Origin of the sequence: Paenibacillus taichungensis (assembly GCF_003287275.1) — a bacterium.
GTDB lineage: Bacteria > Bacillota > Bacilli > Paenibacillales > Paenibacillaceae > Paenibacillus > Paenibacillus taichungensis_A.
This window is the reverse complement of sequence record NZ_QEVW01000003.1, coordinates 56,816-172,158: the sequence shown is the minus strand read 5'-3', so window position 1 is coordinate 172,158 and position 115,343 is coordinate 56,816. Positions and strand designations below refer to the sequence as shown.

Here is a 115,343-nt window from a genome sequence, read left to right as displayed (position 1 = left end):
ATCCCATCTTGTTCAAGCGAAGCTGTGCCAATTCTTTCTCCGATAGATCCGAAATTTTCTTTCCACCAAAATAAACACTTCCGCTACTTACTTGATCCATGCCGCTGACATTGTATAGCAAGGTTGATTTTCCTGATCCCGACGGGCCCATAATGCAGACAAATTCGCCCTTCTTCAATTGAAAATTAATATCCTTCAAAATAGGATGTTTCTCACGCTCACCAGTACTGTACGATTTGTTCACGTTTTTGGCTTCCAGGATCGTAGTCATGGTCATCCCCCTATTCGACAATCATTTTGGAAATGCTGGATTCTTTGATAGATTGAATACTGATAAGAGCGGTACAGACAATACTTGCTGCCAGCAGCAGCGGACAAAGTACGTACGCTTGTAACGGGTCAATGACAAAGACCATATGGGACGCTCCGAAAGAAGCCATTATTGTACTGATCAGCCACTCGCCTGCCGTATTGGATAATATGGTTCCTACAAGGACCCCTACACCCAAAACAATAAGGGACATCGATACATATTTGAATTTAATAGTGGAGATGGCAAATCCCAAACTTCTGAAAACCGCGATATCACCGCTATCCTTTGTGACGAGCATTTTCAAGAATAATGAAGTGATCAGGATAGTAACCAATACTGCCACAATAAACGCCAACACCGTAACCAACTTAAGCTGATGAATTGTTCCTCCAAGCGTTTGATATAAGTAACCTTTTAAATCAGTCACCTTTGCAGGTGAGAACGCCTGCTCATATTCCGCAATTTTATCTGAGATTTTACTACCGTCATCTTTTAAATCAAGACTTACGACATACCAGAGCACACGATCTTTGTTATAAGGCAGCCGTGCTTTTGCAGTCTTTCCACCATTGGTCACATCCTGATATACACCACTGACGGTCATTGTTTTTTCCTGTCCATTTACGATTAGTACCAAGGTATCTCCCTTCTTCTTCTCCATGTCACTACTGTTCGCATCAGACAAAGCAATTTCATTTTCATTTTTCGGTGCCGCGCCGTTTACGTAAGACAAAGGAAAAACATCAAAGTCACCTGTCTCTACGCTTAAATGATCGTAGCTACCTTCACTGTTCAACACTTTGAATTGGCTTGTGACAAGAGGTGAGTATCGAAGTACGTTCTTATCCTTTTGAACATAATCAATTAATTCAGCGTAACGCTGTTCGATATCTTCAGAGTGCCTTAGATCAATACGCATATCACTTTGACCTACACCCATGTAAGAAATGAAGCTAGGAGCTTGTAACGTATGGAGGAAATTTATAGGTACGATCATAATAAATGAACTTATAATAAATACAAACAACAGCAAACGGAACATTTTCATTCGTTGGATGACTTCTCTTAAACCCAGAAAAACTGGAACCGATAACCACCGATTTTGGGACAAGTTTAGTGTGTTTTGACTTATTTTTGTCTCACCCATACTGCCCGAACGTAATGCTTTAACGACTGAAATGTGATTAAAACGTCGAAGTACACGGTTGCAGAAAAATACAACGATGGCAAAAATGAAGACAGCAGCAAACAAGGTTATGCCGTAGTGCAACCATGTTTTGGGAGCTTCCCCCATATAGAGCATCATATTGGACATGAACAAACGGTTAACCCATAGTGATGCAAGAAAGCCAGCGATGGAGCCCAATCCTGCCATAACAACATATTTGCTCAAGTAGAGTTTCTTAATATCATTCTCGGATATGCCAATAGCTTTCATGACGCTAATCTCTCGATAATCTTCTTCAATGGTGGCGAGCATGGTGAAACGAATGCAGAGTACAGCGATCACAATCAAGATCAAACTGACCAGAATGACTACAGCTGCGACTACCCCATCAGTCAATGCATTCAACAACTGAAACAGATTGTAGTTCACCACAGGACCAGCGTTTGGCAAACTCGTATTTTGATAGGCTTGGGTAAAGTCGCTGATCATCTTGGAATCTCTAAGACGAAATTCAATCAGATACTCCGACTCTCCCGTATTTTGCTTCAAGGTTTGGAATTCAGCCTGACTGATGACAAAACGTTTGGAGTGAATGATCGATGGATTCATTTGAGCATCACGTACAAATTCCACGATCTTGTATGTTCTGCTGAAAGAACCATCTTTAATATGAATACGGTCACCAATGCTCAATTTCTTCTGCTGCAAGTAATAAACGGGAACCGCAATTTCTCCATCATTCACCCGCACAATCTCACTATCCAGATTCAGCAGAAAATCAAAATCCTGATTTTGTACAACAAAATCAAGATCCATAATGCTGTTTTTCTCCGCCTCCGCTCCAAAAAACAAATGAGCACCGTCTATATTAATCATTTCTACGATCTGGTGTTTATCTACCATCTCATTGGCCTGTGCCCATTCATTCACCTTCATTTTATCCAATTTACCTGCATGCATTTGCACAACATGAGGTGTCTTGGATTCTGTAAATAAATAGTGAATTGAACTTGTTAACTCCATAATCATTCGTGTACCTGAAGAAACAAGTAAAGCCGCCAGTAAAATAAAAACAAATAGAGCGATGTTGATTCCTTTTTTCCTCATAAGATCATTTTTCAACATACGTAATAGCATGAATAACCACTAGCTCCTTTGTATGGAACACTACTTTGGAATAATCAGGTACACTTTATGTAATTACGTTTACCGATATGTCAAACCCTATGGACCAAAGCTCATGTTCCTCATTTCCTGTAAAATAACCCCATTTATTTTGTATCCCGATTGTATCAATAAATATGAACTACAGAATCAGTCTGCGGTCCAGTTCTTACTAATCCCGAAGTCTGATGAGAATGAATTGAGAACTTATTTATTCATATGCTAAGATAATGATCCAAACCTTTTCTAATGAACACTCAATTTATGGGATAATTCCCCAATAAGAAAGGAAACTATGAATCCTTCATCCATACCATCCATGTTGCATCAAATCATCCCGCCACTGGATCTGCGCAGTTGTTTAGTTAGCATGCGTGGTGAGATCATATACGAGCACTACCGCAATCAAGAAGCAGGCACCCATATTGCCAAAATCAATTCATGTACCAAAAGTGTGCTGTCCGCACTCATCTGTATTGCGATGGATCACGGATGGCTGCCCGAAGCGTCTACTCCAATCTCCACCTTTTTCCCGCAACTGGTGTCAGATCCTGACCCACGTAAATCGGAGATTACGTTAGAGCAGTTATTAACCATGACGGCCGGATTTAACTGGGACGAATTCGGAGGACAGAATTCTTTTCCGCGTATGACTCGTACAGATCACTGGGTGAATTTTGCGTTGGAGCAGCGCTTAAGTCATGTACCAGGTACATATATGGAATACAATTCAGGGGTATCACAGATACTGTCTGCCATCCTCATGCAAAGTACAGGTATATCCGTAGCCGAGTTTGCGGAACGTTATCTGTTTGGCCCCTTGGGAATCCAACAGTACGAATGGGAAAGCGACCCACAGGGTGTACATACCGGGGGTTTTGGCTTAAAGCTGTTGCCGGAGGATTTGCTGAAATTCGGACAACTGTTTTTGCAGCAGGGCATGTGGAACGGGCAGTCGATGATTTCGAGTGATCATGTTAGCCGCTCTACAAAACCTGCCATTACGGTTACTCCACCCAATCATGGTAGTTACGCTTGGCATTGGTGGGTGGATGCTTATACTAACGAAACTGCAGAAGCTAAGTTTACAGAACAGCCCACTTCCATACTTCACTATTATTACGCCCGTGGATTTGGCGGACAATTTGTATATATCGTCCCGGCTTTGGAACTCGTTGTCGTGCTCACCAATGACAAACGAAAGAAGGAAAAACCTCCGCTGGATGTATTCCCCAAACAGATTGCACCTCAATTGGCGAAACTCTTATAAAACTTCTCTTTGAGTTGTGAAACATACAAAATAACCCCATAGCTTACCCGGCATTCACCGGTAACTATAGGGTTATTCAATTACTTTTTAACATCAATCCTCAGCTAAGGTCTCACCAAAGCCTCTTCCACAGCCTTTGTTATGTGATAAGGACCAGAATCTTTGTTGGAGAGAACAACAACCTGCACGTTGTGATCTGGATATACAGAAGACATGAACGACACACCAGGATCGAAACCCATCACATGATATTTAAATAACTCTCCCCCTCTCCGATCAATCCAGATCCCCTGCCCATAATAGGTTTCATCATCCTCATGGACATATGGCGTGATTAACTTTGCTGTTGTTTCTTTACCCAACAGTTCATTTCTGAATAACGCATTCCAAAAACGAATCATATCCGGCGCTGTTGTATAAGCTCCACCATCAGCCCCACCCTTAACAGGAATGGAAAAAATGTTACTTGTCCACGAGTCGTCCTCCTGATCCATATATCCGATCGCAGTATTACGGGGAAGACGATCTGTCTCAAAATAACCCGAATCCGACATGCCGCACTTTTTGAAAATATATTGTTCTACATAATCCGTAAACGACTGCCCCGTGTGCTCTTCAACAATGAGGCCCAATACGATAAATGCAGCATTATTATAATGGAACCGTTCACCCGGAGCAGATTTCATGGGCTGATGCTGAAACATCGACAGAAAATCATTCAATTTGCGCATTGAATAGACGGGCCGTTCCTTCCACAACTCAGCGAAATCCTCCATCACTTCTTCATCAAAATAGTCCGGGATACCTGAGGTGTGTGTTAACAGCTGCTGAATTGTGACTCCTTGATCCCATAAAGGAAACTTAATGCTCAAGACATCTGCCAATCTGGAATCATACGATATTTTTCCTTGTTCAATCAATTGGCATATACTCACTGCCGTAAAAATTTTGCATCCAGATGCAATGCCAAACCGTGTATCTGGCTGATTCAAACGTTCATCACTTCGATTGGCATATGCACGAGTTGTACTTAATAGGGTATGCTCGTTTTGTTTTATCAAAACTACGCCCGAAAAATCAACATTCTCCATCACTTCTGTTATTCTGCGTGTCAGATCCGTTATACGCTTCATTTATCGTTCACCTAACTTCTTCTAATAATTTCCATGCTCAGATGCTATTCAATCACGTTATTATCCAATTTAAACGTCCATTACCGCAAGCCTTGCAGATCCGCCTCGGAACTTCCCAGCTCCGCCTTCCTACGATGTGTATTTATTAAATAATAAAGCGTTGCGTAGATCGTAAGTATAAACGTGCCAAAGAACATACAGAAAGCCAGCGATGGACGACTTACACTCTCATGCATAAGTTCAACCAGCGTCTCGCGATTGGTTAAGGCATCCCAGCTGTTCAAACGATATACACGTCCTAGCAGAACACCGTAACTCCCCAGTGCACAACCCCCTAGCACAAAGATCCATGAAAACCATCGTCCCAGTTTGTGATGGATCACTTCCTGAAGCTGATACATCGAAAGGAAACCTAGCAATAATCCCGTCCAAACGAACATCAAGACCACAATTAAGTCATACCAGTACTTGTAATCCAATCCATTGGCTCCGCCATAATAGCGGGAACTGCGTGCAGTCAGATGAACAAGATCCGTTACAATGTAGGAAGAGTTTGGGAAGAACAATAACCAGAGCAGTCCGCTTGCAACGGCAAACCATGATGCCCCTTTCCATTTAACATGGCTAAAACCATAGGCCACATATGAGAATACAAAAGGAATCCAGCCCAAAAACAAATTCCAGATAAGGAAGCGAAAATAGCGCTGATCCAGCCAATCCGCAGCCGCGTAATACAAACCTAGGGTCACCACTGTGACCACACTAAGGAAAATAAATATTTTGATATAATTCAGTTTTCTCAATGATATTTACCTCACTTGATCCAATGAAATACATTCAGTTCCGAAAATAACGGATAATCTCTTCCTTGTTCTTTTCCACACGCAGATTCAGTCCACGTTTATCCTTCAACCCATATTGCTGTAGTTCATGTCCTGAATCAAGCACCAACGGATTCGTTACTACATCTTCCAACAAGTTCATTGTCAGTTGATAGGTTTCACGCAACTTATCCACCCGAATAATCGATTCATATCGCTTGATCAACTCAATCAGATGTTCCGCATACACTAGACGCACCACACTGTCCGCACTCGTCAGTTGTCTTGATGCGAATGCTGTGACTGCAGCAATAATAAGAGGATTTGCATGATATCTGGCAATCGACGTAAGCTCATCAACCGCGTCCCAGTTCATGATGGATAATTCAGAGGTTAACTGACCTATTCTTTCTTCCATCCATGTCTGCTCCAGCTCTTGCGGCACATCCCATTGCTTATATTCTGTATAAACACCACCACGATGCATCTGAACAGCGCTCCCATAATGTTTAACGAATAACGCTTTGGGAACACTCCAGTCGGTTTCCATCCAACCACCACCATACCTGTCTCTATTTTTCGCTTATAACCATCACACATTACATAAATTTACTGTTGAAGATCATAATAGGATCATACCATTTCCCAAAGGAGAATCAAATTCACAATGAATCCAAATTCAATGCAGCCTCCTAACCGAATGCAACCTGCTAACAAACCAAATTCAGACTTCACACTCCACTTGAACCATGGGGGGCATGAAATGTTTGATATGCATGAAATTTTGTCAGGAGCCATCAATGTATTGGATCAATACATGATCTTCAGAACGTTTGTACAAGATACCGAACTTCTTAATATTCTTGATCGTCAGTACAACTTCATGTTATCTCAATACAATCTGACTGCAGAATGTTTTTCAACTGGACATAAGCCTCATCAGGAGACAGCAACTTACATGATCCCAAATATCGTTCCGCCTGTATATGGCCTCAAACCGTCCGCACCAAAAAAGCCAAATCAATCCCTCACCGATGTCAAAGATGCTGGAATCAGCGGTCATATGCTGGGGTTAATTAAGTCTCACGCCTCTTTGCTGGCTATGTCTGCACCTGAAATTACGAATGGAGCCGTACGCCGGGTCATCGCGTCGCAGGTTCAACAGTTTATCGAGATGGCTTACGAAATTTTTATGTATCAAAATCAACACGCCTATTATCAAGTGCCTCAGCTAAATGCAAATGATACTACACAGATGCTTCAGGCATACGTTCCAGCAAATGGAGCCCCTCAGATGCCACAGAACAATAAACCACCTCTGCATTAATCTAATATAAGCCTGATCAACAAAGAACAGTATCTTCAACCCACTCAAGGTTGAAAGATGCTGTTCTTTGTTATTTCCAGAATCATCTCATGTGTGCAACATATCTTGAATAACACATTCTATTTTTAAGTAATTCAATCTTGATTCGATTACCAGAAACTGGTTTAATCAGAATGTGGTCACAACTACTCATTATGTAACATGGGAGGTTTTTGAATGCGGTTGAATCCATCGATTAAACTTGGTTTTCTAGCCATTACATTAAGCTTTACCGCCATCTGTGCAACTCTGATAACATCCCAAACTACACTGGCTGCACCTGTCCCAGCTTCCAAAGCCGTATATCATCAATTTCAAATGTATTCAAAAAATGCAGTGAAATCCACGCCCAGCCTGGTTCAGGCACGTAAATATCTATTGAATCATATCGATGAAGTCGGGCCTTGGCAGGCCACCTTGATGACCCTTCAACTGGAGAATTTGCAAAAGATCAGACTGGCTGACTTGGATCAAAAAATGTATACGGAACTGTTTCAAAACGTTATCTATGAAGCCCATACCAACATAGGTTATGAACAAAAGCTTACATATAGCAGTCTGCTCAAAGTGATTAAAGATCCGACGGTTCGCAAGCTCTTGCAGGAAGCTTCCGATCTGGGATTCAAACTGGAAACCAGTGAAGGTCTATACTATCCCATCATCAATTATGAGGTGTACAAAAAGTTTCAGCCCTACGTGAAACCTGACATTATTGCTTATATTGATATTATGGCAGCGGAATCCAACCAGGCCACGACTTCCGATGCGGCCTTTATCATAACCTGGGATGAACTCATCCGGCGTACTCTAGAGAAGGAAGCTTTCCTGAATAACTTTCCAAGCTCAAATCGTGCGTCAGCAGTCAAGAATTCACTGTACGTTGGATACCTGTTTTATGGAAGCGATAACTCTCCCGCCTATGACTGGTACACGGAAGAAGAAATTCGTACTCTCGATCCAGAAGTGAAAAAAGCATATGAAAAGGCTGTGGCAAATAGGAAGCCTAACACGAAGAGTGTACTTCTGGATACAGTGGATAAGATTTTGCATCTTCTCGATAAGAGTAACGACGAACTTACCCCAGAAATCAAAGAAATCACTGACCACGTTGAGAGCCTGTTTGCCAATGATTAATAAATAATAACCGGTCCAAAATGGATGTTGTTAGTTCACAATAAAATTAACTACAGTTTCGAACCTAAAAAAGAAGCGGTACTCCTCTTTACAGGATGTGCCGCTTTAGCATGCCTTGAGCGCTTCTTATTCCATTCAGAAAAGTATTATCTCGATACCGATGTAAGTTTGTCTGGATTCACAACGAGATAGACCCCCTCAATTCGCTCTCCAAGAGTGTCCAGTTCCAAACACAGAACTTCAGACAACTGTCCGTTTTCCAGTAACGCAAAGTGCTGCTCTCCGTTGATCAATGTGGGCACCCACTCTCGTTCTCGCAATCGGGTAAGCACTCGGCGAGAGGTCAACAAAGCGAGCACACCTTTACGAACTCTCATCGTTCTCATGACCGTATGCACACGTCCACCACCATCTGCCGTAAAAACGGGTTGTTCGGCAAGCAGCTCAAGCATCTCGGAGACATCATAATTTAGAAAAGCGGTTGTAAAACGAGCCAGCAATTGCTCTTTTGCAGCAAAATCCGCAGAACTCTGTTCCACCAGCGGAAGTCTATCGGGAAGCTTGCGTCTGGCCCGACTAAAGATCTGACGACAGTTGCTCTCCGATTTGCCCAGCCAATCCGCTATTTCCGTATATTCATACCGGAAAGCCTCACGAAGTACAAAAACGGCACGCTCTATCGGGGAAAGCTGTTCCAGCATAACCAGATAAGCATAGGAGATCATCTCCTTCTGCTGCACGGTTTCTTCCGGAATGTTTCCCATTTCGCCATAACTCATCGGCTCCGGAAGCCATTCTCCAACATAACTTTCCCTTTGATTGCGGGCAGAGTTTAGCAGATTCAGACTCCGGTTTACGATTAGTTTAGCAATATAGGACTTGGCATTACGGATATCATCAAGAGACTTGCTCTGAAGCTCTGCAAAACAATCCTGCACAATATCTTCAGCTTCCACAACACTGCCAAGCATGCGGTAAGCAATGGAAAAGGCATAGGCTTTGTAACGAATATACAATTCACCAACTTCCAGAGAAGACACTTCCGGCTCATTGGTGAGGGGATTGAATTTCATGAGAATGGCCTCCTCTGGCAGATGGTCGAATGTTTACTTATTAAAGCAGCCTGGATACATCCCTGTTGTAATGGCAATCCGGTTCCAGCTATTAATCGTGTTGATCGCCATAATCAGATCCACCACTTCGGCCTCACTGAAATATTCTCTAACTTTTTCATACAATTCAAGTGGTACCCCTTGTTTCGAGATAAGTGTTACGGCCTCAGCCAGCTCCAGCATAACACGTTCCTTTTCCGTAAACAAAGGCACCTCGCGCCACACGCTCAGCAGCAAAATGTGATCGGCATAATCTCCAAGCTTCAAGAGATCCTTGGCATGCATATCAAGACAGAACGCACAACCATTGATTTGGGATACTCGGATTTTCAGCAGCTCATATAACGGTTTGTCTTCAAACTGACCTGAAATGTGCTGCTCCAATGCCATCATTGCTTTGAAAGCACCCTGGTTAGCCACTCTATAATTCACTCTTAAACTCATTGCATTCGCCTCCGTATTTTGGTCTACAACCTTAAGACAAACCAAGGCTCACATTTGTGACATTTATCTATAAAAAAATTTCTAACGCATATTCAGACACAGATTTAGCTTGAAAACGTTATAAGTTTATTAATCTGCGTGGAGCTTGCCCGACATGAATATAGTTCACCTAAGGCGTTATGTATAAACAGGGTTTTCAGTATTTATGTTAGCTGTTTGATGTGTTGTTTGTAATTTTGAACAAATAATTCTTATACATATTGATACGCAAAATAAAAAAGTAGTAACATACGGCTACTAAGTAAACTTTCCTGACACGAAAAAAAATGAACGAATCATTATCCTAGCAAGGAGTGACTTCCATGATAACTTCTAATTCTAATTCTCAACTTACTTCCGAACTGCCTCGCGGCTGCACGTTCTCCGCTGAAGACTGGCATGTATTATCTCAATATTGGTATCCGATTGCCCAGGTAAGTGAAGTGACAGATAAACCACTGGCCGCCCAATTGCTTGATGTCCGCTTGGTCCTGTATCGCAGCAATGACAAAGTAGTAGTTGCCAAGGATCTTTGTTTTCACCGTGGCGCTCCGCTCAGTAAAGGTTGGGTAGAAGATGGGGAAATTGTGTGCCCGTATCATGGTTTCCGTTACAACTGTGAGGGTAAATGTACCGCCGTACCTGCACACCCCGCCTCCAAAATCTCTCCCAAACTGAAACTTATCGTATATCCTGCGGTTGAACGATATGGCCTGATCTGGACTTCACTTGCGGGTACCGACGAGCAGATTCCTGCATTCCCGGGATGGGATGATCCAGATTATATTAATATCCTCCCCCCAAACTTTGATATCGCAGGTTCTGCTGGACGTCAAATGGAAGGATTTCTCGATGTTTCCCATTTTGCCTACGTACACACCGAGACGTTCGGGGACCGAAACAACACGGAAGTTCCACAGTACAAAGTAAAACGCGAAGGCAATGAACTGCTCGCTGAATACTGGAGTTCTGTTAGCAACTATGGTAAAGGACAGGATAATGTAGCACCCGAGGGTTTTCAGTGGCTGCGTGAATTCCGCGTATTTCCTCCCTTCGCCGCATCACTTACGGTTCACTTCCCAGAGAACGACAAGCTGAATATTCTGAACTGCGCCTCTCCCATCTCAGCACGTTTTACAAGGTTATTCTGTCCGATTACCCGTAACTTTGACAAGGATGCTCCGATTGAAGATACAATTAAGTTTAATTTGCAAGTATTTGAAGAAGATCGGGAAATGGTGGAATCACAAAAGCCAGAGGATTTGCCACTGGATCTACATGCAGAAGCGCACATTCCCGCAGACCGTACCTCTATCGCTTATCGTCAGTTATTGACAGAACTCGGTTTGGGACGAAATTACACATCATAAATTGAAAACAAATGAACAAAAAAGAAGCGTTCCTATGAACGCTTCTTTTTCTATAATTGCTACATGTATTGGGATTACCCCCGCTTATAATAAGCCTTACATCTATGACTTACCCTTGATTATTCGTGTTCACAGGAGGTTCTGTATAATACGGACAGCCAGGTTCATGAATAATACGGGGATCAACCCATGTTCCCCAATATGGAAGGCGATTTACATACGGTTGCGCGTTAGGCTGGCTATTTGGGTGCGGCATATTAGAAGCCGGGGAAACTTGAGTAACACAGTCCACAGGCGGACCAACGATTACCGTTTTTTGAATTGGAGCAAGCGTTTCCTTCACCTTGTTCTCATCTAAACAATACGTATGGGCCAGAACACTCGCAGGTGTCAGTCGTAAAATATCCGAACCAAATATAGCTTCAGGAACAGGCGCATCGAAAATAGCCAGCAGATGGGTCTGATCTACTGTTGCAATTTCATAGTGCCACCAGCCTTGCGGAACATTCGCTACTTGCCCCGGGGTAATCGTAAAGTTTAACAACTCATTAGTAAACGGATTGATGAGGGAAACGACGGCGGAACCACTGATGCAATACACCAGCTCGGATGCATTCTGATGAATATGAGGTTCAACCACATTACCTGTGCTAAGAAAAATGTCCAACAAGGATACGTTTCCCAATGTGTTTAATTGATGAATGGAGAGAAAGTTAATATAGTTGTTTCCGTCTTTTTTGAAGAAAGGATTCTGGTTCACATCAAATGTAAATTGAGTGGTTGGTAAGGTATAGTCCATATAGGAAGTTGCCAAAATAAAACGCCTGCCCTTCGCTCTCGGTTTAGGTGATAACCTATACGCCAGCATATGCTCTGGGCTTCTACGCGTGAGCCCATTTCTGAGGAAGATACATTTACAGAACAAACCAATCCTGACACAGGAAGCCTGGTCAGGATTGGTTTGTTGTTATTCATCATCTTTTTTTGGCAAAATCTCTTCCGAACTGATGCCTATTCATGTACTGGACAAGTCCACATGCTGCAACCAAGTCATCCGTGACACAAATTCAGGAGTCTCTTCAATTAAGCTATTCGTCACACCCAGATAACGCAGCTTTTCCAGCCTCTCCAGCTCAGGAGGAAGCTCGCGTATGCCAGAATAACTAATGTTTAAACTCACTAATTCAGTCAGTTCTCCGATTTCCTCAGGAAGGGAATCAAAACAGAGCTCTGACTTGGGCTTCGGTCTCCACCCCGGCACCACATGATGCGAACTTCCACAACAAACTGTGAGCCTTTGTAACTGCTTTAGTTGGCTGATCCCCTTCTGAATGCCTTCCAGATCCGCCGTCATAATCTCCAGTTCTTTCAGCGTTTTCAGTTCAAACAAAGCCGGAGGAAGCCTAAATATATCCTGCTCAAAAATCTCAAGTTTCTTCACATGTGTCAATTCACGAATTCGTTCAGGAATCTCGGTCAGATGATAGGAGCTGATCTGGAGAACATCCGTCTGATGTCTGATTGCATCGTCCAGATAACGTTCAAATTCACGATGCCTGTCCAGCCTAAAAAACAAGCCAGGTATCCGCTCCATCAGCTCAATTGCTTCTGCTTGCGTAATCTTCATTCCGTAAATCTCCTCATGTACCACGGAGAAGAAATAATCACTTCCATCCTCTTTCAAAAAACAAAGATCATCCGGCAATAATGGATAAACCAGTCTTGAAAACGATTTGCTACTTCCTTAAGGATCTGCCCTGATTCCGGTGTGCAGCGATATATGTAATAAACTCCCTTTGAATACATGGCACCACTTTGCATCATCATTTCTTCCATCGTGCAGCTTTCAATAAGGTAAGGCTTCAGTTTCCGCAATACTTTTGAAACCCCTGGTACTTCGTCGTCATTGTACCTTCGTCTGTCCACCAGCAAAAAACGATTTGTTTTCTCAATCAACTCATCAATTAACTGTTCATAGGCAGAGCCTCTTGGATCAGTATGAAACGATACAGCTACCAAATCATATCCCCTTTCACCCTTACCACGTTCTAATCCCATCCTGTATCACTCCATTGCATCGCAGCATAGGCTAATATCATCAATTAAACACTGGAGGCATGCATCATGGCATACGGACCTGGTCCAGTTTCTATCCCCCCAACAGCGGGTTATCCTTACCCTTATTATCCACCCCCACCCTATCCATACCCCTACCCTTATCCATATCCCTATCCACCCATCGTACCGTTTCCGCTGCCCTTCCCCATCGGACATATCGGAGGCCCAGGATGGCATGGCGGTTACCCGGGAGGTCCACACGGTCCATTCCCTGGAGGCGGTTATCCGGGCGGACCGCATGGAGGACCCGGGGGTCCTGGTGGACCGCATGGAGGAGGTTTCCACGGCCATCGTTTCTTCGAATGGTAAAATAGCAATGCAGGAGCTGCACGGGCAGCTCCTGTCTTTGTTTAACTTTCTTTTAATACATCCAATAATGTGCTTCTGTTGAACAGATTCAACCTGCTCAATACTCAATCTCATCCATAATCTTCAGATTACGGTTGGACACTTCCAGCAAATCAGTGAACGTCTCAGACACATAATAGACAAAGTCCGGATCATGCACATACATAATCACTTGCCCGTAGGTTCCTTTCTCTGTCGGATCAAAATCAAGCATTAAATACAGGGAGCCTCCTGCCAACGTTGCAAAAGGAATCCACGCTTTATGGAATAAATAGGGTTTAATCTCCGGGTCCAGTTTGCTAATCTCTTCCGCAGAATAATACTCGTCCAACTTCTCATCCACTTCACAGAAGTATTGTTTGGTTTCCTGAATTTCCTTCAATGACATTAGATAAAAGGGATTACATTCCTCTGCTTCCGCATCACCCGGATACAAGATATGAAATGCATAACCACTGCCATCCTTAAGCTTATAGAAGGTACGAAAATCCTCCGGCAACCGGACGCCATACTCCGTTTCTAATGCGGTTAGGCTGTGCTCGGAGACACCCTCCCGATGCAGATATCCCTCGTATAACTGCCGAATTTCATCATCTTGAATTTTTTCGTTCAGGAGCTCATTCAACGCATTAAACAAATCATTCCATTTCGCGTTCATCTCAGATGTCATACACATGCCTCCCTTTTCAACTCGGTTCTACCCGTTCCCGCACATACTCCTGATATCCCCAGAACGCCTCTTCTTCCCCTACGCCTTCGATCAGGACCATAGTACCTTACCCAATCTTCGATCATTGGTGTTCACCAACGTAAAGGTTCATCTCCACGCCATAACACGAAGCGCTCAATTTCACGGAGGGTGCCTGTGCCTATGGCATACTCATCCATCTGATCAGAGTGCAGATCGAGAATATGCAGCATGCCACCGAACGTACCCACCGCAAGTTTGGACTGGTCAGGAGAGCTCGCCAAGGAATAGATGGTGCTGCCTACAAAATGTCTCCACACTTCCTGCCCATCACCATTCACACAATATAAATAGCCGTACGCGTCACCAAGCACTATACCTGCATCCAATTCTACTGCAGCGTAAACACGGGCATTCTCATCCATTACTGGCCAATCTTCCTTACTCTCATTACCATCGATCATTTCCAGCTGAACTTGTATTGTAGCGCCATTATAAAAATGACAGGCATTAAACCATACCTTCAAGCTGTCTGCGGTGAATACCGCATAATGAGGATAGCTGGATTCAGGATAAAGCGAATACGTCTTATTCTGTTCTCGATCCAGAACCATATGGTTGCTCACCTGGCTGCCGTAGGCAATCCAGCGGCCGTCACGTGAGACTGCTGCATGACCCATATCAATCTGTGTATCTTCCAACTCGTATTCTTCGATCTCTGCAAGATCCGGGTGCAGCAGGGATACCTGATCTTGCTCCACCAGGTAGATTCCATAATTGGAGAAGATAAGAACGGATCTCCCATCATTGAATGGAATAAGTCCTTCAAGTGTACGTTCCGGATGCTCACAGTCAGCAAGGGATTCAATGCGTGGCAAAGCCTTCTGAATACTGGATTGAATATCTTCCCAGCGATACACCGCAAGCTCTTTTCCTTCCAGTTGACGATCTGGTTGTCTGATGATGCGAATACCATCCGATCCGGCCAGCGCATAATCTACACCGTCTGACGAACAACCTGCGAAGGAATAATGAGAGAATGGCAAACATCCGTTTGGATCAGCCGTATATACACAGCCATTCTCCGTGAAGGTGCCAGTTGTGAATACTATTGTTTCTGTGTTCAGATAACCTACTACCCGAACGGCCTGCATGGCAGATTGAAAATGTTCGTTCATTGGCCATGTTGCAGCAGGCAGTTCAAGCCGGAGCCGTTCCAAATCCCCTTGAAGATTGGCTTGCTTCACCATCTCCCACACTTCAGTGCTGATCTGCGTTCTGGCATCCTCCGCAAGCTCCGATTCATCCTGTTGCTCTCCTGCCATGCCTCTGCGTACAAATGCATTGACATCTTTTGCGTATCGTTTGCCTTCACTTCGCCACGTTTCTGCAATATTTTCTTTCAACCAATTCAATTGTTATTCCTCCACTCCGCCTCTATTGATGACTGTACAGTGATGTTCCCGCAAAAATTGATCCAGTTCGTGATCCCTCGCACCTTCTGTCCCATGCATCTCTTCGTAGAAAAGGGCAATTTCTCTGCCATTCGCATAATTAAAACGTAAATATCCGCCCATGGAGAGCATAAAAAGCTTACATGTGTACTCATTTTCCATCACTGCATCCCACTTGAATTTACTCTTACACAAATCGGCCAGTTCTTTCATGGAGCCTTCCCGCTCAACGTTAACCAAGTGGTAGAACGTGTGGTTTCGCACTTCGTTCCAGGGTTCAAAATACGCCGGAGTCAGCGATTTATCCTGATGGTAATATCCGCAATAGATCCGGTCCAAAGTCTCTCCAAAGTCTGCTTCAGAGCACGTCCACAGGACAATATGCTCATCATGACGAGGGAGCCATAACAACCCCTTCACATCTGGATGAATGGCCAGGAAATCACCATCCACCGAACTGCCGATACTGATACACTCCTGTAGCTGAACCTGAGTAACCGGTGTATCCTCCGTGTGCATCCAAAAATCATATTCAGCAAAAGGTTTCAATACCTCATAATCCGGCCGCTGTACATTCATCCAGCCCGTGTATGTTCCTTCCCCGTATTGCTCCAGCCATAGGCGATATGACGCAGGTAACGAGATGGAATGCTGTTGTTCAAAATGATCCAGTTCCTTCGCCGGTACGGGCTTCAACGCACGAGTTACTATATACATTCACGACATCTCCCTACGATCGTCTCGTTCAATCACGACATTTCATTTCATTCAGTCAGTCCGTAATTCAAACAGGTTAAAGCTAAGCCAGTTCTTCCTGCACAATCTCGGTTAGTACACCCTTGCGGTTTACAATGCTAATGGCAAATGCATCATAGCCATCACGTTTCACCAGCTCAAAATCCATGCGCTCTCCCGTAATTAATTCGTAGGTTCCGTCTTCATCCACATCTTCTCCGAACTCTTCATCCCACGGCACGTTGTAAAAGGCAGATAACTGTACTTCAAATATGTCTTCTCCTTCGACGTCCAGGTATGGGCGTAGCGACCTGTTATTCAATTCTTCCTCCGGATATGTCTCACACAACATGGCATCATAACCGTGCTTGGCTGAATCTATGAGTAAGTAACGCTCTCCTGTTAAGGTATGCTCCGCATATACGATGAGTGGTGTCGAATCATGCCAGGTTATCAGATCATCTTCGGTTAAGTCACCATAATAAAAGATATGGAACTTGTCATGACCATCGCTCGTTTGCAACTTGCATTTCCATTCAATTTCATGAGTCTGAGCATCTGAAATCTCCCGAACCAAACCTTCCAAATATGTAGGTCCTTTATGTACACCAAATAAATTCATGATCTCGCCTCCGCTTTATTCATTCGAATGGTTACAACTTTATGTTCTTCATCCACTTCCAACTTCACATCGATGTCTAACTTATCATGGAACAAAGCCGTAATGTTGATATAAGGATCACGAGCAGCTTCGCTGCCTCCATTGCTAGAACGACTCATCCCCTGATGAATGATGGATTGGACCAGCTGTCCATCGCCTTTTCCAGTATTTTGATAAGTATAAATCACCTCTTTGTCCTTATTATAAAAATTCAACACCGTTGTAAAATCTTTGGCATTGGTATATTGCTTTTCGGATTTTACATATTCATTTTGTGTGGAATGATAGCTTACTGTACCCGCCAGATAGGGATTATCTTCATTCGGTCGAACATCAAACTCCTGATAAGCGATGTGAAAAAGATATTGAATATGATTCATATCTACCCGATAATATAACTGCCTGTTGTCCTCCTCTTTATCCATGGCAGCGAAACTGTTGATGAGTGGCCAGGCTTCATAGGATTTGCCATTCACGTCGACAGCAAGAGCATAATCAGAGAGTACCTTCTCTTTTTGAAACACACCATACGTCTGTAAAATGAAATAGGTTGGAATGAGTAATACGCCTATTATCACAGCAAATATCGTAATCTTTAAACGGAATTTCATGATCATCCTCCTTTACGACTCGCGTTCTGCTGGTTTATCCAGTTTTATGCTGAAGTTTGGTCAATGTGCGGACAACCAGCTCCCTGTTCTTGGCGTTCTTAATATAAGCGGGGATGGAATGTGAAGCCGTCTTTAAAGGTGCATTTCCAGGTTTCACGCGCAAATCAGCCGAAATATATGAAATCAGATAGTTTAAATGCTCCCGATTAACAGCCCATACCACCTTACCTCTGACATCGTCCAGAAAATACAATTCCATATCAAAAACAGGGTCGCGCCCATCCCGTATATCGGGATAATACCCTCGGTATGCTGGCTTTTTATGTAATTCGACCTCATTAATTGTCCCGCAGTGCGGGCATTCGATATGTGACGATTTGTGATTTATCTTTTTCTCATCCGTCACTTCAACATTGAACCAGCGCTCACACCGGATGCAATTGCTCTTGGCATTGTACTGATACTCTGTCTCTTGAATTCCATGAGCGTAACATTGCGAACATTTCCATGCTAGATGATCTTCTTCAGTGACAATAAAGGCGTGCCCGCCGCATGGTTTACATTTCACATCGATCTGCTCTCCCCGGTGAAGAACAGCGTAGAAGCTGTATTTATAAGCCCCTTCATCCTCGAAACGTTTCATTTTCAATCCCTGCCTTTTCCCTGCATGATGACAATCGCTAAAAGCAATCACTCAACATTTCCCAGTTGTTCTACCTAAAATTATATGTAACTCCAGGGATTAGCACAAGAAAACATAACGTAAAAAAGAGCACCTTACTCCAGATCATCATCTGAAAGGTACTCTTTCCCCTATTAAACTGAATGAATCAAAGGTCAAGCAAAAGGGATACAAGCAATCCCATGGAAGCGATAAAACCCACTACCGGCCCACCTTCTTCGAACGCTTCCGGCATCATGGTGGAGCAGATCATCGCAATAATGCCTCCTCCGGCAAATGCCCCAATAGCCGCGGCCATCTCATCGGGGAGCTGCTCCAGGAACATATATCCTCCCAATGCAGCAAGTGCAGAGATGATCAGTACACCCAGCCACATGAGGATAATCCTGGAGCGGGAGTATTTATTGTGTTGTAATCCAACCGTACTGGACAGGCCTTCAGGAATATTGCTGACAAAGATAGAAACAACCAACACCACACTGACACCGTTCCCGGCGAGCAGACTGGCCCCCAACATGATTGATTCGGGAATGGCATCCATGACCGTCCCTGCAAATATGCCAAGTCCGCTCTGGCTGGAATCTCCGTTCCCGGCCTTTTCCGAACGCTTGCGCCCCGCTCCCCCTTTACTGGAAATGAGCAAATCGAACAGCGTGTACACTACGGCCCCTGAGGTAAATCCAATCGCCGTCGGCACAATCCCCCCATCATTGAGCGCATCCCCAATTAATTCAAATGCGGCTGCACCAATCAGGGTCCCTGTACCAAAAGCCATGATCCAGCCAATAACTCGTTTCGGAATTTTTAGAAACAGCGCAGCAAGTGCTCCTATGACAACAGCCGAGGCGGAGATGCCGCCCCACATGAATGCAGTCCACATCCGGGATGACCCCTCTCATGTTCATATATGATCTATCACTCCATTAACCGGAGCATAGACAACAAAAACAGGGGACATGACCAGGTTAATAAAAAACCGCTAACTCTAAACCATCATTTTGCGTAGTGAAGATATATATCTTGAACGAATGACGAAGAAATAGAAGGTCTGTGCCAGCAGAAATGCACCAAATACGGTTAATACCGGAACAGTATAATTCGTAATACCGAATTCAGTCAGAAACGGCTTAACAACAACGAGCGTTTCAACAATTGAGATCAGAATCGGGAAGAAAAAAAGAATGGCAATCTGGATCGTCGATGATCGTTTCATCTCTTGAAAGCTAAGCCCCATTTTCGAGAGAGAGTGCACCATTTTCCCATCTGCCTCCAGATCCGTATGCAGTCTGAAATACAGAAAACTGGCTGAAGAGATGGAGAAAATCAGTCCAATGAATATCCCCAAAAAGGTAAAAAGTGCCGTTGTCTGTCTGAATGCTTCGAAATCGGCATATCGCGTCGTGAAAAAGCCGGAAAAGTCTTTATCATTAGAGTTATTTCTAATGATCTCATCCATGCCCTCCAAACGATCGCTCACCATCACTTCCGATGATTGCCGACCAGGCACTGATCCCCCCCATGAAGGGATATGATAAAGATATTTACCGGAAACAGCATCTTTGTCCAATTGTCCGGCAAGAGCCTTAAACTCTTTATCACTTACAATAACTAGGGCTGAGGTATACAGAAGCCCGTAGAATTCCGGTTCAATTTCAGTGTATTTAATATCGAGTGTAACAGGCCCTGAATTCATAGCCAACGTTAACTGATCACCCTTGGCATAAGCACGAAATCTTTCTTCGTGTCGTGGCTTCTCCGCATTGCGTGAATCAATGAATATACTGTCATGATCTGCGAGAGTATATATCGGTTTGTTCTGGATTGTGTTGAACTGGTTGAAATCACTTATAGACATCACACTGATGCCATTGTCATCCGTACTTGTCCAAAAATATTCCAGATAAGCTTCCTGATATTGAAGACCCGCAGCATCAAGAACCTCATTGACGGGTGCCATGTTAGGCTCTTCCGATGCACTGTACACGTTATAACGAATCGGAAACTGGTTATCTCTAAATACTTGTCGATTCTGTTGATCCAGCGACAAAATGACTACTGCACTCATGGAAGCAATCGCAATAACTACCGTCACCATAAACAGCATGCGTGCGTTATCTTTTATTTTATAACTCATCTCGGAAATCCACAGCAAGCGTGTACCATGCCACACCCGTTTGCGATTACGCTTCAACAGACGAATGGCCAGCACGGAAAGCTGCGAATAGAAAAAATACGTACCGGCAATGCCTGTCACAGCAGCGATCAGAATGCTCTCACCCGACAAACTGCCGTATAGCACAATGAATCCCGTAGCCAGAAGCGCAAGCCCAAGAATAGAGAATACCCAAGATGCTTTAGGTTCCTTTTTGGGTTTGTTCGTACCCGTTAGTAGCTCCAATGTCCGCTTATTTCCGATAAAGACCAGTGTGAATAGAGAAATGCAAAAGAACAGTACTAAAAAAGCAATCACCGTAATCAACATGGCCTTCACAGGGAAATAAAAAGGCAGATCTTCCATACCGATAAATCGGGTGGTTAACATGAGGAACAGCTTGGATAATAACATACCTCCACCTATTCCAGCCACAATGGACAGACATCCGATAAACATATTTTCCAGAATGACCAGTCTTCGAATCTGTCCCGGTTCCGCGCCCAAGATGGTTAGAATACCGAATTCCTTGTTCCGTGATTTCAGAAAAGCACTAATGGAATACATAACAAAGAAGATTGCAAAAACGTATACGATGACGGAGGCAACCTGCATTCCCGCTGCGGTGGTCTTGCCAATTGGCAATTTCTCAACAAACGGATGGTAGATAAACATCGCATACGCGAAGAATATCATGACCATAAATGCACTGCTTAGGAAAAAGGCAATGTACGCTCGCCCGTTCCGGCGAATGTTGTTAAAGGCGAACTGAGGAAAGCTCATGCGAATTCCCTCCCCAGAAGGATAATGTATCAATAATCCGTTGAAAAAACGTCTGGCGGTTATCACCACGATGCACCTCGGCTGCGAGCTTGCCATCCTTGATAAACACAATTCGATGGCAATAACTTGCGGCAAGTGGATCATGTGTGACCAACATAATCGTTGTTTTCTCTTGCTGGTTGATCTGTTCAAGTGATTCCATTACCGCTTGAGATGACGTGGAGTCCAGTGCACCTGTCGGTTCATCGGCAAGTACAATGGATGGCATATTAATCATGGCCCTGGCAATGGCTGTACGCTGCCGCTGTCCGCCCGAGATTTCATAAACGCGTTTATCCAGAATGTGATCAATTCCAAGGTGAGTGGTAATCCGATCGAGTCTGCTCTCCATCTCCTTCAGCTTGACCTTGTCCAGCGTCAACGGGAGTACTATATTTTCAGCAACGGTCAAGGTATCGAGCAGATTAAAATCCTGAAATACAAACCCGAGTTCCCGGCGTCGGAACATGGCGAGTTCTTTCTTTTTCATATCAAACGGATTCATGCCATTAATCATCACCTTGCCTGAACTTGGCTCATCAATGGTCGAGACCATATTGAGCAACGTCGTTTTCCCACTGCCCGATGGTCCCATAATCCCTACAAATTCACCCTGCTTGATGGTCAGATGAATATCACTAAGGGCTTGAGTCTGCACTTTGCCCTGATACACTTTGTTTAGTGCCGAAACTTGCAACATTTCCATAGGTGTTTCCCCTCCAACTAAACTATGCTTTGTTTTCATATCCTTATCCTAAACGACCTCCTACAGCCCTGCTATCGATTAACCTTAAACTTTCCTTACAAAGCGTTTAAGGTTATGTTCCCCCTTCTTCCTATTCCATAAAAAAAAGCACCTCACCCATAGGCAAAGCACCTCTATTTTCGATTGATCCAGCTGAATCGGACCAATGTTCCTTCATCCGGCTTTGAGAACAATTCAATCTGGTTATCCAAACGGGTACTGATCTCACGGACCAGATACAGTCCCATACCCGTAGATTCATGATACTGTCTTCCCCGTTCTCCGGTGAAGTAAGGATTAAACACACGTTGAATATCTTCAGCCGATATGCCGATACCCTGATCCTGAATATCTAATACGATTCGTTCTTCCTCAATATAGCCAGTAATCATGACTTTTTTACCTGCTTTGCTATCTGAGTAATTGACGGCATTGGTCAAAATCTGGGTAAACATGAACCGCAGCCATTTGGAGTCACTATAGACTTGAAGCTCGTTGTCCATTCGGATATCCGGCGTAATTCCTCTGCGAATAAACAAACGTCGATTCTCGGCTACGCTGCTTCGAACCACCTCGGGTAGAGACAGAAGCTCTACGCGAAAATCCCCTTCGAACTGTTCCAGGCGTGAAGAATGAAGTACCATTTCCAACCCTTTGCGCATTTTATCCAGCTCATCCTGTATGCTGCCTGCCGTTTTATCATCATCCACATCTTCCAGGGTCAACTGAATAATGGACAAGGGGGTCTTCATCTGATGGACCCAACGGTTCATAAATACAACCTGCTGCTCACTATGAATACGCAATTGACCCATCTCATTCTGACGGTTACGCTCCAGTTCATGCATCAATTCCTGTAAAGAATTAGCCACAGGGGCATTACCGAGTGATTGGAAAGGCTCCTGTACCAGCCTTTGTGGCTGCTGGAGCACGCGGTAATATGGATGGAGTTGGAAATAACGCACGGTCAGATAAACGAGCAATACCACTGTACTCAAAAACATGCCATAAAAAACAATTCTCATGGGGCGATCCTCACCTGAAAGCCAATATACACATGGGACAAGCAGCATTTGCAGCAAATAAAATCCGATGAGGGGTAGCTGATCTCTTAAGAACAGTTTCATTGACGGTCCTCTTGGACAGGTGACTCCAAATCAAGCAATCGGTAGCCCGCTCCGCGAACGGTTTCCAAAACTTCTTCAGCCCCCAGATCCTTCAGCTTGCGGCGAACACGTGTAATGTACACATTCAACGTATTATCATCAATAAAATGCTGATCTTCCCACATCAGTTCAAGTAAACGTTCCCGGCCTACTACCCGACCTGCCTTGGCCATCAGCGCTTCAACCAATATGGATTCCTTCTGTGTCAGCTCCACGGAACGACCATCGAACTCCAGCACATATCTTTCGGGGTACAGTAGCATAGAGCCATTTTTCACTTTCATTTCTGGTTGAACAGCTGCATACATCCCATATGCCCTACGCAGATGGCTACGAACTTTAGCAAGTACGACCTCATATTGGAAAGGCTTCGTAATATAATCATCCGCACCATGTTCCAGCGCCATAACCTGATCCATGCCACTGTCACGAGCCGAAATAAATAGAATGGGACATATGGAATGCGAACGGATCTGTCTGCACCAGTAGTAGCCATCAAACTGAGGCAGATTCACATCCATTAATACCAAATCCGGGCCGATCTGCACGAATTCATCCAAAACATGACGGAAATCTGTCACAATCTGCACTTGAAAACCGTTTCGGATCAGATATGCCGCCAGCAATCCGGCGAGCTTCGCATCATCTTCAACCAATAATATGGATTGCATCGTCAACCTTCTTTCCGTTCCCTGACATATTCTCTACATCTAGTTTACCATTCTAGTCAAAAACGGATTGGAAATAAAGGATTAGACCACCAAACGTCCACGTTTCTCTGCCAAGCCAATAGTTGCTTCCACTCCGGAATTAAATTCGAGAAAGTCCTGTTCTACCCCGTCACTGAAAATAACACCGTCCTCCGGCATCTGGGAGACAACCTGCAAAGGCTGGTTCGGATGAATCTGTCCGAACACCAGATTGGCTGCAGTCGTCCGGCTGGGGAAAGGTTCACGTACTGTAAAATATAGATAAGGTGCATCCCAGCCGAAGTGATTCATGCTACTCATGCTTCCCTGTGCAGACGCTGTAACCGCGGTATGTGCTTCTGAATAACCTTTACCTTTAGAGTTTGAGTTTGAATGAGAGCTTATGCTATCTCTATTGGGGATGAACGCTTCACCCGATTGGATGTGCTGCCACGCTTCCGAGCCCACGACTCCGGCAGCACCTGCTAGCACACTTTTGAACCAGCCAGTCGATCCCATTCCCGTGGATACAATCACTCCGCTGGAGGATTGTTGTTCTACCGATGAACCCATACGAACTTCGTAACGAGCAGATACATGCGTCTTTCGGCCAATGAAAAGATCGTTGACGCCATAGAGATACTGCCCATCATTCAGCTCCACTTTGGCCAGAGTCACTTCTTTCAGCGAGCGACGTTTACGAATCACATCAGGTATAATGAAGCTCAGATCCTCCACGGTAAATGGCAGCAGTACCCCATCCCAACGCATCGGATCAGGATTTACACCAATGAGCGGCTGCTCGGTTACGTACTTAAGCGTATTGGCAACAAGTCCGTCCTGCCCAATCACTACCACAATATCTTGCGCTCCAAAAATAAAGTTGGGCACATGTTCCCGATCAATCGTCTGAACCCGGCCCAGTTGGCTAAGCTGCAGCTGGGCCTGCTGCACGGAATGATAATAACGTCTGTCTTCCTCCAGGTAATCACTGAAGTCAGCTCCCAGACGTTCAATATAGAACTGGGCCTGTTGGACTGTGTTATAGCGGACCACCAATTCTTCCAGCCTCGTTCTGCGTTTGACTAGAATCAACTTGTATTCGGTCATTGGTTCTCTTCCCGCAGTGTGTGTGGTTACAGTCTGGCTTGCCTTCCCAAGTCTCATCGTGCCCGACCTCCCTGTTCTCTTGTCGGTGGATTCATCAGTCCTTGCAGCAGATCCGGCGAAATGTTAAGCTGTCCAATTTTCCCGGCATTCTCAGCCAACTCCTGGAATGCAAGGGCAATCAGTTTATCCGAGTTCATACCCATGTTAGCCATCGCCTGTAGCACACTAGGCTCCACCTGTTGTAACGAGTTCATCACAGCAGCAATTTCATAGGCTTTGGCATCAGCTTCGGCGTTCTGATTGGCAATCGTTAATTCAATGAGCTGTTGTTTCCGTTCCTCCATCGCCGTATTGAATTGAAGCTGTTCCTGTTCCATCTCATTTTGTTTCTGTTTCACCGAACGCTCGGCATGTAGTTGCGTTTCTCGAATCTGCTGTTTCTTCGTCTCTACGGCAATTTCCGTATTCAGTTCATTCTCCTTCACTTTCCGCTCCTGTTCAATGGATGCATTGCGACGTACATAAAGTGCTTCGTCGGCCTGGCGTAAAATCTCTTCCCGCGCTTGTGCTTCCAGTGCGCGCATCGTCTCTTTATTGGGCAAAATGGCCAGAATGGACAGACTCATCAGCTCTACACCCAATTTCTCCAGTTCCTCACTCTGCACCACTTCCCGTTTCATGCTGCTGGCCAGCCGTTCACTCGATTGGATTGCTTCCTTCAGGGGCATTTGCTCCAGATGTTTTTTGGTTAACACCTTGGCGGTCGTAATTACACGTTGATCCAATTTGCCAGGATCGTCGGAGATATATCTGTTTTTGCGCAAATTGTACGTGTAGTTCAAGCTTTGGGTGATTTTCATATAATCAACGATACGATAGCTCAGTTGACCCTGAACCGTAACGGTTTGATAATCGGCTGTTATTTCTTCGAACATAAAGGGCACATCCACCGAAGATACAGGCAGAACCACCACCGATGTCGTCGGCTCATAATAGTAGAAGGACAAACCCACACCTTGACGTTGCACCTGCCCATTCTTCACTTTCATTACGTACTCACTGGGTTGAAACTTCACGAATCGGAATCCAAACATTGCTCATTCCCCATTTCTTAATATTGTCGTTTTGATATTATCGAAATGATAACAAATGAATTTGATATTGTCAATATGACATTAACAACTTTTTTTGCTTTTGACATCAAAAAAAGACCTACCTTAGGCAAAAGCCTTGAGATAGGTCGATTTTCTATAATTATAGTCAGTAATGACAACTCATAATGGGTTAGATTTGAGAGGCGCTAGCCTAACATTAGGAGTCACCACGTTGTTAATCAACGTTCATCATTTATTTATTTTGTTCAGCGCTCTTCAAGATCAGATCAACAAACAAATCAATCTGCGCTGTAATGGCGATCGGATCATATCGATAGAATGTGTCAAAATCATTCTCGAAGAATCGGTGATTCTTCACCGCATCCAGACCATTCCATACTTTGGACTGTTTGAATTCCTTCAGCGCTTCGCCTTTTTTCTCAGGATCGTACACCGTCATGAACATGTAATCGGTAGCGTATTCCGGCAGTACTTCAAGCGATAGCTGCACGGTCTGATTGTCTTTGCTCACCTTGCTCGGCATTTTCAGCTTCAAAGCATTGTATACCACTTGTCCGCCCCGGCCTGCGTTGTCGCCAAAGATCCACAGATCTCCTTTGTCCGTCAATTCGTATAATCCTACGGTCGTATTTTCGTCCACGATGCCTTTCAGCTTCTCGCGTCCTGCTGCCGCCTTTTCCTCATAATCGGCAATGAACGCCTTCGCCTGTTCCGGTTGACCAATCAAATCACCAAACAGCTCAACTGTCTTGTAGATATCTGTCGCTGTACCATATGGGATATGCACGGTTGGTGCAATTTTGGACAGTTCCTCGTAGTTATCATCATACATGACAACGATCAAGTCAGGCTGTAATTCCAGCGTCTTCTCCACGTTAACCGGATAACCCACGTCTGTGGTGTCTTTCAGCTTGTCCTTAATAAACGGATTATCGAAGGCACTCGGCTCCACACCAATCAGATTACCACCTACAGACAGAATTTCGCCCCCGTAGTAATCGGTCACGATGCGTTTCGGATGTGCAGGAATGGTAACCATCCCTTTATCCGTCTGATACTCGCGTGTTTCACTTTCCGTTGATTCATTCTGAGCCGTATCGGTTCCAGTGGATTCCTGATTCTCAGTCGTCTGCCCTGATCCGCTCCCCGTTTCATCCGTTGTCTTTCCTGCATTTCCGCAGCCCGCAAGAACTAGCGCAAACACAATAAATAACGTGCAAATGGAAAGAATCGATTTGGATTTAAACATAAACATGATGCCCCCTATAATTCAGTGCTTTTGTGATAATGGTAATCATTATCATTGGAATCATAGCAGAATTGATTACTTACTGTCTACCATTTTGTTGAATGCATAAACATAGGGATCGAGCAGAAAGACCCGATCCCTATATCATATATACACTTAGAATTTATAAATCTGCTCCATCATTCTGGCTACAGCGACTGCACCCTGTGCACGATTAGCATGCAGTTTAGGCGCAAACGATCCATCTGCCATTCCTTGAAGCAGACCTTGCTCCTGCATCGCTGCAACAGCTTGTTTTGCATATTCAGCGATATCTGCGTTGTCATTGAATTCGATACCATCTGATGAAGAATCAACGGCTGCACTGGTGTTCTGCTTCATGACCTGTATCGCACGGTTTAACATCACGGCCATGTCCTCACGGGTAATACGTTCATTTGCTGCAAACGATCCATCTGCTCGGCCTTGCACGATTCCCATCTCCAGACCAAGGCGTACGGAATCTGAATACCACTGACCATTCTTAACATCCATTGGAGTCAAAGTGGACGGTTCCGGCAAGCGTGATTCGCCAATCCCCTTCATGATCATTTGCAGAAATTGTGCACGTGTCAGTTCTCCTTGCGGGCTGAATTGGGTATTTGTCATGCCTGAAATGATTCCTTTGCCATACAGATTCTGAACCTCTTTAATGGCCCAGGAGTGGGATTGTAAGTCATTCAACGGCACCTGTACTTCAGTAACCACGAAACGACCTGCTTGAAGCGGCTTGAAAGCAAGATTTTGGGTCATTTCATCATATTGAGTAAAGGTTACTGGTTTCATTTCACCGTTTGGCAAAAGGGATTGGATAACCAGCACAACGTCCTCTGCATTGGGATTTTGAACATTCGACATCGCGATTTCAATGGATCTATCAGTCCACTGTAACGGCTCTCCGTTTAACAGCAGATCCACACTGACCACATTGCGGTTACCGATGGCTTTCTTTTGCACTTCTGACAGATTGGCTGTAGAGTCTTCGGCCAGAATGACATCCAGCGTAGCCCTATCTTCACTACCAGTATCCTTCAATAAACCTAGTGGGATACGGACAGATGTCTGCTTCATGGTCAGTTCAAGCGACTGTAATGCCTGAGTACGTGCCCATTCCTGAAGTTGGTTTGCGTTGAGTTGAAAGGACACAGCCTTAGTATCCTTAGGAACATCTGCAATCAAGGTGAGCTTTTTGCTCCCTGCTCCCATTCCGTTAATCGTTTGAGATAACTGCTTCATATCAGGTTGAATCACATAGGTGCCCGCACCCGTACTTGTACCTTTGAGTGTAATGGAACCACTCTCTCCTGGACTGCCCGATTCAACAGGCGGCTTTACAGAAGGATTCTGCGAAGACCCAGGCGTGGAAGGCTGCGCAGGTTGACCAGGCTGTGACGGCTGACCCGGGGTCGACTCTTGCCGTACAAGCTGACTAACCGCCTCTTTCAAGGCATTATCCGCAGCACTGATTTCCTGTGCACTGGCTTCTGCATCATCCATGAGTAAGCGGGCAAACGACAGTGCCTGTGCAAACCCATTCCAGCTTGCGGCCGTGTAATCACTTTGATGCAGCTGCCCAGCGGAATTCACTGTAGTCTCCAGGGCAGATTTGTCTGCCGGGAACACCCCGTACGCTTCAAAATCCATAAAGCCTACCCACTCAGAACCTGCGGTAATGGTCAGTCGAATATAACGCGCCTCCGTGCCTGCGGGCAGGATATGTCTTGGACTGGTGGATACAACCACATCACTCGTTGTATCTACAATTTTGACAAAATTCTCGTTATCTTTGGACACTTCGATCTTGTATTTAATGCCTCCACTCCACATGGACATTTCCAGCTTACGGATCACAGCGGTTGCCCCCAGATCCACTTGCCACCAGCTACCTACGCTCTGATCTGTCCCCCATGAAGTATTAGGATTACTGTCAATCGCTCCCCCAGGCGAGTTAGCTTCTCCACCACCTGTACCTGCACTGCTTGATGCAGTAGCTGTCTTGCCTGTTGTTAATGCCTCCAGCAAAACAAGGTTGTTATTCGCTTTTTGCAGTATAGTCAGAGCTTCCTGCACTTCCGATTGTATGGCATTCTGCTTGTCTCTGACCGTGATTGCTGATAACAATGCCGCTTTCAGGTTTGCCCAGCTTCGCTGAGTATACGAAGATTCGGTCAGCTGCTGGGTTTCACCGATAAACTGTGTCAGCTCAGTTTTGTCTACATTGGACAAACGATGGATGGCTGCTTCCACTTGTTTTGTTGCAGTGTTCACCTCGGTCTGGGTAGCTCTTGGGTCTGTCATAACCTGTTCTGCACGAGTAAGAGCCTTGGTCAGAACAGCCCATGTTGCAGCAGACCAATCTGCTTGTTTATATGTTTTGGCTTCGGCAATGATTGCCTCAAGAGCGTTTCGATTCGCCGCTATAACATCAAGCTGCTCCATAACCTCATTAAGAGCGGCAGTCGCAGCGTCTGTATCCTGTTGTGTCACACCACTAGATGTATAAGCCAATTTGTACGTATTCTTGGCTGCTGCAATGGCTGGAGCAAGTGTGGTCCAACTTTCAGAAGTGAAATCACTGGATTTCAGCGCCTTTGCATGTGTAATGGCTGCTGACAACTCTTTCCGATCTGCAGGCAGAATCTCCAGGCCACGTTTGTACACGTCCAGCGAAGGCAGAGTACGCCCTTCATACGAGTAACCGCCATTCGCCGGATATTCGTCATAATCGAACATGGCGTGATTCTCCCATGCGTCTCCCTCGGAAGCAATCCAGCCTACATTGGCTGCAATCCATGCAGGCTCCCAATAGAAGAATCCCGCTCCCTTCTGATCCGGAACTTGTGAGATCATGTCCATAATGCCCGCAATGGCATCATATTGTCCCTGTACGGTTGCCGGGAAGGTAGCACCTCCCACATTCAGCGTTTCCGGGTTGCCAATAATATTGCCGTGAGCATCCCCGTTTTTATACGAGAATGGATATGACGTCTCAGCAATAATGACTTCTTTTCCATATTTCGCGGATACCTCATTCATCGTTTTGCGCACATCTGCGAATGTTCCGTGCCAGAATGGATAATAGGACAGGCCGATAATATCATACTCCAAATGACGTTTCTGCAATTCGCCGAAATACCAGTCAAATGTATCGGCTTTGCCCCCCTCAGCCAGATGGATCATGATTTGAACCTGATCTCCACCTTGAATCGCGCGAACGCCATCCACTCCTCGCTGAAGTAAGGCAACGTTTTCATCAAAGTTGACATTACTCTTCAATCCGTTTAACACGCCACTGTTGATTTCGTTACCGATCTGTACCATGTCTGGCATCGCGCCCGCTTCCTTCATCTCGCCTACCACTTCACGCGTGTAATCATACACCGCCGTCTTCAAGTCCTCGAACGAGAGATTTTCCCAAGCCTTCGGACGAAGCTGCTGACCGGGATGCGCCCATTCATCGGAATAATGGAAGTCGAGCAGGATTTTCATGCCTTTCTCTTTTACCCGCTGGGCAAGACGAATCACATCTTTCTTGTCGTTGTACCCATTGGATTTCTGTGGATCATTCCACAGACGAAGCCGCACATAGTTCACGCCACGGTCTTTTAGAATATCGAGCAGATCGCGCTCAGCTCCATTGCTGTCCAGATAATAACCTCCATTATCCTCAATGGCCGTTAACGTGGAAATATCCACCCCTCTGACAAAATCACTGCGGTATCCTTCTATTGTAACGGTAGCTTCAGGTTGAATGGGAGCCCCATATACATCACCTGTAACGGTAAAGCTGCCGGCTGATGCATATTGTGAAGGATTAATTTCCTCCCATGCAACCGGGACAAGGCCCGATTTCCCATTCTGATAATGTGCAGTGACTTTTGCTGGCAGAATAGGAGCAGTACGACTTACGGTAGACACGTTGACCGGATCGTAATTCACGATGTCTGCCGGATTCCGTACCTCTTCCTCTCCCCAGATTTGAAGCTCAGAAATGCCTGGCCACCAGTCGGTACCCGCATAATAAGGAATTGTGACTTTTACGTACTGGACCGCTTCAGCCTGGAAATCCAGAATGACCTGTGATTCCGCTTTATCGTTGGCAGAATGATCTGCCACAGATGTCCAAGTATTTCCGTCCTCAGAAACCTCCACCAAAAACTTCACAACCTCGTTTGCATCCTTCCACGTTAGTTCCGCACCGGAAAGGTTGTATGAAGCTCCCAAGTTTACCGTCAGCCAATGCGGTTGATCTACTGAAGTAGGACTATTCGCACTCCATTTTGTATCTCCATTACCATCCACCGCTTTTTCTTTATAGCCCTCCCATTGTAGATCCTCTGAGCTGACCGTAACCGCCTTATTCAGCGCAACATTTACTTTCGCCGCTGCCGCTGCGGGCCGAACTGCCAGACCCAAATCACAGAACAACATCAGTAATACGAGACAGCCGCTTATGTATCTTTTGTGCACGCTTGATCTCCCCCTTATCGTTTGTTTGGTTCAAGTTGAACAATGAATGTTGTAAATCATTATCATTGTAAGCGCTTTACATCAAACGAGGACACGGTATTATGCCAAGGAAACAGCAGTTATTTTAACTGAATGCTTGGTAATTCCTTGCTCGCCGTGGATCGATTTCCATTCTTCACAGAAAAAATCTGCCCCCTCCGCCACACGGGCGGATTGGAACAGATTCTGTCTGTTACTAAAAGTATGAATAAGTAGAATTTCAGTCTACACTTTATGGAATTTTAGCATCACTTATATTCAATCATGCCGAGAAACTTACTTGCTGAGCTTCAGCTCCAGTTGAACCTGAATGTCATTTTCTGTAGAAAGGACCACCGAATGTGGATTCTCCATACCAAAATCTTCAAAGGTCACCATCGTTGTGGCGGACAACAGTACCTGGTCATTTTCATAAGCGGCTTTTACGTCAAACGCAACCTCTTTCTCAATGCCTTTTACCGTTAGGGTGCCGTTCATTTTAAAGTCTACGGTCTGTCCTGTCGCCCATTCCGTTGGTACACCTTCAAATGAGTTAGCCGTAAATGTAGCTTGTGGATGGGTGGAAACATCGAAGAAATCAGCTTCTTTCACATGTCCATCCCGCTGGCTATTGCCTGAATCAATGTCACTCATCTCGATCTGTCCATCCGCTTTCATCTGGGATGCATCGTCTACATTAAGGGTCAAGTTTCCACTAACCTGCTCGTCCGCAAAATTGACCGTTTCCCGGGATGTCGTTACCGAAAAATATACTTTCGAACCTTCGCTAATGCTCCAGTCTCCATTTAATTGCTCTGCTCCTGCTGCAACGTTGGATACACTTGTACCACTGTCCGATCCGGCTTCCGTTGTGGACGCTGCAGTGCTGGCAGGAAGTACCTGTTCAATCTCAACGTTGTTGCCCAGGTAACTGTTCGCGAAATAGTACCCTCCGCCTCCAAGAATGACGATTGCTGCCGCACCTGAGATCATCCATGTTTTTGTCTTTTTATTCATCTCTATTTCCTCCAATGGGTAACTGTATAAGTTGGTTATTTATCAGCATCTTACCAGCCCAATGTGTCAGGATGACGTCAAGAGATGACGTGTAACGCATTTTTTTCTGAAAATAATTGCATGATTGGCTTTGTGCTTCCGCTCATGTAAAATCAGTACACAAGCTTCTGAAGTGAAAGGAGACACTTTCTTGAAATCCATACTCATCGTCGAAGATGAACAAGCCATTGCCCGTGTGCTGGCTGCCTATCTTCGAAAAGCGGGATTCGACGTTCGTCATGCAGCGGATGGACCCACTGCCCTAACTTTATTTGATTCGGATGTGCCTTCCTTGGTCTTGCTGGATGTGATGCTGCCCGGAATGGACGGTTGGGATCTGCTACGAATCATCCGCGAAAAAAGTGCTTGTCCCGTCATCATGTTAACCGCACTGGATGATATTCAGGACCGTCTTAACGGGCTGAATGCCGGTGCTGACGATTATATGAGCAAACCCTTTGTGCCCGAGGAAGTAGTCGCCAGAGTCAATGCTGTGCTTCGCCGCAATCCACACTGGACAGCTGAAGGTGAAGGCAAACGATATTTTGGCAATCTGGTCATTGATCTGGCTGCCAAACAGGTACTTTTGAACGGTGCCGAGGTTGCACTCACACCACGTGATTTGTCACTGCTCCTGTTTCTATCGGAATACCCCAACCGCACATTCACCCGGGACCATCTGATTGAACAGGTATGGGGCATGGACTATGACGGAAGTGACCGGGCTGTGGACCTGTCGATCAAACGGCTGCGTCAGGCGTTATCCCACTGGTTGCCTGAAACGGGAGAAATCCGGACTTTACGGGGAATGGGGTATCAATTTTGGATCGCCAACTAAAACGAAATACAACCAAACGTAAAACATCCATTCTGTCCTACTGGACACTTCGATATTTTCTAATCCTCTGCATTGGTTTCACCATTATTGTTGCAGGGGCACTTTACTGGATCAGAACTACTTCCATTGAAAAAGGTCTCAAAACGGCCCAGCTGCTAGGGCTGGAAATTGCCGAAAAGGTAACAGGAGCGGATAACAAACTGCATATTCCCCCGGATCTCGACAGACTCGTGGACAAGCGAACCAAGCTTTTCAATACAGATAATTACTTTTGTATTATGGTGCTCGACAACAATAATCAATTGATCTATTCCAAACCAAAAATGACGCAGCAAGATGTATATAATCGGCTGTCTGATGACCTACGTGAACCAAGAAACAAAAAATTCGCCGGGGTGACGGTCAATGTCACAGATGACGATCAGACGCTCGGTAAAGTGTGGGTCATGCAGTCCAAAAAATCCATTGCATACAATCCGGAAACGATGCTTGTGGTATGCATCCTGTTCGTTGCTTTAATTCTGTGTGGTTGGTTTACAATCTACCTCCTGTCCCGCAAGCTCTCCAGGCCTATTCGTCAGGTCGCCCATGCCGCAGAGCAGATTCGAAACGGAAATTATGAAGTCAATTTGGATCTGAACACACGGGAACGGGAGATGAATGAACTCGTTGAATCTTTTCGCGAGATGTCCATCCGTTTGCAGCAATTGGAGGAATGGCGTGCCCTGTCACTTGCTGGGGTAACCCATGAATTGAAAACACCGGTAACGTCCATTAAAGGACTCGTGATGGCTGTCCGGGACGATATCGTCAGTCCGGAGGAAGCAAAGGAATTCCTGGACATCGCACTCAAAGAATCCCAACGAATGGAACGTATGGTCGCTGATCTGCTGGATTACAATGCGATGAGCGCTGGAAGTGTTGCTGTTCGTCGGGAACGCATAGATTTGAATTTGCTGGTGGATGAGATTATCTATCAGTGGAAAATTGCTTATGAGGACAAATCTCCCGAGATTGAATTGCATACACCTTCGGGTACCCTCTATACCATCGGTGATACACTTCGGATTCAGCAGATTATTGTCAACCTGCTTAATAACGGACTACAAGCAGCCGCTTCCGACCAAGCTGCCGTCTTTAATATCCGTCTGCGCACTGAGGCGGAAAACTTGTTTGTTGATGTGCAGGATAACGGTACGGGTATCACAAAAGAAGATCAACCCAAGATCTTCGAACGTTTTTACCGTGGCGAGATCAAAAAACGCCGTACCCGCGGGCTAGGTCTGGGACTGACCTATAGCCGTTTGCTTGCTCGAGCTCAGGGAGGGGATTTATCCCTGACCTCCAGCAGTCCTGAAGGCAGCCTTTTCACCTTAACTTTGCCACGATGGTCTAGTCTTGAAAAAACAGAGATTGAACCACCTTACCGCGCAACGGCTAACGCCTAATTCAATGCATGCATTTTCATCAATGGGCTTACTTCATCTGCCAAAGAATCAAAAACAAACGGTCCATGTAGTTTGCTGAAATATCGAATAGCCCGACATTCCTTCATAGGAACCGGGCTATTCATTATGTGTCAGTGGTCGCTGATATTCATATACATGCTATGTGGTCAGTACCCGCGGCATATATTCTGCATAAGCGTCATTAATGAATTGCTCATGTAATGGGCTGCTGGCAATAATGGCTTTTCGCTTAGCCTTCAAGACAATCTGCTCTACATCCGCATAACTGCATCCTGTGAGGCGTTCACACGTGAATTCTTCCAGTCGGCTCTCCTGCGCAAACTGCCCCATCAGCTTGCTAATATACAATCTACGGCTCGAGTCATCCGGCATCCCATAAGTCATTTTGGTATCAAATCGCCGCCATATCGCATGATCCAGCTGTGTCTCCAGATTCGTAGCGGCAACAAGAATGCTGTCACCATCAAATTCATCAAGACACTGCAACAATGTATTGACGACACGAGCCATTTCTTTAACCTCATCATTACTTTCACGTGTACGACCTACGGCATCAAATTCATCTAGAAATAGCACACAGGGATTAGCCCGTGCATATTCAAATAATTTACGGACATTGCTTCCCGTCTCCCCTAGGTGGCTATGAATAATAGCATCGAGTCTTACAAGGACAAGCGGAAGCTGAAGTCGGTGTGCAAGATGGAAAGCAGTTAAGGTTTTGCCTGTACCCGGGGGACCAAACATTACCATTTTGTTCGGCATTGGCACATCATGTTCTGCAAACTGATCTTTCATACCGAGAATGGTAATAAACTCCTCCACAACCCGTTCATTGTCTGCGGAGAATACAATATGCTTTGCCTTGCGTCCACACTCTTTCGGTGAATAAAAAGCGGCCATATCGATGCCTTTCGCTCGGGGTATCCGATTTATATGGTTGGTTTTGCTCATCGTTGATCGTTCTCCTTCTTCTATGTCTCAAGGGATCATCCAAGTTAAATCCTATTGATTCAATCTCATACATAAAGTTAACGATTATTTAATCGTAATTATTACTATTAAATCATATCATAATACGACCTCTTTGCAAAGTTTCAGTGACTTGTCCATCATTTTGCTCAAGGTCTCGTCCAATTTGTTGCAAGAGGCAGTAAAATTTGCTATTCTAAATATGCATCGTTGTGTATAACGCAAAAAAGCCCTCTTTTTACTCGAGAGAGCACAAAATTTTCCAGATTTGCAAGCGGCAACTTGCCATTTCCGGATGTTCTTTTATACCAACGAATGTAATCCAATCAAAGCGAGGTTATCAATCATGGCAAAAGACGTATTATGTGAGGTTAATTCATGTCGTCACTGGGCTCAAGAGAACAAATGCAACGCATCTTCAATCTACATCGTGAGTCACAGTTCCAAAAAAGCAAGTGAATCCGCTGAAACGGATTGCAAAACATTTGAAGTAAAATAAAAATTCAAATTGTACAAGTTAAAGGAGCCCTCGTGGTTCCTTTTTCTTTTTCTATTGTAACAAGAATGATAATTATTATCAAGCTCTTTTCAACAAAATCTGAGCTCCCTTCTCTTCATGCACATTGGACTGCCTATTGACGTACACTACGAGAGCAGTCAAACTGCCCATGAACGAATAGACCATAGAGGTGAGTAACGATGCCCGTAAAAAGTGGCAAACAGTATATTGAACGGATCGATGCACAGACGGTCCCCTGCTGGTACAAAGGAGAGCTTGTTACTGGAAAACGTTCTGAACATTTTGCGTTTGCAGGTTTGATGGAAACTCAAGCGAAGTTGTACGATCTTCAGTCTGATCCACATTTAATCAATACGATGACTTATGCATCTCCTGCTGACGGAAAACCAGTAGGTATGTCCTTTCTGCCTCCAACCAGTGTGGATGACTTGCGTAGACGCCGAGAAGCAATGAATATTTGGTCAGGGACTCACCATGGTTTTTTGGGACGATCACCCGATTATATGAACACAGCAATTATGGCCTTTTATACTGGGGCAGATATCCTTGAAGAAGTATCGCCACAATACGCCGAAAATCTGAGAAACTACTATGCCTACTGCCGGGATAATGATATTACCCTCTCCCATGCCTTTATCCAGCCTCATGCCAGTAAAATTTCGGGACTATTGGACGCGACCGAAGACGCCATTGCCGCCAAAGTGGTTGATCGCACTGAAGAAGGTCTAATCATCAATGGTGCATTCATGATGGCCACTCAGGCCGCCACATCAGACGAAATCCTGGTGTATCCTTCCCCTTCACCAGCACCGTTCGACGATGAAAATCCGTTCGCTTTTGCTTTTGCTGTACCGAATGACCTGCCTGGAATTAGTCTGATCTGCCGGGATACGTACGCATCCGAGTCCAATTTCAACTATCCACTCAGTTCCAGATATGAAGAGATGGATAACATTGTAATTTTTGATCATGTGCTTGTTCCTCATGAGCGGATATTCTTCGCCGGTAATGAGGAGATGTCTGGCCGCCTCTTTAGCGGAAGCCATTTTCATATTCACGCAGGACATCAGGTCGTATGCCGGTATATTGCCAAAACAGAATTTGTTCTGGGCACCATTCAGTTACTCGCTGACACGCTCGACCAAGCTGCTGAAACGCATGTGATAGAGAAAACAGCCAGGGTGCTTGCCGGTCTTGAAACGTTAAAAGCACTGGCTCTGGCAGCAGAAGCCGGTGCTATGGAAGATGGACGGGGATTTATAGTACCTGCCCCCAAACCTTTAATGGCAGCAAACCTTTTATTCCCCAAACTGTATCCAGAGATGATTGAAATCTTACAGCTCTTGGGCTCCAGCGGTGTAATTATGGTGCCTCAGGAAGAGGAGTTCCACTCGAATATCGCGCCTCACTTGGATACGTACCTTAGAGGAACCGATATGGTATCTCAGGAACGCACGGCATTGTTCCGTCTGATCTGGGAGCTTGGAGCAGGATCATTCGGAGGCAGACAGACCCAGTTCGAACGGTTCTTTTTTGGTAACACGGTCACCGTCTCGAACCGGATGTATTCAGCAGGCTCCGCAGATCAATCATATCGTCAGCTCGTTCGTAATTTTATTGCCAAAACCGACAAATAAGAATGTGGAATGACTGATACCCTCGTTTAAACCAGATGGTCGTAGACCGTCATCAGTTCAGAGGCTGGTCTGCCTGCGTCGGTGTCCCGAAGTGCAGACTGGTCTCCGTAACCGATGTGGAATACACCCAGTACTTTTTCCTCACGCGTTAGACCCATCAAATTCATAAATACGGGATGCTGCTGATAATCATTGATCTTCCAGACAGCATTCAAGCCTTGTTCCGCTGCCAGGATGCAAAAACGTTTGCTCCAGGCTTTTGCAGGCAATAAATGGTCCTCCCTGGCACTTGAAGGGGCTACAACAACCAGATGTGCCGGAATAGCTTCTGTATACTGATATGTAGCCCAGTCCCCGTAACGATCTGCCAAATGTGGTGGGTAACTCTGTCTGACCGCCTCCAGATACAGTTGACGTCCTTCATTCGCGAACAACATAAACCGCCAAGGCTCTGAACTTATCACATATAAAGATGGATCTGCTTCATCCAGCAACCGTCTTATAACCGACTGTGGTACAGGCAACGGGCTGAATTCACAAGTTCCTGTACGTTTCTTGCCGCTTGCTGCATCTTGTCTCAAACCGGTAGACATGGCTCATCCCTCCTTAATCTGCACGATATATCACAACATCCCTTGTCTTGCTTTACATCAACCAGTTTTTTTTCGGTTCAGTCTCACTTCTCCACCGATCGACCTCTTCATGCACTCTGGCTTTGTCCCGAACCGTAAATTGGTCAGACTCCACCTTCTCTGTGCTCGGAATGCTGTCACGAATCAGTCGAATATAATCCATCGAACGGACAAGCGATTGACGTCCCGGGATATATCGAATCTTGCGACCTTCAAGCAAACAATAGATTTCGATCATGCCTGGCAGCTTGCCAAATGCTTCCCAGCAGAACACACTCACCATATGCTGGAACGCCTCAACCACATTTGGATCATGGACAACCATATATTTTTGGATGAGCAGTGAATCCCAGCCCTCTGGCTGCCAGGCAGCCTGGAAGATCATGGACAGATGCATGGACAAGCTAGGAAGCTCCGTTCGCCATTGTTCAAACAGAATGGTCGGATGCTTCAAATCATCGTTCATGGCAATTGCAAGGGATAATTCATCCGTAATTTTGTTTTTTACATCCCAGTAATGAAGTACCGATTCGAATCCGGTTGCCTTTCTAGGCCACCACTTTTCGAGTAAATATTGTACAGGCACCTCTTTGCGCACTTCCGGGTCCATACTGTAAAAGGCATTAACTGCATGGCTGACTGCATATTGTACACGGTGTCTCCATTGCAGCGGTGAGCGCTGTTCAGCCTCCGGTTCCGGGCGGATGAACCGATGCGGGCTGCGCAGCATCTCTTCCAATCTGTAATCTTCAAGCAGCCGTACCGGTGTGTCTGACATTCCCGGCTGCAGAGCTGCCTGAACATTATGTCTTAACATGAGTCCTTAGGACACCTGTAATCCGGCAGCAGCAAAACGTTTGCCAAAGTCACGGCACGTATCCTTCTCCTGCTCCAACGGACTGTATTCAATCTTCAGCATCTCTGGAGATACCTCCGCCCCACGTTCCACCAGCTTCGCTGCCGCGAGATCAACGGCTCCGCAGTACTGCTCGTAAGAAGTATCCCCGCTTCCGAACACCGCTGCCCGTTTGCCACTCAGATCTAGCTCATCCAGCTCTTCGTAAAAATCGAGGAATTCATCCGGCAGTTCACCGTCTCCCCACGTGTATACCCCAATGAGAAACCCGTCATAATCAAGTACATCAGCTGCATTGCAATCCGTTACGGACTTGAGATCCACTTCATGCCCACCTTTTTTAATTCCTTCGACGATCAGTTCCGCAATCTCTTCCGTATTTCCTGTCATACTTGCATAAGCCACTAACAATTTAGCCATCTATTTTTCCCTCACTTTTTATTGATCATGTCATACTATTCCTGAAGAAGTAACATTTGAATTTATCAAAATCATATGTGATAATGATTATCATTGTCAAATTAAATTTTCAATCGGTTTCCATTTCAGTATATGGTGATGGACCAAATTCAACACCATATTAGGCGCTGCACCCTTTCAGGCGCCTACCACAACTGGCGTACAGGCCCTTTTTTGTTGTACAATAGTATCCAAATGACTTTTGAAGGATGGATAAATCATTATGTACGTAGCAAAGAACTGGAAGGACTATGAAGTAATCGATACAGGAGGCGGCGAAAAGCTGGAGCGTTGGGGCGATGTGATTTTGCGTAGACCCGATCCACAGATCATTTGGCCCCTTGAAAAAGAAACCAATGAATGGCGCCAGGTTCACGGCCATTATCACCGCAGTTCTTCGGGTGGCGGCAGCTGGGATATGAAAAAACCGATCCCAGAACGCTGGACCATCGGATATGAGAACCTGAAATTTCACATCAAACCAACCAGCTTCAAACATACCGGTCTGTTCCCTGAACAAGCGGCTAACTGGAGCTGGATGATGGATAAAATCGCAGGAGCAGGACGTCCCATCTCTGTACTGAACCTGTTTGCATATACAGGCGGCGCAACAGTTGCTGCAGCTTATGCCGGAGCTTCAGTTGTGCACGTGGATGCGGCTAAAGGCATGGTACAGTGGGCCAAAGAAAATGTTCAATTATCCGGCCTCGCGGATCGTCCTGTTCGTTTCATTACAGATGATGTATTCAAATTCGTACAGCGCGAACAACGTCGTGGCAATCGGTATGACGCGATTATTATGGACCCGCCTTCTTATGGCCGCGGCCCTAACGGAGAGACATGGAAGCTGGAAGAGAACCTCTATCCTTTCCTTAAATCCTGTATGGAAATTTTGTCCGATAACCCATTATTCATGCTGGTCAATTCCTACACAACCGGGATTTCGTCTACAGTTCTGCGCAACATGCTGACAATGACGATGTCTGCCCAATACGGCGGTCAAATTACAGCTGGTGAAATTGGGCTTCCAATTACCCGTAGTGGTCTGGATCTGCCATGCGGCATCTTGGGCCGCTGGGAGTCCTGATTATGTCCGAACATTCGCAAACAACGGGAAATATTCCGATTCTGTTTGAGGACAATCATCTGTTAGGCATCACGAAACCGGTCAATGTACCTACCCAGGAAGATGCATCAGGTGATCCGGATTTGCTCACACTGCTGAAACAGGATTTGAAAGAACGCTATAACAAACCTGGCAACGTCTATCTCGGATTAGTACATCGTCTTGACCGCCCGGTTGGTGGTGCCATGATTTTTGCCAAAACATCGAAGGCGGCTTCAAGATTATCCGAGACGGTTCGGGGACGTCATTTCCGCAAAATATATGCGGCTGTTGTACATGGCAAGCTGCCTGCAAAACAAGGAACGTTAAAACACACGCTGCTGAAAGATGCACGTACCAATACCGTCACCGTTGTTCCTAAAGGTACAGTTGGCGGTAAAGATGCTGTGTTGGATTACCGGGTCATCGGCGAAACCGACCGTTACAGTCTGGTTCACATCGAACTGCACACAGGCAGATCTCATCAGATTCGTGTCCAAATGAAAGAGATTGGCTGCCCCCTGTTTGGAGATCAAAAGTACGGTGCAGGTGTGAATAAGCCTGGTCAACAAATTGCTCTCTGGTCTGCCATCGCTGCTTTTCCCCACCCGGTAACAAAGGAAGAAATTGTCCTGCAGTCCCTGCCTCCCCATGAATTCCCATGGGCAGAGTGGCCGGCTGCTGTGTATGATAAAGCATTTAAATCAGAACATTAATTGATATATTTAAAATAATCATTCACAGGATCAGGTCAAATCTGACCGTAAACCGTGTCATCCAGATTCCTTATCTGAATGGCGCGGTTTTTTTACTCCAATGGAAAGGAAGACCTACTATAACACCTTTTACGAAACAGGTCGTCGCCATCATTGCAGCAATCCCCGAAGGAAAAGTCATGACGTATGGACAGATTGCCGCTCATGCAGGCAGCCCGAGAGCTGCTAGACAGGTTGTACGCATTCTGCACTCCATGAGCCGGAAGGAGCGTCTTCCCTGGCACCGCGTCGTCAACGCCAAAGGTCTGATTGCCATTCCCGACGAGCATTCACGCCTCATGCAGGAAACGGAGCTCATTAGCGAGGGTGTTGAATTCCAGATGGATGGAAGCATCAACCTCAGACTGTTCGGTCATGATCCTGGTCCTACCTTCCTCCTTGATCTATCGACAGATGAAGAATAATGTCAACACAAGGCATAACAAAAAGAGAGTTCAGGCAGTGTGATCTGCCTGAACTCTCTTTTGTATTTATAGTACCTTTATAGAATGAATAATAACAGTAATCAAGGATGATTTATGCTGTTGCATTCACTTTTTGTTGCTCAGTTGGTACAGGTTCAATAGCCGGTTTTGTTTTACGGATAAAGAACGCCAGCAGCAGAGCAACTACAGTCATCGCTGTCGCTACAACAAATGCATAGTTTACGCCGTAGATTGTTGCATCTGCAGTAGCACGAAGCATTGCAGCCTTATCATCTGTAGCGATTTGGCCTGTAGCCAGGGTATCTGCCAGATGGGATTTCAGCTTACTACTCATAATCGTAACGAGAATCGCTGTACCAATCGCACCCGCAACTGTACGCAATGTGTTGGACATCGCTGTACCATGTGCATTCAGGCGCTGTGGAAGCTGATTCAGACCCGCTGTTTGAATTGGCATCATCAACATCGACATACCAAACATACGAGCTGTGTAGATAAACATCATGTAACCATAAGTAGTGTCAATCGACAGGCGGCTGAGCCCCCAAGTTGTGATAGCGGTAATTGCAAGGCCGGCAACGGATAACCAGCGTGCTCCGACTTTATCGAAGATGCGACCTGTGATTGGAGACATAATCCCCATCAGGATGGCGCCTGGCATCATCAGCAAACCAGATTCAATTGGTGAGAATCCACGAATATTTTGCAAGAAAATCGGAAGCAAAATCATACCGGCGAACATCGCCATCGTAACGAGCATGTTAATGATCGTTGTTAATGTATACATGTTGTATTTGAAAATACGGAACTCCAACAGCGGATGATCGGTTGTCATCTGTCTAATAACGAACAGGATCAGGGAAATGGCCCCTACAACCAGACAAGCAATTACAATTGCACTGCCCCATCCGTCTGTACCCGCATCACTGAAGCCGTACAACAAGCTACCAAAACCGAGTGTAGATAAAATAACACCTGGATAGTCCAATTTAGGTTTGGATTGACGTGTTACATTTTTGACAAACGCAATACCGATTGCAGTTGCAATAACGGAGAATGGCAAAATGATATAGAACAATAGTCTCCAGGAATAATGCTCAACCACATAACCTGAAAGTGTTGGTCCAATGGCCGGAGCGAGAATCATTGCGATCCCCATCGTACCCATGGCCTGACCACGTTTCTCAATCGGGAAGATTGTCAAGAATACAACTGTCATCAGTGGCATCAGGATACCTGCACCTGCCGCTTGAATAACACGACCTACCATCAGAATACCAAAGTTCGGACTTAAACCACAGACCAAGGTTCCTAAAGTAAAGAGCGTCATAGCCGTAATGAAAATTTGACGTGTCGAAAATTTGGCGATCAGATACGCCGTAACCGGAATCAATACACCATTGACGAGCATATAACCTGTAGTCAGCCATTGGGCTTTATTCGCGCCGATGCCGAGGTCCTCCATGATTTTAGGAAGAGCTACGTTCATCAACGTTTGGTTCAGGAAGGCGACGAATGCACCGATTAACAATGCGGCCACAATCGGGCCTTTCTTAATATTGTCCATCGCTGAGGATGGCGCTGCTGCTGCAGTAGTACTCATTGGTTGTTCATCTCTCTTCCTTCTAACTTTTCAATCATTTGATTATGAATTCTTAGCAGGTGCTCAAGGTCTTCCTTCGGGATATCCAGAATAGGTGACACTCGCTCCATCCACAATTGGTGTGTTTCCTGCTGAGCCCGTTCTCCTTTGCCCGTAATCTGAAGCTTTACGGATCGACGGTCCGAGTCGGAACGCGTTCGAACAATGTACTCGCCCTTGACCAGGCGCTCCACCACAGCGCTCATGGAACTGCTGCCCATATGACAGAGCTCAGCCACTTCATTGATACCGATCGAAGGGCGCTCTCTCAAAATGGATAACACCATAAATTGGATCGAAGTGAGCTCAATTTCCTTGTTTTCATTCCAGAATGCCCGGAAGAGCATTTGATTGACCTGCCGAAACGAATTAATAATGTAGAATACTTCATATGTGTCAGACATTAATTCACCCTTTTACTTATGGAATATAATATTTCGTACACGAAATATCAGGGGAACAATTACTTATTATAACAAAAATATTTACATAGTCAACTCTTTACATATAAATTTTCAGAGATTATTCTTAGATGTTCAAAGCCGGCAAAACTCTTTAAAGTACACATCAATAAAAAATAACCATAGCCCTCCTGCATGTTCTGCAAGAGTTCCATGGTTACTATTATTCGTCCGTCCATCGGCATTAAGATGTGGACAACGCATGCTCTTTTGTTTTTGGTGTCGTCATTTTGCCTAGTAGATATACCAGCAATTGCTGGTTATGCATTGAAATATTGCTGAGAACGGAATTCATAAATTCATTACGAATCGTGATTCCACGTTCGGTCTCCATGCGTCCCTTATCAGATAGGGAAACCCATACAATTCGTCGATCCTGATCATCCCGATCCCGGCGAATCAGTCCGTTTTTCTCCATACGATCCAACAACATCGTCACTGCTGCGGGTGTTGTGGCCAGAAAAGGAATCAGATCGGATGGTTTCATCTTCTCGTGATCCTCAAGAACCTCCAGTACTGCCAGCTGCGCCTCTGTTAACGACGGTGCCAGCTCATGATCCATATGCAGTTTGTAGTCCTTGGTCAGCCTTGACCAACACTTGGCAAAATCGGAATTATACATCTTGAATCGCTCCTCTCTGCAACCGGTTATCACTTCACCTGCTTAAGTTTTCGCCCTTCAAAGCCGCATTCCTGCTGCCTTTTTTCAATTTCCCAGCGATCGACCGTAATCGACGAAGGTTGTTAAACTTCGCATGGAGGTCCTCTTTTAATCCGCGTCTGAACAACAAAATAAGACTCTTCACATGACAGGCTTCCCTGTTCTGCAAAGAGTCTTTATTGAATCCTGATTAGGAGGAAGAAGCTGCCTGATTCTCTGCGAGATCCATGATAAGCTCCACAATTTCATCCTGTTTATCCACATGCACAAGCAATTTACCAATATGTTTCCGTTCAGTAATAGGTACAGCTTCGGAAGAAATGTGATGTGATTGACCTTCTTTGGTCATCACCGTTACATTTCGTTGTTCCCGACAATAGAATGCTCCGACAATTCGGCTACCGTTCGGTTTCACCCGTTTGCCTTCCTTGAATTCAAATGTTGCCAGTCCCTTGCCACCACGGCTCTGCAGAGCATAATCCAGCAGTAAAGAGCGTTTGCCATAACCCAAGTCAGATAATATAGCAACCTCGCCTTCATCGCCTTCCACCCACAGAACAGATACAACTTCATCCGTTTCTTTTAACTGAATACCACGTACGCCTCCAGACACACGCCCCATCGGATTTACTTCATCCTCACGGAAACGGATAGCCATGGCTTCTTTGGTAATCAGCATGATATCTTTGCCACCTGTACTTAGATGAACGGATAATACCTCATCATCCTTGCCGACTTTGCATGCGGCTACTGCACCGGAACGCTTGGTGACGTATTCCTTCAACTCGGTACGTTTAACCTGTCCTTTGCGAGTGACAAAGACCAGACTGTGATCCGGTTCTTCGAAAGATTTAACAGCAAGCACGCTTGAGATCCGATCGTCTTTTGCCAGTGGAATAACGTTGACGATCGCCGTTCCTGGATCTTTCCACTTGAATTCCGGTACCTGATGCACAGGTAACAGGAAATACTGGCCTTTCTTCGTAAATACAAGCAGATTCTCCAGCGTGTTAACTTCAAGGACCTGAGCGATATAATCGCCTTCCTTCACACCACTTGCGTTACGTTCCCCGCCGGATCGTGTAAATGACTGCATGCCTGTACGCTTGATGTATCCCTCTTTGGACAAAGTGACAAATACATCTTCCGCGTTCACCAGCACTTCCAGATTAACCTTAAGTTCTTCCACTTCGCCCTGAATGGCTGAGCGACGGTCAATTCCGTATTTCTCACGAATCTCCATCAGCTCTTTGCGGATGACTCCGATCAGCTTGCGGTCACTATCCAGAATGGAGCGTAATTGCGCGATCTTCTTCATCAGTTCACCGAGTTCCTTTTCCAGAGAAGTAATCTCCAGATTGGTCAATCGGTATAATTGCAAAGTCAGAATGGAATCCGCTTGACGCTCGGAGAAACCAAACATCCACATCAGGTTATTTTGAGCATCCTGACGGTTCTTCGAAGCTTTAATAGCCGCAATGACCTCATCAAGGATGTTAAGAGCTTTTACCAGACCTTCCAGGACATGTGCACGGTCTTCCGCCTTCTCCAGCTCAAAGCGGGTACGGAACGTCACAACTTCACGCTGATGGGCAATATAAGCCTCGAGGATTGATTTCAATCCCAATTGCTGAGGGGCCTTGTTTACAATCGCAACCATGTTAAAGTTGTAAGTGACCTGCAAGTCGGTTTTCTTCAGCAAATAAGCCAAAATACCTTGTGCATCTGCTTCTTTTTTCAGCTCAACCACGATTCGCAGGCCTTCACGCCCACTCTCATCCCGTACTTCGGCAATTCCTTCAACCTTTTTCTCAAGTCGAATGTTCTCCATCGCAGTAACCAGACGGGATTTTACGACCTGATAAGGGATCTCGGTAATCACGATTTGCTGTTTGCCACCGCGCATATTTTCGATATCGGTTTTGGAGCGGAGATAGATCCGCCCTTTGCCTGTGCGGTAAGCATCCAGAATGCCGTCGCCGCCCATGATTAATCCGCCTGTCGGAAAATCCGGCCCTTTCATGAACATCATGATCTCGTCCAGCTCAATCGACGGCTTCTCCATCACAGCAATACAAGCATCAATGGTTTCACGCAAATTATGTGGAGGGATCTCCGTTGCAAAACCAGACGATATCCCACTTACACCATTGACCAGCAGGTTCGGATAACGTGATGGTAATACAACCGGTTCTTTGGCCGTATTATCAAAATTATCCTTAAACAGAACAGTCCGTTTCTCGATATCGCGCAGCATCTCCATTGCGATGGGCGACAAACGGGCCTCCGTATACCGCATGGCCGCTGCTGGGTCATCATCCTGTGACCCCCAGTTTCCATGACCGTCCACGAGCATATGCCCCATTTTCCATGGCTGTGCCATCCGTACCATCCCCTCATAGATGGAGGAATCCCCGTGAGGATGGTAATTACCCATAACATCTCCAACTGTTTTTGCGGACTTCCGATATGGTTTCTCCGGTGTATTACCTGAATCGTACATTGCGTAAAGAATACGCCGCTGCACCGGCTTCAAACCATCCCGTACATCGGGAATGGCCCGGTCCTGAATAATGTATTTGGAGTAGCGACCGAAACGATCACCTACGACCTCTTCGAGAAAGGCCGGCATAAATTGTTCTGATAGACTCATTCCAAGCACCTTCTATTCTTCGTACTCTGTAAAGTCGACGTTCTCTACAATCCAGCGTTTGCGCGGATCAACCTTATCACCCATGAGTGTAGATACACGACGTTCCGCTTTTGCTGCATCGACAATTTCTACTTTGAGCAAAGCGCGTGTTTCAGGGTTCATCGTTGTCTCCCACAGTTGATCCGGGTTCATCTCGCCAAGTCCTTTATAACGTTGAAGCTCCACATTGTTTCCAAATTCTTTCATGTAATTCGCCAGCTCTTCATCAGTCCAGGCATAACGTACACTGGCCATTTTTCCTGATTTTCGAGTGAGTTTATATAATGGCGGCTGAGCGATATATATTTTGCCTGCATCAATGAGCGGTTTCATATAGCGGTAGAAGAAAGTCAGCAACAATACCTGTATATGTGCGCCATCCGTGTCGGCATCCGTCATAATTATGATTTTGGAATAATTGCTGTCTTCAACTGCAAATTCGGTTCCGATACCTGCTCCGATGGCCGATGTAATGGCACGATATTCTTCATTTTTGAGGATATCGGCCAACTTCGCTTTTTCCGGATTGAGCGGTTTACCCTTAAGCGGGAGTATCGCCTGGATCTTGGAATCACGTCCCTGTTTGGCTGAACCCCCTGCGGAATCCCCTTCGACGATAAACAGTTCATTTCGGGTAAAATCCTTGGATTGTGCTGGAGTCAGTTTGCCGTTCAGGTTGGAACTTTCACTGCGTTTTTTGCCGGTCCGCATCTCATCCCGAGCTTTTCGTGCAGCTTCTCTCGCTCTGGAGGCCTGAACCGCTTTGCGAATCAACGTTTGCGCAACCTGCGGGTTTTCTTCCAAAAACCGCTGGATATTCTCGGACACGACAGAATCTACTGCGCTACGCGCGGAAGCGCTACCGAGTTGATCCTTCGTTTGTCCTACGAATTCAACTTCCGACATTTTGACACTGATGACCGCCATCATGCCTTCACGAAGATCATTACCTTCGAGGTTTTTATCTTTTTCCTTAATCATGCTGGTACGCCGTGCGTAGTCATTCATCACACGTGTATAAGCTGCCCTGAATCCGGTCTCATGTGTACCGCCGCCCCTGGTGGGAATCGAGTTCACGAACGACGCCAGCGTTTCGGTATAACCCGCGTTATACTGAATCGCTACTTCGACTTCGATGTCATCCTTCTCCGCATAGAAGTGAATGACATCATGCAGCACATCTTTATTTTCGTTAAGAAAAGCAACAAACTGGCTTGCTCCGCCTTCGTACATGTACTCATCCTGATTCCCTGAACGTTCGTCCTTGAGCACAATTCTCAGACCCGAATTCAGAAAAGCAATCTCCTGGAGACGTTCTGCCAGTGTATCATAATTAAATTGAATGCCGTTCTGAAACACCCGAATATCCGGTTTAAACGTAACTTTGGTTCCCGTTCGATTGGTATTGCCCAATACTTCGAGACCAGACACCGGTTCTCCGACATGCTCAACGCCTTTTTTGTCTTGCCAATACTCGAATCGTTGACGATGAATCTTGCCATCACGGAAAATCTCGACTTCAAGCCATTCGGACAATGCGTTTGTAACTGACGCACCTACACCGTGCAAACCGCCGGATTTTTTATATCCTGATCCACCGAACTTTCCGCCTGCGTGCAAAATCGTAAACACGACCTGGGGAGTAGGAATCCCTGTTTTATGTATACCTGTCGGAATTCCCCTTCCGTTATCCTGAACCGTAACAGAACCGTCCTTATGCAGCGTGATATCGATTTTGGAGCAGAATTTGGCGAGATGTTCGTCGACAGCGTTATCCACGATTTCCCATACCAAATGATGTAGACCCGAAGTACTGGTGCTGCCGATGTACATCCCCGGCCGTTTCCGTACCGCTACCAGTCCTTCAAGTACTTGAATGTCGTCCGCGTCGTAGCCTGAAGACCCTTGTCCTCCGCCTGTCGAACCTGCCGACATATCGATTTGCTCGACCATTCATGCTCCCCCTTCTTAACTTGCAACTAAAAAAAATGCCTGAAATGCAAACAGATGTTTTCTTATCCTTGTCCATTTTAATTCAAGATATCCCGTTTCGTAAAGACAATGAATGACACAAAGAGTGAAGCAATGCCCCAAACACTAAGCACAATAAGGGAAAAACCCAAATTCATCCCTTCGATTGGTGGCAATCCGCCAGACAAATAATTCGGAAGTTCGAGGTTAACCATAAACAAATATTTGGCTGACTGCCATGATGCAGCCATACTGGTAAGAATAGTTCCTGCTATGAGTGCTGCCATCATGATGACAATACTTGCTGCTGTACTTCGCACTAATACAGAGACCATGAAGGCAAGCATCGCCACAATGATACTGACGAACCAGATCAGCCCTGCCTGCATTAGCATATACAGCCACTGGTCAACAGCATGGACTGCTGACATATCGACATCTGTACCCACAACTTTGAAACCGGTAAAGATCGGCATGCCGAAACCTTTATATCCGAATACCGCTCCCGAGATGACATAACAGATAACGTACGCCGATACCACAATAATCGACACGAACATAATCAACGTGATGAGCTTGCTCAGTAACACTTTCCAACGTTTGACTGGACGGGTCAGAAGCATTTTAATCGTACCTGTGGTGCGCTCACCCGATACCAGATCCGAAGCAATCGCCATAATGAGCAGCGGGATAAACAAGCCAACGGCGTTATTCATGAATTCCCGCGTAAAAGTTACACCGCCAGGCTCCTTCGGATTGATGTCATTCTCCAGATAGTATTGCATTTGCTGGATGTACACAGTCCTGTACTTTTTGTATTCTTCAGGTACCCGGTCACTGCCAAGCGAGTTCTGATTATCCGTAATGGCTTGTTGCAGTTCAAGACGCCAGTCGCCCCCAAACTTGTCACGGTTATTTTCCGCAGATTTCATCTGGGCATACGTAAACATCGGAACCAGGACCGCGAGTACGATAAAAATAATATAAAGACGTTTTTTCTTTACCATCTTGATCGTTTCGTTTCGGATCAGCGGCATGATGTTACTCAATGGATTCACCTTCTGTCATTTTTAAGAATAGCTGTTCCAGCGTTGGCTGAATCCGCTGCACTCCTTCAACCTGAATTCCGGCTTGCACCATTTGCTGCACCAGGGCCGGAATCCGATCTTCATGCATTTCAGCAACGACCGCATTCGGACCAAGCCCTGCAACAATGGTATCGTCCATCACGTCAGCAGGCCGATCCACCAGGGAAACACCTGCATCCAGCAGCATCTTTTTGCCTTCCTCCAGCGGAGTAACATGCCATATCGCCAATTTGGAATGGTCTTCAATCAGTTCATCGACGCCGCCAACTGCCAGCACGCGCCCGGCACTGATAATTGCTACCCTGTCACAAAGAAGCTGGATCTCGCTGAGCAAATGACTGCTGACGAACACTGCCATGCCCTCGCTAGCAAGCTGTTTGATAAAGACACGAAGTTCCTTAATCCCTTTAGGATCAAGTCCGTTCGTTGGTTCATCCAGAATCAGCAGCCGTGGGCGACCAAGCAATGCCTGTGCAATGCCAAGTCGTTGACGCATCCCCAGAGAGTAGGTTCTTACTTTATCATGAATCCGCTGATCGAGGCGTACAATATCTACGACTTCCTGAATACGGTCATTATCCACCCCTGGCTGCATCCGTGCAAAATGCTCAAGATTCTCCCATCCGGTCAAATACGTGTACACTTCCGGGTTTTCAACAATGGAACCCACATATTTCAGGGCCCGTTCAGGATCACAGTTGACATCATATCCACAGACTTGAATTTTACCTTCCGTGGGTTTAATCAGATCGACTAACATCCGGATGGTTGTTGTCTTCCCGGCACCATTGGGTCCCAGAAAACCGAAAATTTCGCCTGGTTTAACGTCAAAAGTAACATCCTTAATGATCCACTTGCGTCCAATTTTTTTCTTCAGATGCTGCACGGACAATACGGAATCAGTCTGTTCTTGTGCCATTTATTTACCGCTCCCTTCTGCTGGAGTCTCTGCTTGATATTCTTGTGCAATTCGAACCGCAATTTGCTCGTAGCCTTCTCCATTGGGATGAAAATGATCTGACGACAGATATTGTCCCAGATGATTTTCAAACAAATCAAATGTAGGTACGAGTGTCATCTTGTCCTCGTTGTTCAGAACCTTCATCGCAGCATCGTTCCATGCAGCTACAACCGCATTTCCTGGCTCTTTGAGTTCTTTTACATCCCCAAACGGATTGTATAGCCCTATGTATGCAATCTGTGCATCAGGGTTAATTTCTTTGACTTTCTTCAAGATCTCCTGCAAACGCTTCGACGTCTCCGGTAATGCCGCAGTAAGTGTCTCTGCCGTTGGAGCGTCTTCTCCCTGTAGAACTTGTCCACCCTGGAACAGATCATTGGCTCCAATCGACAACAGAATAAAGTTGGACTGTTGTAAGACATAACGTACGCCTTGTTCATCTAGCTTGCTCAATAACGCGTCTGTTCTCAAACCATTCACACCCATATTGTTAAGCACTTGCACATCATATCCTTGATCTTTGAGCAAATTACCTGCCCGCCTTACAAAACCAAGCCCCTCATCATCCCCCGTACCTCTTGCCAGGGAATCACCGATTACAGCCATTCGAATTTTGCCATCTTTCACCACAGGTGTTGATTGCCCGCTATCCTTGGCAGGTGTCGTTGTCTGCTGTCCTGTACCTAATCGGGCATCTCCCTCAGGAAAAATGACGTCTTTAATCGCGTATCCAAACCCAAATAACAGCAGCAATGTTGTCAATATGGATACTGTGCTAATGGTTCTCCAGATCCATGGCGCTGAATCAAGATTCCTTTTTTTCATTCTTCACATCTCCGCTCATGTACACCTGGCTGGGTGCTTAAAATTTAAAATGATTTTACATTAAGATGACGCTTTTTCTAAATAACATAAATGTTCTGTCGTTAATTTGCAAATTTTGCCGCTGTATTAAGCAGAATTCAGTTTCAAACATGCTTTTACAAAAAAAAGCTATGTCACGCACAGCTTCGAGCTGTGATGACATAACCTTTTTTTGAACTAAAATTAAAATATTCTTCAATAAAATGAATTAGTTACCGATAAATTCTTGAGCCCAATATCCGTTGTAGAATCCAACACCAATTTTCGTGAAGTTTTTGCTTAGGATATTCGCACGGTGGCCTTCGCTATTCATCCAGGCTGTAACAACCTCTTGAGGTGTTTTTTGCCCTTTCGCGATATTCTCGCCAGCATAGCTGTAAGTGACTCCGAATTGTTTCATCATGTCAAACGGAGAACCATAGGTCGGTGATTGGTGATCAAAGTAATTGTTGTTGCTCATGTCTTTAACTTTGGCTACAGCCACTTTGTCCAAAAGAGCATCGGAAGCCAATGCGCCCAGGCCTGCTTTGGCACGTTCAGCGTTCACAAGTTTTACAACTTGAGCTGCAAAATCCGATTGTGTGCTCTCGCTACCACTGTTGCCTGTATTGCCTGTAGTCGTTCCAGTTCCAGTTCCACTATTTGAAGGATCTTTGGCTGGTGTAGTTGCCGGTTTATCTTCTTGAGTTGGTTTGGCAGGTGTTACCGGTTTGGCAGGAGTTGTCGGTTGAGCAGGTTTAGTTGTTTGATCAGGCTGTGTTGCAGGCTTCTCTACTGTTGTTTGCCCTTCGCCAGTGGATACAGTGTAACCATTATCTTTCAGCCATTGCTCAATGTACGCTTTTAAGCTTTCCGCACTCGTAATTTTATACGTAGTAGTTTTAGTCGTTGTTTTATATGATGCATCTGCAGCAGAAGCGGAAGCAGGGAGCATAACCCCTACGGCGAGTACGGCTGTCAGACTGCTGGTTACCACGGTTTTCATCCATTTCTTCTTCAAATTCATTCATCTCCTTAGGAATATTAGTTATGACAACTTTGTAATTAATACTCTAGGAGTATATCAAGAGGATAGTAGATTGTGAACCCATAAATTATGGAAAAGTAACTTTTTTGTCATTTTTACTAGCTGTTTCAAGTGGGTGTAGACGGTTAATAGTACATTGCACCTTATCCTACAAACTGCTCTTAAATCGCTGGTATATCAACCAAATATACAACCATCATCCTTAAAATGCGGCATAAAAAAATGGCATCCGGACTTAAAAATGCTCGCCGAATGCCACTTATCTTCTTTTATCATTCACCGCACCAAAAACGTGAAGATCGCGATATAATAAAACACTTTTTCTATAGAAGGACTTTACTGAAACGATAGCCTCTCTTCTGGAAACCAATATGCTCGTAGAAAGAATAAGTTGTTGAAGTCACTTCACGGTTCGCTCCGGTGACAAACAATTGTTTCCCACCTTGCTGTCTGCCCCAATCCTCGGCACGAGCCATCAGACGACGGCCAATTCCGCCCCCACGATGCTCTTGCCCTACTATCAAGGACGTAATTTGTGCGGCAGGTTCCGGATAGGCATGACTTTGCACACATTGCAAGCCAATCACACCAATAATTTGTTCATCCACTTCGGCAACAAGCATGCATGCGTTTGGATTACTTTCCAAACATTCAATGCGCTCTTTCATGACATTGGCTGTTGTGGGATAGCTGACCTCTCGCATCAGTCCCGTTACCGCTTCAGCATCTCGCAGTTCACACTCTCGGATCATCAGTACAGGGGCCTCAACATTATTGGACATGATTTACCTCCACTTTCAGCATATTAGCGGCTTGTACCGCTGTTTTACGAGCTTCTTCCACATCTTGGCCGGCACTTAATGCTACGGCCATTCGGCGTCCCACTTTGGCCTCAGGTTTACCAAATACACGAACCTGAGTACGAGGAAGCGCCAGTGCTTCTTCAATCCCGCCTACAGTAAAGTCAGATGTTTCATCATTAGCCTTCAGCGTTGCTGAAGCTCCCGGTGTCAGTAAATGTACATCTGTGACCGGAAAACCAAGAATTGCACGCACATGCAGCGCAAACTCGGAACTATCTTGCGTTACCATAGTAACCATACCTGTATCATGCGGACGAGGCGACACCTCGCTGAACACGACTCCATCTGATGTCAGGAATAATTCAACCCCGAACAGTCCATAACCACCGAGTTCATCCGTAACAGACTTGGCAATATGACAAGCTTGTTCCCATTGCTCCGGTGTCATCGCGTGAGGTTGCCACGATTCGACATAATCCCCATCTTTTTGAATGTGACCGATCGGAGGACAAAATACAGTCCCTGAGACAGATCTAACTGTGAGCAGCGTAATTTCGCTGTCAAACTTCACGAAGCTTTCCACAATGACTCGTACGGATTTGCCACGTGCTCCCGAAAGAGCAATGTTCCAGCAATCCTCTACGTCATCCGCTGTACGGCATACACTCTGCCCTTTACCGGAAGAACTCATTAGTGGTTTGATGACGCATGGTGTGCCCAATTCACGAACAGCTTCCTGAAGTTGCTCCAGGTTGTCCGCAAAAAGATAGGCCGCTGTTGGAAGGTTCAATTGTTCGGCTGCCAGACGGCGGATGCCTTCGCGATCCATCGTTAAACGGGCAGCACGTGCCGTAGGAACGACACAAAATCCTTCTTCCTCAAGCTCGAGTAATGCTTCAGTTGCGATTGCTTCAATCTCAGGTACGATGTAATGAGGTTGTTCCTTTCGGATCAATTGTTTCAGAGCTTCGGCATTTAACATGTCGATGCAGTAAGACCGATGTGCAACCTGCATGGCAGGTGCGTTTTCGTAACGATCAACAGCGATCGTTTCTACTCCCAGTCGCTGGGCCTCAATAACGACCTCTTTTCCCAATTCTCCGCTGCCCAATAGCAGCATTTTTTTGGCTTGAGCCGAAAATGGAGCACCCCACATGTTCTTTCCAATCCTCCCAAAGAGAAATCTTCTATATCTATCTCTCTATTTTCGGGGTTTTGGTTAAAGAATGCAAGAGTGCTCCCTATTTTTCTTGTGAATTTTACAAGATTTTTTGTGTTTTTTCGATCAATTTTTACAAAAATCTGTATTGAGCTTCTATTAATCCATTATAAACTCCTTGTTTCTGGATAAGTTGCTCATGGTTTCCTTCTTCCTTGATTTCACCATGATCCAGCACGATAATGTTATCCGCATTTCGGATTGTGGAGAGACGGTGGGCCACCATAAAGGAAGTTCTTCCTTGCAGCAACACTTTCAAAGCCTCCTGAATTTTGAGCTCTGTTTCGGTGTCGATGCTGGCAGTCGCTTCATCCAAAATCAAGATTCGAGGGTCAGCCAGCAAGGCACGGGCAAAGGATAACAATTGCCGTTGTCCCATGGATAATACATTCCCGCGTTCTTCGACTTCCGTATCATATCCACCCGGCAGCTTCATAATAAATTCATGGGCATTAACAGCCTTCGCAGCTTCTTCCACTTCTTCATCGGTTGCATCCAGCCGTCCAAAACGAATATTATCACGAATGGTACCTGAGAAAATGAACGTATCCTGCAATACAATACTGATCTGGCTGCGCAGACTTTCAACCGTTACATCCCTTACATCCTGACCATCTATGGTGAGACGTCCGCCAGATATGTCATAGAACCGGCTGATGAGATTGATAATGGTACTTTTACCTGAACCCGTATGACCTACAAGGGCAATCGATTGTCCGGCACCTGCAGCGAAACTGATCCCCTTCAGCGCCTGTCTGCCCTTCTCATATTCAAACACGACATTGTCGAATACAATATCTCCTTTAATAGATGCAAGCGGCTTGGCTCCAGGTTTATCTGCAATACTCGGCTCCTCATCCATAAACTCGAAGATCCGTTCGGAGGAAGCCATGGCAACGAGCAATTGATTGTACATCTGTCCCAGACGGTTGATCGGGTCCCAGAAGTTGCCGACATAGTTGGCAAAGGCAACAAGCAATCCAATTGTCAGCTGCCCCTCTTGAATCAGATAAGCACCAAACCAGAACAGGATTAACGTTCCGAAGCCGCCTGTAATTTCAATCAGAGGACCAAAGCCCTGGTTCATGGCTGATGCTCTATCCCATGATTTTTTGCTCGACAGATTCATGTTGTCAAAATACTTCATGTTTTCTTTTTCCTGCGTATACGCCTGAGTCACCCGGATTCCCTGAATGGATTCATTCAAATGGGAGTTGATGCGGGAGTTTTTCATCCGTACATCCTGCCACGCACGGCGGATCAGCACACGCAGTTTGGTTGAAATAATAAACATGAGCGGAACCGTAATAATGACCGCGAGGCCCAGTTTCCAGTTGATTAGCAGCAAAATGACGATAATACCGAGCAGCTGCACACAGTCGATCATGACATTGACCGCACCGTTGGTGAACAGATCCTGCAGGGAGTTGATATCATTGGTGACACGCACCAATACGGATCCCGCAGGTCTTTTGTCAAAGAAGTTAAAGGACAGCTTCTGGATATGTTTGAACAGATCCGAGCGAAGATCGTAAATGACCCTTTGCCCGATAATGTTCGTCAATTTGATTCTGTACGTATTAGCCGCCCATTGAATCAGATACAACACAAGTACAGAACCGGCAATAATATAAAGCATCGTCAAGCTTGGCAAACCCGTTGCAGGTGCAATCGCTTTATCAATCGCCAAACTGATCAAAAATGGAACGGACAATTTTGTAATGGTACCCAAAATCATCATTAGAATAATAAGTGGCAAGAGTTGTCTTGCATAAGGTTTCATGTATGAGAACAAACGTCCGAACTCACGCCAATTAAACGGTTTTTCAATTATTTCATCGTCCTGATATACAAAACGTTCATTCATTTTCTTGTCAGAGGTCTCTTTGACCTCGCGCCTATCGGCTACCGTTTCGGCACTCATGAATTCACCTGCTCCCCAGCCTCCCGCTTACCGCGGGCAATATAATCTGCGTATTGAATCTCATATACGTCCCGGTAAGGCCCAGGCTCTTCGATGAGACGTTTGTGTGTGCCACGTTGAACGACACGTCCTTCATCCAGTACCAGAATCTCATCTGCGTGACGCAAGGAAGAGATCCGATGCGCAATGATAAACGTCGTTCTTCCACGCATGACTTCCTGGAATCCGGATTGAATTTCATGTTCGGTCTCCATGTCGACTGCACTGGTTGCATCATCCAGAACGAGAATTTTCGGATTCTTGAGCAAAGCTCTTGCAATCGCAATCCGCTGTTTCTGTCCTCCAGACAAGCCCATTCCCCGCTCCCCTACGACCGTATCGTATCCTTCTGGGAATTCCATGATGAACTCATGTGCTTTGGCCAGTTTGGCTGCACGGATAATTTCATCCATGGTTACATTTTTGAGTCCATATGAAATGTTGTTGCGAATGCTGGAAGAGAACAGGAACGTTTCCTGGAACACAGAAGCAATCTGACTCCGCAGGCTTCGGATTCCAATATCCTTGATATTTTTGCCGTCCAGCTTGATGGTGCCCGAGTTCACGTTGTATGCACGCATCAGGAGCTGAATAATGGTTGATTTACCCGAGCCTGTTCCTCCCAGGAAGCCAATGACGGAGCCTGGTGGTGCATCAAAGTTGATATCGGTCACGGCCGGCATTTTATTGCCGTAGGCAAAGGTAACGGATTCAAAGGTCACATGCCCTTTGACTTGATCAGCCTCTACAATGACCGGATCTTCTGTCTCTTGTACATCTACCGGCGTATTCAAAAGTTCCAACACCCGTTCACCCGATGCTTTGGATTGCGTATAGTTATTGATATGGAAACCAAGGTTCCACATTGGACCGATTATGTACCAGATCAAACTGAAAAAGGCAACGAGTTGACCGAGTGTTAACGTTTTCTGAATAACCATGTTCCCACCAATGAGGAGCAGAAGAACTACGCTGACCGAAGCGAGAATCTCCATGATCGGAAAATATTGACTCCATAATGTTGCTGCATGAATCTGGTTCGTTTTATAACGCTCGTTACGAACGGAAAACTTCTCCACTTCGTGAGGTTCACGTGCAAATGACTTTACAGTACGCACACCTGTAATATTCTCCTGTACTGCTGTCGTCAAAGAGCTGAGTGCCAGCCGCATTTCTTGGAATGCAGGGTGAATTCGGGATTCGAATCTCAGCGCAACGAAGGCAAGCAGAGGAATACATATGAGCGTTAGCAAGGTAAGCTTCCAACTCATCGTCATCATCATGATTGCGCCGAATACGACCATCAGAACCATGTTGAGAATTTGAGCGAAGCCAAATCCGATAAAGTTACGGATCGCTTCGAGATCTCCCGTGAGGCGGGACATCAAATCTCCCGTTTTGGCCGTGTCGTAATACCGGAAGGATAAAAATTGAAGCTTTTCGTAACAAGCGTTACGAAGTCGGTACGCCAGGAAGTTCCCCAGACGCCCTCCAAAAAGACCGTGTAAAAATTGCATTCCCGCTTTCAGAATAACGACACCTAATACCGTTAAAGCAAGTTTGGGAACGTCTTCAAAATTGCGCGGAGTGATGACGTCATCAATCAGTATCCTTAGCAGGTTCGGATACACCAGTCCAAGCGCGGTCGCTATGGCGAGGCATAAGATCGATAAAAATAAATACGTGCGCTTCTCCCAGAAAAAGATCTGCAATTGCCTGAGAACATCCATGTCTCTCCTCCTCTTATATCGTTCAAAAACAGTATGAACATTTATGAAGTTTATCACCGTCCCCCATTCGCGGCAAAGCGAATAAGCGACCATATTCAGGCTACTTTCACCTTAATGCGTCATTAAGGAAGGTAGATACCCTCCTATCAATCAAATGTTTGAATATTCTCTTCCTTTCAGGTTGTTCGTACCAAAAAAGGCTCCCTGTATGCCTTTAGAGGCAGGGGCCTTTTTTGGTACAACGACAACATTTCAAAATATCGCTGTATATCTCATTTCGCTTTTCAACCGTTTACATACAGACATGGATTCGAATCCCTTTTATTCACGTTCAATCTGCCCCAGTTGTACAGACAGACTCTCCCATTCTTCGGCAGGAATTCCACTGGTCAGTGTCTCATGAAGGGCACTCACGGCCTCCTCAAGTCTCTCTTCCAATTGACGGGATTGATGCTGCAAAGACTGCACAAGCTGGTTGTCATAGAATTGAACCAGCTTATTCTCTGCAGCAGGCAGAACATCAATCACCATTTGTTTAATAACAGGATCAAGTGCCTCCTGCAGCCTTTGTCGTCCATCTCCTTCGAAGAACTGTTTCGGATTACGGAAATAACTCAGATACGCTTTCCAACCCGAAGGTTCTTCCAAACGAACCTCTTCCAAAGCAGGTGTACTCCAGCGTTCGTTCAGCGGTAACGTCAGATCCATGCCTCCGGATAATCGTTTCAATTCATCTACACATTCGGTCACTTGCTTGTGCAGCCAAGTCTGACCTGCCTGTTCGAGTCTGAGTGTAGTCGCAAGCAGTTCCTGCTCCAGTTCGATGGCAATCATGCGCAGCAGTTCGCGACCACAGGCAGCGAAGGCTGCTTTCAGATTCCCGCGATCCTCACGAAGAACGGATGGATGGAACGCTTCTGCCATGAACAGACCAAAACGATAACCCAGGCGCTGCCGCACATGGAACAGCAGTTCAGCCGTTTCCTGGGCCAGTTCTGCCTTCATGGACCGTTCCGCGAGCAAATGTACCCTCTGAAGGGACTGTTCCTGGATCGAGCCCAGCTCATTCCGTCGTCGCTGTAGAACTTCTTCCCCCTGGGTTGCATCCTCGGCACGTGTCTTCAATCGTTTTATTACCCGTGCGATCTCTTCAGAAGCTCCACCAACCGCAAGGTCCGCAAGCTCACTTCCTGCAAACCGGTTAAATTCTTCCTCGAACTGAATGAAGCCGGATTGCTCCAGCAAATTCGCATCGTTGCCCGTCTTGCCTTCCATTGCCAGCATGCTGGATACAGGAAATAGGCGTGGTGCCCGTATGCCATTACTGCGCAGCTGAGTACTCACATGGTCAAGAACTTGCTCCAACTCCTCTTCAGAGGAAGACAAATCACTGGCATTAACCACAAAGAACATCTGATCCATCGCCGAGCTGTCTTTCACACGTCCCAATTGATTCAGGAATTGTCGGTCTCCCTGAGAGAAGGCATGATTGTAGTACGTTACGAAAATGAGTGCATCCGCATTTTTCATATAATTGAAAGTGACGCCCGTATGACGGGCATTCACGGAGTCAGCCCCTGGTGTATCTACAAGAACAATGCCTTGTTCTGTGACATCACAACTGTAGTACAGATCAATACTGTCGACAAAGCAAGACTTCTTCTCATTAGCAACAAAGTTACGATATCCGTTCAGATCCACCAGCACATCCTGGCCGAGTTGAGCTGCGGTATCCTCCCATCCTGCTGCGGCTGCCTGCAAAAAGCTGTAATGCGGACGTCCCGCCGGATGCACATCCTGTGGCGAGAGGGCTTTGACCCGTTTTTGCCAGTCTGCCCCAGGCTCACCCAGTCCAAGCAAACGGAAGGAATATGCGAGATCTTCCTGGAAGGCGTCCGGAGTCTTCATCCGGACCCGGGCAGTTCCATGCTCCGCGCCATCGGACGGAGCCATGATCCGGTTAATTGCCGCTGTCGTTGGATGCGGCGAGACCGGTAACACGGCTTCGCCCAGCAACGCGTTGGCGAAGGAGGACTTGCCGGCGCTGAACGCTCCGAACAGCGCCAGCGTAAACGTGCCGCCCGCAAGCGAAGCCGCGCGTGCACGCAGATCCCGTACCGCCGACCCCATGGCGGGGTACGGCTCTACCAGCGCAGCGGCGGCTTCCAGCCGTGCCGCCGCTGCGTCCAGGCGCCGGCGGCGCTGTGCGCCAGCCGCCGGCTGCCCAGGCACCGCCGCTTTTCGCGGCGGCGGTGCCCCTGGAGTCTGTGGCTGCGCAGCCACAGACTCTGCCGTGCCCGTGTGCGGGCCGGGTGCTTCACCCGGCTCGTGCGCGGGCACGGGCGGGCCCTGCACCTCCGGCAACAGCCCGGAGGTGAGGGGGCCCGCCGGAGGCAGCAGGCTGCGCAGCCCTGCTGCCTCGGCGTCGGCGGCGCGCTGTAGCGCCGTGTAGCGCGCCGCCGACGCCGATTGCGCCAGCAGCGCGGCGCGGCTGGCGTCCAGCGCCTGGAGCGCGGCTTCGCCCTGCGCGCCCAGCGCTTCAAGCAAGCGGTCGGCCAGCATCATGGCCGCCCTGTGGTAACGGGCCTCCATCTCGCTCCGTATATCTTTGCTGAATTGAAGCACATACTCGGGAGATACCTCTGCACTGACGCTCCGTTTCATCTCCAGAAGTGCTTCATCTACCGCAGGCAGCTCCGAGTTCAACGCCTGCTCCCACTCCGCACCCCACAGCTGATGGGCTTCACCCAACTGTCTGAGCATTGTACGGATATGCACCTCAACTTGCCCTGAAGCTTGATCCTGCAAAAGTCTCACAAGCTCAGCAGCCCGACGCTGTTTCTCCTGCTCTGTCTTACCCCCAGAGAATAATAAGCCTACCCGGAAACCGGGTTTACGGCTCTCCAAATAGGCCGCCGCAGAGGTACGAATATCGGCAGGTGTCAGGTTCGCATTTGCCAGAAGGGGCTCCAACTCCGCCCGAAACTTCTCCCGTTCACGTGATGGTTTGGAACGAAGTTCTGCTTCCTTTTGATCCAGGAGACCCAGTTCCCGTTCCAAGCGTTCAATACCTTCCTTGCCCCCAACTTCCTCCAGAAGTGCTGACTCTTCCTCTTCGCGTTCCTCTGCCTGTCTTGTCAGATGCTGCTCGGTCACATGGCTCGCAGAGCTTGCAAGGCTATGCTTGATTAAACCTTCCTTCTCTTTCATCATATGTTCAATCAGTTGAGGAAGCTGCTTCCACTGGCTGTAACGATGCTCCTTGTCCCGAAGCGAAGTAAACAGCAGTCCATCATACCGGACTTCCCAGGCTGCAAAAATAGCTTCTACACCTTCAACATATTGGTCAAACGAAAGCTCGCGTTCCCGGTGTTTATCAATCTGGTTTACGATAAGAAACAACGGTTTGCCCCAATCGGATAGACTTTTGGCAAAAGAAAGGTTGCTTTCCGATTGCACATGGTTATAATCCATCACATAGAACACCACATCGGCAAGATGAAGTGCTGAATGTGTTGCTAGGCTGTGCCCCTGATCGGTCGAATCCACGCCTGGCGTATCAAGTAATACGGCATCATCTTTCAGTAGGGGAATGTCATCCCATACTTCAATGGAGGTGTAAGCCCCACCATTCTTGCAATACTCTTCCAATTGTTCCGGAGAAACCTCAAGTACTCCCGCTGAATTGTCAGCGCTTACGTTCGATGACGTATAAATAAGTGCTCTCGGCTCACCGTTACGGATGGATACAACATTCGCACTTGTAGGTACAGGACTCGAAGGCAAAACCCGCTTGCCACATAAACTATTAATTAGACTCGATTTGCCTGCCGAAAAGTGTCCACAAAACGCAATCGTTAACTGTTTCATTTCCGCCTTACTGATCAAATCCGTTAAAGCCTGTACAGCTGTATGGTCCCCTGTCTGCTCCATCGCTTCTCGCAGTGGAAGCAGAGGTTTGGCCATCTCTACTGGGTAATCTGTTCTGGACATGACTGGCCTTCCCCCTGGCTCCTCTAATTTGACATCTGGTCCGATGTCTTTATCTTATAATTCATTTATTTTACCATTATCAAGTTTGAAATTGAACGGTCTGAATGCAAGATGACTGACAAAGATAATTTCACATCGTAATTCTCCACATAAAAAAATAAAACCGATCCTGTCGGTTTTATCTGTGAAACAATTGTATTCCATAAGAAGCATGCTGCGTCCATGCCCAATTGGATCACCTTTAAAAGGATAACCTTGTACATAGAAGCAGCATAGCTTATTAAATCAAATCTCTTAAGAAACAGCGTTCTCCATCGAAGGCAGCAAAATTTCAAATACTTGTCCGTGCTGCAAAATCGTAATGTCACGACCTTTGTCTCTCATAACAACCACTTCTGGTTTCGTGGACATACGCTCGAGATAATGTTCAGGCACATCGCCAGAATGGCTTACAGTGATACCTTCTACTTCTTTTTCTTCGTTTTCAGCCATTTCCTGTTCAACGATTTGTTCAAAAATATCGGAGAAGGCCTCAAAATTGTCAGTGTACACGGAAATGCATTTCATAATAACTCATCCTCTTCTGCTCATTAATTTATTTTTCGTTTTGGGGTTGTAGCACGTTCCTTATCTTTCCTGATTTGGGACGTTTTCATACGCTTTTTACCTTCTCTGCATATGTCCAGCAATGGACAGATATGGCATTGAGGGTTTTGTGCCTTGCAATGGTAGCGTCCAAAAAATATGAACCGATGATGAGTTAAAGTCCACTCATCCCGGGGTACGCGCTTCATCAATTTTTTCTCGACTTCAAGTACGGAGTCATCCCAACCTGCCAGTGCCAGCCTTTTGGATACACGTTCAACATGCGTATCCACCGCAATTGCCGGGACTCCAAATGCATTGGATACAACAACATTTGCAGTTTTCCGCCCGACACCGGGGAGCGTCACAAGCTGATCATGTTCCTGCGGTACATCACCGCCATACTGCTCTATTAAAATTCGGCACATGTTCTGAATATGCTTGGCCTTGTTTCGGTACAGACCGATACGCCGGATATCCTGTTCCAACTCTTCGAGAGGAACGGACAGATAATCAGCAGGACTGGTGTACTTTTTGAACAAGTCTACGGTTACTTTGTTTACCGTTTCGTCGGTGCACTGGGCAGACAACAGAACGGCTACAGTCAATTCAAACGCATTGCTGTGATTTAATTCGCAATGTGCATCAGGAAACATCGCTTCCATTGTATCGAGTATATGTCTAACAGTGGCTGCATTCATGAAGAGCTACCTCCCACAAAATGACTCCACACAGTGGAGCCTTACTTCGAAGCTTCTTTCGAGTACTTTGCGGGGACCCCAAAAATCTTGCAAAAAAAACGTCTTGATACGGGAAAGATCCCGCATCAAGACGGTCATTCTTTTGATCCTCGAAAAGAAACGATTACTGTTTTTGGATCTCCAGTACAACGTTGTTCAGGAGATACAATACAATATTATCATTATCTTTGAGAGATTGCACGCTTAAAGTGTTGTCACCCTGGTGAACAAATGCGCCTGTACCCAGTGCAAAACGATAATTTGTGTCAGATGTGGACTCACGTTTAACCAAAATTTGGTTACCGACTCCATCATAAGACCAGAACTGTTTGCTCATGACCGTCAGCACTCTGAAACGGGTGGAATTATCCGTGTCCTTCGTCATCTCAACACGGTCACCTACAGTAAGACTGCCAAGAGTAGTTAACGTAGATCCCGATTTAACCACTTTTACAGAACCACTAACAGGAACCGTCTCACTTTGACCATTGAACAGTTTCAGTGTAACTGACGAAGCATCAACAGATGTAACCTCCGCAAGCGTACGTTTAACAACTTGAACCGCTTTAGGCGTTGTTCCCTCAAATGTAACGTTGATCAGGTTACCCGCTGTCAATTGTGATGCCGTAATGGTCTGACCGCTTTCTCCTGTCAGTACCGCTTGATCAACGTAGAACTGACTTGTCAGCGAATCCGATTTCACACGGACACGTCCATTGGTTTCTACAGAAACTACTTCAAATTGAGCCACGGTGTTCAAAGCCACTTTCTGCACATAGTCCTGATTCGAACCCAGCGTAACTGTGACACTATCACCGATCTTCAGATCACTCAGACCTGCTCCAGATTTGTTGTAAATCTCGATTGTTGGAACCGTAGAGTACGGCACCGTGATCGTCTGGTTTCCAGACAACAAACTAATTTTTCTTCCAGAAGTATCAATACTGCTGATTGTGCCTTCGTATTTGTAGATCACTTTAACGGATAACGCACGAGTTCCCACATACGTCAGATCCAATTTGCGACCATCATTTAACAAAGACTCCAATCCAGCAAGTGTAGGTTTCGATGTGTTGTAGTCCAGCTTCGTTTTGTCATCAAGCGTGAACACAAACGGTTTTTTATTGCTGTCCAGAACCGTCAATACTTTTGTTTTACTGTTGTAGGATACAACGGAAACTCCGTTCATTGGCTCCATCTGACGTCCGATCACTTGAATGCGCGTCACACGGTCTTCAGAGTTTAGCGTAAGTTCAACCTGATCTCCATTAGTTGCGTCAGTAATCAGATCATTCAGCGTAGCATCCTGGATTCCGTTAATAACTACTTCCGGCTTTTCTGCAAGCAGCTTCGCTTCCAGCGATCCACCTTCACGTTTAAACGTCAGTGTGGATTGGTTACCACCGATCTCCACCAGTGTACCACGTAAAGACTGCTCTACACCTTGCGACAATTCGATCGTTTGCAGGATGCTGTCTTTCACCGTGTACTTCACTGCACTTCCCGCTTTGAGCTCAGCCAAGGAAAGGATTCGATCTTGATATCGAATGATCAGATTATCGTTATACGTGTATTGCTCTGTAGTTCCGGCTGCATTGGTAAGCTTAATCGTTTTGGCAGAAGTCGTTACTTCAGCAACGACACCACTATCACTTTTGTTTACAATACCGGACTTCACACGAATAACAACTGTCTTTTTATCAGCCGAGAACGTCTCACGTTGTACTTCAATGGTGCTATCTGCTGTAATATCAGACAGTTTGATTGCATTTCCATTTTGATCGATAAATGCTGTTGCCTCATCATAGCCATATGTTTCATAATTCTCGCCTACAAACAAGCCAATTTTATTACCTGATAATGAACGAGCAAATGTACCTTCAACGCTTTCTACCTGCGGCGTAGCATCAACCACTTCTACATAGGAAGCTGTACCCGTAGTACCTACAATCTGAACTTTTGTATACAGCTTCACATCCGCAGACGATGCACGAGATTCACTGTCTTTTGTAAAGTAAGGAGTACTGCTGTTCACTGCGAAGTTAACAGCTTTTCCGTCCACAACCAGTGTGATCTGCCCATCTTTTAATCCAGTTACATAACCCGTGAATGTGTTCGCATACTTCGTATCCGTTAAGGTTTCGCCGCGGCTAAAGAATGTAGCGAGTTGGGCACGAGTCACAGAACCGGTTGGATTAAATTTGTTGCCTTCTACACCTTTGGCCAGATCCAAACTTACAGCCAGATTGATGTACCCTTTGCCACTTTCGGAAATGCTATCATTATCAGCAAATCCGGTAGATTGGTTGTTTTGGGCCTTCGCTTCAGCATCCTTGTTCAACGAACGGATCAACAATTTTGTAATCCATTCACGTGATGCCTGTTTCTGCCCCCAGGATGTTTTGGACACATCCACTGTAGATTCTTCGGTTTTATCAATCAGTCCCAGTTGAAGCGCCAAAGCGACATAAGGCTTGAAATAGTTTCCCACTTCCATATTTGTCGGTAATGCCGTAGCCGTGCTGTCGTTCAACTGGTCCTCCTTGTTCATAAAACGGATCGCCATTGTCACAGCTTCCTGCTGCGTTACCGCGTCTCCCGGACGGAACAAGCCGTTGTTACCGAGAAGAATGCCTTGATAGGCCAGTTTGTACACATGTTTCTCAGCCCAATATCCGACCTTGATATCACTGAACAAACCGGTTGGTGCAGCTGTATTGTTTACAGTTGCAGTCTGGCCTTGCCCCGTATCTGTTGATTCTGCTGCCATGGCAGCTCCGCCGGCGCTAAGGGCCATCATGCCTGCAAGCACGGCTGAAACTACTTTTTTAGAGTGTGATGGATTGTTATATTTAAAAGTCACCTGTGATTCCCCTCTCTCATGTAAAACGGCCGATATTCCGCAGATTCACGGTAAAACAACATGCTGTACAACCTATTCGGATCGTGTCATTGGATGCTCAAGATCCACATGGCCCATCAAACTCTCGGATTGCTGGCCATCTACCAGCAAATCAAGTGATTTGATTTCATCAAACTGGAAGAACGTTTGCTTCAAAGCATCAATGGCAAACACTTCGCCACCTGCACCAAGACGTGCTGTATCCGGCATGTGAATATCCAGGGTAAGCGCACCGTCTTTGAACTGAACAGATTTCAATTCAATTTCTTTAGCCCAAAGCGGAACAAGATTGTCGTCTTTGCTTTGTTGCAGCGCTGCAAATGCAGCCTTGTACTTGGCTTCATCAGAAGAATAAGAAATAACTGCCGATGCTTTGTGCAATTCCAACTCTTCCAGATCTGTGTAGTACACATCAATGGTCTTCTTCTCATTAGTTTCGGAAGTTCCAGGCTTCTCTGTAGTAGTTCCACCCGATGGAGTCGTTGTACCCTCCGTACTGCCTTCTGTGTTACCCGGTGTCGTTGTCGTTGTATCCTCCGGATCCACAGTTACAGGTTCAGTAATATCCGTCTCATTCTGATCCTCAGGCGCATTATTCTCTGTTCCCGCACCTTGAGTCTGATTTGGAGCTGGAGCAGCTGTTGGCTTGCTTCCACATCCAGCAGCAACTGTCATAACCGTTACCAGCAGCGCTGCAATCCATAATTTTTTGTTCATTCTAACTCCGCCTCCTGATCATAAGGGTTGAACCCTTATTTAATTCCCAGATACTCCTTGATCCCTGCAACAATCCCTTTGGCTACACTGTTCTGGAAACTTTCAGTGAACAATGCGGCTTCATCGCTCTTATTGCTCAGGAAACCGGCTTCCAGCAAAACAGCCGGCATCGTTGTTTCACGGGTTACGTGGAGACTTGCCGTTTTTACTCCGCGGTCCTTCAGGCCAGATGATTGCAAGAGATACTTGTGCATCACCGTAGCCAATGCCTTGCTATTCGAACGGGTGTAATATGTCTCCACACCGTTTGCCGCTGCAGACCCGCTGTTCGCATGAATAGAAATAAAGATATCCGCCTTTAATTTTTCTGCGATTTTCACTCGTTCACTTAAAGCCAAAAATGTATCATCGCTGCGCGTAAGCACAACGTCAATGTTAGATTCTTTTTTCAGCAATGCTTCCACTTTCAGAGCCATTGCCAGATTGAAGTCTTTTTCCTTCTTGCCGGTTACACCAATGGCTCCCGGGTCCTGATTACCATGTCCAGCGTCTACAACAACAACTTTTTTGCCGTTGTTGCCAACAGGAGGCTGCGGTGTTGTAGTGCCTTCTTTGTTCAGATCAATCATAACCAGACCAGAGTCACTTTGCACGTCATAACCTTTCGCATTGGTCAGATCAATGACAAAACGAAGAGTAGAAGGACTATTGCTGTACAAGGAATAACGAATCTTCGACACATCCGGATATCCACTCACGACAAGCTGTCCATTCTGGTTGCTGTCCAAAGCTTGTCCTTCACTAAAAGAGTCAGCGAATGCGGTATTTGGCAAGTCTATAACGATTCGATCCGGTCCTGTCATCGTGAAGACGTTCGGCTTCGTATTTCCGCTAGTTGCAATCAAAAAGCGGTTGTCACTGAAGCTGATGCCGTTCACCAGTACAAGACCCTCCTGATCAGATCCTCCACCGTCATTACCAGAGTTCGGAGGAGTGGTTGTCCCGTTTCCGGAACCTGAATTCTGGGTAACTAATGTTACCGTCTTCGTTGTATTGTTCCAACCCACCTTAAGACCCATTTGCTCACCAATGAACCTTAAAGGCACAAGTGTGGTTCCATTTTTCACGAGTGGCGGGGCATCCAGGTTCACGTTACTGCCGTTCACCGTTGCCGTCTTCTGTCCAACAATCATCTGCATGGCAGTGTTGTCTTTGCTAATAGTCACGGTGCTTGTTGCCTGTTTCCAGTCCACACCATATCCCAGGCTCTCCGAAATAACCCGAATCGGAACCATCACACTGCTATTGATGATTTCCGCTTTGGCATCCGAAGGTTGCACAATTTCTTTCCCATCTAGGATAATGTGCGTATCTGCTGCTGCATGACTATAGCCCGGGAAAACGAGCCCAAAGACAAATAACAGTACCAAAAAACCGAACTTCTTCATCCTTCACCCCTACCATTCTCATATTTTTTTGCCGCATGTTGTGAACCTTCAGCTCCGACTGACCACTGAGGCATTACCAGACACCTATTAGACGCCTCGGACTCTCAAAAGTTGCGAATATATTCCAACATAACAGAAAAAAAACGTTGTCAAATCAAGCTTTTTCTACATTTTATTGTCTGATTTTTTCCTTAATTATCAATTATGCATCTCGAAACAACGCACTACCCTGACCTTCATATTTGCGCACAGCCCAAATTAAAGACCCAAATATTCTACAATTCCGTCTACGATGGCCTGTGCACATTTGTTCTGATAATCTTCAGTCAGCATCATTGCTTCATCAGCTGGATTACTTAGAAATCCGAGTTCAAGCAGAACTGCGGGCATCGTTGATTCACGGGTTACATGCAGACTTGCCGTTTTGACTCCTCTATCCTTAAATCCCGTAATCTGCAACACATGCTTGTGCAAAATGTCGGCCAAATCCTTGCTATCTTTACGACTGTACAACGTTTCAATTCCATTAGGAACAGGAGTTGTAAACTTGTTTCCATGGATCGACACAAAAATATCCGCCTGATTCAGTTGGGCAATATCTACACGCTGCTGCAGGGATAATTCCGTATCATCCTGCCTTGTAATCACCGTCTGAATCTCCGTATGTTGTTGCAGAAGTGCCTGAACTTTGAGTCCCACAGCCAAATTAAAGTCCTTCTCATAGGCGCCTGTCACACTGACGGCCCCCGACTGTCGTCCACCATGTCCTGGATCGATAATAACAATCTTTTTACCATCATTGGTTGGTACAGCAGGCTGACTTGTTGGCTCTCCATTACTCGCCGCAAGGTCAACAAGCAACACGTTGTTCTCACCCAGTGACCATTTGGCAGTCGCTGCCTGACTCAGATCAAGGACCACACGCACCGTTGAAGGCGTTTGGCTGAATATTGCATATCGCACCTTGGAAACCAGCGATGAATCCGTAACCAGAAGAGTTCCGCTGCCATCCAGATTGGAAGCCTGTCCCTGGATGAACTCCTTAGCAAATGTGGTGCCGGGCAGGTCTACGATGATACGATCAGGTCCGCTGAGACTGGAAACCTTCGGTGTGATTTTCCCGTTCGTCGCCAAGATTAGACGATCCCCGCCGAAGCTGATACTTTGAAGTTCAGACAGACCTTCCGGTTCAGGAGCTTCCACTGGGTCATTTTCACCCTCGTTACCTGCCACAGGAGGAATGCTTAATAGGCTTACTGTCTTGGTTCCATTGTCCCATCCTACCTGAAGACCCATGCCTTCACCGACAAAACGTAACGGAACCAGTGTAGTCCCTTGTTTAATTAGAGGTGGAGAATCGAGACTCACCCGATTTCCATTTACGGTGGCCGCATCTTCGCCTGCCGTCATCTGGATACTTCTGTTACCTTTGAGAATACGAACAGTCTGTGTGGCTTTCTCCCATTTCACCTGATAACCGAGGTTTTCAGAAACGATCCGAATGGGCACCATCACGGTCTTGCCAGTATTCTCGGCCGGAGCTCCCGACTGCTGATTAATGGTCACACCGTCCAGCACAATCGAGGGAGACGAATCGGCATTTGCCATGACAGGAAATAAACACAGGAACAGAAAAACAAAGACTGCTGCCGACCATTTCTTCATACATTAACCACCATTCTGTTTGTCTTTTGAACCTTCGACCTGATTCGCTGTGATGCAACACTCGACTCTATCTACCCTTCCATAATCTACTAATCAGTTTATCAGATATTGTCACTTCATCCGGTTACAACGTTGTCATATTTAGTCGGAAATAAGACGACAACAGAAGATCATCTTCAAGTGCATGATCTCCTTTTTATATGAAGATATATCGTTTCAAAGATGTCATGTATCTCGTCCTCTTCTATTCTATAATGTACCTTATGGGATACATATTCCGAACAAAATAGGTTGCTATATAAGCGGAAAATCTGACAAACAAGGAGGAAGAAGCATGCTCACACTATATAAGAAAGAACCAGACGGCAAGCTGCTATATGCGGAATACTGGATTGAAGAAGGTCAGGTGGTGGAGCATATCGGTACAATCGGTAATTCCGGCACAACGAGCAAATCAGATTTCACAGGTGTGTATAGGGATGAGGACGAATTCAAAATTGATTTTTTAGAGCGTTTCACAAATCAAGGCTACGAACAGGTTTCAGAACAGGAGGGATATATGCTGCTCGTCCAATACCCCATGAAGAGCATGGCAGGAAACAAACGTGATCTGTGGCTTAAGGATAAGGCGAGTGAAACATTGACAAGTGAACTGGGATGGAAAGGGCTAGGGTTTGTAGACGGGCATGATATGGGCAAAACGGCAAACCCAGTCGCTCAGTACGCCTTGAATATATACTGCTTTGTTGTGGATGAGAAACTTGGTATTCAAACGATTAAGCGAGTACTCAGAGAGACGCGGCTTGACCACACTAGGATCAAAATTGCATCAAGAAAACTGAACAGTGATGGGGAATACGTGTTGAGGCATTCAGCCAAGAAAGATCTTGAATTCTATGTATAAAGATGATTAATATCTTTACTATTTCGGTTTTGTTCATTTGAGAGTACAAGAAAAAGCTTCTGTTCTCTTGGATCGGAACACAGTTCCTTTCTGGAGACAGAAGCTTTCTACAATAGCAACATTTTTTATTGATTAACCAAACAATTTAGCCGCGTGGCGCTGTTCATAAGCTGTAATTTCATCATCATGCTGGAGTGTCAGGCCAATATCATCCAGTCCTTGCAACAGGAACTGACGACGGTGTTCATCCAGGTCAAAGTCAATATGCAATCCATGTGCATCTGTAATCGTTTTGTTTTCCAGATTGACATTCAGTTCATAACCTGCATGAGTCGCTGTACGCTGGAACAGATCTTCTACTTGCTCTTCCGACAGTTTGATTGGCAAAATGCCGTTTTTGAAGCAGTTATTATAGAAAATATCCGCATACGATGGTGCAATTACACAACGGAATCCGTAGTCCATAATCGCCCATGGTGCATGCTCACGAGAAGATCCACAACCAAAGTTGGCGCGTGAGATCAGAATGGATGCTCCTTCGTAGCGAGGTTTATTCATTTCGAAAGAAGGATTATTGTTGCCCTCTTCGTCAAAACGCCATTCGTAGAACAAAAATTGTCCAAATCCGGTCCGTTCGATCCGTTTCAAAAATTGTTTCGGAATGATTGCATCTGTATCTACATTGACCCGATCTACCGGTGCAACGATGCCTTGCAGTGTTTTGAATTCATCCATTTCATTCGTTCTCCCTTCAATCCGTTCCTGTGTTAGATAGCTGCTTCCGTTTTGAAATTCCAGTCACGTACGTCAACAAAGTGTCCCTTAACCGCTGCTGCAGCCGCCATTGCAGGAGATACGAGGTGAGTACGTCCTCCGCGTCCCTGACGTCCTTCAAAGTTACGGTTGGATGTCGAAGCACAACGTTGTCCTGGTTTCAATACATCCGGATTCATTGCCAGGCACATACTGCATCCTGCATCACGCCATTCAAATCCAGCCTCCGTGAAGACTTTATCCAGACCTTCTTTTTCCGCCTGAATTTTAACACGTCCCGAGCCTGGTACAACGATCGCTGTAACATTGCTGGATACGGTGTGACCTTTCGCTACCTGTGCAGCAGCACGCAAATCTTCAATCCGTCCATTGGTGCATGAACCGATAAATACATAATCAACCGGGATTTCGGAAATTGGTGTTCCAGGCGTAAGACCCATATATTCAAGCGCTTTTTCAGCAGCTTTACGTTCATTTTCAGTTGGCAGTTCAGCCGGGACAGGAACTTTCGAAGAAATGTCGGTTCCCATACCTGGGCTAGTACCCCAAGTTACTTGCGGAATTAATGATTCCACATCGATTTCAACTATACGGTCAAATTCAGCACCTTCGTCAGTTACAAGCTCTTTCCAAGCAGCAACCGCTTCATCGAATTTGCCATCAGCAGGTACGTATTCACGTCCACGCAGATATTCAAATGTTGTTTCATCCGGAGCAATCATGCCCGCTCTTGCTCCACCTTCAATGGACATGTTGCAGACGGTCATACGCTCTTCCATGCTCAGTTCACGAATCGACTCACCTGTATATTCTATAACATATCCAGTAGCAAAGTCTGTACCGTATTTGGCGATGACTGCGAGGATCATATCCTTCGCCGTTACACCCGGGTTACGTTTACCTACAAACCGAACTTCCATCGTTTTGGCTTTGGCTTGCTGCAAACATTGGGTTGCCATAACATGCTCTACTTCACTTGTTCCGATCCCGAATGCGAGTGCGCCAAATGCACCGTGTGTGGACGTGTGACTGTCGCCACATACAATCGTTTTACCTGGATGAGTCAAGCCGAGCTCAGGACCCATAACGTGAACAACACCTTGATCGATGGTATCCAGATCATACAGTTTTACGCCGAAGTCACGGCAGTTTTGTGAAAGTGTGTCGATTTGTTGTTTGGAGATTGGATCCGTAATGTTAAAACGATCCTTCGTTGGAACGTTGTGATCCATTGTTGCGAACGTCAGCTCAGGGCGACGGACTTTACGTCCGCTCAGACGCAGACCTTCAAATGCCTGCGGAGATGTTACTTCATGCACCAGATGCAGATCGATATACAAAATGCTTGGTTTGCCTTCTTCCTGATGAATCACGTGATTTTCCCAGATTTTCTCAAACATCGTTTTTTTACTCATCATTTTCACCTCATCATAAGTTCGGTCCTTGGAAGAGCCTCATATATTCCTCTAAAAGTGAAGCTCTTGAATGACATAAATATATCACCCTGTCCTTCATTGTTCCAAGATATAATATCTATAGATGTAATAGGTTTAACCTATAATGAGTGAAATGCAAATAAACCACTGCGCTATGCAGAGGTTACAATTGATAACAATTATCATTATCATATAAGTCTTATACTACGTTCCAGCTTCTTCCCTGTCAATGCTTTTTATGTTAAATAGAAAAACAGCCCTATTATCAGGGCTGCGATGACAAGTCTAACCTGCTCCAGATGATTCCGTCCAAAATCAGTACAACCACAAATAAATAAACGAATGAAATAGCCCACTAGACTTATCTAATGGGCTTTCGCTGTGGAATCGGAAATCATAGTGATTTATAGAATTTGACCGCCCACCATCGTCCAGAGAACCTGAAATTCATCATCCAATAGGACCAGGTCGGCATCGAAACCAGCGGAAATTCCCCCCTTTTGTTGAAATCCAAGAATATTGGCCGGCGTAGTTGAAGCCATCTGTACGGCATCTATCAAGGGAATTCCGGTTTCGACAGTATAACGTAAGGCTTCATTCATGGTAACTGTACTGGAGGCCAGTGTATCATCCTCCAGTCTTGCAATGCCACCCGATACCGTGACATGATGGCCTCCAAATAGATAATTCCCATCGCCCATACCCATTGCTTGTAAAGCATCTGTGATCAAGACCATTCCTTCCGGTCCTTTCAGGTTATGCATCAGTCGAATAATAGCAGGATGTAGATGGACATTATCCACAATAGCTTGAAGACTTACATGTTTCTCTTCAAAAGCAGCCACAATCAGACCCGGATCTCGATGATGGATCGGCCGCATGCCATTAAAACAATGCGTAACATGACTCGCACCTGATGCAAAGGCTTGTTTGGCTTCCTCATATGTGGCATCCGAATGAGCGATCGCTATAACTACTCCCTGTTCTTTCAAAAAGGAAATCAAGTCCATTCCTCCCGGCAGCTCGGGAGCAATAGTAACCATCTTAATGAGTGACCCTGCTTCCTGGAAAATGATCTTCATTTCTTCTATGTTGGGATGCCGCAAATACTTTTCATTCTGCATTCCTTTTCGCTTCGGGTTCAGATACGGTCCCTCTAAGTGAATCCCTGCGATCTTTGCTCCCACTTCTTGTCCTATTACACGCTTGACACTACGAATCATTTTCAGAAGATCCTCCATCGTAGAACTAACAGATGTAGCCAGAAATGAGGTACACCCCGTTAAAGCACATTGGCGTGAAACTTCTTGAATACTCTCTTCAGTACCGTCCATCATATCAAAGCCATTGGCACCGTGAATATGGACATCTATCATTCCTGGGACTAGCAAATGTCCACTCCCATCAATCCGTTCATACTCTCCTTCTAGCGTAGGAAGATCACCTGTGTCTACCCTCATGATTTTCCCTTCAGAAATCCACACATTGGCTGATGGAACGATACGATTGCGAAGTGCCATTTGTACATTATGCAAAATATAATCCATAAAAATCCTCCTCTTCCCGATGGTTATCAGTCTTGCATTCGAACCTCTTCATTTTCTTCCTGACACTCAATAACAGTGATGTTCTTCTGATCCAGAACTTCTCTGATCTCACTCGGGAGTTCCAGATTTGTGACTAAAATGTCAACGAAATCAAAGTCCAGCCGATGAATAGATTTGCCAATAAATTTTGTGTGATCGGCTACTACGATAACCTGATCAGATCTTCTGGCCATTTCTTTCTTTACCCGGGCATCTTCTTCATATGGATAATAAAGTCCATCAGACCGGATCGCCGATGCTCCAATGAAGGCTTTATCAGCACGAATTTCACTTAGTTTGTCGATAATGGAAGAACCATATAAAAAGCGGTGCTTTACATTCAAGTAACCACCGAGAATATAGATTTGAAGATCCTCTCGATTGGACAAGATCCCTACGTTATCAATCGAGTGCGTGACCACCGTACAATTTTTTGCGCTAATTTGTTCTGCTACAAATTGCACCGTGGTTGATACGTCTAAAATCACAGTCTCATGGTCTTGGATAAGTTTTGCCCCAAACTTCCCTATTTTTTTCTTACTCTCGGATTCATCAATCAAACGATCCTGATAAGACAGCATTTCTTTCTGTAACTCAGGTAACGATAGCCCCCCATGAGTTCGAATCACAACGCCTTCTTGTACTAATCTAACAATATCCCTTCGTGCAGTATCCCTTGATACTTCAAACAGCGTACATATATCTGTAACACTCATCGATTGGTGTTGTTTCAAGTATTCGAGTATTTTTAACAATCTTTCCTCTTGATACACAATACATGCACCTCCTTTTAAGTAATTATAAGCATTATTTTAATTTTAGCAAGTTATTATAAGTAAATATTAAGTAAGTGCAAGTATTTATTCCTGGCTGTTCAATAAAAAGACGTTAACCAGATGAATTTACATCCGTTAACGTCTTCATAAGTTAAGATTTACTGCTAAGAAAAAATTAATGAACGGATTTCGGAGCCATTTGCTAAACAAATTGACTTACACCACTCAGATAAATACGATCTTGAGTCGAATGGATTCCCAATAGTTTTTTTTAATGCTCGTTACAGAATTGGACTTCACGCTTTTCACTCCCTTGGGACAGTTCTTTTTGTTATAGTTTTGCCTGTGTTGTATTAACTCTTTTTAAGCAGTGCGAGCGTTTCAGCAAAAATAATGATTTCTTCATTTGTAGTGATATAATGATGGCATAACGAAAGGAATGACGTGTGGATATGGAATTCAGACAACTTCAATATACGCTGCAAATCGCGGCAGAGCGGAACTTCTCGCGGGCAGCAGAGAAGCTGCACATTGCCCAGCCTTCTTTAAGTCAGCAGCTATCCAAACTTGAAAAGGAATTGGGCGTACTGCTATTTCAGCGTAATACCAGCACCGTAGAGTTGACCCATGCAGGGGTCACTTTTGTAGAGCAGGCTCAGAAAATTATTGATGCAGTCGAGCTGCTCAGACAGGAAATGTCGGACATTTCCCAGCTGCGGAAAGGTAAAGTCGTTGTAGGCAGCATGCCGATCACGGGCTCTCACCTGCTTCCGCATGTGCTTCCCGCATTTCAGCAGGCCTATCCCGAGATTGAAGTAACCTTGCTGGAAGACTCCGGGCTGACGCTTGAAAAGTTGACGGCTAGTGGCAAGGCTGACTTAAGTCTGCTATCCCTCCCATTGCAGGAGCCAAGTCTATCTTATGTAACGATTGGTGAAGAGCGAATTGATCTGGCTGTCCCCCCAAATCACCCGCTGGCACGCAGAGGAGATCCGGAGCATCCAGTTCCAGTACGGATGGAAGAGCTTCGCGATGAACCCTTTGTTGTGCTGAAGAAAGGACAGGGATTCCGCAAGCTTACATTTGATCTGTGTGAGGAGGCGGGGTTTGACCCCAATGTGGTGTTTGAGAGTACAAATATTGAGACGGTGCAGTCATTGGTAGCTACAGGTATGGGGATTACACTCGTTCCGCGCTTTATTGCCCGCGCGCCCCGCAGTGAATTTGTTCCTGTTTATGTACCGCTAGCTGAGCCAACTCCCAGTCGTACCCTTGTAGTTGCATACCGCCAAGGACGGGTTCTCTCCAAAGCCGCGGAGGCATTCATTCATACGTTTCAACAAACCGTTGCCGAGCTCTCTCAAGGAGAATAATTGGACGGTCAGCGTATTAACCCTGCTCTATACATGGCAATAAAATAAACCAAGGCTTGACCCATAAGGGCCAAGCCTTGGTTCTATACTCGTCTCCCGCATCCGCAGGATAAAGTTCTTACATGGTATTAGCAGTACATCATCGTTACAGCACAATGTTGCTAAATCATCATTGAATTGTTAACGTAAAAACGTACATATGAGAATTTAAAGTTTGGCGGTTTATTTTCGCAAATTACGTTCACTTGTCAGCCTGTTCTGTTGATTCACAAGGCGGCCTTCGTCCTGAACAGAATGTTCAGGGGGTGATAGCCCTCCTGCCCCATTCTCTAAGAATGGCCTCAAGTGATCTACCCTAGTGTGTTCCTGTTCCAGTCTCCTGAGCGTATCTTTCACATGGTTGTCCATTGATTGATCATCCTCCTTGGTGACGGGATAGTTATCATTACCCGCCTCCCGGATGAATAAACACTTTATTGGAAAAATACATACTTTTATTTGCTACCAAAATAAATGCCAGGTCTACGGTCTTCGAATACCGGAATACGGCCACGAACCTCATCCACAAGCGATGGACGGATAACTCCGGTCACGATCTCTTCTCCTTCTCCGCCTTCAGCCACAATTTCACCCCAAGGATCAATAATGAGGGAATGTCCGAAAAATTCGGTATCTCCGCTTTTCCCTACGCGGTTGCAGGCAATTACGTACATCTGATTCTCGATGGCCCGTGCCGTTAATAATGTACGCCAATGGTGCAAGCGCGGGTTCGGCCATTCAGCGGGGACAATTAATGCTTTGGCTCCGTTCAAGGCAAGCGTTCGAGCAAGCTCAGGGAAACGGATATCGTAACAGATCGAAGCTCCAGCGGTGAGGCCGTTCTCCAATTCAAATATTTCCGGTTCTGCGCCAGGCTGCAAATACTTCTCTTCATCCATCAGTCGGAACAAATGCAATTTATCGTAACGTGTCACCTGAGTTCCTTCACTATTATAGGCGTACATTGTATTGTAGATTTGGCCGTCACGTTTCTCCGCAATGGAACCACCAACGATGGAGATTCGATGCTTTTGGGCAAAAGCCGCGAGCCACTCTCTTGATTTCTGGCCCTCCGGGTCAGCAAGCTCATGAATTTGTTCCAAAGCATAGCCCGTATTCCACATCTCGGGCAGCACAGCCAATCCCAGGTCGGGAACCTGTTCTACCGCTCGTTCGAGCAAAGACTGCATATGTTTATGGTTGGCCTCAGGGTCTCCGATCTGAATATCGCCCTGAATCAGGGCCACACGCATTTCCCTTTGTTGCTGTTCTGTCATGACAAGCACTCCTCTGAACCGTAATACCTGTAATCATAGCTTGATCATTCAAACATCTGCAACCTGTTTTCGTTCTGAACTCCTGCATAATAACTCGGGCAGCAATGTTAACAATCGGTTGCTCGTCATTGCATCGCCTACATTCCATGTTGTTTCCTCCACTACGTACACCTGCTCCTTCTGCACGGCTGGAAGTGCTCGCCAGCTAGGACCCTGCATCAACTTCTCTGTCGCCTGTCGTGCAATCACCTCTTCAGGAAGCAAGATAAATATATGGTCACCGGCATACTGACGAATCGCTTCTGACGAAATTTCCTTATACGCTCTGCCCGCGACAAGCGCCTCCTTCACTTTCGCAACGGGCCTGAACCCCATCGGATGATACAAGAGCGAGGTCAGACCAATATTGCCCATAACAAATAATCGTGCTCCCCGATGATACGTGAATACAGAAGCCGTTTCCCCCGGTTCAATTGAGGCATGAATCTTCATCCACATCTCTTCCATACGTTCCTGATAGGAGGAGAGCCATTGTTCAGCCTCTGATTGCTTGCCAAACCAGTTTCCCACCCTGCAAATCCGATCTTCCAGCGTTGCGTGAGAGTTGTATGCCAGTGTGGGTGCAATTCTGGAAAATTGCTCATATTGCTGTTTGTTAGTACTGTCGAAAATGATCAGGTCTGGTCTCATCCGGACTGCCTCTTCCACATTAACCGGGGCAACTGCATCATATGACTGATCTCCTAATAAACCAATGCCCAGCACTTGCAAATCTCCGCCGAAATCACCATAAAACATAATTCGCTCGGGCTGTGCCGGAATATTCACATCATGACCCAACCAATCCTGAACCAGTGTTTGTTGCTGAATAGATCGGTCATATTGACGAGGCGATAATCCGGTCATTTGACGAAAACGCCTGCTAAAATAATACTCATCCTTAAAGCCGACCCGGGTTGCTATATCCCGAAGCGGTTCATCGGATTTACGCAGCCAATCCTTAGCATGTTTAATTCGTACATGGTTCACATAATCAAGCGGCCTGTGGCCTGTTAATTGTCTAAACAAGTTTGTATATTGCACTGGTCGGATATCTGCAAGACGGGCCAGTTTCGTTACTGTGATTTCCTCAGCGTAATGGTCTTCTACATATTGAATTGTACTGTGTAGTCTGGATTCCATACTCTGCTCCGTTTTTGGTGAAGTGTACCGGGTGATGACCATCTCCATCCATCTCTGAAACTGTGCATTCAAATGGCTGTATTCGGCATCTGTTTGATAATCCCGAATGGCATACAATTGCTCCAACAGCCCACTCAACTGGGCATAAGGATAACCGTTCAATTGATTTCTGTGTTCGAATACAGGACGTGTATACTGCTCGGGATCTCCCGTCAACACATGAATAACATCAAATGATATCACCATATATTTCAATTCCAATCGATTTCCATGTTCAATCTGATATCCCTCGCCTGGAGAAAGCGGGTAAACACATCCGGTGGTAAAGGGAAACTGTTCATGCCCTATATATATTCGACCTTCCCCTTCTTCACAGATCAAAAATGTATGTTTATCGCATGCCACTTCCAGCATCACCTGTTCTGGTTGTTCAATTCGTTGTTCCAGATGATCCAGTCGAAACATGAATGCTGAAAAATATAACCCCCCCGCATCGCCATTCAAAGCCTGCATGATGGTTCACCTCGTTTTTAAAATGAGAATGATTATCATTCTATCTGTATGAACTGATTATAAGCGAGCTTTTGTCATTAATCCAGATCTCGCTGTAATCAGCACAAAAAAGAACTTTCAACGAAATGTTGAAGGCTCTTTTTTAGTCGGCATTTTCGTTCTTAATCCAATACAATATTATGATGTATCAATCGATAAACAATTATTGAATCATTTGTTTCGGCAACTCTTTCAAAAGCCATTCTCTTGAAGTTGCATCACTTGAAGCCTTGATCAGGTCAAAGCGATACACTTTTCCTTCTTTTACAGCGGGCAGGTTCTTCCAAATCGGGCTATCCAACAATTCTTTGGTAGACTGCTTCGCATCATCCGTTACTGGGTCCAGTATAAATACGCGATCACCCGCTATTTCAGGCAGCTTTTCAGTAGAAATCTCTGCAAAGCCCATTCCTTCATCTAATATTTTCTGAATTTCCGCGGTTGGCTTCATCCCATCGGCACCATATAACAACTGTGGCAGTCCTGCTCCGGCCATTACAAACAAGCGATTACCGGGATACATGGTGAATACCGAAGTCGTTTCCCCTTCTTTCAGTCCATTCTCATGAAGCTGCTTCCACATCTCTTCCGTTGCTTTATGATGGGCCGTGATCCAAGCTTCCGCTTCTGGCTTTTTGTTCAATAGATCACCAAGAGTTCGCATGCGATCGTCCAATGAGGCAAATGAATCAAAGGTAACCGTGGGTGTGACCTTCGAGATTTGAGCATATTGTGCCTCATCGCTATTCGAGAAAATGATCAGATCAGGATTCAGGGTAAGCGCCTTTTCAACGCTCAATGGGAAACCTACATCTTCCGCTTGGGCTACCTGATCATCATATACAGTTCCATCTTGACGAAGAATACCTACTGGTACAACGCCCAGCGCTAGCAGATCACCTGTAACTTCACCATGATAAATTACACGCTTCGGCGTAACCGGAACCTCTACATCATGGCCTGTCCAGTCCTTGAACATCCGGGTTTCACCCTCATTGTTATCCGCGGATGCCGTCTGTTCCTGATTGGACTCATCTCCGTTTGTCTGTGTTTCATTAACCGTTTTGGAATCATCTGTTCCGGCAGATGGAGTTGAAGTCTGATTTCCACAAGCCAGCAAAAGAATGGACAACCATGTAACTGTCAATAATACTGCCGTATTTCGTAAACCCTTTTTCATTTCTATTTCTCCCCCTAATAAGTGCTTCGTTCCTGTTTATGAATGATATTGATTATCATTATCGAGTATTATCATAAAACAGGATTTCCCCTAATCTCAATGGACAAAACAAAATATCTCATTTCAGTTTTGTACAAAAACTCAATATTGGCTCCACCCAAGTGTTCATGAAGTGTTCTCCCCCTATACAGCTCGGGATTGACGTGATAAATTAATGAGTACTATATTGCCATCTTTAATAACCGGAGTGATGTATAGCATGACTAATCAGCCTAAAACATCGGGTGGTTCAGCCTTTACCATACCTACATCCGATGTAATGACACAACTTCCAACACAATTTTTTGCTACCCTAGTTCAAAATGTAAACCGCGAAATCGCAAATGGTCACGATGTGATTAACCTAGGTCAGGGTAACCCGGATAAACCTACACCAGCCCACATTGTCAAAACATTGCAGGAGTCGGCGGAGAACCCGCTCTATCACAAATATTCGCCTTTTAGGGGACATGCTTTCCTGAAGGAGGCCGTTGCTCAGCGTTACAAGGAAGATTACAACGTGGACCTAGACCCCGAAACGGAAGTTGCGATTTTATTTGGCGGCAAAACGGGCTTGGTCCAGTTGCCCCAGGTATTGCTCAATCCTGGCGACGTATGTCTCGTACCTGATCCAGGTTATCCGGATTATTGGTCCGGTGTGGCACTGGCGAAAGCGCACATGTCTTTCATGCCACTACTGGAGTCCAATGCATTTCTGCCTGATTATGAAGCAATCTCTACCGAAGATCGGGAAAAGGCCAAGCTGATGTTCCTGAACTACCCTAACAATCCAACATCGGCAACTGCCCCTTTTTCCTTCTATGAAGATACGGTAGAGTTCGCCATTCAAAATAAAATCGTCGTAGCCAGTGACTTCGCGTATGGTGCAATTGGATTTGATGGACATCGTCCAGTGAGCTTTTTGCAGGCACCAGGTGCTAAAGAAGTCGGCATTGAGTTCTACACATTATCCAAAACCTACAATATGGCAGGTTGGCGTGTCGGATTTGCTCTGGGCAATGCGGAGATCATTTCCAAAATCAATCTGCTACAAGATCATATCTACGTGAGCCTCTTCGGGGGCATCCAGGCCGCTGCTGCGGCAGCTCTGACATCTTCCCAGGAATGTGTCACTTCACTGGTTGCACGTTATGAATCACGTCGCAACGCTTTCTATGACGCACTCTCATCCATCGGCTGGCAGGCCCCTAAACCAGGAGGTTCCTTCTTTAGCTGGCTGCCTGTACCTGCAGGCTTTACTTCTGCTTCATTTGCTGACGTGTTACTACGTGAAGCAAAAGTCGCGGTAGCACCTGGTATTGGCTTCGGTTCACATGGTGAGGGCTATGTCCGCGCAGGACTGCTAAGTGATGAAGATCGATTAAGGGAAGCTGCGGAGCGGATTGGCAAGTTGAATTTATTCAAGTAATTTACAGGTGCATAACCCCTTTGCATCTGCCAAGTTTCCATGGTATGTTATAAGGAAATATTGAACGAAACGTGATGACGGGACCAGTACGAGAGGATCAGCCGCGCCCAGAGAGTAAATTCCATCGGGCTGCAAGAATTTACCGCGGCTTCTCTCCGAAACCTACCCCTGAGCGGCCTGTGATGCACAGGACAGTGCCTTCTGTTACAGGGCATGAAGCCGGATGATTCAATCATCAATAAAGGTGGTACCGCGGAAGTAACGAACTTTCGTCCTTTTTAATTAAAAGGGCGGGAGTTTTTTTTGTACCCAACGGTCTGCTCCAGGGTTAATCATTAATATTGTTTAAGGAAGTGAAATCATGACCTCACGTATTGTAGTTAAGATCGGAAGCAGTTCGCTTACTACGGAAGAAGGCGGGCTTGATCGGAGTGCCATTACTTTTTTTGCTGGAGAAATTGCTGCCTTGGCCGAACAGGGCCACGAGGTTCTTCTGGTCACTTCGGGAGCGGTAGCTGCCGGATTCCGGGAGATCGGTTACCCTCAGCGTCCCAAGCAGTTGCATGAAAAACAAGCCGCCGCGGCTGTTGGGCAAGCTTTGCTGATGCAGGCATATCAACAGGCTTTCGCAGCGCACCGCGTTACTACAGCACAAATTCTGCTCACTCGTACCGACTTTCACAGCCGGAAACGTATGGGCAACGCGGGTATGACCGTGGAAGAACTGCTCAAACAGCGCGTCATTCCGATCTTTAACGAGAATGATACCGTATCTGTCGATGAATTGAAGTTCGGAGATAACGATCTCCTGTCCGCTCTGGTAGCGAATCTGGTCAAGGCACAGCATCTGGTCATTCTTACAGATACCAACGGTCTGTACACGGCCGATCCACGAAAGGATCCGTCTGCGTTTCGTTATGACCGCATCCCTGAAATTACGGCAGAAATTTACGCCTATGCTGGCGGTTCAGGATCATCCGTAGGTACAGGCGGCATGCGATCCAAGGTAGATGCAGCCAAAGTGGCAACGCGTGGAGGCGTACCTGTCTTTGTGGGAAGTGTGAAGGAACCTGGAGATATGCAAAAAGCGGTTGATGGCACCGGAAAAGGAACGTATTTCGAGACTCGCCTTGCCGCTCTCTCTCGCAAAAAACAATGGCTTGGTTTCATGTCTACTCCGCTCGGTACCGTCGTTGTGGATAATGGTGCCGAAGAAGCACTGGTCCATGGTGGTCATAGTCTCCTGCCTGTAGGAGTCAAACGCGTGCTGGGTACTTTCCATGCCGGAGATGTTGTAGAGGTGCTGGGAATGGATGACACCTTGCTCGGTCGTGGTATCGTCAATTATGATGATGACCAGCTACGGCTCATCGCAGGACTGCCAAGTGGCGAAGTGATGAAGCAGTTGAACAGCATTCATCGACTTGAGGTTATTCATCGGGACGAGTGGATTACGTTAAAATAGAACACCTATAATCCTACCGAGTGTACTGCTCAGGTTTATATGAGATAGCCATTAAATAATCTTTTGTTTCCACTTATATATATGGGAGGAATTTATGATGAGTGAAGTCAGGGAAAAAGCGAGCAAGGCCCAAGCCGTGGTTACGCAGCTGAATCGACTGAGCACAGAACAAAAAAATAACGCCCTGCTGGTCATGGCGGACGCATTGATTGCCCAGTCGGATTCCATTATTGCAGCAAACGCTGACGATCTGGAACGTGGCAGACAGCAAGGCACGCCAGAATCGATGCTGGATCGCCTCGCTTTAAATAAGGAACGTATCGCTGGTATCGCTGAAGGACTGCGTCAGATCGTGGAGTTGCAAGACCCTGTAGGCGAAGTGCTGGAAACTTTCACTCGTCCGAACGGATTGCATGTTGAAAAATTGAGAGTGCCCATCGGTCTAATCGGCATCATCTACGAGGCACGTCCAAATGTTACAGTAGATGCAGCCGGACTATGCCTCAAAACAGGTAACGCTGTACTACTGCGAGGCGGCTCCTCTGCCCTCTCCTCCAATCGTAAAATTGTGGAGGTACTTCATCAGGCATTGGCAACAACAGATATGCCAGCTGATGCATTGCAGCTTGTTGAGGATGCAGACCGTTCCTCCGTGGACGAAATGCTTAAGTTAAATGGACTCCTCGATGTCATCATCCCACGTGGCGGAGCTTCACTGATCCGCAATGTAGTAGCCAATGCAACAGTGCCTGTGATCGAAACCGGCGCAGGAATCTGTCATACTTATGTGGATGAATCTGCCGATCCGGTCATGGCAGCGGAGATTGCTATTAATGCCAAGGCACAGCGTCCATCCGTGTGCAACTCCATGGAAACCCTGTTGCTGCACGCCGTTTACGCCGAGGAACATCTCCCGACACTGGCTGAACAACTCCGTGAGGCGAACGTCCAGTTGAAGGGGTGTGACACGGTCCGCCGTCTCGTTCCCTCTGCCCTTCCTGTGACGGAAGAAGATTATGCAACAGAGTACAATGATTATATTTTAAATATTCGTGTAGTTCAGAACCTGGATGAAGCGATGGAGCATATCGCACGTTATGGTACAAAGCATTCAGAGTGTATCGTCACCAAGGATACGAGTAATGCAGAACGTTTTTTACATGATGTAGATGCAGCCGCTGTATACCATAATGCTTCCACACGTTTCACAGACGGATTTGAATTCGGTTATGGAGCCGAAATAGGGATCAGTACTCAGAAGCTGCATGCTCGTGGACCTATGGGGCTGCCTGCATTAACGTCAACCAAATACCGTATCACTGGAAATGGACAAATCCGGCAATAATATCGAGCTACAGTTATATAGGAGGAACGATAAATATGAGTCAAGAACAACAGACGTTATTACAACAGAAGATTACTTTTCACGGAGCAGGTGCGATGGCTGAAGCCATCGTGCGCGGATTAATTTCCCGCCTTGTCGTACGTCCGCAGGACATTACGATGCTGAACCGCAGCAACCAGAAACGTCAGGAGGAGCTCAGCACCCGTTATGCCGTACATACCGGAACTGCTGCACAATCGCTGGATCATCTCGCTGCTTCTCCAGTTATTGTACTCTGCATGAAACCGAAGGATGCTGCCGCAGCGCTGCGTGAACTTGGGCCTCTCCTGTCGTCGGATCAATTAATCGTTTCAGTTATTGCCGGATTATCGATCCGTACGATGCAATCCCTACTGGGACGCAAGCAACCGATCGCCCGCACCATGCCGAATACATCCAGTACAATCGGACTTGGCGCAACCGGACTTGCCTTTTCTGAAGAGATTACGGATGAACAACGCAGTACAGTCATGACGATGTTCGAAGCTGTTGGAATCGTGACCATCGTGCCTGAAGATAAACTCGAAGTGCTCACAGGTATTTCCGGAAGTGGTCCGGCTTATGTATACTATTTGATGGAGGCCATGATTGCCGCAGGTATTCGTGGCGGCTTGTCCAGCCAACAATCCCGCGATCTGACTGTTCAGACTGTCCTTGGTGCTTCACGCATGGTGCAGCAAACTGGCTTAGAGCCAATGAAACTCCGTAGTGATGTGACCTCCCCGGGAGGCGCAACTCAGGCGGCTCTAAAGACGCTGGACGAAGGAGATTTCTTTGAAAATGTAATCGCAGCCGTCAACCGCTGTGCAGAGCGCTCACGGGAGATGGGGGCTGCTTTGGAAGGAGATTTAAAATGAATAATATGTGCACAGCCACATATCGTCTGCATGATGATCGTGCAGACTTCCGCAAGAAGGCTGAGTCCATTGCTATCGGCATGACTGTTGGCAGTTGGACTGAATTGCCTCAGGCCAAGCGTGAGGCGATGCAGAAACATTTGGGCGAAGTCATCAGAGTTGAGGTGCATGAAGCTGAGGGCATGGCCCCAGGTGAGCGTTACGCCGATATTACCATCGGTTATCCGGATGTGAATTTCAGCCGTGACATTCCTGCCCTACTCGTGACGGTCTTTGGTAAAATCTCAATGGATGGACGTATCAAACTGACACGGCTTGGATTCTCGGATGGCTTTCTTAGCGCATTCCCTGGTCCCAAGTTTGGACTGAATGGTGTTCGTGATCTGCTAGGTGTACATGATCGTCCATTGTTAATGAGTATCTTTAAATCAGTTATTGGACTGGATGCTGACGAACTGAAGGAACAGTTTATTCGCCAAGCTCTTGGTGGAGTAGACTTGATTAAAGATGATGAAATTCTGTTTGAGAACAAACTGACTCCGATTGAGAAAAGAGTCGAGGTCTGCATGAAAGCCGCGGAACAGGCACGCAAGGAGACGGGTAAGAAACTTCTTTATGCCGCAAATTTAACTGGACCTACCTCACGCCTGAAGCAACAGGCTGAACGTGCCATAGGCGCAGGAGCAAATGCACTGTTGTTTAATGTCTTGTCTTATGGATATGACGTTCTGCACGAACTTAGCAGTGATCCGGACATCAATGTGCCAATCATGGCTCACCCTGCGCTTGCAGGTGCACTATATCCTTCACCACACTATGGTATCTCAGCATCTGTCCTGCTGGGACAACTGATGCGACTTGCTGGAGCGGATCTGGTGCTCTTCCCTTCCCCTTACGGATCGGTTACGATGCCGAAGGAAGAGAATATGGCCATTACAGAACAATTGCTGTCATCTGAACTTCCAGTCAGAACCAGCATGCCTGTGCCTTCAGCAGGTATACATCCAGGGCTTGTACCGCTTATTCTGCGTGACTTCGGCACTGATGTCATCGTTAATGCTGGCGGAGGTATTCATGGACATCCCATGGGCACTGAGGCAGGCGGACGGGCATTCTTGCAGGCTATCGAGGCAGCCCAACGTTCCATTCCACTGGCAGAATATGCAGTCGAACATCCAGAACTGAAAAGTGCACTGGATCTGTGGGGTGGCGAACGATGAGAAGTGATAAAAAAACAGTTATTTTCTGTGATTTTGATGGCACGATCACCCTTTCGGACAATATCGTAGCGATTATGAAACATTTTAAACCTGAAGGCATTGAAGCGATTATGAAAGACACGATTGAACAGCGAATTTCGCTTCGTGAAGGTGTGGGAGCAATGTTCGCTCTGTTGCCTTCTTCGCAGAAAGATGAGATTGTGGAATTTGTACTGGGACAGGCAGGCATCCGAGAAGGGTTCAGCGAATTTCTTGCATACGTTCGGAACGAGGGCATTGAATTCAATGTCACCAGCGGCGGAATGGACTTTTTTATCGAGCCTTTGCTGGCTCCATTCGATATTCCACAGAATCACGTTTATTGCAATGGGGCGGATTTCACAGATGAATTCATACGTATTGAATGGCCTAATCCATGTCAGCCTCCTTGTGAGAATGGCTGCGGCATGTGTAAAACGACAGTTATTCGTACATTCCCGGAAGAACAATATAATCGTATCCTCATTGGAGACAGTCTGACGGATTTTGAAGGTGCCAAAATTGCTGATCTTGTCTACTCCCGTTCTATCCTGACAGATAAGTGTATAGAGCTGGGTGTGGATCATGTCCCATTCACAACCTTCTACGATATTATGGAAGATATGAAACAGAAGCAAACACAAGGAGTGCTGTAAAAATGGGTTTTGAAAAGATTACATTGGAACATAAACGCCAGGTCCTCGAAGAGCTGGCTGATATCAAAGCGCTGTTTGCCAGCCGGAATTGGTTCCCTGGTACAAGTGGCAACCTGTCGATGCGTGTGGGCGACTTCGACCCGGAGCAATTCTATTTTGCAGTTACTGCATCAGGCAAAGACAAATCTCTCCGTACACCGGAAGACTTTCTGTTTGTGGACAAACATGGTAAGGCCATTGAGACCACAACCCTGAAACCGAGCGCTGAAACGTTGATTCACTGCGAAATCTATCGTTTAACCGGCTGCGGTGCCGTGTTCCATGTGCATACCGTATTTAACAACCTGATCAGTGAATTCTTTGGAGCAGATGGACACGTACCAATTCAAGGCATCGAATTGATCAAGGCTTTCAACATCTGGGAAGAAAATGCGGAGATTCGTGTACCGGTTCTGCCTAACTTTGCAGATATTCCATCTATCGCTGAATTGGTGCCAGGTGTACTTGATGCCAATGTACCAGGAATTTTGCTGCGTAACCACGGTATTTATGCCTGGGGCAAAGATGCTTTTGAAGCGAAACGTCATCTGGAAGCGTTCGAGTTCCTGTTTGAAGTAATGTATCGTCAGCTTCTGCTGAAGGGTGCTACAAAATAGCAATCATTCATTCTAAACAAAGCTGTACAACCAAAAACACGCCAAGGCTTATATACATAGGCCTTGGCGTGTTTTTATGTTTGGGGAAGTCCCTGTTTTCTATAATTTCTTTGTTTTCCCTTTTGAAAAGAGAATCAAAAAACTGGGGATAACAGCGATTAGAAGGTTGCTCTGTCATCGTAGTGTTAGTGTAAATATTCTTCAGTTCACTCTAAAGACGATCATCCCGATCCTTGAATAAAAAGAGACTGTCTGCTCCCTCATCAGATCGATGAACCGCACTATTCGTATTCGCCCCGCGCTGCTTGCCGAACAATAACTTCAGACCGCCAAAAATGAGCAGCAAGGACACAATGACGGTGTTCACATACGAACGAATCTCGTACGTCATAAATGCATCCGGGAACATCTCATTCAGCTGTGGAATGACCAAGCGGATAAACAGATAGTACAATCCCAATGCAGCAATTCCGAATCCAATCAGGCGCTGGTGACGAGCCCAATCCTTGAAAATAGGTTGATCGGTCAACGGTTCGCGGCCATACCGGCTTGAACACTGCAGTCCGTCAAAGAAGCTGTAGAACCAGATTAACGGAATCATGAACAGGAACACCGATAAATGAAGCAGGTCCAGAATGTAGATGCTGCCGAGAAACAGGAACATGAGTTGCATGCCTCTTTTTTGCAGTCCCAGATACAGATGACCCGCACCCGGGAAGGCTGATAACAAGGTTGCCAGCACTTTGCTGCGCCGTCCAGAAGCCCTGCCCATCTCCAGCTCCTCGAACAACGTACGATCCTGCAACACCTCACCGGCCTGCTTGCGATGCACATGCTGGACGGCATCAAACATGCAGTATACCCAGATGACAGGCAGAATGAGCAAGAACATCAGAAATACGGATTCATTCGTAATGGAAGCTACAAAAACCATCATGGCAAATGAGCCAAAGAACGCGATCAGGAATGATAAACCGCGATGTAACAGTCCGAGATGCAGATGTCCCAGACCTGGAACAAAGGAAAGCAAAATCGTAAAAAATCGTTCGCTTTCACTGCCTTTTCGATACATGGGTTGACCGTAAGCCCCTTCGGGGCCACCATAGTCACCACCCTGATGCTGATGTATTCCCTCCATGTCCATCTCCATCTGTCCCAGATGACCTTCCTGACCAGTGTATGCTCCCTGATATGCCGCCCCCTGATGCGGTCCACTGTAATGTGCACCATATCCATGGTATCGACCATCATGTGGTGAAGGGGCACGGAGCAGAACGATAATCATATCCAGCATGCTTATACACCAGAAGAATATGGCTCCCAGGAACCCTACAACCAATAATTCCTTTTCATCAGTCAACAACGCCAACATGACGAAGCCAATGCCTGTTCCAAAAAAGAGTAATGGATAGACCACAGCTCTGGTAGGCCGCCTCCAATAGAGAAAACCCAAACCCGGAATCAGGTTTAATAGAAATGCAAGTAATTTGTTACGATCTGATTGCACAGTCGTCATCCTTTCTTTTCAGGCAATGCGAAACAATTTATGGTCCAGGCTTGAAGTGATCCAGCCATGATGTGGCTGCCTCCGTCCATTTTTCCGTAAATGACCCCCTGTGATCACCTTCCTGAAACTTATGATAAGGCGCAACCTTGTCAAACAGCCCTGAGGAGAGGAAGATTAACGTCAGACAAGCCGCTACAGCATAATGAAACACTTTGTGATCCAGCCAGAGACGTCTTCGTCCGGAACGCGATTTGCGCTTTGGCTTGGAGGATTGCATCTCCGTAATTTGATTCATGACCGAATCGGCGAAGCCTACCGGGTCCTTCAGTTGTGGCAGCTCCCGATGAATGCCGAGTGCCTCGAGATAGTTGTCCATCGCTTCCGGAACGTCCATAAGCATCTGTTCCATCATACTTGCCTGGTCTGCAGTCATTCGGCCTTCAATATAATCAGTCCATTCCTGGACGGTATACATCCTTTTATTCCTCACGCCACTCATCCTCCTTCCAATGATTTCGAATCCACTGCCGGGCACGATACAGACGGGACTCCACAGTTTTTACGGCCACCTGTGCATCATGGGCAATCTGCTCATAATTTTTCTCGCTTAAGTAATACGCAGTAATAATGTCCCTGTGCTGGGCAGGTAGCTGATTGATTCGCTCGCGCAACTTCTCCTGACGTTCTTCACGCACAAGGCGAGCAAGAACATCTTCTTCACGACCGGGCATGTTTATTATTTTTTCTTCTCCGCCCAGATCCTCAGCGCTTCGTCTGCCCAGCTTGCGTTTGGCATCAATTGCTTTGTGAAAGGCAATTCGGGTTAACCACGTTTTGAAACCTTCGGATCGGTAATCGGGGAGAGATTTAACCATCTGAATGAACGCCTCCTGCGCTGCATCCTGTGCATCCTGATCGTTCCGCAATACGGAGTAGGCCACATGGTACACATGCTGGCTGTACTTTTCGATCAACAAGCGTATCTGGGATGTATCGCCTTGACGGATTTGTTCGATTAAGCGCGCTTCATCAATAACTCTCCCCTCCTCTCCACTACAATAGACGACAACTTATTTGTTGACCCCTGCGTATTCATTCATTTTTTTTATAAAAAGGTTATACATTGCCTGAAAAGTCAGTCCCACCGGGAACTTAAGATATCTTATTTAACATCTCTATAATCTAAAAAAACAGGCACAGAATAAATTCTGGCCTGTTTTTGATTTATTCTGAATGAAGTTGTTGCCTGGTCTAACATTGGTGTTAACGTCCACCGTTACGAAACCGCTGCGTATATGCCTTGGCGTCCTGCACATTCTTCACGCGGTTACGACTCCATTCAAGCAGAATTCGGTCGATATACCGAAAATGCACTTTACCAGCAAACACAGCTTCCTTCAATGCCATGAGAATCAGTTCCTCCTGATAGCGATCCTGATCCAGCCAGCTGGATATCGTCTCGCATTCCATCGGGGAAAGCGGGCGGCCAAATTCTTTTTCAAAAATAGAGAACATATTTCGTTCTTCCTCTTCTTTTTGAACAGTGTTCGAATCGGGGCGCATTGCATTATTATCCAGCTGCTGCTTACGAGCAACGGCCATATCCTCTGCAGTACATCCTGCCAGCTTGGCATATAATCCATGCAGATCATAACGTTCATATTGAATGTCACGCTCTTCATCCCGATGCTCGTCAATGTGAATGTACCCGTCTCTCATGAGACGTTGCAGCATTCTGGCGATACCTTCAGGAGCAAGCCCCATACGGGCTGCGAGCTCTTCAAGCGTTGGGAACTCATTGAATTCGACTTGCCGGAATCCAAACAATTGAATCAACAGAAGCACCTCTGCGTCACTTAACCCCAGCTGGTGATAATAGCGCAATAAAGCATATGGGAGCTGCGCTGTCCCTGATGCCATACCGTAAGCTGCTCCATTCAACCAGGCTTTGGAGCCGGTTTCTTCCATGGACTCGCGGTTAAGCATTAAGGGTACAGACGATAGAGCATACGAGGGAATGCAATTGTTTCACGTACGTGATCCAATCCACAGATCCATGCTACCGTCCGCTCCAATCCCAGACCGAAGCCGGAGTGAGGAACCGATCCGTATTTACGTAAGTCCAGATACCACTGATAAGCTTCTTCGGACAACTGGTGCTCATCAAAGCGCTGCTGCATCAGTTCCGGATCATCAATACGCTGGGAACCACCAATGATCTCTCCGTATCCTTCGGGTGCGATCATATCTGCACAGAGGACAACTTCAGGACGATTTGGATCAGGTTTCATGTAGAATGCCTTGATTCCAGCCGGATAATGGGTAATAAAGACCGGTGTTTCGTATTTCTCGGCAATCGCCGTTTCGTGTGGAGCACCAAAGTCTTCTCCCCAAGGAATATCGAAGCCTTGTCCATTCAGGAATTCAATCGCTTCATCATACGTAATGCGTGGGAATGGAGATACAATTTTTTCTAGTTTGGATACATCACGTCCGATGGACTCCAGTTCAGCACGGCAGTTTTTCAGAACCGTTTGAACCACGTGAGCAATAAACTTCTCTTGCACTCGCAAGCTTTCCTCGTGATCCACAAACGCCATTTCCGGCTCAATCATCCAGAACTCGATCAGGTGACGACGTGTTTTGGATTTCTCGGCACGGAACGTAGGACCGAAGGAGTACACTTTGCCCAGCGCCATTGCTGCAGCTTCCATATACAACTGTCCACTTTGTGTCAGATAGGCATCTTCATCAAAGTATTTGATGTGGAATAAGTTCGTTGTTCCTTCAGCAGATGAAGGTGTAAGAATCGGAGGATCAACCTGTGTGAATCCGTTACCATCAAAGAACTGCTGAACAGCGCGAATGATTTCCGCACGAATAACCATAATCGCACGTTGTTTTGTCGAACGCAGCCACAGATGGCGATGATCCATCAGGAAGTCTACCCCATGCTCTTTCGGAGTGATTGGATAGTTTTCAGTCAGATGGATAATTTCCACGCCAGTAACCGTCATCTCATAACCCGACGCACTACGTGTTTCTTCGCGGATAATACCTGTTACATACAATGAACTTTCTTGAGTCAAGCTCTTGGCAGCATTCCAGATATCTTCGCTGACTTCACTCTTAACCACTACTCCTTGAATATATCCGGTTCCATCACGCAGTTGCAAAAATTGAATTTTGCCGCTGGAACGTTTGTTGTTAATCCAGGCGCCGATCTTAACCGTCTCGCCCACATGCTCACTCACATTACGAATTACACAATCCGTACTCATGCACATATCTCTCCTTGGAATCCTGAATTTGAAAATGCAGCGGGCAGGCTATATGCCTGTCCCCTGCACTTCCTTGTCATGCTATATTCACTTTACAATTAGATTACAGAGAATTCAATACGATTCGGTGTGTATCTCTTGCAATCACCAATTCTTCGTTCGTAGGAACTACTAGAACGTCCACTTTGGAATTCGCTGTTGTGATGCGGCGTGGTTCTCCAGAGCGAATTGCATTCAGAGCTTCATCCAGTTCAACACCCAGGTACGTGAGTTGCTCACATACTTTTTGGCGAAGAACAACGGAGTTTTCACCCACACCAGCCGTAAATACGATCACGTCTACACCGTTCATTGCTGCTGCATAAGAACCGATGTATTTACGCAAGCGATATTCGTACATCTCGAATGCAAGCGTGGAGTTAGCATCGCCAGCCTCCATACCTTCCGTGATTTCACGCATGTCGCTGCTGATGCCGGAGATTGCAAGAAGTCCACTATGTTTATTCAACATGGAGTTTACTTCGCTCACGCTCAGTTCTTCCTTGTTCATCACATAAGGCACAATGGCCGGATCCAGGTCACCACTACGTGTTCCCATCATCAATCCTTCGAGTGGTGTCATGCCCATGGACGTGTCCACGGATACGCCGCCCTGTACAGCTGTTACGCTACCACCATTACCAACATGGCATGTGATGATCTTCAGATCTTCCAATGGACGATCCAGATATTCAGCTGCTGCCTTGCTTACGTAATCATGGGAAGTACCATGTGCTCCATAACGACGCACTTTATACTTTTTGTAAAGCACACGTGGAATGGCATACAGATATGCTTTTTCCGGCATCGTTTGATGGAAAGCCGTATCAAAGACCATGACCTGTGGTACCCCTGGCATATTGGATTCAGCCGCACGAATACCCATCATTGCTGCAGGGTTATGCAGTGGAGCCAGATCGAACAGACGGCGAATTTCTGCTTTGGAAGCATCATCAACCAAGGCTGATTCCTTAAATGCTTCACCACCGTGAACTACACGATGTCCAACAGCCTGAATTTCATCAACGGAACCAAGCACACCATTTTCTTTGTCTGTCAGGATGTCAATAACTTTACGAATAGCTGTAGTATGTTCGAGAATTTCACTAACTTCCGTAACATCCTCACGGCCGGTCGGTTTATGAGTCAGAATGGAAGAGTCCATCCCGATCCGCTCTACCAGCCCTTTGGCCAATACCGATTCATCCGTCATGTTATACAATTGATATTTGAGCGAGGAACTCCCCGCATTAATTACGAGTACTTTCACAGCCGGTCACCATCCTTGTCGTACTTGAAGAATCCTTCGCCTGTTTTGACACCCAGGTGTCCTGCACGTACCATTTTCTTCAGGACTGTGGAAGGACGATATTTCAATTCACCGAATTCACGGAACATTCTTTCGAGTGCAGCTTCTACTGAATCCAATCCGAAACGGTCTGCCATCTCAAGCGGTCCGTGCTGGAAATTGTATCCGATACGCATAGCGTCATCAATATCTTCAGCGGATGCGACACCTTCCTGCAGTACATGCAATGCTTCGTTGATCAAAAGACAAATCAGTCTAGACGTAACAAATCCAGGTGATTCATAGATCATAACGCCTTTTTTGTCCGCTACTTCTTCTACAAAACGTCTAGTTTCTGCAAAAGTGGAATCAGATGTTTTCAGACCACGAATAATCTCTACAAGATCAACCCGGGAAACCGGGTGAATAAAGTGCATACCAATAACACGCTCTGGGTATTTGGTTGAGCTTGCAAGCTCAGTCAAACTCAGCGTGGATGTATTACTTGCAAGAATTACGTTGCTTGGGCAAACCTGGTCAAGTTGACTGAATACCGCTTTTTTCGCTTCCAGATCTTCAGAAATAGTCTCAATGACCATATCGCAAGTTCCGAGTTCAGCCAGATGAGCAACTTTGGTAATACGGGAGAGAATCAATTTCTTCTCTGCCTTCGTAATAGCCCATTTCTCCAGTTGTTTATCGAGGTTGGTTTCAATCATGTTATATGCATGATCCAGCTTCTCCGTTGTGTGTTCTACCAGAAGCACATCAAGTCCTTTGGCTGCAAGCATCTGGGAAATACCTTGCCCCATCGTGCCGCCGCCGACAACTCCTATCTTTTTGAAAAACATGGTTCTGCTCCATCCTTTCGGTTCTCTATTTCTCTATTGTACCCTGTTCGCCGAAAATTACAAATTTCGACCCAACATATAATAATATCTTAGCACGACTGAAATGTAAAAAAAAATAACCGACATAAATAAATTATGCCGGTAGAAGGGCGCTGTCACGAAATTGACAACGAAATTGATCGCCAGACAATACTTCTTCCCTGAGCAGCGTGTCGAGGGAATTGTCGAAAATTGTCCGCTGTTCTTCAAGCAATCGCTTGGTCTGTTCCATCAGGTCTTGCAGGATCAATTTGTTCTCCCGCATTAATTCTTCCGTAGTTACCATATCCATGTTAACAATACCCAACGTTGTGAGCCCGGAAGCCATCATCGTCTGTACCACATTCGTTGCTTGTTCAAAGTCATTGCGTGATCCTGTACTGCGGCCACCGTAATACATTTCCTCCGCTGCTGCACCTCCGAGGGCAATCATGATTTGCTCTTCAAGGAAACGCTTCGTGTATAGAAATTGCTCTTGTTGCGGGTTATGACGTACATATCCCAGGGCCTGTCCACGCGGGCTCAGTGCAACCTGACTCACACTGCCAGGACGAACTAGTTCAGCCATGATGGCATGTCCCAATTCATGAATAGCCACTCTTTTCTTCTCTTCTACGCTGGATTCGCGGTCTGTCTTCTCACCCATCATTACTTTATCAATCGCAAGGGACAGATGACGCTGTTCAATGTTGGGCAGCCCATCCCTCATCGCGTAAATTGCGGCTTCGTTCATCACGCTTTCCAGTTGTGCTCCAGAAAAACCATAGGATTCCTCTGCTGTCTTCTCAAGGCTGACCCCTTCCAAAAGAGGTTTATTGACCGCATGCAGCTCCAGTATGTGTTTTCTGCCTTTCTTATCCGGCAAGTCTACCTGAATATGACGGTCAAAGCGTCCTGGACGTGTCAACGCGCTGTCCAGCATTTCTTTACGGTTCGTAGCGGCGATCACGAGGATGCGCGGTGTGTCAGAAGAGTATATGCCATCCATCTCCGTCAACAGCTGATTCAGCGTCTGATCATATTCACGCTGTTGTCCGCCTTCCCGTTTTCCACCGATCACATCAATTTCATCGATAAATATAATGGCATTTTCCTTATTTTCTTTAGCAGCACGTGTCCTTGCATCACGGAATAAATCCCGTATTCTGCCTGCACCTACACCAACATACATCTCAACAAACTCACTGCCTGAAGCAGCTACAAAAACAGAGTCGGTATAATGAGCAGCAGCTTTGGCCATCAAGGTTTTACCTGTTCCTGGAGGACCAGTAAGCAGAATACCTTTCAAAGGACGAATACCAAACTTCTGAATTTCTTCATGTCGAATGAGAAAATCAAGCGCTTCTCTCAGTTCCTGCTTGGCACTCTCCTGACCACCGATTTCTTCAAAAGTCAGCTTGGAAGGTCCTTTTTTCTTGCGTTTACGTTCCTGACCTGCTCCCACCGTAATTCCGCCACGCATTTGCATCATAAGCAGCAGAGCACCCACAAGCATTGCAGCAATCAGAATGGGAATCATGTTTACACCGATAAAAGCGAGAAAGATTATTAATACGGGTACAAATCCAATGGCAATTTCTTTCGTCCATTTAGGCATTAGGCCACACTCCTATCTGACCGGGCACACGCGGCAGAATGATAAACTTGCTGGCATCTCCATCTCTGAGACTGACATATACATTATTGTCATCCATGGCTGTATTTACCTTGATCCCATTTGTAGCCATTTTAGACAAGGTCGGTGTAATCTCGGTGTATTGCTTGTTCTCCATCGCTTGAGCTACAGTAAACATCGCGCTTCCCCACCAGCTCTCCAGCGCTTCGTTGGAATGATCCACGACATCCAGCTTCAACGAACGAGTGCCGATCAGGGTCTGTCCTTCTTTGTGAATATATTGTACCAACCTGCCCAGATCAACATCCGGCTGCAGATCGAGTTTCAACTGTACATCATTGCGGTTAATAGTTAATTGAACATCATTGACTCCATCGTACTGGGTAACCATCTTTTCAATTGGGCTTTGCACAGCCACATGACGATACACAAACCAACCTCCAAACAACACAACGGCTGAAATGACGGCAGTCAGAGCAATAGGCAATACTTTTATCTTCAAGTGAGTTACCCCTCCTAAATTTTGGCCCATCCTATAACTTGTAGGCAAGAATATAAATATGTGTACGTAATGTCCTGTGATGTGCCTAACAGGATTTATTTGTGTATGATGTATCCTTGAATACATATTTGAGTATATCACATCGTATATACAATATCTAAGGCGAAAATATGAATTTTAACTATTCAAATCCAAAATGATCAAGAAAATACGTCAAAGAACCGGTTCAGTCGGGTTTCCGTCTGCCGGTTCTTTAATGTATTCTTTTCAGACGATAACACGTCTGCTAATTCTAGCTGTTCGGTATTGTATAGACCAGGTCCACCTGTTCCCCGTTGCTGAAGCGGTAAAATCGATAATAGTTGTGAGTATCATCGTTATAATACACTTGCCATACATAGATCCCATTCACAACACCTGGCATAATGCGCTTGATCTCTCCACCCGGAACTTCAGAGCTGAACCGATTTCGAATCTGAGCTTCATTCATGCCGTTCTTTAACAGTTCACCGTGCACCGCATTGGTTCCCGTCACAGGTTTATTATTCTCATCAAACTTGATCCATACCATGACATCCTGGTTATCCTTATTTTTGCCGATCAGGGTCCAGTATATGTTGTCTCCGCCGTCTTTTTGCCCCCAGACATACTTACGCAGCTCTTCGTGGGACGTAATCCCCAGCTGTTCCTGGGCCGCCTGTATGGCCAACGCCTCTTCCTTGCGCTGATCCTGGGTAACATAGACATAATAACGCTGAAGTCCAAACAGAATCAGAACCAGGAGCAGCAGCGAAATCCATATCCACTTCTTTTTTTTCTTCAAAAGCCGAACTTCCTTTCCCTATGACGATGCTGTCCTTGTAATTATCGGGCAAGCAAACTGTCAAATGCCAGCTGAGACTCACGCAGAATGCGCTCTTCATCCATTGTAAGACATTCGCCATGTTTAACCACTTGTTTACCATCCACCCACACATGCTCCACATCTTTGGCCGATGCCGAGTAGACTGTATGGGAAATCAGATCCGTATGCGGATAGAAATGGGCTTGTTCGATGTTCAACGCGATGAAGTCAGCCTTCATGCCAACTTGCAGAGCACCTGTATTATTCAGGAATATGGATTTGGCACCATACGAAGTTCCAAGCAAAAGTGCTTCCCCTGCTGGTACTGCAGTAGGGTCACCTGATACCCCTTTATGAATTAACGCAGCCAGTCTCATTTCTTCAAACATATCCAAGTTATTGTTACTTGCTGGTCCGTCTGTTCCCAGGGACACGGTTACGCCTGCTTTCAACAGATCAGGTACACGTGCAACACCTGAAGCCAATTTCAGGTTACTGCCTGGATTGTGGGAAACTGCTACATCATGCTTAGCGAGAATCTCGATCTCTTCATCATTCAGATGTACCGCATGTGCAACCAGAGATGGACGGGAGAAAAATCCTAGTTTCTCCAGATGTGCAACCGGACGCAGTCCGTAATCAGCCACGTTCTGCTCCACTTCACGAAGCGTTTCAGACATATGCGTATGCAAAGGCAGATTCAGGTCATGAGCAACCTGTACCAGCTTCTCTATGTAATCCGGAGGGCAAGTGTAAGGGGCGTGTGGAGAGATTACGGTTGTAATTCTTCCGTCTGCCTGTCCATTCCATTGACGAGCAAATGCTGCGGACTCTTCCAGCTTACGCAGTTGTTCTTCTTCTGAGCAAAGTCCGATTACCCCACGTGCCAGAGCAGCCCGAACGCCGGATTGTTCCACCACTTTCGCCACCTGATCCATATGATCATACATATCCAGGAAAGCTGTTGTTCCGCCTTTCAACATTTCAAGAACGGATAGAGATGTGCCCCAATATACGTCTTCAGACGTCATTTTGGCCTCCATTGGCCACATTTTCTCCTGTAACCATACTTGTAACGCCAAATCGTCTCCATGGCCTCTCAGGAGAGACATGGCCGCGTGACCATGCGTATTGATCAGACCCGGCAAGAAGAACAGTCCTTTTCCGTCCACTTTTGTCAGACTTTCGTCTCCTTCCGGCAATGTCTCACCAATATGCACAATCTTGTCATTCTCAACAACCATAAAACCTTGAATCACGTTCCATTTCGTACCCTCACTCACGGCAAATTTGCCGTTGTGAATTACCCATCTATTTGTCGTCATCTTCCTCGTCGTCCTTTCCATTCTCCAAGTAATAAGCCAGGCTAAGCAGATCCGTCGTAAAATCGGCATGATGAATACGAATATGCGGCGGAGTCTTCAGGATCGTTGGCGCAAAATTCAGAATCGCTTCAATTCCTGACTCAATCAGCTGATCTGCTACATTTTGGGCTTCCGTATCAGGAACCGTGATAATTCCTATACGAATGTTATCTTTTTTGACCGAATCCGTTAATTCATTCATCGGTTGTACCGTCAAACTGTTGATTTGGCTCCCAATCTTCGGACCGAAGGCATCAAATACAGCGACGATCTTCATGTTGTCTTTGAGATAGGCATTGTAATTAGACAAGGCATGTCCCAAATTACCCGCTCCGACAAGAGCCACATTAATCTGCTGGTCTATTTTCAAAATATGACGGATTTTCTCGATAAGATATGATACGTCATACCCAATCCCTTTACGACCAAAGTCACCAAAGTAAGCCAGGTCTTTACGAATCTGGGCAGGATTCAAATCCAGCCTCAGTCCAAGTTCTTGTGAAGAAACCGTATTGACTTCGCGCTGATGCAGTTCATTCAAATAACGCAAGTACACAGGCAATCTACGCACCACGGCTTCCGAAATTTTATCTGATTTCATTCATTGCTCCCCCTTACCAAGGCCACGATAGATAGATGAAAAAGATGAGCACCCTGTTAAAACGAGCAAAAAAATTACTGAGTTAAACAGGATACTCATTGTTATATAATGGATAATTGCTTTAATTCCTTTAATTGCTTTACTCGCATATCCACGAAACGAATAAATGATATTACTTAATTTTACCGCCAACTACTGGCGTCTTGCAATAATGGAAGCTACAGAACGTATCTGTTATTGTTGCTCTTCGGTCGGTCTCTCGAGCCATTCCGAGATGCGTGGAACCATCTGCTCTGTGAGCATATGCTCCATTTTGGGACCAGGTAATGAATATAAAAAGTACTTGCCATAATATGCTTCAATAACGCGTGTATCGTATACAATCACAATGCCTCTGTCTTTACCTGTACGAACCAGTCTGCCAAATCCCTGTTTGAAACGGATGACGGCTTGTGGCACGGACAGCTTCATAAACGGGTTTTTCTTCTGCTGCTGCAAAAGCTCGCTCTTCGCTTCGACTAACGGATGATTCGGTGGCTGGAACGGCAGTCTGACAATCGCGAGACAGGTCAGAGCCTCCCCGGGAATGTCTACCCCTTCCCAGAAGCTGCTTGTGCCAAGAAGTACCGTCGCTTTCGCATCTTGGAAGCGGCGTGTAAGCTTGGAACGGCTGCCACTGTCCACCCCTTGCCCAAGCAAAGAGATATCATTACCTGACAAGGCCTCCTTGAGTGGGTCATAGACCTGGCGCAGCATGCGATAGGAGGTGAACAACACCATCATGCGTCCACGAGTGGCAATAGCCGTTTCCGCGAGCGAGTGCACGAGCATATCCACAAAGTGGGCATCGCCTACACTGCCCTTCACGCTTGGGAAATCACGCGGAATGACGAGCAACGCCTGTTCTCGATAATTAAACGGTGACGGCAGCATGGACGTTAACAGGCGGTTATTCTCGGCAGCTTCCTGCAAGCCCAGCTGTTCGATCATGAATTGAAATGACTTGTCTACAGAGAGCGTAGCCGATGTAAGCACAACGCTTTTCTTTTTATCAAAGAACATATCTTTCAATTGTGCACTGACATCGACAGGAACAGCATAGAGTTGCAGTGATTTACTACGGAACTGACCGCTGGCCTCCATCCAGTACACCGTATTGGCATCATCCATCCGCATGAAGAAACGCAGATTATCCTTAATCGTTGCCAAGTCCTTGAGCAGACCTGAGATATCTGTAATCAGACTATCGGACTGATAATCATCCTGATCCTCTTTCACTTCAAGCAGCAGCTTGTCGCCTTTACGAATCAAATCACCTAGAGTGACATAAATTTGATTTTCAGCATCCTGCAATTCCTGCCATTTGGCTGGTTTTTGCGAAGGCTTCAGTCGAAGGGAGAATTGTCCTGTCTCGCCTGGAGAAGCATCGCTGCGTTCAGGCAGCAGGCCAAACAATGTATCACTTAATCGATCCCACATCTCTTTGACTTCGACGGCAAGCGGGAACATCTGATCAATCATGGAGCCCCACTGTACCGAATTTTCATGACCCGACAATTGAGAACGAAGCATCGGCAGTTGGCCATTACGGCTATCTTTAAACAGTCGGGTCAGTGTATGAACCAACGTGAAATATTTCATATGAAGACCAAGATGCTTACCTGCTACGTCCTCCAGATGATGTGCTTCATCGATGACGAGACTTTCGTAGGCGGGCAGCAGCTGATGTGCTGCTTTGACATCCGTAAATAATTTCGAGTGATTCGTAATGACGATATCCGACAGCCCGGCTTCATGTTTGGCCCGGTGATAGAAACATTTGCGGAACCAAGGACAGGAACGTCCAAGACAGGACTCAGACTCGCTCTGTACCGTCTCCCAGAAGTCTCCTCCACGCCCGCTTAGATTAAGCTCCTCATCGTCCCCAGTCTCCGTCTGAGTAAGCCAGACAGTCATCTGAGCCGCTGTAAAATAATCCTCTTTCGGTGTAGCGAATTCACGTTTATTGATTTTGTGCTCAAACTTACGCAGACACAGATAGTGCCCACGTCCTTTGAACACCGCTGCCTTGAACGGGAAAGGAACCACCTGAGTCAGCATAGGAATATCCCGCTCTCTCAATTGCTCCTGCAGGTTGATGGTATGTGTGCTGACCATGACTTTCTGTTCCTGTTTCACACTTTCATAGATGGCAGGCAGCAAATACCCCAGTGATTTACCCGTACCTGTTCCAGCTTCGATCAAGAGATGTTTCTCTTCATCCAAAGCTTGTCGTACACTGCTGAACATCTGAGTTTGAGCCTCACGCTCCTCATAATGGTCCAGCGTCTCCTTCAGGTTATCTCTAACCTGATCCATGAACTGTTCAAAACTTACGCCTTCCAGCGGATTGCCTTCTCGCTCATCGCGTGGTGAGCCTATATCGGTCCAGTCACTCACGTTCAGGGCGAGCTGGCGGTAATACGTATGACCATCCAGATCCTGAATCGGCTCTGCTTCCTTCTCAGTACGCATTCCATCAAAGAACCAACCCAAGTCACTGTCTTCCGGTGCAAACAGGTCACTGAGGCGCTGAATTGTGATCAGAGGCAATGCACGCAGCTCATCGAGACACTTCAGTAGTACAAAAGCTGTCGCAAGAGCATCACTGTCTGCCTGATGAGGGCGGTCATGCTGAAACCCGAATTCCGAAGACACATAACCGAGTTGATAAGACCCCAGTGACGGAAACGTGATCTTCAGGAAATCAATCGTATCCAGAATCCGTCCGGTAAATGGCAGATAACCGCATCGATCGAGTGCATTTTGAAGAAAATGAAAATCAAAGGCAACATTGTGTCCAACAAGAACAACATCGTCAAGCAGCGGAACCATCTCCATCATCATCTCTTCCAATGAGGGAGCATCCGCCACATCTTCATTCGTAATACCGGTCAACCCCGTAATAAACGGAGGAATCGGTACACCTGGGTTCACATAAGAACTATATATTTGAGTTATGCTGTAGTCATGATCTATGATGGCAAGTCCGGCCTGTATTATCTCACCGTCGGACTGCGTGCCGGTTGTTTCGAAATCCAATACGGCAAATTTCATTGCAATGTACGGTCCCTTCCATTCCAGTCTATGTTACAGCATAGCAAAAAAAAGGGCATTTGAAAATTAACTGACAAAAAAGGCGGTGTCCCCGCCGCTATGCCAGAGGAGGGAACACCGTCTTTATGCCGCCGAATAGCCCTTAATTTAAGGCAGTCAGCTGATTTGCATATTGCAATTTTCCGCTGTTTAATCGACAGGCTTCCATGTTATACAGCGGTTCGGTCAACGTTGGGTCATACTGAAGCGCCTGCGCAAACAGTGAACATGCACCATCAGGGTTTTCAAGCTTGGCCTCGATACAGCCCAGGACGTTACATACCAGTCCTTTCAATCTCGGCGAACCATTCAGATGCATTATCCGTTGCAAGTGTATTCCTGCTTCCTCAGTTTGTTCCAGGTTAAGATGAGCAAGAGCCAGGTAAAAACGAGTTAATGCACTTTCCGGATAGTCGGTCACAACCCTAGAAAATTGCATAATCGCCTGCGGGTACATTTGCAGTTTGAAATATCCCTGACCGCGACTGAAACACTCCAGATGCAGTTCCGGCAGTGCGGTAACTGCTTCCTGTTCAGGCTCAAGAGAAGCGGGCTTCTCCAGTTCCCTTTCCCTCACCTGGCTCATTTTTTCTTCAAACATCAGCCACTCATCAATCATCCCGTCACTCATCCGCTTCAGCAAATTCCACTTTTGCAGCAATTCCTGTTTGCTTAGGCCTTCAGCAGAAGGGTAGCGCTTGATAATTTCATCTAACATGTCGTTCATTTCTGCGAAAACATGCTGGAACATCGATGCATCCCCACCCTTGAAAAAATGGATTAGTGCAGTGACCTGTACTCATTTTTTGTAGAATGGGTCGATTTCATTCCCCTTACCAGTCGATTACATAATCGTAGCATGAACCTCATGCTTCATCGTTTGCACAGGTTTATTCTGTCCATCCACAAAGACAACGGTAGGCTTGTGATTATTTGCCTCTTCTTGAGACATCATCGCATATGAAATGATAATGACTGTATCCCCTGGCTGTACCAGACGTGCTGCTGCTCCGTTCAAGCAGATCACTCCACTTCCACGCGGACCTGGAATGACATAGGTTTCCAGACGTGCACCATTGTTGTTATTCACAATTTGCACTTTCTCATTTTCCATCAGATCGGAAGTTTCCATTAAATCTTCATCAATGGTAATGCTACCCACATAGTTCAGGTTTGCTTCTGTAACGGTTGCCCGGTGAATTTTGGATTTCATTAGTGTTCTAAACATGGGAAAGCACCTCCGACTTTTGCAGCCTTATGTTGTCAATCAATCTTGTTTTGCCGAATTTTACTGCCAGTGCGATCAACAGATCGTCACGTCCTTGAACTTGTTCCTGATCCGCAAGTGGCTCCAGACTTGGAAAAGCCTGAATTTCAGCATAATCAATTACAGCCATTGGTGAACGTTCAATGTTCTGACGCAATATAACGCGGATATCCGCTGCTGTCATCGCTTTCCCTGCATCTACAGCTTCCTGTGCCTCACGCAGTGCCTTGGACAGGACAAGAGCTTCCTCACGCTGTTCTGTGCTAAGGTACACGTTGCGCGAACTAAGTGCCAAGCCATCACTTTCACGGATGATAGGGCAAGGCACAACCTCAACCGCCATGTTCAAATCGTTAACCATCTGCTGGATTACAGCTACCTGCTGTGCATCCTTCATGCCAAAAAATGCACGCTGCGGTTGTACAATGTTAAACAGCTTCGAGACGACCGTAGTCACCCCGTCAAAATGCCCCGGACGAGAAGCACCACACAAGCGATCCGTTAAACGGGAAACCGATACGGTCGTTTGTGTAGGCTGTGGATACATCTCCTCAACAGAGGGAATAAATACGATATCCACCCCTTTTGCTCGTGCAGTTTCCACATCCCTGGCTTCATCCCTAGGATAACTGTCAAAGTCCTCATTTGGACCGAATTGAATGGGATTTACAAATATGCTCAAAACCACGATATCACTCTGTTGTTTGGCCGCTTGCATCAAACTTGCATGGCCTTCATGAAGAAATCCCATCGTAGGCACGAGTCCCACAACCGACTCTCTGGACTGAATCGACTGACGTTTCAAGCTGAGTTCTTGTCTTAATTCTGCGATTGTCCGTATCACTTTCATACGCTCGTCTCCACCTTTTCTTTGCGATGTCCATACAATTGATCCAGAACGCCGTCAGCGGCGGTAAATACATGCTCTTCTGCCGGGAATGAGCGATCCTTGACTTCTTTCACATAAGACTCGATGCTATTGCGAATCAATGTACCTACGTCTCCATACGATTTCACAAAGCGTTTTGGCGTGTACGGGGAAGCATACTGAACCACATCATGGAATACCAGTACCTGACCATCACACCCTCTACCTGCGCCAATACCAATCGTTGGAATAGAAAGTTCTTCCGAGATGGCTCTTGCCACTTCTTCCGTAACCAGTTCGAGTACAATGCCGAAAGCTCCGGCTGCTTCAAGGGCCTTGGCTTCGTCCATCAGCCGTTTGGCATCTGCAGCATCCTTACCCTGAATACGATAACCGCCAATTTGATTCACGGATTGTGGTGTAAGCCCGATATGTCCAAGTACAGGTACACCGGCTTGCACAACCGCTTTTACCGTATCCGCAATTTCGAGACCGCCCTCCATCTTGACCGCTTGTGCATGACCTTCCTGCATGAGGCGACGAACCCCTTTGAGCGTCTCGTCCAAGCTGCCATGATACGTCATGAAGGGCATATCAGCCACGATAAACGTATTTCCCGCACCACGTACTACAGAGCGTGTATGGTACACCATATCGTCAATCGTAACAGGCAAGGTGGAGTTATAACCCAATACCACATTTCCCAGTGAATCACCAACCAGAATTAGATCGATACCTGCTTCCTCGGCCAACTGGGCTGTTGGATAGTCGTAAGCTGTTATCATGCTAAGCGGCACGCCGTCCTGCTTATATTTTTTCATTTTCACAATATTCAATGCTTGTTTGTTTGCCATTTTCGTCATGGCTCCTCTCATCTTTTCAATTTAAACGCAACAAAAAAACCTTTTAGTTTCCACTAAAAAGTCCCGAAAAGTCAAAAAAGAGTCACTTGCGATCGTCCCTTCTGTCTCGGTCCTCTTCGGCTCAGAGCAGAATCCAACAACTCACTTTACTACCATTCCTGCCTTGTCACTACAACATTTTAAAAGCAGAACAAAGCATACTATTGCCGGAGTGCAATTCGGTCTGCATTAGCCGATATCGCCTCACGAACACAGTATACCAAAGTTCTGCCCAAAGTTCACGTCTTATGTTCATTTTAACGGTGTAAATTCGACAAATTGTTTAATTTACCAATGAAACTTCACCGGAGTATACCGATACACGTTCACCGTTTTTCTTCTCTAAAATCAATGCACCAGAAGGATCAAGGCCTATGGCTGTACCTTCGATGATCCCCTGCGGATTAGCCACCTTAATTTCACGATTCATGGATACGGACAAAGCTTCCCAGAGCGAAGAGATTACACCGAACCCATCCTTTTGATACAAAAAATACAAACGCTCCAACTCCGAGAGAATGGCCGCTGCAAGTTTGGTTCGGTCTATGGTTTGTCCGGTCTCCATCTTAAGTGAAGTAGCGATCGATATCAGATCCTGGGGATAATCCTTGGGATCGAAGTTCACATCCACGCCTATGCCTGCGATACAGTAACGTAATTCGTGGTCTTCAACGGTGGATTCAAGCAGAATCCCGCATACCTTGCGACCATCGATTAAAAGATCATTTGGCCATTTGATCCCAGCATCAGCACCTGTGTATGAACGAATGGCACGACACACCGCCACCCCCGTCAATAACGTAAGCTGTGGCGTATTTTGCAGTGCAAGCTCAGGACGCATTAGAACACTCATCCAGATGCCTCTTCCCGGTGGTGAGAACCATTTACGTCCAAAGCGGCCTCGTCCACCCGTCTGTTCTTCCGCCAGCACCACTGCCCCTTCGCCCTGCCCCTGTTCAGCCATCTGCTGAACATCACCTTGGGTAGACAACGTGGAATTCAGAATGATCGCCTTTCGACCAAACACCGTCGTTTCCAGTGCCAGCTGTAGCGCTGTGGCATCGATACTGTCCGGTTTCGTGACCAAGCGATACCCTTTGCGCGATACGGCTTCAAACTCATAACCCATGTCACGCAGTTTGTTTACATGCTTCCACACGGCCGTTCGGCTAATGGAAAGGTTGCGACTGATCTCCTCGCCTGACACAAACTCTCCTTCGGCATTCAGTAACATATGTAACAGTTCCTCATGCTTGGTCATCTGCAGCCACCCGCTTTACTTCGTTGGTCAGCATATCATGCTGATTCGCTATATTTCCGATCGCAGTCTCTCTTAAGAGATATTTCATCAGTTGTCCCAGCCATGGTCCACCCTTGCGTCCAAGCAGCTGCACAACGTTCTCACCCGTAATCTGCAGGTCTTTCAGTTCGTGCACCTTCATGGATTGACTCCAGGAAGAACCTTGGGATTGTATTACTACGATCTGTTCTTCATGTAGAACCTCTTGATCTCTCCAACCATCTGGAAGCAGTCGTTGAATGATGAGCCAGTCCTCTGTAGCCTGACGTCCGCAAGACAGCACAGTTACAATCCACTCTGATCGCAGTGTCTTCTCATCCTTCTGCTTCTGTACGACAGTCCGGATCAACTCTTCGACCTGCAGAACTCCATTAATGCGGGAACGATCGTCATTAGAAAACGTCCATTTTCGAAGCAAAGCATCTGCTTCAGCCCTGGTATAGCGGCCTGCAATGAGTATCATGGACCAGCGCAATAAAACGTTCTCTTCCATCAATTGTTCCATATTGAACATGAGGGCTTTATTGAATCGTTCCCTGTTGATTGGTGCTTTCACATGCTCCAGTGCCTGGCTGCGAAACAGCAATTCCAGACCGCGCAGCGGATGGGGTCCTGCCATCATTTTCACCATTTCGGTACGCACTCTTTCCATAGCGATATGTTGGAGCAGATCCTTTTGATGAACAAGGCCCTTCCAGGTGTTGTAGGCAATTTTGAAATCAAATACCGAAGCAAAACGCACACAGCGAAGCATCCGCAGCGCATCTTCACCAAACCGTTCTGCCGCCGATCCCACACATCTGACCCTTCCATCCTGAATATCCGATTGTCCACCAAAAGGATCAACGATATTTCCGTCACGATCCATAGCGAGAGCATTCATTGTGAAGTCACGCCGCTGCAAATCTTCTTTGACATCCTGCACAAATTGAACGGCAGCGGGTCTTCGATTATCCTTATATTCAGATTCAGTGCGGAAGGTCGTAACTTCAAAATAAAAGCCTCCTGAACGAACAGTAACCGTTCCATGCTGGAGGCCCGTAGGAATACAATCCGCGAACAATTCCATGACTTGCTCAGGGGAAGCGGACGTGGTGATATCCATATCATCCACGCTACGTTCCAGCAGTTCATCACGCACGCAACCACCGACCCAGTAAGCTTCGTACCCCTTTTCATTTAATGTCCGCAGTACCTGTTCACTTTGACTTGCCATTTCATGATCTACCTGTGTCCATTGAACCACTTACTCTCACCCCATAACTACGTGTTGCTTGGTGTGGCTTACACAGATATATTTCCAAGATAGAACAATCCTATCTGACAATCAGCCACAAACCGGCTTCAGATTCGGAACTTCACGTCCCAGCACCCGGTAGTATATTTGTTCATATTCATGCCGAATAGCATCGTTGCAGAAATCATGGTGCGCCCGTCTCAAGCACGCTTCTCTGAAGTCCGCTGTCAAACGGTCGTCTGTCAACAAACGAATCGTATTCTCCGCCATTGATTGCGTATCGCCGATTGGAGACAAAAATCCGGTCTTGCCGTGCAATACCAATTCAGGTATCCCCCCTGCCAGTGAACCAATGGTAGGTACACCACAAGCCATGGCTTCGAGAGCTACCAGACCAAAGCTTTCCTTCTCCGACGGCAGCATAAGTACATCAGCCATCGAAATGACTTGAGCAATATCATCCTGCTTACCTAGGAAATGGACCTTGTCATTTAGTCCAAGCTCATTAATCTTCCATTGAATCTTCGGCAAATCCGGTCCTTCACCAACAAATAACAGTTTGGCAGGTACTTGCTCCTGTACTTGACGGAACACTTCTACCACATCCTGTGTTCTCTTCACAGGACGGAAGTTGGAGATATGCATGAGTATTTTCTCGTGAGGTGCTGCAAAGTCTCTACGCAGACTTGCTGCATCACGTGGATAATAAATTCTTTTATCAATAAAGTTATAGGTCAGATCGATTGGACGTCTAATATCCAGCAAATCAACCGTTTCACGAATCAAATCCTGGGATACGGCCGTAACCGCATCACTCTCGTTGATGGCAAGTCGAATCAGATCCTTCAACGACTCATCCTGCGCCAGTACAGTAATATCTGTTCCGTGTAACGTTGTAACCACCTTTAAATCCTCGCCAACCATTTGTTTTGCCAAAAAGGCACACACCGCATGTGGCACTGCATAATGTACATGTAGCAGATCCAGTTGCTGTGCTTTGGCGACTTGCGCCATTTTCGTGGCCAATGAAAGGTCATACGGTGGATAACGGAAGACGTAATAATCGTTGACCTCAACTTCATGATAAAAAATATTTTTCTGAAATTTACCCAGTCTAAACGGGATACTATTGGCAATAAAGTGAACCTGGTGACCCTGTTCGGCAAGCAATTTGCCCAGCTCCGTTGCGACAACGCCAGACCCTCCGAGGGACGGATAACAGGTTATACCAATTTTTAGCTTTTGATCCATCCGGTGGACGCTCCTTTAATCTCCCGCGTGTGCAGGTTGATGTAATGCAACGGAAATGCAATGATAAATGATTTATACGAGCAAGTTCGATCGTTTTATGACTTGGCTGCCTGGCCAAATTGATGAACTACATAAGGTGTAATGCTAGCGAATCCTTCAGCAAATGGAATAAGGCTCCGCTGTCCGAGCAAAGAATCCCGGGCTTTTACACGTTCAATATATCCTTGAGTCAATGGAGTGGCCACTGCGCCTTCTCCCAATTCGAACTGGGAACGATAACTAAGCAATGAATTTTCCTTCTGCTCATAGTGTTCCGTAATATCCACAATCAAATCCGTTGGTCCGATATCGTTAATGAAGTAAAAATACAATTCTTTCACTTGAACTGCGGGCATGTCCGGCTTATAGTTTCTAAGCTTGGCATTAAAGACAGCCTCCTGCACCAGCTTGCTGCACATCACATGATCCGGGTGACGATCCTCCCAATATGGCGCGAACACGATTCGAGGGGCATGACGACGTATCTCGGCAGTCACAGCCTCAATGTGTTCAGGAGTAATAAACAGCCCCCGATCAGGCAAACCTAGGTTGCTTCGACACGAAAGACCGAGGACGCGGGAGGCTTGCTCCGCTTCCTCGGCTCTGCGCTCTACCGTCCCGTTGGAAGACATCTCCGCTCGGGTCAGATCACACACGCCTACTTTCAGTCCAGCTGCAGTATGTTTGGCAATTGTTCCTGCCATCCCAATCTCTGCATCATCCGCGTGTGCACCAAATATGAGAATGTCCAAACTCATTGAGCATCACCCGAATTCAATCCACCTTCAGGCTTGTATTTATGTACAAGCTCTCTCCAGCCAAAATCACCGCGATCGAGCGCTTTGACGAGAATCTCTGCAGTTGCAATATTCGTAGCAAGCGGGATCCCCTGTACATCGCACAGACGCAGCAAAGCGTTAATATCTGGTTCATGCGGCTGTGCCATCAATGGATCACGCAGGAAAATAATTAGATCCATCTCATTTTGTGCAACCAAGGCTCCGATCTGTTGATCTCCGCCCAGTGGACCGGATTCAAACCGATGGATCTGTAATGAAGTTCCTTCCATAATGCGAAGACCTGTTGTACCTGTCGAGTATAGTTGATGGTCTGTAAATACGTTTTCGTAGGCTGTCACGAAGTTAACCATCTCTTCTTTTTTGCGATCATGGGCAATAAATGCAATTTTCAACATGACAATCTCCTTTTAGTGTTACCTCTTTTAGTCGATAAAGTGATCAAATCCGTAGATAAGTCCCGTATATTCCATAACCTTCTGTACACCAATCTTAACACCAGGCATATAACCTGCACGCTCATATGAATCATGACGGATTTTGAGGGATTGGCCAAAGTCTCCAAATACCACTTCCTGCTGGGCGAATACCCCCGGCAACCGGACACTATGAATTCGGAATCCATTATAGTATCCGCCACGTGATCCTTCGATCGTCTCTTCTTCATTCGGATTACCCTGACGGAGTTCCTCGCGGTTTGCTGCAATTAGCTCGGCTGTTTTGATTGCTGTACCCGAAGGAGCATCAAGCTTCTGATCTCCGTGATATTCGATGATCTCCACATTCGGCATATGTTTGGCAGCCTGTGCGGCAAATCTCATCATCAGAATAGCACCGATTGAGAAGTTCGGGGCAATCAATCCTCCAATACCTTTGTCCTGACACAGCTTGTCCAGCTGTTCGATCTGTTCCGGCGTAAAGCCGGTAACACCCATAACAGGTCTGACCCCATGACGGATCGCAATCTCTGTATGGGTAAAGGCATATTGAGGGACTGTGAAGTCCACCATAACCTGTGGTTTAGTCTCTGCAAACGCCATCTCGATATCATCGGTCAAAAGCACACCACATTCGGGCAGACCGACAAGTGTTCCGGCATCCGTGCCTACTCCGGAGCGGTTGACCGCTGCGGCGAGCTCCAGTTCAGGATCTTGAAGCACCAGTTTCACTACTTCACGGCCCATCCGGCCAGCTGCTCCGATTACGGCAACTCTTATTACTTCACTCATCTTGACTGCATCTCCTCACTATGTTGGTTCGTTTGGTTGAATCCATTCAAAAGATATCCATCCCATTATGAAATGGCATCTTATTGAATGGATTTCATACGCTGCTTAATTTCCTGTAACAATAGATGCAGTTGATCATTCTGCGGGTCCAGCAACAATGCGTCACGAACGGAACGGGTTGCAAGGTCGAACTCATTCAGATCACTGTAAGCAAGAGCAAGCATGATATGCGCTTCCACATATAACGGGTCAAGTTTAACTGCCTGTTTCAGCAGATCGGCCGCCTGCACATATCGTTCATGCGTTCCGTTTCCGGCCTGTTCAAGCAGCACCTTAGCCTGAAGGCTTATCTGTTTGGCTTCGAGGGTCTGCAAATGCAAAACATACTCCTCTATCCCCTGTGACAGTTCAACAGCCTTACGTGCATATTCAAGCGCTGGAACAAGGTGTTGACTGCGGGCATGTGTAATGGAACAACGATAATAGAGCTCCGCATGTTTCGGG

General features: G+C 46.1%; 103 protein-coding genes (2 of these 103 running past the window's edge). 21 read left to right on the top strand and 82 right to left on the bottom strand.

Annotated elements, in window-relative coordinates:
* Together DC345_RS04275 and DC345_RS04270 are read right to left on the bottom strand one after the other, a co-directional pair.
* Window positions 1-271: the beginning of an ABC transporter ATP-binding protein gene (locus DC345_RS04275; RefSeq protein WP_113052042.1), read on the bottom strand. The gene continues 494 nt to the left of window position 1, outside the view; only the first 271 of its 765 coding nucleotides appear in the window; it begins with the start codon at window positions 269-271; the stop codon falls past the left edge of the window.
* A 10-nt stretch (window positions 272-281) separates the two neighbouring features.
* On the bottom strand, window positions 282-2,588 hold the full coding sequence (locus tag DC345_RS04270; protein WP_258530551.1) for an ABC transporter permease: 2,307 nt from the start codon (window positions 2,586-2,588) through the stop codon (window positions 282-284).
* 376 nt (window positions 2,589-2,964) lie between these two features.
* On the opposite strand from DC345_RS04270, the gene DC345_RS04265 reads away from it, so the two are divergent.
* The gene (locus DC345_RS04265) at window positions 2,965-3,915 is read left to right on the top strand and encodes a serine hydrolase domain-containing protein (protein WP_397333629.1); all 951 of its coding nucleotides are present in this window, start codon (window positions 2,965-2,967) and stop codon (window positions 3,913-3,915) included.
* 104 nt (window positions 3,916-4,019) lie between these two features.
* Here DC345_RS04265 and DC345_RS04260 read toward each other — a convergent pair whose 3' ends face one another.
* The 3 genes from DC345_RS04260 to DC345_RS04250 all read right to left on the bottom strand — a co-directional run bounded on the left by DC345_RS04260 (window position 4,020) and on the right by DC345_RS04250 (window position 6,419).
* The gene (locus DC345_RS04260; RefSeq protein WP_113052039.1) at window positions 4,020-5,048 is read right to left on the bottom strand and encodes a serine hydrolase domain-containing protein; all 1,029 of its coding nucleotides are present in this window, start codon (window positions 5,046-5,048) and stop codon (window positions 4,020-4,022) included.
* 80 nt (window positions 5,049-5,128) lie between these two features.
* Entirely contained in the window at window positions 5,129-5,851 is a 723-nt protein-coding gene (locus DC345_RS04255; protein WP_113052038.1) for a DUF1361 domain-containing protein, read from the bottom strand.
* A 34-nt stretch (window positions 5,852-5,885) separates the two neighbouring features.
* Entirely contained in the window at window positions 5,886-6,419 is a 534-nt protein-coding gene (locus DC345_RS04250) for a hypothetical protein (protein ID WP_113052037.1), read from the bottom strand.
* Window positions 6,420-6,569: 150 nt separating this feature from the next.
* On the opposite strand from DC345_RS04250, the gene DC345_RS04245 reads away from it, so the two are divergent.
* Together DC345_RS04245 and DC345_RS04240 are read left to right on the top strand one after the other, a co-directional pair.
* Window positions 6,570-7,196 carry a spore coat protein gene (locus DC345_RS04245; protein WP_258530563.1) on the top strand — a complete coding sequence of 209 codons (627 nt, stop codon included), beginning with the start codon at window positions 6,570-6,572 and terminating at the stop codon, window positions 7,194-7,196.
* A gap of 216 nt (window positions 7,197-7,412) precedes the next feature.
* Window positions 7,413-8,369 carry a hypothetical protein gene (locus DC345_RS04240; RefSeq protein WP_113052035.1) on the top strand — a complete coding sequence of 319 codons (957 nt, stop codon included), beginning with the start codon at window positions 7,413-7,415 and terminating at the stop codon, window positions 8,367-8,369.
* Between the two features lie 146 nt (window positions 8,370-8,515).
* Here the strand turns inward: DC345_RS04240 and DC345_RS04235 are convergent, their stop codons facing one another.
* Window positions 8,516-9,442: a sigma-70 family RNA polymerase sigma factor gene (locus DC345_RS04235; RefSeq protein WP_113052034.1), complete on the bottom strand. Its 927-nt coding sequence runs from the start codon at window positions 9,440-9,442 to the stop codon at window positions 8,516-8,518.
* Window positions 9,443-9,475: 33 nt separating this feature from the next.
* Window positions 9,476-9,925 carry a carboxymuconolactone decarboxylase family protein gene (locus DC345_RS04230; RefSeq protein WP_113052033.1) on the bottom strand — a complete coding sequence of 150 codons (450 nt, stop codon included), beginning with the start codon at window positions 9,923-9,925 and terminating at the stop codon, window positions 9,476-9,478.
* A 362-nt stretch (window positions 9,926-10,287) separates the two neighbouring features.
* Here DC345_RS04230 and DC345_RS04225 point away from each other — a divergent pair, with 362 nt between their 5' ends.
* Window positions 10,288-11,334: an aromatic ring-hydroxylating oxygenase subunit alpha gene (locus DC345_RS04225; RefSeq protein ID WP_113052032.1), complete on the top strand. Its 1,047-nt coding sequence runs from the start codon at window positions 10,288-10,290 to the stop codon at window positions 11,332-11,334.
* A gap of 109 nt (window positions 11,335-11,443) precedes the next feature.
* On the opposite strand, the gene DC345_RS04220 is transcribed toward DC345_RS04225, so the two are convergent.
* From DC345_RS04220 to DC345_RS04210, 3 genes are all read right to left on the bottom strand, one after another.
* Window positions 11,444-12,148: a cupin domain-containing protein gene (locus DC345_RS04220; protein ID WP_113052031.1), complete on the bottom strand. Its 705-nt coding sequence runs from the start codon at window positions 12,146-12,148 to the stop codon at window positions 11,444-11,446.
* A 201-nt stretch (window positions 12,149-12,349) separates the two neighbouring features.
* Window positions 12,350-12,961, bottom strand: coding sequence for a leucine-rich repeat domain-containing protein (locus DC345_RS04215; protein WP_146752105.1), 612 nt, complete (start codon window positions 12,959-12,961; stop codon window positions 12,350-12,352).
* A 53-nt stretch (window positions 12,962-13,014) separates the two neighbouring features.
* Complete coding sequence (locus DC345_RS04210; protein ID WP_113052029.1) at window positions 13,015-13,392, bottom strand: hypothetical protein; 378 nt, start codon at window positions 13,390-13,392, stop codon at window positions 13,015-13,017.
* A 66-nt stretch (window positions 13,393-13,458) separates the two neighbouring features.
* On the opposite strand from DC345_RS04210, the gene DC345_RS31450 reads away from it, so the two are divergent.
* On the top strand, window positions 13,459-13,761 hold the full coding sequence (locus tag DC345_RS31450; protein WP_146752104.1) for a hypothetical protein: 303 nt from the start codon (window positions 13,459-13,461) through the stop codon (window positions 13,759-13,761).
* Window positions 13,762-13,858: 97 nt separating this feature from the next.
* Here the strand turns inward: DC345_RS31450 and DC345_RS04205 are convergent, their stop codons facing one another.
* From DC345_RS04205 to DC345_RS04130, 16 genes are all read right to left on the bottom strand, one after another.
* Window positions 13,859-14,470: an SMI1/KNR4 family protein gene (locus DC345_RS04205; protein ID WP_258530550.1), complete on the bottom strand. Its 612-nt coding sequence runs from the start codon at window positions 14,468-14,470 to the stop codon at window positions 13,859-13,861.
* A gap of 131 nt (window positions 14,471-14,601) precedes the next feature.
* A complete protein-coding gene (locus DC345_RS04200) occupies window positions 14,602-15,903 on the bottom strand; it encodes a hypothetical protein (protein WP_113052028.1) in 1,302 nt (433 codons plus the stop codon).
* 3 nt (window positions 15,904-15,906) lie between these two features.
* Complete coding sequence (locus DC345_RS04195) at window positions 15,907-16,659, bottom strand: SMI1/KNR4 family protein (RefSeq protein ID WP_113052027.1); 753 nt, start codon at window positions 16,657-16,659, stop codon at window positions 15,907-15,909.
* 82 nt (window positions 16,660-16,741) lie between these two features.
* The gene (locus DC345_RS04190; RefSeq protein WP_113052026.1) at window positions 16,742-17,299 is read right to left on the bottom strand and encodes a hypothetical protein; all 558 of its coding nucleotides are present in this window, start codon (window positions 17,297-17,299) and stop codon (window positions 16,742-16,744) included.
* Window positions 17,296-17,949 (bottom strand): hypothetical protein, encoded by a 654-nt coding sequence (locus DC345_RS04185; RefSeq protein ID WP_113052025.1) that lies wholly within the window; start codon window positions 17,947-17,949, stop codon window positions 17,296-17,298. Before DC345_RS04185 ends, DC345_RS04190 begins: the two co-directional genes overlap by 4 nt.
* A 34-nt stretch (window positions 17,950-17,983) precedes the next feature.
* On the bottom strand, window positions 17,984-18,592 hold the full coding sequence (locus DC345_RS04180) for a hypothetical protein (RefSeq protein WP_113052024.1): 609 nt from the start codon (window positions 18,590-18,592) through the stop codon (window positions 17,984-17,986).
* A 187-nt stretch (window positions 18,593-18,779) separates the two neighbouring features.
* On the bottom strand, window positions 18,780-19,511 hold the full coding sequence (locus tag DC345_RS04175) for a ZIP family metal transporter (protein WP_113052023.1): 732 nt from the start codon (window positions 19,509-19,511) through the stop codon (window positions 18,780-18,782).
* A gap of 105 nt (window positions 19,512-19,616) precedes the next feature.
* The gene (locus DC345_RS04170) at window positions 19,617-21,566 is read right to left on the bottom strand and encodes an FtsX-like permease family protein (RefSeq protein WP_113052022.1); all 1,950 of its coding nucleotides are present in this window, start codon (window positions 21,564-21,566) and stop codon (window positions 19,617-19,619) included.
* A complete protein-coding gene (locus DC345_RS04165) occupies window positions 21,541-22,311 on the bottom strand; it encodes an ABC transporter ATP-binding protein (protein WP_113052021.1) in 771 nt (256 codons plus the stop codon). The genes DC345_RS04170 and DC345_RS04165 overlap by 26 nt, the downstream gene beginning before the upstream one ends.
* 173 nt (window positions 22,312-22,484) lie before the next feature.
* Window positions 22,485-23,477 carry a sensor histidine kinase gene (locus DC345_RS04160; RefSeq protein ID WP_113052020.1) on the bottom strand — a complete coding sequence of 331 codons (993 nt, stop codon included), beginning with the start codon at window positions 23,475-23,477 and terminating at the stop codon, window positions 22,485-22,487.
* Window positions 23,474-24,187: a response regulator transcription factor gene (locus DC345_RS04155; RefSeq protein WP_113052019.1), complete on the bottom strand. Its 714-nt coding sequence runs from the start codon at window positions 24,185-24,187 to the stop codon at window positions 23,474-23,476. The genes DC345_RS04160 and DC345_RS04155 overlap by 4 nt, the downstream gene beginning before the upstream one ends.
* Window positions 24,188-24,268: 81 nt before the next feature.
* Window positions 24,269-25,372, bottom strand: coding sequence for a diacylglycerol kinase catalytic domain-containing protein (locus DC345_RS04150; protein WP_181586480.1), 1,104 nt, complete (start codon window positions 25,370-25,372; stop codon window positions 24,269-24,271).
* On the bottom strand, window positions 25,369-26,409 hold the full coding sequence (locus DC345_RS04145) for an SPFH domain-containing protein (RefSeq protein ID WP_113052018.1): 1,041 nt from the start codon (window positions 26,407-26,409) through the stop codon (window positions 25,369-25,371). Before DC345_RS04145 ends, DC345_RS04150 begins: the two co-directional genes overlap by 4 nt.
* A 253-nt stretch (window positions 26,410-26,662) precedes the next feature.
* Window positions 26,663-27,679, bottom strand: a complete 1,017-nt coding sequence (locus DC345_RS04140; protein ID WP_113052017.1) for an iron-hydroxamate ABC transporter substrate-binding protein — start codon at window positions 27,677-27,679, stop codon at window positions 26,663-26,665.
* A gap of 156 nt (window positions 27,680-27,835) precedes the next feature.
* The gene (locus DC345_RS04135) at window positions 27,836-32,188 is read right to left on the bottom strand and encodes a glycosyl hydrolase 53 family protein (protein ID WP_113052016.1); all 4,353 of its coding nucleotides are present in this window, start codon (window positions 32,186-32,188) and stop codon (window positions 27,836-27,838) included.
* A 315-nt stretch (window positions 32,189-32,503) separates the two neighbouring features.
* On the bottom strand, window positions 32,504-33,223 hold the full coding sequence (locus tag DC345_RS04130; RefSeq protein WP_113052015.1) for a YceI family protein: 720 nt from the start codon (window positions 33,221-33,223) through the stop codon (window positions 32,504-32,506).
* 190 nt (window positions 33,224-33,413) lie between these two features.
* On the opposite strand from DC345_RS04130, the gene DC345_RS04125 reads away from it, so the two are divergent.
* Window positions 33,414-34,100 (top strand): response regulator transcription factor, encoded by a 687-nt coding sequence (locus tag DC345_RS04125; protein WP_091000319.1) that lies wholly within the window; start codon window positions 33,414-33,416, stop codon window positions 34,098-34,100.
* Window positions 34,085-35,548, top strand: coding sequence for a HAMP domain-containing sensor histidine kinase (locus DC345_RS04120; RefSeq protein ID WP_113052014.1), 1,464 nt, complete (start codon window positions 34,085-34,087; stop codon window positions 35,546-35,548). Before DC345_RS04125 ends, DC345_RS04120 begins: the two co-directional genes overlap by 16 nt.
* Window positions 35,549-35,707: 159 nt before the next feature.
* On the opposite strand, the gene DC345_RS04115 is transcribed toward DC345_RS04120, so the two are convergent.
* Window positions 35,708-36,520, bottom strand: coding sequence for an AAA family ATPase (locus DC345_RS04115; protein WP_113052013.1), 813 nt, complete (start codon window positions 36,518-36,520; stop codon window positions 35,708-35,710).
* Window positions 36,521-36,884: 364 nt separating this feature from the next.
* On the opposite strand from DC345_RS04115, the gene DC345_RS04110 reads away from it, so the two are divergent.
* On the top strand, window positions 36,885-37,037 hold the full coding sequence (locus DC345_RS04110) for a DUF1540 domain-containing protein (protein WP_113052012.1): 153 nt from the start codon (window positions 36,885-36,887) through the stop codon (window positions 37,035-37,037).
* Window positions 37,038-37,237: 200 nt separating this feature from the next.
* Window positions 37,238-38,695: a 4-hydroxyphenylacetate 3-hydroxylase family protein gene (locus tag DC345_RS04105; protein ID WP_113052011.1), complete on the top strand. Its 1,458-nt coding sequence runs from the start codon at window positions 37,238-37,240 to the stop codon at window positions 38,693-38,695.
* Between the two features lie 26 nt (window positions 38,696-38,721).
* On the opposite strand, the gene DC345_RS04100 is transcribed toward DC345_RS04105, so the two are convergent.
* The 3 genes from DC345_RS04100 to DC345_RS04090 are packed head-to-tail and all read right to left on the bottom strand — an operon-like array spanning window position 38,722 to window position 40,603.
* Entirely contained in the window at window positions 38,722-39,288 is a 567-nt protein-coding gene (locus DC345_RS04100) for a nitroreductase family protein (protein ID WP_072733380.1), read from the bottom strand.
* Window positions 39,289-39,340: 52 nt separating this feature from the next.
* Window positions 39,341-40,144 (bottom strand): hypothetical protein, encoded by an 804-nt coding sequence (locus DC345_RS04095; RefSeq protein ID WP_113052010.1) that lies wholly within the window; start codon window positions 40,142-40,144, stop codon window positions 39,341-39,343.
* Window positions 40,145-40,150: 6 nt separating this feature from the next.
* Complete coding sequence (locus DC345_RS04090) at window positions 40,151-40,603, bottom strand: flavodoxin (protein WP_113052009.1); 453 nt, start codon at window positions 40,601-40,603, stop codon at window positions 40,151-40,153.
* 262 nt (window positions 40,604-40,865) lie between these two features.
* On the opposite strand from DC345_RS04090, the gene DC345_RS04085 reads away from it, so the two are divergent.
* From DC345_RS04085 to DC345_RS04075, 3 genes are all read left to right on the top strand, one after another.
* A complete protein-coding gene (locus DC345_RS04085) occupies window positions 40,866-41,729 on the top strand; it encodes a class I SAM-dependent methyltransferase (RefSeq protein WP_024630567.1) in 864 nt (287 codons plus the stop codon).
* A gap of 2 nt (window positions 41,730-41,731) precedes the next feature.
* Window positions 41,732-42,463 carry an RluA family pseudouridine synthase gene (locus tag DC345_RS04080; protein WP_113052008.1) on the top strand — a complete coding sequence of 244 codons (732 nt, stop codon included), beginning with the start codon at window positions 41,732-41,734 and terminating at the stop codon, window positions 42,461-42,463.
* 119 nt (window positions 42,464-42,582) lie between these two features.
* Window positions 42,583-42,927: an MGMT family protein gene (locus DC345_RS04075; RefSeq protein WP_113052007.1), complete on the top strand. Its 345-nt coding sequence runs from the start codon at window positions 42,583-42,585 to the stop codon at window positions 42,925-42,927.
* A 112-nt stretch (window positions 42,928-43,039) separates the two neighbouring features.
* On the opposite strand, the gene DC345_RS04070 is transcribed toward DC345_RS04075, so the two are convergent.
* The 20 genes from DC345_RS04070 to DC345_RS03975 form a co-directional block, all read right to left on the bottom strand.
* On the bottom strand, window positions 43,040-44,551 hold the full coding sequence (locus DC345_RS04070) for a DHA2 family efflux MFS transporter permease subunit (protein ID WP_113052006.1): 1,512 nt from the start codon (window positions 44,549-44,551) through the stop codon (window positions 43,040-43,042).
* A complete protein-coding gene (locus tag DC345_RS04065; RefSeq protein ID WP_076288997.1) occupies window positions 44,548-44,994 on the bottom strand; it encodes a MarR family winged helix-turn-helix transcriptional regulator in 447 nt (148 codons plus the stop codon). The genes DC345_RS04070 and DC345_RS04065 overlap by 4 nt, the downstream gene beginning before the upstream one ends.
* Window positions 44,995-45,235: 241 nt before the next feature.
* A complete protein-coding gene (locus DC345_RS04060) occupies window positions 45,236-45,673 on the bottom strand; it encodes a MarR family winged helix-turn-helix transcriptional regulator (RefSeq protein ID WP_063563171.1) in 438 nt (145 codons plus the stop codon).
* 229 nt (window positions 45,674-45,902) lie between these two features.
* Window positions 45,903-48,365 (bottom strand): DNA gyrase subunit A, encoded by a 2,463-nt coding sequence (gene gyrA, locus DC345_RS04055; RefSeq protein WP_113052005.1) that lies wholly within the window; start codon window positions 48,363-48,365, stop codon window positions 45,903-45,905.
* A 12-nt stretch (window positions 48,366-48,377) separates the two neighbouring features.
* Window positions 48,378-50,357: a DNA topoisomerase IV subunit B gene (parE, locus tag DC345_RS04050; protein WP_099858369.1), complete on the bottom strand. Its 1,980-nt coding sequence runs from the start codon at window positions 50,355-50,357 to the stop codon at window positions 48,378-48,380.
* A 77-nt stretch (window positions 50,358-50,434) separates the two neighbouring features.
* Window positions 50,435-51,424: an ABC transporter permease gene (locus tag DC345_RS04045; RefSeq protein ID WP_063563174.1), complete on the bottom strand. Its 990-nt coding sequence runs from the start codon at window positions 51,422-51,424 to the stop codon at window positions 50,435-50,437.
* On the bottom strand, window positions 51,417-52,382 hold the full coding sequence (locus tag DC345_RS04040; RefSeq protein WP_113052004.1) for an ABC transporter ATP-binding protein: 966 nt from the start codon (window positions 52,380-52,382) through the stop codon (window positions 51,417-51,419). The genes DC345_RS04045 and DC345_RS04040 overlap by 8 nt, the downstream gene beginning before the upstream one ends.
* Window positions 52,383-53,249: a GDSL-type esterase/lipase family protein gene (locus DC345_RS04035; RefSeq protein ID WP_113052003.1), complete on the bottom strand. Its 867-nt coding sequence runs from the start codon at window positions 53,247-53,249 to the stop codon at window positions 52,383-52,385. It lies immediately after the preceding gene.
* A 247-nt stretch (window positions 53,250-53,496) separates the two neighbouring features.
* A complete protein-coding gene (locus DC345_RS04030) occupies window positions 53,497-54,288 on the bottom strand; it encodes a CAP domain-containing protein (protein ID WP_258530549.1) in 792 nt (263 codons plus the stop codon).
* A gap of 350 nt (window positions 54,289-54,638) precedes the next feature.
* Window positions 54,639-55,097 carry a GNAT family N-acetyltransferase gene (locus DC345_RS04025; protein ID WP_062328403.1) on the bottom strand — a complete coding sequence of 153 codons (459 nt, stop codon included), beginning with the start codon at window positions 55,095-55,097 and terminating at the stop codon, window positions 54,639-54,641.
* Entirely contained in the window at window positions 55,087-56,274 is a 1,188-nt protein-coding gene (gene purT / locus DC345_RS04020) for a formate-dependent phosphoribosylglycinamide formyltransferase (RefSeq protein ID WP_113052001.1), read from the bottom strand. The genes DC345_RS04025 and purT overlap by 11 nt, the downstream gene beginning before the upstream one ends.
* 136 nt (window positions 56,275-56,410) lie before the next feature.
* Window positions 56,411-58,261 (bottom strand): ABC transporter ATP-binding protein, encoded by a 1,851-nt coding sequence (locus tag DC345_RS04015; protein ID WP_113052000.1) that lies wholly within the window; start codon window positions 58,259-58,261, stop codon window positions 56,411-56,413.
* A complete protein-coding gene (locus DC345_RS04010; protein WP_113051999.1) occupies window positions 58,258-60,030 on the bottom strand; it encodes an ABC transporter ATP-binding protein in 1,773 nt (590 codons plus the stop codon). Before DC345_RS04010 ends, DC345_RS04015 begins: the two co-directional genes overlap by 4 nt.
* A gap of 321 nt (window positions 60,031-60,351) precedes the next feature.
* Window positions 60,352-64,023, bottom strand: coding sequence for a dynamin family protein (locus DC345_RS04005; protein WP_113051998.1), 3,672 nt, complete (start codon window positions 64,021-64,023; stop codon window positions 60,352-60,354).
* A gap of 294 nt (window positions 64,024-64,317) precedes the next feature.
* Window positions 64,318-64,590: a hypothetical protein gene (locus DC345_RS04000; RefSeq protein WP_024630585.1), complete on the bottom strand. Its 273-nt coding sequence runs from the start codon at window positions 64,588-64,590 to the stop codon at window positions 64,318-64,320.
* Between the two features lie 23 nt (window positions 64,591-64,613).
* Window positions 64,614-65,309 (bottom strand): endonuclease III, encoded by a 696-nt coding sequence (gene nth / locus DC345_RS03995; protein ID WP_113051997.1) that lies wholly within the window; start codon window positions 65,307-65,309, stop codon window positions 64,614-64,616.
* A 163-nt stretch (window positions 65,310-65,472) separates the two neighbouring features.
* A complete protein-coding gene (locus tag DC345_RS03990) occupies window positions 65,473-68,211 on the bottom strand; it encodes an S-layer homology domain-containing protein (RefSeq protein WP_113051996.1) in 2,739 nt (912 codons plus the stop codon).
* Window positions 68,212-68,283: 72 nt separating this feature from the next.
* Window positions 68,284-68,967 carry a GerMN domain-containing protein gene (locus DC345_RS03985; RefSeq protein WP_113051995.1) on the bottom strand — a complete coding sequence of 228 codons (684 nt, stop codon included), beginning with the start codon at window positions 68,965-68,967 and terminating at the stop codon, window positions 68,284-68,286.
* Window positions 68,968-69,002: 35 nt separating this feature from the next.
* The gene (locus tag DC345_RS03980) at window positions 69,003-70,415 is read right to left on the bottom strand and encodes an N-acetylmuramoyl-L-alanine amidase family protein (RefSeq protein ID WP_113051994.1); all 1,413 of its coding nucleotides are present in this window, start codon (window positions 70,413-70,415) and stop codon (window positions 69,003-69,005) included.
* 258 nt (window positions 70,416-70,673) lie between these two features.
* Window positions 70,674-72,080 (bottom strand): N-acetylmuramoyl-L-alanine amidase family protein, encoded by a 1,407-nt coding sequence (locus DC345_RS03975; RefSeq protein ID WP_113051993.1) that lies wholly within the window; start codon window positions 72,078-72,080, stop codon window positions 70,674-70,676.
* A 334-nt stretch (window positions 72,081-72,414) separates the two neighbouring features.
* Between DC345_RS03975 and DC345_RS31635 the strand changes: the two genes are divergently transcribed.
* Complete coding sequence (locus DC345_RS31635) at window positions 72,415-72,984, top strand: hypothetical protein (RefSeq protein WP_181586479.1); 570 nt, start codon at window positions 72,415-72,417, stop codon at window positions 72,982-72,984.
* A 132-nt stretch (window positions 72,985-73,116) separates the two neighbouring features.
* Here the strand turns inward: DC345_RS31635 and leuD are convergent, their stop codons facing one another.
* The 4 genes from leuD to DC345_RS03950 form a co-directional block, all read right to left on the bottom strand.
* Window positions 73,117-73,719, bottom strand: a complete 603-nt coding sequence (gene leuD / locus DC345_RS03965) for a 3-isopropylmalate dehydratase small subunit (protein ID WP_113051992.1) — start codon at window positions 73,717-73,719, stop codon at window positions 73,117-73,119.
* 32 nt (window positions 73,720-73,751) lie between these two features.
* Window positions 73,752-75,173, bottom strand: a complete 1,422-nt coding sequence (gene leuC / locus DC345_RS03960) for a 3-isopropylmalate dehydratase large subunit (RefSeq protein WP_113051991.1) — start codon at window positions 75,171-75,173, stop codon at window positions 73,752-73,754.
* Window positions 75,174-75,598: 425 nt separating this feature from the next.
* Window positions 75,599-76,741, bottom strand: coding sequence for an N-acetylglucosamine-6-phosphate deacetylase (gene nagA / locus DC345_RS03955; protein WP_113051990.1), 1,143 nt, complete (start codon window positions 76,739-76,741; stop codon window positions 75,599-75,601).
* Window positions 76,742-76,767: 26 nt separating this feature from the next.
* Window positions 76,768-77,553: a DeoR/GlpR family DNA-binding transcription regulator gene (locus DC345_RS03950; RefSeq protein ID WP_181586478.1), complete on the bottom strand. Its 786-nt coding sequence runs from the start codon at window positions 77,551-77,553 to the stop codon at window positions 76,768-76,770.
* 455 nt (window positions 77,554-78,008) lie between these two features.
* Here DC345_RS03950 and DC345_RS03945 point away from each other — a divergent pair, with 455 nt between their 5' ends.
* Window positions 78,009-78,929 (top strand): LysR family transcriptional regulator, encoded by a 921-nt coding sequence (locus DC345_RS03945; protein WP_064636917.1) that lies wholly within the window; start codon window positions 78,009-78,011, stop codon window positions 78,927-78,929.
* Window positions 78,930-79,423: 494 nt separating this feature from the next.
* Here the strand turns inward: DC345_RS03945 and DC345_RS03935 are convergent, their stop codons facing one another.
* The 3 genes from DC345_RS03935 to DC345_RS03925 form a co-directional block, all read right to left on the bottom strand.
* A complete protein-coding gene (locus tag DC345_RS03935) occupies window positions 79,424-80,245 on the bottom strand; it encodes a carbon-nitrogen family hydrolase (protein WP_113051987.1) in 822 nt (273 codons plus the stop codon).
* Window positions 80,246-80,293: 48 nt separating this feature from the next.
* Window positions 80,294-81,940, bottom strand: coding sequence for an AraC family transcriptional regulator (locus DC345_RS03930; RefSeq protein ID WP_113051986.1), 1,647 nt, complete (start codon window positions 81,938-81,940; stop codon window positions 80,294-80,296).
* 202 nt (window positions 81,941-82,142) lie between these two features.
* Complete coding sequence (locus DC345_RS03925) at window positions 82,143-83,159, bottom strand: ABC transporter substrate-binding protein (protein WP_113051985.1); 1,017 nt, start codon at window positions 83,157-83,159, stop codon at window positions 82,143-82,145.
* A gap of 259 nt (window positions 83,160-83,418) precedes the next feature.
* Here DC345_RS03925 and DC345_RS03920 point away from each other — a divergent pair, with 259 nt between their 5' ends.
* From DC345_RS03920 to DC345_RS03890, 7 genes are all read left to right on the top strand, one after another.
* Window positions 83,419-84,627 (top strand): pyridoxal phosphate-dependent aminotransferase, encoded by a 1,209-nt coding sequence (locus tag DC345_RS03920; RefSeq protein ID WP_113051984.1) that lies wholly within the window; start codon window positions 83,419-83,421, stop codon window positions 84,625-84,627.
* A gap of 361 nt (window positions 84,628-84,988) precedes the next feature.
* On the top strand, window positions 84,989-86,092 hold the full coding sequence (gene proB / locus DC345_RS03915) for a glutamate 5-kinase (protein ID WP_113051983.1): 1,104 nt from the start codon (window positions 84,989-84,991) through the stop codon (window positions 86,090-86,092).
* Between the two features lie 97 nt (window positions 86,093-86,189).
* On the top strand, window positions 86,190-87,437 hold the full coding sequence (locus tag DC345_RS03910; protein ID WP_113051982.1) for a glutamate-5-semialdehyde dehydrogenase: 1,248 nt from the start codon (window positions 86,190-86,192) through the stop codon (window positions 87,435-87,437).
* 35 nt (window positions 87,438-87,472) lie between these two features.
* Entirely contained in the window at window positions 87,473-88,333 is an 861-nt protein-coding gene (gene proC, locus DC345_RS03905) for a pyrroline-5-carboxylate reductase (RefSeq protein ID WP_113051981.1), read from the top strand.
* Window positions 88,330-89,553: a 2,3-diketo-5-methylthiopentyl-1-phosphate enolase gene (locus tag DC345_RS03900; protein WP_181586477.1), complete on the top strand. Its 1,224-nt coding sequence runs from the start codon at window positions 88,330-88,332 to the stop codon at window positions 89,551-89,553. The genes proC and DC345_RS03900 overlap by 4 nt, the downstream gene beginning before the upstream one ends.
* The gene (locus DC345_RS03895) at window positions 89,550-90,227 is read left to right on the top strand and encodes a 2-hydroxy-3-keto-5-methylthiopentenyl-1-phosphate phosphatase (RefSeq protein ID WP_113051980.1); all 678 of its coding nucleotides are present in this window, start codon (window positions 89,550-89,552) and stop codon (window positions 90,225-90,227) included. The genes DC345_RS03900 and DC345_RS03895 overlap by 4 nt, the downstream gene beginning before the upstream one ends.
* 2 nt (window positions 90,228-90,229) lie before the next feature.
* Window positions 90,230-90,883: a methylthioribulose 1-phosphate dehydratase gene (locus DC345_RS03890; protein ID WP_036607600.1), complete on the top strand. Its 654-nt coding sequence runs from the start codon at window positions 90,230-90,232 to the stop codon at window positions 90,881-90,883.
* Window positions 90,884-90,890: 7 nt separating this feature from the next.
* Here the strand turns inward: DC345_RS03890 and DC345_RS31630 are convergent, their stop codons facing one another.
* The 25 genes from DC345_RS31630 to DC345_RS03770 form a co-directional block, all read right to left on the bottom strand.
* Window positions 90,891-91,061 (bottom strand): hypothetical protein, encoded by a 171-nt coding sequence (locus DC345_RS31630; protein ID WP_181586476.1) that lies wholly within the window; start codon window positions 91,059-91,061, stop codon window positions 90,891-90,893.
* A 33-nt stretch (window positions 91,062-91,094) separates the two neighbouring features.
* Complete coding sequence (locus DC345_RS03885; protein ID WP_397333626.1) at window positions 91,095-92,390, bottom strand: multi-tm2 domain protein; 1,296 nt, start codon at window positions 92,388-92,390, stop codon at window positions 91,095-91,097.
* Window positions 92,391-92,427: 37 nt separating this feature from the next.
* Window positions 92,428-92,880, bottom strand: a complete 453-nt coding sequence (locus tag DC345_RS03880) for a hypothetical protein (protein ID WP_146752102.1) — start codon at window positions 92,878-92,880, stop codon at window positions 92,428-92,430.
* Window positions 92,870-93,367, bottom strand: coding sequence for an RNA polymerase sigma factor (locus tag DC345_RS03875; protein WP_258530548.1), 498 nt, complete (start codon window positions 93,365-93,367; stop codon window positions 92,870-92,872). Before DC345_RS03875 ends, DC345_RS03880 begins: the two co-directional genes overlap by 11 nt.
* A gap of 286 nt (window positions 93,368-93,653) precedes the next feature.
* Complete coding sequence (locus DC345_RS03870; protein ID WP_258530547.1) at window positions 93,654-94,376, bottom strand: DnaD domain-containing protein; 723 nt, start codon at window positions 94,374-94,376, stop codon at window positions 93,654-93,656.
* A complete protein-coding gene (gene asnS / locus DC345_RS03865) occupies window positions 94,376-95,671 on the bottom strand; it encodes an asparagine--tRNA ligase (RefSeq protein ID WP_113051975.1) in 1,296 nt (431 codons plus the stop codon). The genes DC345_RS03870 and asnS overlap by 1 nt, the downstream gene beginning before the upstream one ends.
* A 103-nt stretch (window positions 95,672-95,774) precedes the next feature.
* Window positions 95,775-96,980 (bottom strand): acetate/propionate family kinase, encoded by a 1,206-nt coding sequence (locus DC345_RS03860; RefSeq protein WP_076288965.1) that lies wholly within the window; start codon window positions 96,978-96,980, stop codon window positions 95,775-95,777.
* On the bottom strand, window positions 96,977-97,849 hold the full coding sequence (locus DC345_RS03855; protein ID WP_063566802.1) for a 3-hydroxyacyl-CoA dehydrogenase family protein: 873 nt from the start codon (window positions 97,847-97,849) through the stop codon (window positions 96,977-96,979). The genes DC345_RS03860 and DC345_RS03855 overlap by 4 nt, the downstream gene beginning before the upstream one ends.
* Before the next feature lie 133 nt (window positions 97,850-97,982).
* Entirely contained in the window at window positions 97,983-99,485 is a 1,503-nt protein-coding gene (locus tag DC345_RS03850) for an AAA family ATPase (RefSeq protein ID WP_076288964.1), read from the bottom strand.
* Window positions 99,478-100,005, bottom strand: a complete 528-nt coding sequence (locus DC345_RS03845; protein WP_063566800.1) for a hypothetical protein — start codon at window positions 100,003-100,005, stop codon at window positions 99,478-99,480. The genes DC345_RS03850 and DC345_RS03845 overlap by 8 nt, the downstream gene beginning before the upstream one ends.
* Window positions 100,006-100,297: 292 nt before the next feature.
* On the bottom strand, window positions 100,298-100,828 hold the full coding sequence (locus tag DC345_RS03840) for a cell wall elongation regulator TseB-like domain-containing protein (protein ID WP_063566799.1): 531 nt from the start codon (window positions 100,826-100,828) through the stop codon (window positions 100,298-100,300).
* 41 nt (window positions 100,829-100,869) lie between these two features.
* Window positions 100,870-102,174: an amidohydrolase gene (locus DC345_RS03835; RefSeq protein ID WP_113051974.1), complete on the bottom strand. Its 1,305-nt coding sequence runs from the start codon at window positions 102,172-102,174 to the stop codon at window positions 100,870-100,872.
* Complete coding sequence (locus DC345_RS03830; RefSeq protein WP_094936985.1) at window positions 102,161-102,814, bottom strand: redox-sensing transcriptional repressor Rex; 654 nt, start codon at window positions 102,812-102,814, stop codon at window positions 102,161-102,163. Before DC345_RS03830 ends, DC345_RS03835 begins: the two co-directional genes overlap by 14 nt.
* Before the next feature lie 234 nt (window positions 102,815-103,048).
* Window positions 103,049-105,910, bottom strand: a complete 2,862-nt coding sequence (gene dinG / locus DC345_RS03825; protein WP_113051973.1) for an ATP-dependent DNA helicase DinG — start codon at window positions 105,908-105,910, stop codon at window positions 103,049-103,051.
* A 142-nt stretch (window positions 105,911-106,052) separates the two neighbouring features.
* The gene (locus tag DC345_RS03820; protein WP_258530546.1) at window positions 106,053-106,676 is read right to left on the bottom strand and encodes a tetratricopeptide repeat protein; all 624 of its coding nucleotides are present in this window, start codon (window positions 106,674-106,676) and stop codon (window positions 106,053-106,055) included.
* Window positions 106,677-106,793: 117 nt separating this feature from the next.
* Complete coding sequence (panD, locus tag DC345_RS03815) at window positions 106,794-107,177, bottom strand: aspartate 1-decarboxylase (protein WP_024630626.1); 384 nt, start codon at window positions 107,175-107,177, stop codon at window positions 106,794-106,796.
* Window positions 107,170-108,066, bottom strand: coding sequence for a pantoate--beta-alanine ligase (gene panC, locus DC345_RS03810; protein ID WP_113051971.1), 897 nt, complete (start codon window positions 108,064-108,066; stop codon window positions 107,170-107,172). Before panC ends, panD begins: the two co-directional genes overlap by 8 nt.
* Window positions 108,063-108,938, bottom strand: a complete 876-nt coding sequence (panB, locus tag DC345_RS03805; RefSeq protein WP_113051970.1) for a 3-methyl-2-oxobutanoate hydroxymethyltransferase — start codon at window positions 108,936-108,938, stop codon at window positions 108,063-108,065. Before panB ends, panC begins: the two co-directional genes overlap by 4 nt.
* Window positions 108,939-109,269: 331 nt before the next feature.
* On the bottom strand, window positions 109,270-110,247 hold the full coding sequence (locus DC345_RS03800) for a biotin--[acetyl-CoA-carboxylase] ligase (protein ID WP_113051969.1): 978 nt from the start codon (window positions 110,245-110,247) through the stop codon (window positions 109,270-109,272).
* Entirely contained in the window at window positions 110,234-111,532 is a 1,299-nt protein-coding gene (locus DC345_RS03795; RefSeq protein ID WP_258530545.1) for a CCA tRNA nucleotidyltransferase, read from the bottom strand. The genes DC345_RS03800 and DC345_RS03795 overlap by 14 nt, the downstream gene beginning before the upstream one ends.
* 81 nt (window positions 111,533-111,613) lie before the next feature.
* Complete coding sequence (gene bshA / locus DC345_RS03790; protein ID WP_113051968.1) at window positions 111,614-112,774, bottom strand: N-acetyl-alpha-D-glucosaminyl L-malate synthase BshA; 1,161 nt, start codon at window positions 112,772-112,774, stop codon at window positions 111,614-111,616.
* 95 nt (window positions 112,775-112,869) lie between these two features.
* Window positions 112,870-113,571 (bottom strand): bacillithiol biosynthesis deacetylase BshB1, encoded by a 702-nt coding sequence (bshB1, locus tag DC345_RS03785; RefSeq protein ID WP_113051967.1) that lies wholly within the window; start codon window positions 113,569-113,571, stop codon window positions 112,870-112,872.
* Complete coding sequence (gene mgsA, locus DC345_RS03780; protein WP_024630633.1) at window positions 113,568-114,008, bottom strand: methylglyoxal synthase; 441 nt, start codon at window positions 114,006-114,008, stop codon at window positions 113,568-113,570. The genes bshB1 and mgsA overlap by 4 nt, the downstream gene beginning before the upstream one ends.
* 27 nt (window positions 114,009-114,035) lie before the next feature.
* Window positions 114,036-114,839, bottom strand: coding sequence for a 4-hydroxy-tetrahydrodipicolinate reductase (gene dapB / locus DC345_RS03775; RefSeq protein WP_113051966.1), 804 nt, complete (start codon window positions 114,837-114,839; stop codon window positions 114,036-114,038).
* An 80-nt stretch (window positions 114,840-114,919) separates the two neighbouring features.
* Window positions 114,920-115,343, bottom strand: partial view of a tetratricopeptide repeat protein gene (locus DC345_RS03770; RefSeq protein ID WP_258530544.1) — the 3' portion only. It continues 101 nt past the right edge of the window; 424 of the gene's 525 nt are visible here — the last part of the coding sequence; its start codon lies off the right edge, out of view — the gene reads right to left on this strand; the stop codon is at window positions 114,920-114,922.

Bases quoted from the DNA above. Each gene is read 5' to 3' on its own strand.
- DC345_RS03835 (WP_113051974.1), bottom strand. From the start codon at position 102,174: ATGACGACAAATAGATGGGTAATTCACAACGGCAAATTTGCCGTGAGT.
- DC345_RS03870 (WP_258530547.1), bottom strand. From the start codon at position 94,376: ATGCTTAACCGCGAGTCCATGGAAGAAACCGGCTCCAAAGCCTGGTTG.
- DC345_RS04015 (WP_113052000.1), bottom strand. From the start codon at position 58,261: ATGAGTGCCGAAACGGTAGCCGATAGGCGCGAGGTCAAAGAGACCTCT.
- DC345_RS04185 (WP_113052025.1), bottom strand. From the start codon at position 17,949: ATGAAATTCCGTTTAAAGATTACGATATTTGCTGTGATAATAGGCGTA.
- dinG (WP_113051973.1), bottom strand. From the start codon at position 105,910: ATGAAATTTGCCGTATTGGATTTCGAAACAACCGGCACGCAGTCCGAC.
- parE (WP_099858369.1), bottom strand. From the start codon at position 50,357: ATGGTCGAGCAAATCGATATGTCGGCAGGTTCGACAGGCGGAGGACAA.
- DC345_RS04140 (WP_113052017.1), bottom strand. From the start codon at position 27,679: ATGTTTAAATCCAAATCGATTCTTTCCATTTGCACGTTATTTATTGTG.
- nth (WP_113051997.1), bottom strand. From the start codon at position 65,309: ATGAATGCAGCCACTGTTAGACATATACTCGATACAATGGAAGCGATG.
- DC345_RS04260 (WP_113052039.1), bottom strand. From the start codon at position 5,048: ATGAAGCGTATAACGGATCTGACACGCAGAATAACAGAAGTGATGGAG.
- DC345_RS04190 (WP_113052026.1), bottom strand. From the start codon at position 17,299: ATGAATTTATTTGGTGTACATAAAGGACCTACATATTTGGAAGGTTTG.
- DC345_RS04130 (WP_113052015.1), bottom strand. From the start codon at position 33,223: ATGAATAAAAAGACAAAAACATGGATGATCTCAGGTGCGGCAGCAATC.
- DC345_RS04005 (WP_113051998.1), bottom strand. From the start codon at position 64,023: ATGTCCAGAACAGATTACCCAGTAGAGATGGCCAAACCTCTGCTTCCA.
- mgsA (WP_024630633.1), bottom strand. From the start codon at position 114,008: ATGTTGAAAATTGCATTTATTGCCCATGATCGCAAAAAAGAAGAGATG.
- DC345_RS04145 (WP_113052018.1), bottom strand. From the start codon at position 26,409: ATGTTTGGATTCCGATTCGTGAAGTTTCAACCCAGTGAGTACGTAATG.
- leuD (WP_113051992.1), bottom strand. From the start codon at position 73,719: ATGGATGAATTCAAAACACTGCAAGGCATCGTTGCACCGGTAGATCGG.
- DC345_RS04010 (WP_113051999.1), bottom strand. From the start codon at position 60,030: ATGGATGTTCTCAGGCAATTGCAGATCTTTTTCTGGGAGAAGCGCACG.
- DC345_RS04160 (WP_113052020.1), bottom strand. From the start codon at position 23,477: ATGAAACTGTTCTTAAGAGATCAGCTACCCCTCATCGGATTTTATTTG.
- proB (WP_113051983.1), top strand. From the start codon at position 84,989: ATGACCTCACGTATTGTAGTTAAGATCGGAAGCAGTTCGCTTACTACG.
- DC345_RS03925 (WP_113051985.1), bottom strand. From the start codon at position 83,159: ATGAAAAAGGGTTTACGAAATACGGCAGTATTATTGACAGTTACATGG.
- DC345_RS31635 (WP_181586479.1), top strand. From the start codon at position 72,415: ATGCTCACACTATATAAGAAAGAACCAGACGGCAAGCTGCTATATGCG.
- DC345_RS04060 (WP_063563171.1), bottom strand. From the start codon at position 45,673: ATGTATAATTCCGATTTTGCCAAGTGTTGGTCAAGGCTGACCAAGGAC.
- DC345_RS31450 (WP_146752104.1), top strand. From the start codon at position 13,459: ATGGCATACGGACCTGGTCCAGTTTCTATCCCCCCAACAGCGGGTTAT.
- DC345_RS03900 (WP_181586477.1), top strand. From the start codon at position 88,330: ATGAATAATATGTGCACAGCCACATATCGTCTGCATGATGATCGTGCA.
- bshB1 (WP_113051967.1), bottom strand. From the start codon at position 113,571: ATGAGTTTGGACATTCTCATATTTGGTGCACACGCGGATGATGCAGAG.
- proC (WP_113051981.1), top strand. From the start codon at position 87,473: ATGAGTCAAGAACAACAGACGTTATTACAACAGAAGATTACTTTTCAC.
- DC345_RS04270 (WP_258530551.1), bottom strand. From the start codon at position 2,588: ATGAGGAAAAAAGGAATCAACATCGCTCTATTTGTTTTTATTTTACTG.
- DC345_RS04240 (WP_113052035.1), top strand. From the start codon at position 7,413: ATGCGGTTGAATCCATCGATTAAACTTGGTTTTCTAGCCATTACATTA.
- DC345_RS04065 (WP_076288997.1), bottom strand. From the start codon at position 44,994: ATGTCTGACACATATGAAGTATTCTACATTATTAATTCGTTTCGGCAG.
- DC345_RS04170 (WP_113052022.1), bottom strand. From the start codon at position 21,566: ATGAGCTTTCCTCAGTTCGCCTTTAACAACATTCGCCGGAACGGGCGA.
- DC345_RS03855 (WP_063566802.1), bottom strand. From the start codon at position 97,849: ATGTTTTTCAAAAAGATAGGAGTTGTCGGCGGCGGCACGATGGGGCAA.
- DC345_RS04080 (WP_113052008.1), top strand. From the start codon at position 41,732: ATGTCCGAACATTCGCAAACAACGGGAAATATTCCGATTCTGTTTGAG.
- panD (WP_024630626.1), bottom strand. From the start codon at position 107,177: ATGTTTAGAACACTAATGAAATCCAAAATTCACCGGGCAACCGTTACA.
- DC345_RS04095 (WP_113052010.1), bottom strand. From the start codon at position 40,144: ATGTTAAGACATAATGTTCAGGCAGCTCTGCAGCCGGGAATGTCAGAC.
- DC345_RS03850 (WP_076288964.1), bottom strand. From the start codon at position 99,485: ATGCCTAAATGGACGAAAGAAATTGCCATTGGATTTGTACCCGTATTA.
- DC345_RS04175 (WP_113052023.1), bottom strand. From the start codon at position 19,511: ATGTGGACTGCATTCATGTGGGGCGGCATCTCCGCCTCGGCTGTTGTC.
- DC345_RS03830 (WP_094936985.1), bottom strand. From the start codon at position 102,814: ATGAAATCAGATAAAATTTCGGAAGCCGTGGTGCGTAGATTGCCTGTG.
- DC345_RS04110 (WP_113052012.1), top strand. From the start codon at position 36,885: ATGGCAAAAGACGTATTATGTGAGGTTAATTCATGTCGTCACTGGGCT.
- DC345_RS04225 (WP_113052032.1), top strand. From the start codon at position 10,288: ATGATAACTTCTAATTCTAATTCTCAACTTACTTCCGAACTGCCTCGC.
- DC345_RS03890 (WP_036607600.1), top strand. From the start codon at position 90,230: ATGGGTTTTGAAAAGATTACATTGGAACATAAACGCCAGGTCCTCGAA.
- purT (WP_113052001.1), bottom strand. From the start codon at position 56,274: ATGTGGGGTGCTCCATTTTCGGCTCAAGCCAAAAAAATGCTGCTATTG.
- DC345_RS03980 (WP_113051994.1), bottom strand. From the start codon at position 70,415: ATGAAGAAGTTCGGTTTTTTGGTACTGTTATTTGTCTTTGGGCTCGTT.
- DC345_RS03985 (WP_113051995.1), bottom strand. From the start codon at position 68,967: ATGAACAAAAAATTATGGATTGCAGCGCTGCTGGTAACGGTTATGACA.
- DC345_RS04205 (WP_258530550.1), bottom strand. From the start codon at position 14,470: ATGACATCTGAGATGAACGCGAAATGGAATGATTTGTTTAATGCGTTG.
- DC345_RS03945 (WP_064636917.1), top strand. From the start codon at position 78,009: ATGGAATTCAGACAACTTCAATATACGCTGCAAATCGCGGCAGAGCGG.
- DC345_RS04100 (WP_072733380.1), bottom strand. From the start codon at position 39,288: ATGTCTACCGGTTTGAGACAAGATGCAGCAAGCGGCAAGAAACGTACA.
- panC (WP_113051971.1), bottom strand. From the start codon at position 108,066: ATGAAAGTGATACGGACAATCGCAGAATTAAGACAAGAACTCAGCTTG.
- DC345_RS04040 (WP_113052004.1), bottom strand. From the start codon at position 52,382: ATGGCACAAGAACAGACTGATTCCGTATTGTCCGTGCAGCATCTGAAG.
- DC345_RS03920 (WP_113051984.1), top strand. From the start codon at position 83,419: ATGACTAATCAGCCTAAAACATCGGGTGGTTCAGCCTTTACCATACCT.
- DC345_RS04150 (WP_181586480.1), bottom strand. From the start codon at position 25,372: ATGAGACTTGGGAAGGCAAGCCAGACTGTAACCACACACACTGCGGGA.
- DC345_RS31630 (WP_181586476.1), bottom strand. From the start codon at position 91,061: ATGACAGAGCAACCTTCTAATCGCTGTTATCCCCAGTTTTTTGATTCT.
- DC345_RS03800 (WP_113051969.1), bottom strand. From the start codon at position 110,247: ATGACCAAGCATGAGGAACTGTTACATATGTTACTGAATGCCGAAGGA.
- DC345_RS04245 (WP_258530563.1), top strand. From the start codon at position 6,570: ATGCAACCTGCTAACAAACCAAATTCAGACTTCACACTCCACTTGAAC.
- panB (WP_113051970.1), bottom strand. From the start codon at position 108,938: ATGGCAAACAAACAAGCATTGAATATTGTGAAAATGAAAAAATATAAG.
- DC345_RS04195 (WP_113052027.1), bottom strand. From the start codon at position 16,659: ATGTATATAGTAACTCGTGCGTTGAAGCCCGTACCGGCGAAGGAACTG.
- DC345_RS04090 (WP_113052009.1), bottom strand. From the start codon at position 40,603: ATGGCTAAATTGTTAGTGGCTTATGCAAGTATGACAGGAAATACGGAA.
- DC345_RS03975 (WP_113051993.1), bottom strand. From the start codon at position 72,080: ATGAAGAAATGGTCGGCAGCAGTCTTTGTTTTTCTGTTCCTGTGTTTA.
- DC345_RS03910 (WP_113051982.1), top strand. From the start codon at position 86,190: ATGAGTGAAGTCAGGGAAAAAGCGAGCAAGGCCCAAGCCGTGGTTACG.
- DC345_RS04105 (WP_113052011.1), top strand. From the start codon at position 37,238: ATGCCCGTAAAAAGTGGCAAACAGTATATTGAACGGATCGATGCACAG.
- DC345_RS03820 (WP_258530546.1), bottom strand. From the start codon at position 106,676: ATGAACGACATGTTAGATGAAATTATCAAGCGCTACCCTTCTGCTGAA.
- DC345_RS04115 (WP_113052013.1), bottom strand. From the start codon at position 36,520: ATGAGCAAAACCAACCATATAAATCGGATACCCCGAGCGAAAGGCATC.
- gyrA (WP_113052005.1), bottom strand. From the start codon at position 48,365: ATGAGTCTATCAGAACAATTTATGCCGGCCTTTCTCGAAGAGGTCGTA.
- DC345_RS04035 (WP_113052003.1), bottom strand. From the start codon at position 53,249: ATGAAAAAAAGGAATCTTGATTCAGCGCCATGGATCTGGAGAACCATT.
- nagA (WP_113051990.1), bottom strand. From the start codon at position 76,741: ATGGATTATATTTTGCATAATGTACAAATGGCACTTCGCAATCGTATC.
- DC345_RS04165 (WP_113052021.1), bottom strand. From the start codon at position 22,311: ATGGAAATGTTGCAAGTTTCGGCACTAAACAAAGTGTATCAGGGCAAA.
- DC345_RS04085 (WP_024630567.1), top strand. From the start codon at position 40,866: ATGTACGTAGCAAAGAACTGGAAGGACTATGAAGTAATCGATACAGGA.
- DC345_RS04210 (WP_113052029.1), bottom strand. From the start codon at position 13,392: ATGGGATTAGAACGTGGTAAGGGTGAAAGGGGATATGATTTGGTAGCT.
- bshA (WP_113051968.1), bottom strand. From the start codon at position 112,774: ATGGATCAAAAGCTAAAAATTGGTATAACCTGTTATCCGTCCCTCGGA.
- DC345_RS04230 (WP_113052033.1), bottom strand. From the start codon at position 9,925: ATGAGTTTAAGAGTGAATTATAGAGTGGCTAACCAGGGTGCTTTCAAA.
- DC345_RS03930 (WP_113051986.1), bottom strand. From the start codon at position 81,940: ATGCAGGCTTTGAATGGCGATGCGGGGGGGTTATATTTTTCAGCATTC.
- DC345_RS03935 (WP_113051987.1), bottom strand. From the start codon at position 80,245: ATGACAGAACAGCAACAAAGGGAAATGCGTGTGGCCCTGATTCAGGGC.
- dapB (WP_113051966.1), bottom strand. From the start codon at position 114,839: ATGAGTGAAGTAATAAGAGTTGCCGTAATCGGAGCAGCTGGCCGGATG.
- DC345_RS04070 (WP_113052006.1), bottom strand. From the start codon at position 44,551: ATGAGTACTACTGCAGCAGCAGCGCCATCCTCAGCGATGGACAATATT.
- DC345_RS04155 (WP_113052019.1), bottom strand. From the start codon at position 24,187: ATGCAATCCATATTATTGGTTGAAGATGATGCGAAGCTCGCCGGATTG.
- DC345_RS04180 (WP_113052024.1), bottom strand. From the start codon at position 18,592: ATGAAACGTTTCGAGGATGAAGGGGCTTATAAATACAGCTTCTACGCT.
- DC345_RS04025 (WP_062328403.1), bottom strand. From the start codon at position 55,097: ATGTCCAATAATGTTGAGGCCCCTGTACTGATGATCCGAGAGTGTGAA.
- leuC (WP_113051991.1), bottom strand. From the start codon at position 75,173: ATGAGTAAAAAAACGATGTTTGAGAAAATCTGGGAAAATCACGTGATT.
- asnS (WP_113051975.1), bottom strand. From the start codon at position 95,671: ATGAGTACGGATTGTGTAATTCGTAATGTGAGTGAGCATGTGGGCGAG.
- DC345_RS03895 (WP_113051980.1), top strand. From the start codon at position 89,550: ATGAGAAGTGATAAAAAAACAGTTATTTTCTGTGATTTTGATGGCACG.
- DC345_RS04250 (WP_113052037.1), bottom strand. From the start codon at position 6,419: ATGGAAACCGACTGGAGTGTTCCCAAAGCGTTATTCGTTAAACATTAT.
- DC345_RS04235 (WP_113052034.1), bottom strand. From the start codon at position 9,442: ATGAAATTCAATCCCCTCACCAATGAGCCGGAAGTGTCTTCTCTGGAA.
- DC345_RS04265 (WP_397333629.1), top strand. From the start codon at position 2,965: ATGTTGCATCAAATCATCCCGCCACTGGATCTGCGCAGTTGTTTAGTT.
- DC345_RS04215 (WP_146752105.1), bottom strand. From the start codon at position 12,961: ATGAAGATTACGCAAGCAGAAGCAATTGAGCTGATGGAGCGGATACCT.
- DC345_RS04000 (WP_024630585.1), bottom strand. From the start codon at position 64,590: ATGAAATGCATTTCCGTGTACACTGACAATTTTGAGGCCTTCTCCGAT.